The sequence below is a fragment of the Virgibacillus ainsalahensis genome (assembly GCF_055380755.1).
Window position 1 is genome coordinate 3,633,299 of sequence record NZ_AP043943.1, and the last position, 115,343, is coordinate 3,748,641.

111 protein-coding genes, 1 pseudogene and 2 riboswitches (2 of these 114 running past the window's edge) are annotated in these 115,343 nt (G+C 41.2%); of the genes and pseudogenes, 71 read left to right on the forward strand and 41 right to left on the reverse strand.

The window, feature by feature from the left end; all coding sequences use genetic code 11:
* Window positions 1-797, reverse strand: partial view of an HAAS signaling domain-containing protein gene (locus tag ACZ427_RS18050; protein ID WP_464883476.1) — the 5' portion only. Its footprint begins 214 nt before the window's first position; 797 of the gene's 1,011 nt are visible here — the first part of the coding sequence; it begins with the start codon at window positions 795-797; its stop codon lies beyond the left edge, outside the window.
* Window positions 784-1,143 (reverse strand): PadR family transcriptional regulator, encoded by a 360-nt coding sequence (locus ACZ427_RS18055; RefSeq protein ID WP_461177442.1) that lies wholly within the window; start codon window positions 1,141-1,143, stop codon window positions 784-786. Before ACZ427_RS18055 ends, ACZ427_RS18050 begins: the two co-directional genes overlap by 14 nt.
* Before the next feature lie 587 nt (window positions 1,144-1,730).
* Between ACZ427_RS18055 and ACZ427_RS18060 the strand changes: the two genes are divergently transcribed.
* The gene (locus ACZ427_RS18060) at window positions 1,731-3,185 is read left to right on the forward strand and encodes an Msr family ABC-F type ribosomal protection protein (protein ID WP_461177441.1); all 1,455 of its coding nucleotides are present in this window, start codon (window positions 1,731-1,733) and stop codon (window positions 3,183-3,185) included.
* 1,053 nt (window positions 3,186-4,238) lie between these two features.
* Here the strand turns inward: ACZ427_RS18060 and ACZ427_RS18065 are convergent.
* Entirely contained in the window at window positions 4,239-4,742 is a 504-nt protein-coding gene (locus ACZ427_RS18065; protein ID WP_461177440.1) for a ferritin, read from the reverse strand.
* Window positions 4,743-4,867: 125 nt separating this feature from the next.
* Complete coding sequence (locus ACZ427_RS18070; protein ID WP_461177439.1) at window positions 4,868-5,326, reverse strand: OsmC family protein; 459 nt, start codon at window positions 5,324-5,326, stop codon at window positions 4,868-4,870.
* An 84-nt stretch (window positions 5,327-5,410) separates the two neighbouring features.
* Window positions 5,411-5,534: riboswitch (SAM riboswitch) on the reverse strand.
* Between the two features lie 197 nt (window positions 5,535-5,731).
* Here ACZ427_RS18070 and ACZ427_RS18075 point away from each other — a divergent pair.
* Both ACZ427_RS18075 and ACZ427_RS18080 read left to right on the forward strand, forming a co-directional pair.
* Complete coding sequence (locus tag ACZ427_RS18075; protein ID WP_464883477.1) at window positions 5,732-6,031, forward strand: DJ-1/PfpI family protein; 300 nt, start codon at window positions 5,732-5,734, stop codon at window positions 6,029-6,031.
* A 133-nt stretch (window positions 6,032-6,164) separates the two neighbouring features.
* Window positions 6,165-6,701: a DinB family protein gene (locus ACZ427_RS18080; RefSeq protein WP_464883478.1), complete on the forward strand. Its 537-nt coding sequence runs from the start codon at window positions 6,165-6,167 to the stop codon at window positions 6,699-6,701.
* A 42-nt stretch (window positions 6,702-6,743) separates the two neighbouring features.
* On the opposite strand, the gene ACZ427_RS18085 is transcribed toward ACZ427_RS18080, so the two are convergent.
* The 7 genes and pseudogenes from ACZ427_RS18085 to ACZ427_RS18115 form a co-directional block, all read right to left on the reverse strand.
* Window positions 6,744-8,144 (reverse strand): purine-cytosine permease family protein, encoded by a 1,401-nt coding sequence (locus tag ACZ427_RS18085; protein ID WP_461177436.1) that lies wholly within the window; start codon window positions 8,142-8,144, stop codon window positions 6,744-6,746.
* An 832-nt stretch (window positions 8,145-8,976) separates the two neighbouring features.
* Window positions 8,977-10,914, reverse strand: coding sequence for an ABC transporter permease (locus ACZ427_RS18090; protein ID WP_461177435.1), 1,938 nt, complete (start codon window positions 10,912-10,914; stop codon window positions 8,977-8,979).
* Entirely contained in the window at window positions 10,904-11,662 is a 759-nt protein-coding gene (locus ACZ427_RS18095; protein ID WP_461177434.1) for an ABC transporter ATP-binding protein, read from the reverse strand. Before ACZ427_RS18095 ends, ACZ427_RS18090 begins: the two co-directional genes overlap by 11 nt.
* Window positions 11,663-11,765: 103 nt before the next feature.
* Window positions 11,766-12,770: a sensor histidine kinase gene (locus tag ACZ427_RS18100; RefSeq protein WP_461177433.1), complete on the reverse strand. Its 1,005-nt coding sequence runs from the start codon at window positions 12,768-12,770 to the stop codon at window positions 11,766-11,768.
* Entirely contained in the window at window positions 12,767-13,456 is a 690-nt protein-coding gene (locus tag ACZ427_RS18105) for a response regulator transcription factor (protein ID WP_461177432.1), read from the reverse strand. Before ACZ427_RS18105 ends, ACZ427_RS18100 begins: the two co-directional genes overlap by 4 nt.
* Before the next feature lie 92 nt (window positions 13,457-13,548).
* On the reverse strand, window positions 13,549-14,430 hold the full coding sequence (locus ACZ427_RS18110) for a putative RNA methyltransferase (RefSeq protein WP_464883590.1): 882 nt from the start codon (window positions 14,428-14,430) through the stop codon (window positions 13,549-13,551).
* Window positions 14,431-14,792: 362 nt separating this feature from the next.
* Window positions 14,793-15,014 (reverse strand): annotated as a pseudogene (locus ACZ427_RS18115) (ArsR/SmtB family transcription factor); the annotation flags it as partial.
* Between the two features lie 169 nt (window positions 15,015-15,183).
* Between ACZ427_RS18115 and ACZ427_RS18120 the strand changes: the two are divergent.
* From ACZ427_RS18120 to yhbH, 4 genes are all read left to right on the forward strand, one after another.
* Window positions 15,184-16,227: a lactonase family protein gene (locus tag ACZ427_RS18120; protein WP_461177430.1), complete on the forward strand. Its 1,044-nt coding sequence runs from the start codon at window positions 15,184-15,186 to the stop codon at window positions 16,225-16,227.
* Between the two features lie 154 nt (window positions 16,228-16,381).
* Window positions 16,382-17,623 (forward strand): hemolysin family protein, encoded by a 1,242-nt coding sequence (locus ACZ427_RS18125; protein WP_461177429.1) that lies wholly within the window; start codon window positions 16,382-16,384, stop codon window positions 17,621-17,623.
* A 308-nt stretch (window positions 17,624-17,931) separates the two neighbouring features.
* Window positions 17,932-19,827, forward strand: coding sequence for a PrkA family serine protein kinase (locus tag ACZ427_RS18130; protein WP_461177428.1), 1,896 nt, complete (start codon window positions 17,932-17,934; stop codon window positions 19,825-19,827).
* Between the two features lie 748 nt (window positions 19,828-20,575).
* Window positions 20,576-21,745, forward strand: a complete 1,170-nt coding sequence (gene yhbH, locus ACZ427_RS18135) for a sporulation protein YhbH (protein ID WP_461177427.1) — start codon at window positions 20,576-20,578, stop codon at window positions 21,743-21,745.
* A 29-nt stretch (window positions 21,746-21,774) separates the two neighbouring features.
* Here yhbH and ACZ427_RS18140 read toward each other — a convergent pair whose 3' ends face one another.
* Window positions 21,775-22,128, reverse strand: coding sequence for a hypothetical protein (locus ACZ427_RS18140; protein ID WP_464883479.1), 354 nt, complete (start codon window positions 22,126-22,128; stop codon window positions 21,775-21,777).
* A 147-nt stretch (window positions 22,129-22,275) separates the two neighbouring features.
* Between ACZ427_RS18140 and ACZ427_RS18145 the strand changes: the two genes are divergently transcribed.
* Both ACZ427_RS18145 and ACZ427_RS18150 read left to right on the forward strand, forming a co-directional pair.
* The gene (locus ACZ427_RS18145; RefSeq protein ID WP_461177425.1) at window positions 22,276-23,679 is read left to right on the forward strand and encodes a SpoVR family protein; all 1,404 of its coding nucleotides are present in this window, start codon (window positions 22,276-22,278) and stop codon (window positions 23,677-23,679) included.
* A gap of 961 nt (window positions 23,680-24,640) precedes the next feature.
* Window positions 24,641-25,225, forward strand: coding sequence for a YpjP family protein (locus tag ACZ427_RS18150; protein ID WP_464883480.1), 585 nt, complete (start codon window positions 24,641-24,643; stop codon window positions 25,223-25,225).
* 51 nt (window positions 25,226-25,276) lie between these two features.
* Here the strand turns inward: ACZ427_RS18150 and ACZ427_RS18155 are convergent, their stop codons facing one another.
* Window positions 25,277-25,999: an NAD-dependent protein deacylase gene (locus tag ACZ427_RS18155; protein WP_461177423.1), complete on the reverse strand. Its 723-nt coding sequence runs from the start codon at window positions 25,997-25,999 to the stop codon at window positions 25,277-25,279.
* 292 nt (window positions 26,000-26,291) lie between these two features.
* On the opposite strand from ACZ427_RS18155, the gene ACZ427_RS18160 reads away from it, so the two are divergent.
* From ACZ427_RS18160 to ACZ427_RS18180, 5 genes are all read left to right on the forward strand, one after another.
* Entirely contained in the window at window positions 26,292-26,921 is a 630-nt protein-coding gene (locus ACZ427_RS18160; RefSeq protein ID WP_464883481.1) for a TetR/AcrR family transcriptional regulator, read from the forward strand.
* Window positions 26,922-26,983: 62 nt separating this feature from the next.
* The gene (spx, locus tag ACZ427_RS18165) at window positions 26,984-27,400 is read left to right on the forward strand and encodes a transcriptional regulator Spx (RefSeq protein WP_461177421.1); all 417 of its coding nucleotides are present in this window, start codon (window positions 26,984-26,986) and stop codon (window positions 27,398-27,400) included.
* 66 nt (window positions 27,401-27,466) lie between these two features.
* A complete protein-coding gene (locus ACZ427_RS18170; protein WP_461177420.1) occupies window positions 27,467-27,751 on the forward strand; it encodes a hypothetical protein in 285 nt (94 codons plus the stop codon).
* A gap of 276 nt (window positions 27,752-28,027) precedes the next feature.
* Window positions 28,028-28,156 carry a hypothetical protein gene (locus ACZ427_RS18175; RefSeq protein WP_461177419.1) on the forward strand — a complete coding sequence of 43 codons (129 nt, stop codon included), beginning with the start codon at window positions 28,028-28,030 and terminating at the stop codon, window positions 28,154-28,156.
* Between the two features lie 38 nt (window positions 28,157-28,194).
* The gene (locus ACZ427_RS18180; RefSeq protein ID WP_461177418.1) at window positions 28,195-28,836 is read left to right on the forward strand and encodes a hypothetical protein; all 642 of its coding nucleotides are present in this window, start codon (window positions 28,195-28,197) and stop codon (window positions 28,834-28,836) included.
* Here the strand turns inward: ACZ427_RS18180 and ACZ427_RS18185 are convergent.
* A complete protein-coding gene (locus ACZ427_RS18185; protein WP_461177417.1) occupies window positions 28,753-29,985 on the reverse strand; it encodes a dicarboxylate/amino acid:cation symporter in 1,233 nt (410 codons plus the stop codon). The two genes, ACZ427_RS18180 and ACZ427_RS18185, sit on opposite strands and share 84 nt — an antisense overlap.
* Window positions 29,986-30,328: 343 nt before the next feature.
* Between ACZ427_RS18185 and ACZ427_RS18190 the strand changes: the two genes are divergently transcribed.
* Window positions 30,329-31,057 (forward strand): hypothetical protein, encoded by a 729-nt coding sequence (locus ACZ427_RS18190; RefSeq protein WP_461177416.1) that lies wholly within the window; start codon window positions 30,329-30,331, stop codon window positions 31,055-31,057.
* Between the two features lie 301 nt (window positions 31,058-31,358).
* On the opposite strand, the gene ACZ427_RS18195 is transcribed toward ACZ427_RS18190, so the two are convergent.
* The 5 genes from ACZ427_RS18195 to ACZ427_RS18215 form a co-directional block, all read right to left on the reverse strand.
* On the reverse strand, window positions 31,359-31,592 hold the full coding sequence (locus ACZ427_RS18195) for a hypothetical protein (RefSeq protein ID WP_461177415.1): 234 nt from the start codon (window positions 31,590-31,592) through the stop codon (window positions 31,359-31,361).
* The gene (locus tag ACZ427_RS18200) at window positions 31,589-32,182 is read right to left on the reverse strand and encodes a hypothetical protein (protein ID WP_461177414.1); all 594 of its coding nucleotides are present in this window, start codon (window positions 32,180-32,182) and stop codon (window positions 31,589-31,591) included. The genes ACZ427_RS18195 and ACZ427_RS18200 overlap by 4 nt, the downstream gene beginning before the upstream one ends.
* A gap of 648 nt (window positions 32,183-32,830) precedes the next feature.
* The gene (locus ACZ427_RS18205) at window positions 32,831-33,448 is read right to left on the reverse strand and encodes an NUDIX hydrolase (RefSeq protein WP_461177413.1); all 618 of its coding nucleotides are present in this window, start codon (window positions 33,446-33,448) and stop codon (window positions 32,831-32,833) included.
* A 1,373-nt stretch (window positions 33,449-34,821) separates the two neighbouring features.
* The gene (locus ACZ427_RS18210) at window positions 34,822-35,016 is read right to left on the reverse strand and encodes an H-type small acid-soluble spore protein (protein ID WP_461177412.1); all 195 of its coding nucleotides are present in this window, start codon (window positions 35,014-35,016) and stop codon (window positions 34,822-34,824) included.
* Window positions 35,017-35,097: 81 nt separating this feature from the next.
* Window positions 35,098-35,298, reverse strand: a complete 201-nt coding sequence (locus ACZ427_RS18215) for a hypothetical protein (RefSeq protein ID WP_461177411.1) — start codon at window positions 35,296-35,298, stop codon at window positions 35,098-35,100.
* Window positions 35,299-35,415: 117 nt separating this feature from the next.
* Between ACZ427_RS18215 and ACZ427_RS18220 the strand changes: the two genes are divergently transcribed.
* From ACZ427_RS18220 to ACZ427_RS18245, 6 genes are all read left to right on the forward strand, one after another.
* A complete protein-coding gene (locus tag ACZ427_RS18220; RefSeq protein WP_461177410.1) occupies window positions 35,416-35,760 on the forward strand; it encodes an ArsR/SmtB family transcription factor in 345 nt (114 codons plus the stop codon).
* 17 nt (window positions 35,761-35,777) lie between these two features.
* Window positions 35,778-37,067 carry an arsenic transporter gene (locus ACZ427_RS18225; RefSeq protein WP_461177409.1) on the forward strand — a complete coding sequence of 430 codons (1,290 nt, stop codon included), beginning with the start codon at window positions 35,778-35,780 and terminating at the stop codon, window positions 37,065-37,067.
* Between the two features lie 15 nt (window positions 37,068-37,082).
* Entirely contained in the window at window positions 37,083-37,502 is a 420-nt protein-coding gene (gene arsC, locus ACZ427_RS18230) for an arsenate reductase (thioredoxin) (protein ID WP_461177408.1), read from the forward strand.
* Between the two features lie 148 nt (window positions 37,503-37,650).
* A complete protein-coding gene (locus ACZ427_RS18235; protein ID WP_461177407.1) occupies window positions 37,651-38,127 on the forward strand; it encodes an ATP-grasp domain-containing protein in 477 nt (158 codons plus the stop codon).
* A complete protein-coding gene (locus ACZ427_RS18240; RefSeq protein ID WP_461177406.1) occupies window positions 38,128-38,676 on the forward strand; it encodes an ATP-grasp domain-containing protein in 549 nt (182 codons plus the stop codon).
* Between the two features lie 165 nt (window positions 38,677-38,841).
* Window positions 38,842-39,225, forward strand: a complete 384-nt coding sequence (locus tag ACZ427_RS18245) for an OsmC family protein (protein ID WP_461177405.1) — start codon at window positions 38,842-38,844, stop codon at window positions 39,223-39,225.
* 155 nt (window positions 39,226-39,380) lie between these two features.
* Here the strand turns inward: ACZ427_RS18245 and ACZ427_RS18250 are convergent, their stop codons facing one another.
* From ACZ427_RS18250 to ACZ427_RS18260, 3 genes are read right to left on the reverse strand one after another with little or no spacing between them, the layout of a single operon-like run.
* Window positions 39,381-40,106 (reverse strand): P-II family nitrogen regulator, encoded by a 726-nt coding sequence (locus ACZ427_RS18250; RefSeq protein ID WP_461177404.1) that lies wholly within the window; start codon window positions 40,104-40,106, stop codon window positions 39,381-39,383.
* On the reverse strand, window positions 40,060-40,830 hold the full coding sequence (locus tag ACZ427_RS18255) for a DUF1538 domain-containing protein (protein WP_461177403.1): 771 nt from the start codon (window positions 40,828-40,830) through the stop codon (window positions 40,060-40,062). Before ACZ427_RS18255 ends, ACZ427_RS18250 begins: the two co-directional genes overlap by 47 nt.
* Entirely contained in the window at window positions 40,827-41,519 is a 693-nt protein-coding gene (locus ACZ427_RS18260) for a DUF1538 domain-containing protein (RefSeq protein WP_461177402.1), read from the reverse strand. The genes ACZ427_RS18255 and ACZ427_RS18260 overlap by 4 nt, the downstream gene beginning before the upstream one ends.
* Before the next feature lie 323 nt (window positions 41,520-41,842).
* On the opposite strand from ACZ427_RS18260, the gene ACZ427_RS18265 reads away from it, so the two are divergent.
* The 5 genes from ACZ427_RS18265 to ACZ427_RS18285 all read left to right on the forward strand — a co-directional run bounded on the left by ACZ427_RS18265 (window position 41,843) and on the right by ACZ427_RS18285 (window position 47,709).
* A complete protein-coding gene (locus tag ACZ427_RS18265) occupies window positions 41,843-42,898 on the forward strand; it encodes an LLM class flavin-dependent oxidoreductase (protein ID WP_461177401.1) in 1,056 nt (351 codons plus the stop codon).
* Between the two features lie 15 nt (window positions 42,899-42,913).
* Window positions 42,914-43,480, forward strand: a complete 567-nt coding sequence (locus tag ACZ427_RS18270; RefSeq protein ID WP_461177400.1) for an NADPH-dependent FMN reductase — start codon at window positions 42,914-42,916, stop codon at window positions 43,478-43,480.
* 194 nt (window positions 43,481-43,674) lie between these two features.
* Entirely contained in the window at window positions 43,675-44,232 is a 558-nt protein-coding gene (locus ACZ427_RS18275) for an NADPH-dependent FMN reductase (RefSeq protein ID WP_461177399.1), read from the forward strand.
* Window positions 44,233-44,396: 164 nt separating this feature from the next.
* The gene (locus ACZ427_RS18280; RefSeq protein ID WP_461177398.1) at window positions 44,397-46,784 is read left to right on the forward strand and encodes a penicillin acylase family protein; all 2,388 of its coding nucleotides are present in this window, start codon (window positions 44,397-44,399) and stop codon (window positions 46,782-46,784) included.
* A 58-nt stretch (window positions 46,785-46,842) separates the two neighbouring features.
* Window positions 46,843-47,709, forward strand: a complete 867-nt coding sequence (locus ACZ427_RS18285; protein WP_461177397.1) for a Cof-type HAD-IIB family hydrolase — start codon at window positions 46,843-46,845, stop codon at window positions 47,707-47,709.
* 532 nt (window positions 47,710-48,241) lie between these two features.
* Here the strand turns inward: ACZ427_RS18285 and ACZ427_RS18290 are convergent.
* Window positions 48,242-49,072: a C40 family peptidase gene (locus ACZ427_RS18290; protein WP_461177396.1), complete on the reverse strand. Its 831-nt coding sequence runs from the start codon at window positions 49,070-49,072 to the stop codon at window positions 48,242-48,244.
* A 190-nt stretch (window positions 49,073-49,262) separates the two neighbouring features.
* Here ACZ427_RS18290 and ACZ427_RS18295 point away from each other — a divergent pair, with 190 nt between their 5' ends.
* Both ACZ427_RS18295 and ACZ427_RS18300 read left to right on the forward strand, forming a co-directional pair.
* Window positions 49,263-49,784 carry a methylated-DNA--[protein]-cysteine S-methyltransferase gene (locus ACZ427_RS18295; RefSeq protein ID WP_461177395.1) on the forward strand — a complete coding sequence of 174 codons (522 nt, stop codon included), beginning with the start codon at window positions 49,263-49,265 and terminating at the stop codon, window positions 49,782-49,784.
* Complete coding sequence (locus ACZ427_RS18300) at window positions 49,781-50,422, forward strand: endonuclease III domain-containing protein (protein WP_461177394.1); 642 nt, start codon at window positions 49,781-49,783, stop codon at window positions 50,420-50,422. Before ACZ427_RS18295 ends, ACZ427_RS18300 begins: the two co-directional genes overlap by 4 nt.
* A gap of 119 nt (window positions 50,423-50,541) precedes the next feature.
* Here ACZ427_RS18300 and ACZ427_RS18305 read toward each other — a convergent pair whose 3' ends face one another.
* Complete coding sequence (locus tag ACZ427_RS18305) at window positions 50,542-51,303, reverse strand: MerR family transcriptional regulator (protein WP_461177393.1); 762 nt, start codon at window positions 51,301-51,303, stop codon at window positions 50,542-50,544.
* 143 nt (window positions 51,304-51,446) lie between these two features.
* Here ACZ427_RS18305 and ACZ427_RS18310 point away from each other — a divergent pair, with 143 nt between their 5' ends.
* The 3 genes from ACZ427_RS18310 (at window position 51,447) to ACZ427_RS18320 (ending at window position 54,667) form a co-directional block, all read left to right on the forward strand.
* Window positions 51,447-52,091 (forward strand): hypothetical protein, encoded by a 645-nt coding sequence (locus tag ACZ427_RS18310; RefSeq protein WP_461177392.1) that lies wholly within the window; start codon window positions 51,447-51,449, stop codon window positions 52,089-52,091.
* Window positions 52,092-52,667: 576 nt separating this feature from the next.
* On the forward strand, window positions 52,668-54,002 hold the full coding sequence (locus ACZ427_RS18315) for an acyl-CoA thioester hydrolase/BAAT C-terminal domain-containing protein (RefSeq protein ID WP_461177391.1): 1,335 nt from the start codon (window positions 52,668-52,670) through the stop codon (window positions 54,000-54,002).
* Between the two features lie 50 nt (window positions 54,003-54,052).
* The gene (locus ACZ427_RS18320; RefSeq protein ID WP_461177390.1) at window positions 54,053-54,667 is read left to right on the forward strand and encodes a PH domain-containing protein; all 615 of its coding nucleotides are present in this window, start codon (window positions 54,053-54,055) and stop codon (window positions 54,665-54,667) included.
* Window positions 54,668-54,779: 112 nt separating this feature from the next.
* On the opposite strand, the gene ACZ427_RS18325 is transcribed toward ACZ427_RS18320, so the two are convergent.
* Window positions 54,780-55,724 (reverse strand): sodium:calcium antiporter, encoded by a 945-nt coding sequence (locus tag ACZ427_RS18325; protein ID WP_464883482.1) that lies wholly within the window; start codon window positions 55,722-55,724, stop codon window positions 54,780-54,782.
* A 355-nt stretch (window positions 55,725-56,079) separates the two neighbouring features.
* On the opposite strand from ACZ427_RS18325, the gene ACZ427_RS18330 reads away from it, so the two are divergent.
* Together ACZ427_RS18330 and ACZ427_RS18335 are read left to right on the forward strand one after the other, a co-directional pair.
* Window positions 56,080-56,661: an NADPH-dependent FMN reductase gene (locus ACZ427_RS18330; protein ID WP_461177389.1), complete on the forward strand. Its 582-nt coding sequence runs from the start codon at window positions 56,080-56,082 to the stop codon at window positions 56,659-56,661.
* 84 nt (window positions 56,662-56,745) lie between these two features.
* Window positions 56,746-57,324 carry an NADPH-dependent FMN reductase gene (locus ACZ427_RS18335; RefSeq protein WP_461177388.1) on the forward strand — a complete coding sequence of 193 codons (579 nt, stop codon included), beginning with the start codon at window positions 56,746-56,748 and terminating at the stop codon, window positions 57,322-57,324.
* Between the two features lie 52 nt (window positions 57,325-57,376).
* Here ACZ427_RS18335 and ACZ427_RS18340 read toward each other — a convergent pair whose 3' ends face one another.
* The 3 genes from ACZ427_RS18340 to ACZ427_RS18350 form a co-directional block, all read right to left on the reverse strand.
* Window positions 57,377-57,496 (reverse strand): DUF4023 domain-containing protein, encoded by a 120-nt coding sequence (locus ACZ427_RS18340; RefSeq protein ID WP_461177387.1) that lies wholly within the window; start codon window positions 57,494-57,496, stop codon window positions 57,377-57,379.
* Between the two features lie 500 nt (window positions 57,497-57,996).
* Window positions 57,997-58,440 (reverse strand): Hsp20/alpha crystallin family protein, encoded by a 444-nt coding sequence (locus ACZ427_RS18345; RefSeq protein ID WP_461177386.1) that lies wholly within the window; start codon window positions 58,438-58,440, stop codon window positions 57,997-57,999.
* A gap of 163 nt (window positions 58,441-58,603) precedes the next feature.
* Window positions 58,604-59,185, reverse strand: a complete 582-nt coding sequence (locus ACZ427_RS18350; RefSeq protein WP_461177385.1) for a GbsR/MarR family transcriptional regulator — start codon at window positions 59,183-59,185, stop codon at window positions 58,604-58,606.
* A 252-nt stretch (window positions 59,186-59,437) separates the two neighbouring features.
* Here ACZ427_RS18350 and ACZ427_RS18355 point away from each other — a divergent pair, with 252 nt between their 5' ends.
* The 5 genes from ACZ427_RS18355 to ACZ427_RS18375 all read left to right on the forward strand — a co-directional run bounded on the left by ACZ427_RS18355 (window position 59,438) and on the right by ACZ427_RS18375 (window position 64,616).
* Window positions 59,438-60,592: a betaine/proline/choline family ABC transporter ATP-binding protein gene (locus tag ACZ427_RS18355; protein WP_461177384.1), complete on the forward strand. Its 1,155-nt coding sequence runs from the start codon at window positions 59,438-59,440 to the stop codon at window positions 60,590-60,592.
* A gap of 13 nt (window positions 60,593-60,605) precedes the next feature.
* Window positions 60,606-61,250: an ABC transporter permease gene (locus ACZ427_RS18360; protein ID WP_461177383.1), complete on the forward strand. Its 645-nt coding sequence runs from the start codon at window positions 60,606-60,608 to the stop codon at window positions 61,248-61,250.
* 19 nt (window positions 61,251-61,269) lie between these two features.
* The gene (locus ACZ427_RS18365) at window positions 61,270-62,196 is read left to right on the forward strand and encodes an osmoprotectant ABC transporter substrate-binding protein (RefSeq protein ID WP_461177382.1); all 927 of its coding nucleotides are present in this window, start codon (window positions 61,270-61,272) and stop codon (window positions 62,194-62,196) included.
* Entirely contained in the window at window positions 62,196-62,840 is a 645-nt protein-coding gene (locus ACZ427_RS18370) for an ABC transporter permease (RefSeq protein ID WP_461177465.1), read from the forward strand. Before ACZ427_RS18365 ends, ACZ427_RS18370 begins: the two co-directional genes overlap by 1 nt.
* A 99-nt stretch (window positions 62,841-62,939) precedes the next feature.
* Window positions 62,940-64,616: a CocE/NonD family hydrolase gene (locus tag ACZ427_RS18375; protein WP_461177381.1), complete on the forward strand. Its 1,677-nt coding sequence runs from the start codon at window positions 62,940-62,942 to the stop codon at window positions 64,614-64,616.
* Between the two features lie 196 nt (window positions 64,617-64,812).
* Here the strand turns inward: ACZ427_RS18375 and ACZ427_RS18380 are convergent, their stop codons facing one another.
* Window positions 64,813-65,052 carry a hypothetical protein gene (locus tag ACZ427_RS18380; protein ID WP_461177380.1) on the reverse strand — a complete coding sequence of 80 codons (240 nt, stop codon included), beginning with the start codon at window positions 65,050-65,052 and terminating at the stop codon, window positions 64,813-64,815.
* 634 nt (window positions 65,053-65,686) lie between these two features.
* On the opposite strand from ACZ427_RS18380, the gene ACZ427_RS18385 reads away from it, so the two are divergent.
* Together ACZ427_RS18385 and ACZ427_RS18390 are read left to right on the forward strand one after the other, a co-directional pair.
* Window positions 65,687-66,574, forward strand: a complete 888-nt coding sequence (locus ACZ427_RS18385) for a DUF4352 domain-containing protein (RefSeq protein ID WP_461177379.1) — start codon at window positions 65,687-65,689, stop codon at window positions 66,572-66,574.
* Window positions 66,575-66,964: 390 nt separating this feature from the next.
* On the forward strand, window positions 66,965-68,014 hold the full coding sequence (locus tag ACZ427_RS18390; RefSeq protein WP_461177464.1) for a 2,3-butanediol dehydrogenase: 1,050 nt from the start codon (window positions 66,965-66,967) through the stop codon (window positions 68,012-68,014).
* Between the two features lie 51 nt (window positions 68,015-68,065).
* Here the strand turns inward: ACZ427_RS18390 and ACZ427_RS18395 are convergent, their stop codons facing one another.
* Window positions 68,066-68,617, reverse strand: coding sequence for a DUF488 domain-containing protein (locus tag ACZ427_RS18395; RefSeq protein WP_461177378.1), 552 nt, complete (start codon window positions 68,615-68,617; stop codon window positions 68,066-68,068).
* 381 nt (window positions 68,618-68,998) lie between these two features.
* Here ACZ427_RS18395 and ACZ427_RS18400 point away from each other — a divergent pair, with 381 nt between their 5' ends.
* From ACZ427_RS18400 to ACZ427_RS18420, 5 genes are all read left to right on the forward strand, one after another.
* Entirely contained in the window at window positions 68,999-69,397 is a 399-nt protein-coding gene (locus ACZ427_RS18400) for a (deoxy)nucleoside triphosphate pyrophosphohydrolase (protein ID WP_461177377.1), read from the forward strand.
* 188 nt (window positions 69,398-69,585) lie between these two features.
* Complete coding sequence (locus ACZ427_RS18405) at window positions 69,586-72,741, forward strand: DUF3427 domain-containing protein (RefSeq protein WP_461177376.1); 3,156 nt, start codon at window positions 69,586-69,588, stop codon at window positions 72,739-72,741.
* Between the two features lie 183 nt (window positions 72,742-72,924).
* Window positions 72,925-75,213 carry a DUF4011 domain-containing protein gene (locus tag ACZ427_RS18410; RefSeq protein ID WP_461177375.1) on the forward strand — a complete coding sequence of 763 codons (2,289 nt, stop codon included), beginning with the start codon at window positions 72,925-72,927 and terminating at the stop codon, window positions 75,211-75,213.
* Entirely contained in the window at window positions 75,141-76,691 is a 1,551-nt protein-coding gene (locus ACZ427_RS18415) for an AAA domain-containing protein (protein ID WP_461177374.1), read from the forward strand. The genes ACZ427_RS18410 and ACZ427_RS18415 overlap by 73 nt, the downstream gene beginning before the upstream one ends.
* 355 nt (window positions 76,692-77,046) lie before the next feature.
* Window positions 77,047-77,349 carry a hypothetical protein gene (locus ACZ427_RS18420; protein WP_461177373.1) on the forward strand — a complete coding sequence of 101 codons (303 nt, stop codon included), beginning with the start codon at window positions 77,047-77,049 and terminating at the stop codon, window positions 77,347-77,349.
* A 152-nt stretch (window positions 77,350-77,501) separates the two neighbouring features.
* Here ACZ427_RS18420 and ACZ427_RS18425 read toward each other — a convergent pair whose 3' ends face one another.
* Window positions 77,502-77,996 (reverse strand): PTS sugar transporter subunit IIA, encoded by a 495-nt coding sequence (locus ACZ427_RS18425; protein WP_461177372.1) that lies wholly within the window; start codon window positions 77,994-77,996, stop codon window positions 77,502-77,504.
* Window positions 77,997-78,369: 373 nt separating this feature from the next.
* On the opposite strand from ACZ427_RS18425, the gene ACZ427_RS18430 reads away from it, so the two are divergent.
* The 15 genes from ACZ427_RS18430 (at window position 78,370) to ACZ427_RS18500 (ending at window position 92,734) form a co-directional block, all read left to right on the forward strand.
* Window positions 78,370-80,034 (forward strand): PTS transporter subunit IIBC, encoded by a 1,665-nt coding sequence (locus tag ACZ427_RS18430; protein WP_461177371.1) that lies wholly within the window; start codon window positions 78,370-78,372, stop codon window positions 80,032-80,034.
* Window positions 80,035-80,037: 3 nt separating this feature from the next.
* Window positions 80,038-80,823 carry an endonuclease/exonuclease/phosphatase family protein gene (locus tag ACZ427_RS18435; protein ID WP_461177370.1) on the forward strand — a complete coding sequence of 262 codons (786 nt, stop codon included), beginning with the start codon at window positions 80,038-80,040 and terminating at the stop codon, window positions 80,821-80,823.
* 21 nt (window positions 80,824-80,844) lie between these two features.
* Window positions 80,845-82,509 carry a glycoside hydrolase family 13 protein gene (locus tag ACZ427_RS18440; RefSeq protein WP_461177369.1) on the forward strand — a complete coding sequence of 555 codons (1,665 nt, stop codon included), beginning with the start codon at window positions 80,845-80,847 and terminating at the stop codon, window positions 82,507-82,509.
* A 158-nt stretch (window positions 82,510-82,667) separates the two neighbouring features.
* Window positions 82,668-84,074: a VWA domain-containing protein gene (locus ACZ427_RS18445; RefSeq protein WP_461177368.1), complete on the forward strand. Its 1,407-nt coding sequence runs from the start codon at window positions 82,668-82,670 to the stop codon at window positions 84,072-84,074.
* Window positions 84,075-84,185: 111 nt separating this feature from the next.
* Window positions 84,186-84,332: a hypothetical protein gene (locus tag ACZ427_RS18450; protein ID WP_461177367.1), complete on the forward strand. Its 147-nt coding sequence runs from the start codon at window positions 84,186-84,188 to the stop codon at window positions 84,330-84,332.
* Window positions 84,333-84,374: 42 nt separating this feature from the next.
* The gene (locus ACZ427_RS18455) at window positions 84,375-84,785 is read left to right on the forward strand and encodes a hypothetical protein (protein ID WP_461177366.1); all 411 of its coding nucleotides are present in this window, start codon (window positions 84,375-84,377) and stop codon (window positions 84,783-84,785) included.
* 236 nt (window positions 84,786-85,021) lie between these two features.
* A complete protein-coding gene (locus ACZ427_RS18460) occupies window positions 85,022-85,372 on the forward strand; it encodes a helix-turn-helix domain-containing protein (protein ID WP_461177365.1) in 351 nt (116 codons plus the stop codon).
* A gap of 103 nt (window positions 85,373-85,475) precedes the next feature.
* Window positions 85,476-85,814 carry a hypothetical protein gene (locus tag ACZ427_RS18465; protein ID WP_461177364.1) on the forward strand — a complete coding sequence of 113 codons (339 nt, stop codon included), beginning with the start codon at window positions 85,476-85,478 and terminating at the stop codon, window positions 85,812-85,814.
* Between the two features lie 442 nt (window positions 85,815-86,256).
* Window positions 86,257-87,636, forward strand: coding sequence for a DUF2254 domain-containing protein (locus ACZ427_RS18470; protein ID WP_464883483.1), 1,380 nt, complete (start codon window positions 86,257-86,259; stop codon window positions 87,634-87,636).
* A 205-nt stretch (window positions 87,637-87,841) separates the two neighbouring features.
* Entirely contained in the window at window positions 87,842-88,264 is a 423-nt protein-coding gene (locus tag ACZ427_RS18475) for a pyridoxamine 5'-phosphate oxidase family protein (RefSeq protein WP_461177362.1), read from the forward strand.
* A gap of 81 nt (window positions 88,265-88,345) precedes the next feature.
* Window positions 88,346-88,897 carry a D-glycero-alpha-D-manno-heptose-1,7-bisphosphate 7-phosphatase gene (locus tag ACZ427_RS18480; RefSeq protein ID WP_461177361.1) on the forward strand — a complete coding sequence of 184 codons (552 nt, stop codon included), beginning with the start codon at window positions 88,346-88,348 and terminating at the stop codon, window positions 88,895-88,897.
* A gap of 83 nt (window positions 88,898-88,980) precedes the next feature.
* Entirely contained in the window at window positions 88,981-89,889 is a 909-nt protein-coding gene (metA, locus tag ACZ427_RS18485; protein ID WP_461177360.1) for a homoserine O-acetyltransferase MetA, read from the forward strand.
* A gap of 277 nt (window positions 89,890-90,166) precedes the next feature.
* Window positions 90,167-90,269: riboswitch (SAM riboswitch) on the forward strand.
* 80 nt (window positions 90,270-90,349) lie between these two features.
* Entirely contained in the window at window positions 90,350-91,462 is a 1,113-nt protein-coding gene (locus ACZ427_RS18490; RefSeq protein ID WP_461177358.1) for a 5-methyltetrahydropteroyltriglutamate--homocysteine S-methyltransferase, read from the forward strand.
* Window positions 91,463-91,680: 218 nt separating this feature from the next.
* Window positions 91,681-92,052 (forward strand): CidA/LrgA family protein, encoded by a 372-nt coding sequence (locus tag ACZ427_RS18495; protein ID WP_461177357.1) that lies wholly within the window; start codon window positions 91,681-91,683, stop codon window positions 92,050-92,052.
* Window positions 92,045-92,734 (forward strand): LrgB family protein, encoded by a 690-nt coding sequence (locus tag ACZ427_RS18500; protein ID WP_461177356.1) that lies wholly within the window; start codon window positions 92,045-92,047, stop codon window positions 92,732-92,734. Before ACZ427_RS18495 ends, ACZ427_RS18500 begins: the two co-directional genes overlap by 8 nt.
* Window positions 92,735-92,960: 226 nt before the next feature.
* Here ACZ427_RS18500 and ACZ427_RS18505 read toward each other — a convergent pair whose 3' ends face one another.
* The 3 genes from ACZ427_RS18505 to ACZ427_RS18515 form a co-directional block, all read right to left on the reverse strand.
* Window positions 92,961-93,395, reverse strand: a complete 435-nt coding sequence (locus tag ACZ427_RS18505; protein WP_461177355.1) for a DUF2512 family protein — start codon at window positions 93,393-93,395, stop codon at window positions 92,961-92,963.
* Window positions 93,396-93,849: 454 nt separating this feature from the next.
* On the reverse strand, window positions 93,850-94,428 hold the full coding sequence (locus tag ACZ427_RS18510; protein ID WP_461177354.1) for a sigma-70 family RNA polymerase sigma factor: 579 nt from the start codon (window positions 94,426-94,428) through the stop codon (window positions 93,850-93,852).
* 68 nt (window positions 94,429-94,496) lie between these two features.
* On the reverse strand, window positions 94,497-95,285 hold the full coding sequence (locus tag ACZ427_RS18515) for an N-acetylmuramoyl-L-alanine amidase (RefSeq protein ID WP_461177353.1): 789 nt from the start codon (window positions 95,283-95,285) through the stop codon (window positions 94,497-94,499).
* 180 nt (window positions 95,286-95,465) lie between these two features.
* Here ACZ427_RS18515 and ACZ427_RS18520 point away from each other — a divergent pair, with 180 nt between their 5' ends.
* Window positions 95,466-96,317 (forward strand): DUF1028 domain-containing protein, encoded by an 852-nt coding sequence (locus ACZ427_RS18520; protein ID WP_461177352.1) that lies wholly within the window; start codon window positions 95,466-95,468, stop codon window positions 96,315-96,317.
* Between the two features lie 36 nt (window positions 96,318-96,353).
* Here ACZ427_RS18520 and ACZ427_RS18525 read toward each other — a convergent pair whose 3' ends face one another.
* Window positions 96,354-97,814 (reverse strand): potassium/proton antiporter, encoded by a 1,461-nt coding sequence (locus ACZ427_RS18525; protein WP_461177351.1) that lies wholly within the window; start codon window positions 97,812-97,814, stop codon window positions 96,354-96,356.
* 200 nt (window positions 97,815-98,014) lie between these two features.
* Here ACZ427_RS18525 and ACZ427_RS18530 point away from each other — a divergent pair, with 200 nt between their 5' ends.
* The 7 genes from ACZ427_RS18530 (at window position 98,015) to ACZ427_RS18560 (ending at window position 106,767) form a co-directional block, all read left to right on the forward strand.
* A complete protein-coding gene (locus ACZ427_RS18530) occupies window positions 98,015-98,659 on the forward strand; it encodes a LytTR family DNA-binding domain-containing protein (protein ID WP_461177350.1) in 645 nt (214 codons plus the stop codon).
* Window positions 98,660-99,385: 726 nt separating this feature from the next.
* The gene (locus ACZ427_RS18535; protein ID WP_461177349.1) at window positions 99,386-100,903 is read left to right on the forward strand and encodes an acetyl-CoA hydrolase/transferase family protein; all 1,518 of its coding nucleotides are present in this window, start codon (window positions 99,386-99,388) and stop codon (window positions 100,901-100,903) included.
* Window positions 100,904-101,160: 257 nt separating this feature from the next.
* Window positions 101,161-101,595, forward strand: coding sequence for a hypothetical protein (locus tag ACZ427_RS18540; protein WP_461177348.1), 435 nt, complete (start codon window positions 101,161-101,163; stop codon window positions 101,593-101,595).
* 109 nt (window positions 101,596-101,704) lie between these two features.
* On the forward strand, window positions 101,705-103,636 hold the full coding sequence (locus ACZ427_RS18545) for an ATP-dependent DNA helicase (protein ID WP_461177347.1): 1,932 nt from the start codon (window positions 101,705-101,707) through the stop codon (window positions 103,634-103,636).
* A gap of 180 nt (window positions 103,637-103,816) precedes the next feature.
* Window positions 103,817-104,869: a Delta(5) desaturase DesA gene (gene desA / locus ACZ427_RS18550; protein ID WP_461177346.1), complete on the forward strand. Its 1,053-nt coding sequence runs from the start codon at window positions 103,817-103,819 to the stop codon at window positions 104,867-104,869.
* Between the two features lie 162 nt (window positions 104,870-105,031).
* A complete protein-coding gene (locus ACZ427_RS18555) occupies window positions 105,032-106,171 on the forward strand; it encodes a sensor histidine kinase (protein WP_461177463.1) in 1,140 nt (379 codons plus the stop codon).
* Window positions 106,168-106,767: a response regulator gene (locus ACZ427_RS18560; protein ID WP_461177345.1), complete on the forward strand. Its 600-nt coding sequence runs from the start codon at window positions 106,168-106,170 to the stop codon at window positions 106,765-106,767. Before ACZ427_RS18555 ends, ACZ427_RS18560 begins: the two co-directional genes overlap by 4 nt.
* 190 nt (window positions 106,768-106,957) lie before the next feature.
* On the opposite strand, the gene ACZ427_RS18565 is transcribed toward ACZ427_RS18560, so the two are convergent.
* Window positions 106,958-107,938: an NAD(P)H-quinone oxidoreductase gene (locus ACZ427_RS18565; RefSeq protein ID WP_461177344.1), complete on the reverse strand. Its 981-nt coding sequence runs from the start codon at window positions 107,936-107,938 to the stop codon at window positions 106,958-106,960.
* A gap of 212 nt (window positions 107,939-108,150) precedes the next feature.
* Here ACZ427_RS18565 and ACZ427_RS18570 point away from each other — a divergent pair, with 212 nt between their 5' ends.
* A complete protein-coding gene (locus ACZ427_RS18570) occupies window positions 108,151-108,423 on the forward strand; it encodes an MGMT family protein (RefSeq protein ID WP_464883591.1) in 273 nt (90 codons plus the stop codon).
* Window positions 108,424-108,511: 88 nt separating this feature from the next.
* Complete coding sequence (locus tag ACZ427_RS18575) at window positions 108,512-109,156, forward strand: SDR family oxidoreductase (protein ID WP_461177342.1); 645 nt, start codon at window positions 108,512-108,514, stop codon at window positions 109,154-109,156.
* A 48-nt stretch (window positions 109,157-109,204) separates the two neighbouring features.
* Here ACZ427_RS18575 and ACZ427_RS18580 read toward each other — a convergent pair whose 3' ends face one another.
* From ACZ427_RS18580 to ACZ427_RS18600, 5 genes are all read right to left on the reverse strand, one after another.
* A complete protein-coding gene (locus tag ACZ427_RS18580; protein ID WP_461177341.1) occupies window positions 109,205-110,281 on the reverse strand; it encodes an NAD(P)H-dependent flavin oxidoreductase in 1,077 nt (358 codons plus the stop codon).
* Window positions 110,282-110,483: 202 nt separating this feature from the next.
* Complete coding sequence (gene pstB / locus ACZ427_RS18585; RefSeq protein WP_461177340.1) at window positions 110,484-111,308, reverse strand: phosphate ABC transporter ATP-binding protein PstB; 825 nt, start codon at window positions 111,306-111,308, stop codon at window positions 110,484-110,486.
* Window positions 111,309-111,791: 483 nt separating this feature from the next.
* Window positions 111,792-112,676: a phosphate ABC transporter permease PstA gene (gene pstA / locus ACZ427_RS18590; protein WP_461177339.1), complete on the reverse strand. Its 885-nt coding sequence runs from the start codon at window positions 112,674-112,676 to the stop codon at window positions 111,792-111,794.
* A gap of 1 nt (window position 112,677) precedes the next feature.
* Window positions 112,678-113,634, reverse strand: a complete 957-nt coding sequence (gene pstC, locus ACZ427_RS18595) for a phosphate ABC transporter permease subunit PstC (RefSeq protein WP_461177338.1) — start codon at window positions 113,632-113,634, stop codon at window positions 112,678-112,680.
* Window positions 113,635-113,733: 99 nt separating this feature from the next.
* Window positions 113,734-114,753, reverse strand: a complete 1,020-nt coding sequence (locus ACZ427_RS18600) for a PstS family phosphate ABC transporter substrate-binding protein (RefSeq protein ID WP_461177337.1) — start codon at window positions 114,751-114,753, stop codon at window positions 113,734-113,736.
* 260 nt (window positions 114,754-115,013) lie between these two features.
* On the opposite strand from ACZ427_RS18600, the gene ACZ427_RS18605 reads away from it, so the two are divergent.
* Window positions 115,014-115,343: the start of an MFS transporter gene (locus ACZ427_RS18605; RefSeq protein WP_461177336.1), read on the forward strand. 801 nt of this gene lie beyond the right edge of the window; only the first 330 of its 1,131 coding nucleotides appear in the window; its start codon is at window positions 115,014-115,016; its stop codon lies beyond the right edge, outside the window.

The window sequence follows — 115,343 nt, forward strand, 5'->3', positions numbered from 1 at the left end:
ATAATAGAAATCAAATTAGCAGCAGCGGTGAAAAAAACCAGTGGATACGTCCACTTTTCATAAAACAACTTTACACATTCCTTTACAATACCAAATCCAAAAATAATCAGAAATAACAAGAGGAATGAGCCGTATGTTTCTTCGTTTAAAAATGGAACAATACCGGAAAATTCACCCTCTTGAAAGAGCCAGATGCCAAAATAATCATTTGAAAATGCTACTATCACAATAAACAGCACATATAATATAATTCCTGTAATTGTTTCACTTCGTTTAATCTGCCGTTTTGGGTCAGGGACTGGTGCCAGTTTTGATGGCTTCCATCCTTTATCCAGTTCCAGTTTTTCCAGCTTACCTTCACTGAAATGTTCTGCCAGGATAAACCCAAGTGTGGTCCAACCGAATACCATTGGAATGATGGAAGTAAAAAAGGAAACAATGTAATTCACAAAATAATCAAGAATGTTTATTGGATTTAAAATCACCTGGATAACGAAAACAAGGGTAAATATTGCAACTGTTGAAATCAAAGCTATCTTCAGAACCAGTATATACCAATCGTACAATTCCGGACCGATTATATACTTTTTTGTACCCCGGTATTTCCGTGCTAACTTCCTCGGGTGGCCAAGTTCCAGCAATACTTCCTCTACATCTTTCTCCGTAACATCCCTGCTTTGGACACGCTCATAAAGCATATCTTCTATCAAACCATGAAGTTCGTCTGCAACATCTTTTCGCTGTGTTTCCGGCAGTCTTTTGGTGACTGCATAAAGATACCGGTCAATCATTTCCATATTTTCCCCTTCCCTCCATCATTAGATTATCCATACTTGTTACAATACTCTGCCATTCATCATGTAATAGATCTAAAACTTCTTTTCCAGTATCACTTAATAGGTAATATTTCCTTGGACGTGACTCATTTGTATTCCACTTGCTTTCCAGAAGCCCTTGCTTTTCCAGCCTTCTCAGCAGCGGGTATAATGTTCCGGGTTCCACCTGTACGCCCTTCTCTTTTAATGTAGTAACAAGGGAGTACCCATATTGAGGTTCATGAAGCTGACTCAGAGCCCCAATTGTAATGGTTCCACGTCTCAGTTCCTGCATCAGTTTATCTATATGTTCATGTGCGTCGCTCATCTCATCAACTCCTGAGATTATCATACTGTATGACGCACACTATTGTAAATGATAAATTATTATTGGACCTACTTTATGGTTCAATACTTTTGATACCATGTCCAGGTCATATAACCTTGACTTTTCTTAAAGTAGAATTTATAATTCATCATGTATTTCAAACAAATCTAAAAGGAGGATTATTAAAAAATGACACATGCTATGAGACTACGTTTCCCAGCTTTGAGCCAGTAATTGAATAGGGTCAAAGGCTCTGTTTGTGTAACAGAGTGAATGGGATTAGTCTGTCCTTTTTTAATAATCTTCATTTTAAATATAAGTAATGTGAAGAAAGGCGGATTCCTCTGTCTTTTTTTAATTTTTCTAAAAAAGGTTTTTGTGGTAAGCTTTACCAAGAAACCGGACATAATCTCTTTACTCTCCAATCACAGGCATTCCGTCTGTGATTTTTTATTTTCTTGAAGAAATTGAAGTGGGAGGAAAATACGATGCAATTCTTATTATTTTTTTGATGCGGGCTTGAAGTAGAAGCCCGTATCGATCCTGGCTATCGATACGAAATAACCAAATTTCGGGAGGTAGCAAAGATGGAACAAATATGTTTTGAATTAGAAAATGTTGAAGTTAACTATTTAGATAAAAAGGTATTAGAAATTGAACGTTTAGCAGTACATCAATTTGACCGTATCGGTATCGTTGGAAAAAATGGAGCAGGGAAAAGTACGCTATTAAAGCTACTTGCAGGTACGGTTCAACCGTCACATGGAAAAGTGAGTCGTCACGTGGATTTCGGTTATTTTGAACAAGTGGAGGCGCCAAAAGCCCGTGAGGCTGATCCTGAGTTACTGGGAAAATTGCATGTCTCAGACGATGCGGATGGATTAAGTGGTGGTGAGCAAACAAGACTGAAGCTTGCACAATTGTTTACACACTACTACGAAGCTTTATTCATTGATGAACCGACTACACACCTGGATCAGAGTGGTATATCGTTTTTATGTGATGAACTGATGTATTACTATGGTGCACTGCTGCTTATCAGTCATGATCGCGCTGTGCTGGATGAACTTGTTACAACAATTTGGGAAGTGGACGGGGGAAAAGTAAACGTATATACCGGAAATTACAGTGAATACATGGCCCAGAAGCAATTGGAGGTTCAGCAGCAAAACCAGGAACATGAACAATATTTGAAAGAAAAGAGCCGACTGGAAAAAGCGGCGCAAGAAAAGATGAAAAAAGCGGATAAAATAGCTAAGTCTTCTTCGATGTCGAAAAAAGAATCGAAAACAAAAGCAAATCGTATGTTTGAGACGAAATCGAAAGGCACGAGCCAAAAAGCGATACAGCGTGCGGCAAAAGCAGTTGAACATCGAATGGAGAAACTGGAGGAAGTTGAAGCTGTAAAAGAAGAAAGATCCATTGTGTTTCACCAGTCAAAAGCATTGGAATTGCATAACAAATTTCCAATTATGGCAGACAGACTAACACTGTGTGTCAAGGGAAAAGTGTTATTGGATGATGTAAGTTTCCAAATGCCGTTGGGTAAAAAAATAGCGATTAACGGCAGCAACGGCAGTGGGAAAAGTACGTTGTTCCATCATATTGTGAACAACGGGTCCGGCTTAAGCCTTTCACCAAAAGCAAAGATAGGTTACTTCCGTCAAATGAGCTATCAATTTACCAGTGATGAAACGGTGCTGCAATTTGTGAAAAACCGCTCTGCATATGATGAAGGATTTCTGCGAAGTGTTTTGCATTCCATGATGTTTGTCGGAACAGATATACAAAAAAGCGTGAAGTCATTAAGTGGTGGAGAAGCAACCCGTCTACAACTTTGCAAACTTTTCTTAGGGGAATATAACATTTTACTGTTAGACGAACCGACTAATTTCTTAGACATCCGTGCTATTGAAGCACTGGAACGCTTTATCACTTCCTATAAAGGAACCATTCTGTTTGTATCACATGATAAAAAATTTATAGAAAATGTAGCAGATCTGCAATTTCAAATCGCTAATAAAAAGATGTTGCAAATGTAAATGAACAAGTTAAATAGCATACCAAATCGCATAGTGATTGGTATGCTATTTTTCGTTGATATACAATCATTATGACAGCTCTCCTTCGTTCGGTCGTTCATTCACCTGATAAGTGCCCGAAAGCCGGCTCTTTCTCCTCGTTCAGTCGTTCATCCCCCTGATGAGTGCCCGAATGACAGCTTTTCTTCTTCGTTCAGTCGTTCATCCCCCTGATAAGTGCCCGAAAGCCGGTTCTTCCTCTTCGTTCAGTCGTTCATCCCCATGATGAGTGCCCGAATGACGGCCCTTTCTCTTCGTTCGGTTGTTCATCCTCTTGATGAGTGCCCGAATGACAGCTTTTCATCTTCGTTCAGTCGTTCATCCCCATGATGAGTGACCGAATGACAGCTCTTTTTCTTCGTTCAGTCGTTCATCCCCTTGATGAGTGCCCGAATGCCAGCTCTTCTTCTTCGTTCTGTCGTTCATCCCCATGATGAGTGACCGAATGACAGCTCTTTTTCTTCGTTCAGTCGTTCATCCCCATGATGAGTGCCCGAATGACAGCTTTTCATCTTCGTTCAGTCGTTCATCCCCTTGATGAGTGCCCGAATGTCGGTTCTTTTTCTTCGTTCGGTTGTTCATCCTCTTGATGAGTGCCCGAATGACAGCTTTTCATCTTCGTTCAGTCGTTCATCCCCATGATAAGTGCCCGAATGTCGGTTCTTTTTCTTCGTTCGGTTGTTCATCCTCTTGATAAGTGCCCGAATGACAGCTTTTCTTCTTCGTTCAGTCGTTCATCCCCCTGATGAGTGCCCGAATGACAGCTTTTCATCTTCGTTCTGTCGTTCATCCCCCTGATGAGTGCCCGAATGACAGCTCTTCTTCTTCGTTCAGTCGTTCATCCCCATGATGAGTGACCGAATGACAGCTTTTCTTCTTCGTTCAGTCGTTCATCCCCCCGATGAGTCCCGATTCCTGGAGAATGTTAATTGAATCAATAACCATAGGTATTTTTACAGATCAATAGAAAACTGCACCCGGATTTGGAGTGCAGTTTTCTATTGATCTATCCAATTAATCTTCTTCGTCAAACTCCCGCTTGGCAAGCTGCTGTTCATAGATAAACAGTGCATTATTATCATCTTTGATACGCTCCATATAGTCAATATGCGTTTCAAACATGGACTCTTCTTCAACCTGTTCATCCAGGAACCATCTGACAAAGGATAATGTCATATGTTCCTTCTCATCCATTGCAATATCTGATATTTCATAGAATGATTTTGTTACTTCTCTTTCCTGTTCTCGGCCTTTTTTGAACGTATCCAGAACGGAACCATAATCATTTTTCGGTGCAGGAAGTGCTTTAAACTTCGCATGAATCCCACGATCGTTCAAGTAATTGTAAATTTTCATGCCGTGGTAACGCTCTTCCTTCGCCTGCTGGATAAAGAAATTAGCAAAACCATCATAGCTGTTCGTTTCACAGTAGGATGCCATCGCCATGTACTCATGGGATGCTGCAAACTCGTTGTTCATTTGGTTAATTAATGCTTCTTGTAACTTATTTGACAACATAGAAATCATCCTCCTTTGTGAGTTAATTATAACACTATTCGTGGTTACATAATAAAGAAAGATGCATTCTGTTTTATTCAATAGATTGAGATCATCTGCTTTTCATGAATCGGCGCGCTCTTTGTTTATTTTTGCCCAACCGGATTCTCGATCACTACCCCTCCAGATACAACTTCTACTGTGTTGGCGATGGTATCACCGACAGGGCAGTGTTTTTCGATGAATGCAACAAACTCATTCACTTTCTCCTCGGGTGCATCTGTCTCGATGTGGTAGGTATAGCGGATGGTGGAAAAGCCCGGGCGGACATCACTTTTGCCAAGGAATCCGTCAAGATCTATGTCACCTTCCAGCTCCACGGAAAATGCGTTCAGATTGATATCGAATTTTTCCGCATAGGTACGGGCGACAATGGACTGGCATGCGCCGAGTCCGGAAAGTAGCACCTCCACTGGATTCATGCCTTTGTCGGTTCCACCAAGATTTGCCGGCTCATCAATGGTCAGTTTGTGGCCCCTTGCTTCTGTCTCCACCAATACATTTTCTTTGAGTGTTGCATTTGCCTTAACTGTTTGTACAGCCATTTATAATCCGCTCCTTTATTATTATTTACACAAAAGCCCTTCTCCATGAAGGGGAAGGGCGGTAATCTTAGACATCACGTCCCCTTCCCATCTTCGGAATGCATTCATTCCTCTGAAATTGGCACCGTGTTTTAAAAGGGGAAAATCCCTTCTAAGACCGGTTGCCGAGAGCTCATCGGGTCAGTCCCTCCCTCTCTCTGGATAAGAAGTAGCTATTTATGTAATTGTCATTAATCTTATCAGAATTAGTAGAATAGTCAAGCGATTTTTGCATGAAATTTATTTCAGTGTAATAGCAGAGTTGTTAAATAAGCAGGAATGTGGTCAATAGCGTAGAAATAGTTATATACATAGGAGGAGTAGCAATGCAGGAGTTTTAAATCAAAGGGAAAGATAAAAGATTGGATGATGAAACATAAAACGATTGAATATATCTGTTCCGTCTGCACCGGAGCGTACATATTAGGTGAAACTGGATTATTAGATGGAAAGAAAGCTACTACCCACCACTCAGCGTTGAAAATTGTACAAGAAAAGTATCCTCATATTCGCGTTTTATCCGATAGTAAAGTTGTGCATGATGGTAACTTCATTTCTTCCGGCGGGGTCTCTTCAGGAATTAATATGGCACTCTACCTTGTAGAGCAAATAATGGGGAAAGCAACTGCTGAGAGAACAGCTAAAACGATTGAATTTGTGCAATAAATATTTTCATGAACGGGGCAGGTAATTGCGGAATAAGGCATTGAATTGTAAGTCGTAGATAAACAGATTTCACAAGGAGAACGAAATATCCATTATAGGTTTAGAAGGTGAATATCCCTTGAAAAGTGAGCAGATGCAATTTTATTTTCAGCTGGTAGAAGACCAACGTAATGATTTTTTTCGGTACATAGATGAAAAGGTGGAGGACGCATGGGAACGTCCACTAACGGATAAATGGTCGATTGGCGAGACAGTCTATCATCTCGTGCTTATGGTAAGGTTAGTGCGAAGGGTTTCCATTTTTTATCTTCCAGTGATGCAGCCTTATGCACATCTACGCAAGAAACGTCCGTATCAAACAAAGAGTCATAATATTTATGAGGAATACAAGCAAACGAAGAAACGACCAATGAAAGCGCCTTTTCTGTTAATACCGCCAAATAATCTGAGTCAGAAATACCACTTCACAGAGGTTTGGCAGCTGCTCAACACCGAAACAGCCAAATTGAAGGAAAAAGTTGCTGCTATCGATGAACGTGTGGCCGGCCAAATTCGCTATCCCGACCCGATTGCCCACTACCCAAACGTCATTCAAAGCATTCACTTAGTAGCAATCCATGAACAACACCATTTCGATTTAGCAGTAAAATATGATCAGAATCAAAAATAATAAAAACAAAACCCTCTACTCACACGAGTAGAGGGTTTATTTTTATGCGATATAATCTTGTTTGTGAACATCAGGGTTTTCTTTTATGATATAGAATTTACCTTTTGTTGTAATTGCAAGGACTACGGTAAGAATCGCTGCAAGTATTGCTGCAAAGAATGCGGCAGTACTTTGCAGGAACGTACCCATATAGCCTAATGCAGCAATTGTTCCTAAACCACTGGCTATCAATAATGATGCAACACCAACAGGGTTCCACTTATGCAGGTTTTCCTGTTTGGCTTCATAATAGCCTGGGCCAATCTTAAGAATTCGCTTGACGATGACCGCATCTGTTACTAGAATAGCAGCCCATGTCATCAAAAAGACCCCTTGGAATGTCATTGCCATTTCCAGATGATTCACGATGCCACCAAGCATTAAGACAATCGCAGAGATACCTGTAATAACTACCCAGAAACGTCTGCCCGGTGTAAATTTAAAGATGTTTTCAAAAAAGGAAGACAGGGAAAGAGAACCACTGTAGATGTTGGTAATATTGATTCTTACCTGTGTGATCATTGTAAATAAAACACCCCAGATACCTAGCAGTAGTACGATGTATACACCAGGATTCGGTTCTCCCAGGCGAACACCAAACCAGATACCAAGACCTCCCATCACACCAAAACAGAAGATTTGCGGAATAAAGCCAATGGCAAAGATGCCAAATTTCGTATCTTTCGGTTTAAGAAAACGGGCATAATCAGAAGCGAGCAACGGTGTCAGTCCCATGATCCCGTGCTGCATCCCGATACAAAGCAATAGCGCTGTACCACCTACTTGAACCCCTTCTGGCATATAGGTCCAGAAGCTACCTTCATAGAGGGAAGGTGTCATTGAGGCCATTACGATTGCTGCAATTAAAAAAACGCCGAACAAAGGCAGCGACCATTTTTGCAGTTTATCCAATTGCTTGATCCCAAACCAGTTTAACGGAATGACGAGTGATCCAAAGAAAATAATTAACGCCCATTGTGGGATAACTGGGAAGAATTCGTGGACGGCAGTGACTAATATCATGCCTTCCAGCGCACAATACATAATAAAATTCGTGGCATAGATAAATGAGGTTAGAGACGCTCCAATATAGCCAAATCCGCCACCACGGGATAGTAAGTTTACGTTCATCCCCGATTTTGCAGATAGATATGCAATAAATGTTCCCAATATGCCGGCAACAACAATTGCGTATATAGCTGATATAATTGCGTTAATTGCACCAAACTGTAGTGCCATTACACTACCCATTTGGAAGTAGAAAATTGCCGTTGCAATTCCGAACGTAATATTGGTAATACTTAGCCATCCCATATTTCTCTTGTCACGCGGCACCCTGTCGAGTGAATAGTCATCCCCTGACGCTTCATTGTTTGTGTGACCTGTAGTCTGATTAGATGCCATGAATATCAACTCCTTATCTTGTATAGTTTTTCACATGAAAGCGCAACTTTTTTAATATATCAATAAGAGCAAAAATATACAAATGCCGATATGGCGCTTTTTTTGGCGAATAAACTAAATAAATGGCTATATCTACTCAATACTGCGTCCATCTTAATAATGATACATAATACTGACAATTCTCGTTATTTAGGCAAAGATTTTTATGAAGATTGTTGTTGCTTAAACCGCAGCCTGATACACTTCGCGGACCTCGAGGGGGGGGCGACACGTACCTGCTATGTTCTTTAATTCACTCTGCGGGATCCTCAACTGTTGCTTTTCCAACGGTCCTCCGCTCCAATCAACCATCATAAAAGTGCATAACTATTAAGTGACTTAAATCAAGCAATGAATAAATACTATAAGTTGCAAAGCATCTTACCAGCGGAGGAAATACACGAAGACTCCAGCGGGAAAGTGAAGACGATGAGACCCCGCAGTGAGCGTTTTTTGCGAGCGAGGAGGCTCAGCGCGAGCCCTAAGGTGCGCGAAGTGTATTTCCGTAGCGGTATGTAACGGCGCACATTATATCTTTTGTGTCAAAAAACAACGAATCCTTTCGGTGGGGCAAGTAACCGCAGTCCCAAATCTTTTCGGTGGGAAGCGTAATCGCAGTCCCAAGTTTTTTAGAAAACAGCTTTCTGGTTAAATTAGCTGTTTTCATACAATGGTGGCGGCATGCTATACGCCTCCATGTTGGTTTCTTAAAAGTCCGGTAGAGATACCATTCAAAACCAGAATCAAAAAGCTCCAGTGCTTTCTGAGCAGCTGGAGCTTTGTTTTTTCACTATTAAAGTGCTTCTTTGATAACCCGCTTATAATAGAGTACAGAGAGTATCCCGAAAATGGAATACAATGCGGTGTACACGAGCATCACAAGAATCATCGGTGTCCATAGTTCTGTCCCGAACAGGAACCACCCGGATTTTACAGCAAAGTAACTATGAGATAATCCAATTATTAAGGGGATCCCGAAGTTGAATAACTGCTTGGCTTGAATACCACGTAACAGGTCACCACGTGTGAAACCAAGCTTTCTTAAAATCGTATAATTTGACCGCTCATTCTCACTTTCGTCCATTTGTTTGAAGTAAAGAATACAACCGGATGTAATGAGGAAAGCAAGGCCTAGGAATCCAACAATAAACATGTACAGACCCATATTCATCTTTTGGGAGTTGCTTGCTTCAAGCCGTGAACTATTGCCATATTCAAAATCAAATCCCTGAAAAATCTCATTCGCTTCTTTCATATCTGTATGTTTATCCATATCAATCCCGATATACACCGTGGATTCTCTCTGGATAGATGGATCTATATCCTGTCTTAGTTTTTCGTAGGTTGATTCGTCTACAATAGCGACCGGAAGACCATATGTGAAATAGCTATGGAGAATGGAAGCATCATCCAATCCCAAATAATTTTGTTCGATGGTTTCATTATTTCCTTTTAATTCAATTTGGCCGTCTTCTTTAAAGGACATCATCTGTTGCATTGCCTGGTTGTAGCCGGCGAAAAGGATGTCGTTAGAGGCTACGTCAAAACCTTCCACATCTTCATCACTCACAACAGCAAGATCCATGATACTAGGATCGAATTGTACATTTTCCATTTTCTTCTCCAGTATTTGTGATACGTCTGCTTCCACCTGGATCACATCAATACGGGTTTCATTGTATGGGATTTGATTGTCCGCTAGAGCATTTGTAAATGCTTCAGCATCATCTGTGTTAATCATTGAAAAGTGATTGGGCACAGATTGTTCAGCGGTTTTTTCTGTCGAGTAATAGGTGATATAGCTTAAAGATAACAATCCAATTGCAAGTGCCGATACGGTTGTAATTATGGTTAGTAACATCGCATTGGACTTCATTCGAAACATAAGGGATGAGAGTGACAGCACATCGTTAAGATTCAAATAGCCATCTTTCTTTTTGCGGATTAAATGAAAGATGAAGCTGACTGATCCCTTATAGAATAGATAGGTTCCAATGATGACAGAGCCTAATATCCCAAGCATCGCGAGGTATAATTTTATCATTCCGGTAAAGTCACCACTGAATAATTTGGTGGAAACAAAATAGCCTAAAGCAATTAGCCCAATGCCAAAAATGCCAATAATCATCTCAAACAGGGACATTTTCTTCACTTTTATTTCTGTTGTAGAAACGGCTTTGAATAAGGATAATATACTCTGTTTTTTTATAAATATAAAATTCATTATCATAATGAAAAGATAAATGACTGCAAAAACAATCAGGGTCTGAATCAGCGCTTCGGATGAAAAACGTAAAGCGGCGATGGCTTCTACACCCGTGATTCTAAATAGTACCATAATGGTCAATCTTGACACGGAAAATCCGAGAAAGATCCCGATGATGAGGGACCCGAAATACAGGATGGCGTTTTCCGCAGCGATAATTTGAAAAATCTTTCCCTTAGTCATCCCGATTAATTGAAATAAGCCAATTTCCTTACTGCGGCGTTTAATAAAGATGTTATTTGCATAGAAAAGAAACACGGCAACAATGGCAACAAGTAAAACAGACCCTGTTCGAATGGCTGCAGCTCCTTTGATAGACCCTTTCGCTTCGTCCATGGATGGATCATACTGCAGGGTAACAAAGGCAAAATAAAGGGCGACACTAAAGATCAGGGCAAACACATACAGGTAATAATTCCGGATATTCTTCTTCAGGCTGCGGTAAATAAGATGATTAATGCTCATCCTGTACCCCTCCCAGTACACCTTGTGTTTTGATGATGTCTTTGAAGAAGGTTTGTCGGGATTCTTCCCCCTTATTCAGCTGTGAATACATCTGCCCATCCTTGATAAAGATGACCCGTGAGGAATAGCTTGCCGCAGCGGGGTCATGTGTAACCATCACAATGGTTGCCTGCCGTTTCTGATTTAAGTCCCGAAGCTTGTTTAATAAATCAGAAGCGGATTTAGAATCCAGTGCACCGGTCGGCTCATCAGCAAAAATAATACTAGGGTCATGAATAAATGCCCGTGCTGCAGATGTGCGCTGTTTTTGCCCGCCGGATATTTCATTCGGATACTTATCCTTTATATCGTTAATACCAAGTTCTGTGGCAATGGACTGAAAGGTGCGGTCTGCCTCTTTTTTGGATACTTTCTTAATGGATAATGGTAAAAGAATATTTTCTTTAACCGTCAATGTATCCAAAAGATTATATTCCTGAAAAATAAAGCCTAAATGATGCTTTCTGAATTCGGCTAACTTTTTCTCTTTCATCCCGGTAAATTCTTTTCCCTCAATGCTGATGGTTCCTTGACTGACTTTATCAATGGAAGAGAGGACGTTAAGCAAGGTGGTTTTTCCGGAGCCGGATGCCCCCATGATGCTTAAGAACTCCCCTTTTTGTACGTTAACGTCAATACCCTTTAATACTTCCTGTTTATTAAATTTATTTCCATAGCTTTTATGGATCTTATTTGCTTCCAGTATCATGTTTCATAATCACTCCTTTTTCCTGATAGTTTTATCATATAAGATGCCACGTCTCATTTCCTTCGATTCATCGAACAAATAAGAGAAGCATGTGACGTTTTTGTCACATGCTTGTGAGATGCACAAAGTCATTCTTTTTTGGAAAGGTAAGGATGAACGTAGTGCCTTCCCCTAATTTCGAGTCTACTTCGATATCAATCATTAAGGGCCGCGCTACTTTTCTTGTTAAGTAAAGTCCCATTCCGGTTGCTGCGTTGTCCTGGTGTTTGGTCGTGGAGGTAAAACCCTTCTCAAAGATACGTGAGATGTCTTTTGGGTCAATGCCACGGCCGGAATCGGTGATTTGAAGCTTAGTCTGAGCATCCGCTACATAGCTTTTAATGATGATATCCGATGATTCACTGTATTTCACGGCATTTGTCAGTAGCTGCCTGGTCATAAAGGCAAGCCATTTGGCGTCTGTTTGTACTTCTGTAACCTCAAGTGACACATCAAAGCCAATCCCTTTTTGCATGCACCATGAACGGAGTGCTTTAATTTCGGTATAGATCAGGTCTTCCAATGCCGCTTTTTCGATATATAGATCATTTTTTATAAAAGGAATGCGCTTATGGTGCAGCTGCTGATCGAGCAATAGGTGAACACGAAGCCATTCATACATGAGCTGCGATTTTAATGTACGGTCATCAACCCGCTCAATCATCAATTTTATTGTTGTGATCGGTGTTTTCACTTCATGGATCCAGGACGTCAGGTCATCCTGTTCCTCTTCGATATTTTGCAGATGTTCGGCCGCTTCTTTTCTGTATTGTTCTGTTTGAGTTGTAACACTTTCCTCGATGATCTTTTCAAAAGGGCTCTCTGCTTCGGATATACTTGTCAGATCAGAGGTTTTATCCCATGCATCCATACTTTTATAGAATCTCGTTTCTTTGTTGTAACGGATAATGAAAAAGATAATAAAAACAAGGCTATTTAAAAAGACGATATAGGCAATAGGCGCTAATGGGATGGAGGCGTCGATAGAGGAGACAAGGATGATGACAAGCTGTGTGAACAAAAAGAGCAGGATCCAGCTTTTTCTTTCCATAATATAGGCTTTGATCATGTTTGTTCCTCTTCCAGTGCGATATACCCTTGCCCGACTTTTGTTTTAATATGGTGTCCGAGGCCGATTTCTTCCAGGCGTTTACGCAGGCGATTAACATTGACGGTTAGCGTATTATCGCTGACAAAACGTTCATCATCCCATAATCTCTCCATTAATTCGGTCCGGCTGACGATTTTGTTTTTCTGTTCGATTAACACGTTTAATATATACATTTCATTTTTGGTGAGTTCAATGGAGCCTGTATCATTGGCCACCGTGTTTTTCTGGTAATCAATGGTGGCACCGGACCATGTTTTTAATTCAATGTTATCGATATTATAATTATAGACACGGCGCAGGGTGGCTTGTATCTTCGCAATGAGCACATCAAAATGAAATGGCTTCTGTATAAAGTCATCTGCACCAAGCTGCATGGACATGACCATATCTGTCGGGTGATCCCGGGAGGATAGGAAGATAATCGGCACATTCGAATGGGACCGGATCAACCTGCACCAGTGGAAGCCGTCAAATTTAGGAAGCTGGATATCAATGATTACCAAATCCGGCTTCACTTCAGTAAATTCCTGAATGACTTTACCGAAATCATTGATTCCGTATATCTCATACGACCATTGGGCCAGCCTTTCCCTGATTTCATTAAAAAGGCTTGCATCGTCTTCGATTAACATAATTTTAAACATGGTAGTCACCACACTTTCATTCTACGTCCATTGTACCTTAAAAACCTTTTCGTCCGCTAGATATATTCCGCAATCGTTTAGAGTGAGGGGAGTTAGCTCGTTTTCATCCCGATTAGGAGCTCTAAATCGACCGTTATTTCACCTGGGCTGTCTTTCAAGAAGGATTGGAGTTTTTCTTCCGGGATATTCCATGTTAATGGGGTCATCCGCACCAGAGATTTAATTGATGAGTGATCCAGCTGTTTGGTATAGGTCAGTCTTTTATGATCGACGACGTCAAAATTCTCCTCGAACCGGTTAACGATGTCCTCATTTGAGTATGTCTGTTTTTCACTTTTTTCAAAAAAGGCTTCTCTCAATTCTTTTAAATAGCCGCTTTGCGGGACTACTTTCATAACGAAACCCTCATCCTTTAGCAGTCGATGAAATTCATCGTAATTGGAGGGCGAAAGGATGTTGAGTATGACGTTAAACTGCTGATCCTTAAAAGGTGTATTTGCAAGGTCGGCAACAGCCCAGATCCGCTCGGCATAATTTTTGGCAGCGACAAAGACGCCCTCTTTGGCAATATCAATCCCTGCACCGGTTGCTGTCTGATTAAATTGTGCCTTTAATGTATTACAGACATTGGACAGGTGTGATCCTTCGCCGCATCCTGTATCAATTAGTGATATATTTTCCTCCCCGGCAGAACGGTGATGGATAATCTCAGCAATTGACTGGCTAAGTTCCTCAAAAAGCCCAACCTCTGCTATTACCTTCCTTCTCTCCTCGAAAAGCTCTTTGCTGTATTTTGATTTCATGGACTGTGTCATTAAATTGAGGTAGCCCTGTTTGGTGAAATCAAAGCTATGATGATTGGCACATTGTAAGCTTTTTAAATTTCCGACATGCATTGACGAGCCACAGACAGGGCATTTAAACATGGATTCAAATTTGCTTACATAGATGGCACTATTCATCTTTTTGGTCATTTTTGGCAAAAGAACACCTCCTGCATCTTTGTTTATCTTATTTAAATTATGTAGTTTCATTGTTGCTTTCATTCAATTTTCTAATGCTTTACTGGCTCTTCACCAAAATCTATGGTTGATAAACTAGGTGTAATTATGAATTATAGTGATCGCTACGGAAAAACACTACGATTTCCGCGGGCTTGAGCTCAGCCTCCTCGGAAAAAAGGAGTTCACTTTTTTCCTGCGGGGTCTTCCCACTGCGCTTTCTAAGCAGGAGTTATCATGAACGAAACTAGCCCCTGATTCGTAATGTCGTAGGTTAATTCGGGTATAGTGCAGTAAAGTACAAATCCCAAATCAGAGCTATAATACGAAAGGAGCTAGTATGATGAATTATAACACAAAGTATGTAGGTTTAGATGTATCAAAGGAAAAAATTGCTGTGGCTGACGAACATGATCATCTTCTAATGAATAAAAAACTAATTTACCTTCTTTACGGTATCTGGCTAATCCCATGTTTCGCAATAAACGTAGATGGTGAGATGATGTTGCTGTAGTAGATCCTGTAATGTTGGCTATATCGCAAACACATAGTTCCTTTTAGTGTATACTGCATTTTTTATCCAAGTCAATCAAATATTCAAATAATTATTTGAGTGAATAGATGATTTTAGCTTTGGTGTTTGAGCAAAATACCTGATGAAATGTTATAATGAGTAACAATTCATTGGCAAACGTATAACCACTTAAAAAGAAAGGAAGAATACATATGGGAAAAAAATACATTGGATATGCCGGTACCTATACACGACAAAGCAGTGAGGGTATTTACCGTTTTGAATTGGATGCAGAAGCAGGAACACTAAGTAATGTCCGTGTTGCTGCGAAAGTCGGCAGTCCAACATATCTTGCTATTAGTGAGAATGGACGTTACCTTTATTCTGTTGCTCAGGAGGATGAACTGGGTGGTGTGGCAGCATATGAAATTCAGGGAGCACAAGGTGAATTGCGATCGATTAACAGTGAACTGAAGGAAGGGAAGCCGCCATGCCATGTGACCACTTTTAATAAGGAGCTTGTAACTGCAAACTACCATGAAGGTACATCTGAATTATCCCGGATTAATGAACAAGGGGCTGTAGGAGCTCCGTCATCCGTTATGCAACATGAAGGGGACGGTCCGCATAATCGCCAGGAAAAGCCGCATGTTCACTATGCTGGTCATACTCCTGATGGAAAATATGTTGTAACCGCAGACCTCGGGACAGACGAACTTACTACCTATCAGGTTGAAGGAGATGCACTTGTCAACGTGCATACATTCCGTACAAAAGCAGGAAGCGGTCCGCGTCATATTACCTTTCATCCGAATGGAAAAACTGCTTACCTGATGACAGAGCTCAGTTCTGAGGTAATTGTACTTGATTACAATGCCGAACAAGGAAGATTTACAGAAAAACAGACCATCCGTGCAATCCCGGAAAATTTTAAAGAAACCAATGATGCAAGCGCGATTCACATTTCCTCTGATGGCAGGTTTGTCTATACAGGAAACCGCGGGCATAACAGCATTACTGTTTTCCAGGTGGATGAGCAAAGTGATACATTGACTTTAATTGATCACACGCCAACAGGTGGGAATTGGCCACGTGACTTTGTACTGGATCCAAGTGAATCGTTTATCATCGCATCCAATCAGCACACAGGAAATTTGGTGTTATTCTCCCGTGATAAAGATTCAGGCAGACTTACCCAGCTGGAATCAGAGGTGGAAGTTCCGGAAGTCGTCTGCGTGAAATTTCTTGAAGGCTGAGTGAACGCGTGATCTTGAAACCGAAGTGAATAAGCATATCAAAAGCGGTTTCCCATCACTCAGGTAAACCGCTTTATTCTTTTCTATTTTTCTAAAGTAATTTATAATGAAAAGCAATATGAGTTAATGATACATCCTAAGGAGGAACTCGCTCGTGATCATTGCGATCATTCTATTATTATTTGTTTCACTCTTCTTTTCAGGAAGTGAAACAGCATTAACGGCCACGAATAAAATGAGGCTACAGACAAAAGCGAATAACAATGACAAAAAATCAGAAAAATTGCTGGATTTGGTATCCAAGCCTGGAGACTTTATTACAGCTATCCTAATTGGAAACAACATCGCAAACATATTGCTACCGACACTAGTAACAATGATTGCACTGGAGTATGGATTTAATGTTGGACTGGCATCTGCTATTTTAACGGTCACCATCATTATTTTTTCTGAAGTCATTCCAAAATCAATAGCAGCAACTTTTCCGGACCGTATTGCTTATTTTGTTTATCCGGTCATCCGCTTTGTTGTCATTATTTTAAAACCCATAACAATTATGCTGAATTGGCTGACAGATTTTATTGTAAAAATGCTTTCCAAAGAAGAGGCGGATAATACATCCATCTCCAAGGAAGACTTTCGAGCGATGGTGGACATAGCCGGGTCTGAGGGCACATTCGAACAGGAAGAATCATTCCGTATTAAAGGTGTGCTCGACTTTTACAATTTAAATGTAAAAGATGTGCTGAAAACACCAAGGGTTGAAATGATTGCCCTGCCACATACAGCGACCTATGAAGAGGCAAGGGATGTTGCTATTCAAAATCCATATACGAGATATCCTGTGTATCAGGGAGATTTGGATAATATTGTGGGTGTTTTTCATTCCAAATACTTATTGACCTGGTCAACGGAGCCGAATAGAGCCCTGGATACGTTCAGTGATATGTCTCCATTGATTGTGTATGAATTTCATTCCATTGAATGGGTTTTCCGAAAAATGACGATAGAGAAAAGGCATATGGCCATTGTCCTGGACGAGTATGGCGGAACAGAGGGGATTCTTACACATGAGGATGTCATTGAATCGATGATTGGTTTAGAAATAGAAGATGAGATGGATCAGGAAGATGATATGCTGATTGAGAAGTTTACAGATACGGAGATCATTTGTGATGGTAAAATTACCCTGCATCGCCTGAACTCTATTTTCCATACGGATATACCGGAGGAGGAAGATGTGCTCGCAGGGTATCTGCTGAAGGAATTTAATCATTTTCCTGAAGAAGGCGAAACATTGGAGCGGTTCAATCTGACCTTTAACATAACAGAAATTGAAGGAAGAAGTATTTCACAGGTACAGATTATTAAAAAGTCCTTGGAAGAGGAAGAATAAAGTGTTAAACAGGCATTTAGTAGAGATGAATTCTCTCTGAATGCCTGTTTTCTTATTCGTGTACAATGCTAATTTGGTGTACTTCTCCAATGGTGGAAAAGCTGTTAAGGAATTTGCAACATTTATCAATTTGTATATGAGAAAAGGTTAAAGGCTTTTTCTATTTTCATGTAACAGCATGTCCGCTCGAAGGGGCATTTCCTCTATGAATCAACAAGCATGCATGGGACAAATTGAAACTTACCGTCATGATAAAAGTCCCTGCTGCATAACATGATATAAACCATGCCCAAATTGGAGGAGAAGTCATGAATATACTAAACAAAGTGAAAAACTACAGGGAAGAAGAAAAACAGTTGAAGTGGGAAGGAACATTTGCGGATTACCTGGAAATTGTAAAAGAGAGACCCGAGGTTGCCCAGACTGCCCATTCGCGTGTATATAATATGATTAAGAACTCTGGTCTAACAGAAAAAGACGGAAAGAAGATGTATCATTTCTTTGGTGAAGAAATCTTTGGGCTGGAAGATGCTATTGAAAAACTGGTAGAAGAGTATTTTCACCCTGCAGCAAAGCGTCTGGATGTAAGAAAACGTATTTTATTACTGATGGGACCTGTCAGTGGCGGTAAATCAACGATTGTTACAATGCTGAAGCGCGGGCTTGAGCAATATTCAAGAACAGATGAGGGAGCAGTATATGCGATTAAGGATTGTCCAATGCATGAAGATCCGCTTCATCTGATTCCGCAGCACCTGCGTGGGGAGTTTTATGATGAATATGGCATCCGGGTGGAGGGTAATCTGTCCCCACTCAATACAATGCGTCTTGAAAAGGACTATGGCGGGCGTATTGAAGATGTCAAAGTGGAACGTATTTTCCTTTCTGAAGACAAGCGGACTGGAATAGGAACATTTTCTCCGTCTGATCCAAAGTCACAGGATATTGCAGATTTAACGGGGAGTATTGACTTTTCGACAATTGCTGAATATGGTTCGGAATCCGACCCGCGTGCCTATCGTTTTGACGGGGAACTAAATAAAGCAAACCGTGGGATGATGGAGTTCCAGGAAATACTGAAAAGTGATGAGAAATTCCTGTGGCATCTGCTTTCACTAACACAAGAAGGTAATTTCAAGGCGGGAAGATTTGCGCTCATAAGTGCCGATGAACTTATCGTCGCTCACACGAACGAGGCGGAGTACCGTTCATTTATTTCCAATAAAAAGAATGAAGCACTCCATTCCAGGATTATCGTGATGCCGATTCCTTATAATCTTAAGGTCACACAGGAAGAGCGTATTTATGGAAAAATGATCAGGGAAAGTGATATGGCCCATGTGCATATTGCCCCACACGCTTTAAGAGTTGCTGCTATTTTTTCTATTTTGACAAGGCTTGAGGATTCTAAAAAGAATGGCATGGATCTTGTGAAGAAAATGCGCCTTTATGATGGGGAAAGTGTAGAAGGATTCAACCAGCTGGATGTAGATGAACTAAGGAATGAGTACCCTGCTGAAGGGATGGATGGAATTGACCCGCGTTATGTAATCAACCGGATCTCTTCCACAATTATTCGCAAGGATGTACCAGCGATTAATGCCCTTGATGTATTGCGTTCATTAAAGGAGGGGCTTGATCAGCATGCTTCCATTTCGGATGAAGACCGGGAGCGTTATATGAACTATATTTCTGTTGCCAGACGGGAATATGATGATATAGCGAAGAAAGAAGTACAGAAAGCATTTGTATACTCGTACGAGGAATCTGCGAAGACATTAATGGATAATTATCTTGATAATGTGGAGGCATTTTGCAACCGCAATAAGTTGAGGGACCCGCTGACTGGTGAGGAAATGAATCCGGACGAAAAATTGATGCGTTCTATTGAAGAACAAATTGGAATTTCGGAAAATGCCAAGAAGGCTTTCAGAGAGGAAATTCTTATCCGTATCTCTGCATTTGCCAGGAAAGGTAAACGTTTTGACTATAATTCCCATGAACGTTTACGTGAGGCGATCCAGAAGAAACTGTTTGCAGACCTGAAGGATGTCGTCAAAATTACAACAACATCGAAGACGCCGGATGAGGCACAGCTCAAGAAGATTAATAATGTGATAGCCAGATTAATAGATGAACATGGCTATAACTCTATTTCAGCCAATGAACTCTTGCGCTATGTCGGTAGTCTGCTGAATCGATAGACGAAGGATTATGGCAACAAGACGGATAAATATATGTGTCTTGTTGCCTTTTTGTTATATTCATTTTTTGGTACTCCAATTGATATAAATACGACGTAAAATCAATGGTGGTTGATGTCTTTAACCGCTACGGAAATATACTACGCTTTCCGCGGGCGGCTGGTGAGCCTCCTCGTGCTCGTCGTGTTGCAAGAGTATTCAGAGATGCGACACTCCTCGCAGAAAAGATTGCTATCGCACTTCGGGGTCTCACCGATGCCTTTTCTCCCGCTGGAGTCTCCGTATATTTCCTTCGCTGCCATGTGCATTGCAACTTTATATACCATTCAAAGACATAATAGCAATTAACTCTTATGATGTTGATTGGAGCGGAGGGCAGTCGACTCCTGCGGGAAAAGCAACAGCTGAAGACCCCACAGGAAGTGGTTTTCTTCCGAGGAGGCTGAAGCGTTGCCCGCGGAAAGCGACTGCCTGGAGCGAAAATCAACACGCTCTTATGTCGGACTATATAAATTTTGTGCTAAAAGCAATAAATCTTTTCGGTGGGGTGAGTAATCGCAGGCCCAAACTATTAGAGAATAAGATTCCGTAAAGATTGTTGTTATTTAGACTGCTGTGATAGAGGTTCATTGGTTGATTTTTCTAAATAATTGGAAATATATTGTCCCCCGTTGCATAGGATAAAAAAAGTAATCAAGTTGTTAGTAGAGAAAAAAGGTTTTTAAAATAATATTCGGGAGGGGAAGATATGAGCGAAGAAAAAGAAAGTTTTGTCGTCTCCGAGGAAAATTGGTCCCTCCATCGCAAAGGCTATCAGGATCAGCAACGCCATATGGATAAAGTAAAAGATGCCATTAAAAATAATCTGCCTGATATTGTAAGTGAAGAAAATATTATCATGTCCAATGGCCGCGATGTTGTTAAAATTCCGATTCGATCACTGGATGAGTATAAAATACGCTACAACTATAATAAATCAAAACATGTCGGCCAAGGGGATGGCGAAAGTGAAATTGGTGATGTTGTCGCCCGTGACCCGAGTGAGGCAGGTCAAGGTAAACAAGGTGCTGGAAATGGAAAGAAGGCAGGCGATAAAGCAGGTGAGGACTACTATGAAGCGGATGTATCGATGGAAGAGGTTGAGAAAGTCCTCTTTAAAGAGCTGGAGCTGCCAAATCTGAAGCAGAAAGAACAAGCGGAAATCACTACAGAGAAGGTTGAATTTAATGATGTCCGCAAAAAAGGCCTAATGGGAAATATTGATAAAAAGCGGACGATTTTAACGGCTATCAAAAGAAACGCCACGGAAGGAAAGCCTGGGATTACACCGATTTATAATGATGACCTGCGTTTCAAGACATGGAATGATGTCATCAAACCGGAATCAAAAGCAGTTGTGCTTGCAATGATGGATACGAGTGCCTCAATGGGGCAATTTGAGAAGTATATGGCCAGAAGTTTCTTTTTCTGGATGACCAAGTTCCTGCGTTCCAAATATGAAACAGTTGAAATTGCATTTATTGCGCATCATACGGAGGCCAAGGTTGTGACAGAAGAGGCATTTTTCTCAAAGGGAGAAAGTGGTGGGACGATTTGTTCTTCCGCTTATTTAAAGGCATTGGAACTGATTGAAAACCAATTCAGTCCGCACCGTTATAATATTTATCCTTTTCATTTCTCCGATGGGGAAAATATTACGTCAGATAATCCAAAATGTATGGAACTTGTCCAGGAGATCATGGATGTATCCAGTATGTTTGGCTATGGTGAGGTAAATGGCTATAGTCGGCCATCCACGTTAATGAACGCATATAAAGACATTGAGGATGAGAAGTTCCGACACTATATCCTGAAAGAGAAAAGTGATGTCTATCATGCCATGAAAAGTTTCTTCAAAAAACAGGAGCAGCCTGTCTGATTCGATGAAATTCGGGTGGTGACAGGAAATCACCGCCCGAGTTCTATTTTGTATACGGCTCTTTCCGTACTGATCAGGAACTGGGAGCCGTCAAATTCGTACAGTGATGTGTCTCCAAGTGGAATTTCGTATATTGCTGATGGTAGCGGCTCATAGGTATTGGCTGTTGTTTCAATATCTCCATTTCCATTTAATTGTAATGTGTGCCTTGGCACATAATCATCAATGCTTCTTGTATTTGTGGAATAGGATAAGCCTTCAAGCTCCATCAATGTTTCATCAATGTCATCCATTTCGTGTTTTGTGATTTTAATAGGGTGGCCATTCCATTGGTTTAGTAATGTGTTAAATTCCTCAATCGATAAAAAACGTTGTTCCATCATAATCCCTCCCTGTTTAAGTTTTCCATCATCTTTGAATTCATACGGGAATAATGCTGGTAATTTGAGGAGTTTCACACAGCAGGTGTATTCATGATTTCATTCTTGACTCATAAACTATATAAAGCAGAATTTGGGGGGAGATCCTACTTGACGGAAACAAAAGAACTTACTAATGCAATTAGTGAAATAACAGAAATTGCATCCGGATTTGGACTTGATTTCTATCAGATGCGCTATGAGGTTTGTCCTGCAGATATTATTTATACATTCGGCGCATATGGCATGCCAACAAGATTCACGCACTGGAGCTTCGGGAAACAGTTTCACCGGATGAAGCTGCAATATGATCTGGGATTGAGCCAGATTTACGAACTTGTTATTAATTCAGATCCGTGCTACGCCTTTTTACTGAATACAAATAGTCTCATCCAGAATAAGCTGATTATTGCCCATGTACTTGCCCATTGTGATTTTTTCAAAAATAATATCCGGTTTTCCAATACAAGACGGGATATGGTGGAAAGTATGACAGCAACAGCTGAGCGTATTGCTAACTATGAAATGATTCACGGTAAGGAAGAGGTGGAGAGCTTTCTGGATGCGGTTCTTTCTATTCAGGAGCATATTGACCCATCGATTGTAAGGCCAAAACTGCCAGCATATGAGGAAGAAGAGGAAGAGGATAATAGTCCGGCATCATCACCGTATGATGATTTATGGGATCTTGATGAAAAACCTCCGGAGAGACCAAGAATCTTAAAGAGGAGGAAAAAATTCCCGCCAAGACAGGAGAAGGATATTCTTTTATTCATTGAGGAATACAGTCGGGAACTTGAAGATTGGCAGCGTGATATTTTAACAATGATGCGGGAGGAAATGCAGTATTTCTGGCCGCAGCTTGAAACAAAAATCATGAACGAGGGTTGGGCATCCTATTGGCATCAGCGAATCTTAAGAGAAATGAATTTGACGACGGATGAAACCGTTGAGTTTGCGACATTAAACGCCAGTGTGGTACAGCCGTCGAAGCAGCAGATTAATCCATATTACCTTGGATTGAAAATCTATGAGGATATTGAGGAACGTTATAATAATCCTACCGAGGAAATGCGGCGTCTTGGTGCAGAACCTGGGAAGGGCAGAGAGAAAATGTTTGAAGTACGGGAGATCGAGTCTGACATTTCCTTTATCCGTAACTATTTAACAAAAGACCTTGTGAAACAGGAGGATATGTATCTTTTTGAAAAACAAGGCAGGGATTACCGGATTACCGATAAGGACTATGAAAATGTCAGGGACCAGTTGGTTTCCATGCGTGTCAATGGTGGGTTTCCGTATATTGTTGTGCAAAATGGTGACTATCTGCGCAATGGTGAATTGTATTTGGTGCATAGCTATGAAGGGACGGAACTGGATCTTCGTTATTTGGAAAATGTCCTCCCATATATTTATCAGCTTTGGGGCAGGAATGTGCATATGGAAACGTATGTGGAAGAAAAGCAGGTTGTTTATTCATATGACGGAAAAAAAGTGAATCGTAGACAGCTGTGATGCTGTTTTGATAGAACGATAAGCGTAAGCAGAGAGCCTTTACAGGGGGTCTCTGCTTTATTTTTGTGCAGTTAAGAAACCAGCATGGCTCGCCTTGCCCGAGATCAATAATGAAAATAGCTAATTTATTTAGGAGGGTGTCTCCTATACGCTTGGGGCTGCGATTACTCGCCTCATCAAAAAGATCTGGGACTGCGATTACTCGTCCCATCAAAAAGATCTGTTGCTTTTGACACAAAAGATATAAAAAACGAAGTAACTTGAAATTATGGTTGGTGCTTTTTAACCGCTACGGAAATACACTATGCGCACCTTAGGGCGGCTGGTGAGCCTCCTCGTGCTGTCGCACTGCGGGGTCTCACCGATGCCTTTCTCCCGCTGGAGTCTCCGTGTATTTCCTTCGCTGGTTAGATGCTCCCGCAACTTCATAAAATACTTATATTGGCTTAATTATATAACAAACATAGTCATGCACTCTTAAGATGGTTGATTGGAGCGGAGGAGCGTTGACTCCTGCGGGAAAAGCAACAGCTGAAGATCCCGCAGGAAGTGGTTTTGCTTCCGAGGAAGCTGAAGCGTTGCCCTAAGGTGCGCAACGGTCCGCAGCGGAAATCAACCCAGCAGTTACGTCGTCTTTTATATCAATTGCGACGTTAAAGAGCAACAAAATTTACGAAAAGGGCCAACCCGAAAAAAGTATAATTTTGATTCATGGTGTGGTGGTAAAATTTCCCCGTTCTAATAACAATTATTTTCATACAAAATTATAAAAACTTTCTTACTGCGTTGTACGGGCTTTGGTCTTCCGTTCAAAGGATTGGGCGTTTAGCCAAGTTTTCTAAGACCTCACAATTATATTACAATTGTGTAAAACATTAAAAATATTATAGACTTTTCTCTCTGGCGTGGTAAAATTTATGATAAGTATATACACGAGAGGGATTTTTTGATGAAGTTATGGATGAGAAAAGCAGCCGTTGCTCTTATAACCATCATGACATTGGGTTTATATACACCAACCGCCTTTCTGCCAACAGAAGCAGAGGAAAGCAATGAACCTGAGAATACAAATGAAGGTGTCTCTAATACTGTCGAAGCAGTTGAAACGGATGCCAGTATTGCTGTTGAATTAGAGAATGATGAAGCTGATGCAATAAGCACGATCACTGAAAAAGCCAAAAAACAAACCCTTTTAAAACTAGGACCGAAAATCGCAAATCAGGTGGAAGATGAATTTTCAGCAGTAATCCTGCCAAAAATGGAACAAGTTCTAAAAACCATTATGTCAGAAGCAGGTGAGGATGAAGTTGCCTTTTACGAGATATCAGAGGATCCCTCCCCAGGAGTGGGCGAAAGAATTTTTAATATATATGACTACCGGTCGGAAGAGAAAATTGCCAAATTCCACGTCCGCCGTGACAACCGGCCAATGGAGGGATATTGGTTTAACTTCCACTATCATTTAAGTGATGATAATTTTGCGGAGCATCACGAAATCGGTGAAATTTACTGGGATAAAAATATACCTCCGAAATGGATGGCATAGCGTTACTGTACAGTAGTAAATAGATGGGGCCGATTTTTAGGGGAAGCCCCATCAATCATTAAGCTTTTCTAAAAGGTCTCCAATCGCCTGTTCGTTAATCACGTGATCGGCAAAATGATCCAATTCCGTTTTCTCCCGGTTGACGATAACCAATCGCGCTCCGTTTTCCTTTGCGATGAGCGGAAATTGATTGGCTGGTGTCACACTTAATGAGGATCCAAGCACGATAAATAAATCGGCTTTTTGTGTTTCCTCGAGGGCCAGTTGAAAAGCATCCTCTGGTAAGGACTCACCAAATAAAATAATGGACGGCCGCAAAATGCCCCCACATTCACAGTAATACTCCTGATTAATATATTCCTCACTGTCGTAAACCTTCTCACATGTCTGGCAATGCAGCTTTTGCAATGTACCATGAAGCTCGGCAACATTTCTGCTTCCTGCCTGCTGATGAAAGCCATCCACATTTTGTGTGATGATGGACTGAACTTTCCCTTTCTTTTCCCATTCTGCCAAAATATAATGTCCCTTATGCGCCTGATATTCGTTTATACCAAGCACACGCTGGCGGTAAAATTCAATAAATGCATTTACGTTATTATTCAGTGCTTCTGTACTGGCAATTTTGCTTGGGTCTTCGTTCTGCCACAGACCCTGATTGGAGGAGCGGAAATCCGGCAGACCGCTTTCTGTTGACATGCCAGCACCTGTAAATACTACGGTATAGTTTGCGGTATCCAGGATTTTTCCCAACAATGATTTTTCACTATCCATCTGTTTATCTCCCCTCTGCATTTTTGTTTTCGTTTTTTTACAGTATTTCCACATTTATGCCAAATGTAATCCAAGCATTAAAGTTATAATAAAAGTATATAGGAATAAGTATTACTTCTCCCATGTCATGGTCATTATAATACAGGAATATGGAATTCACAAAAATGCCATATTATAAAATAAAAATGACGCAATGTCACTTTTGATTATTGACCGATGACACTGTGTCACTTATAATTAAAATATAGGTGAATGACATCGTGTCATTTTCATTTAAATTGGGGGGAGCAATTTGCCGAAAAGCACTTTTTTTAATCTCCCGAATGAAAAACGGCAAACCTTGATTCATGTATTGGAAATGGAATTTTCAAGAGCACCATTATTTGAAGCATCTATTTCCAATATTGTAAAAGCCGCCGACATCTCGCGTGGGAGTTTTTATCAGTATTTTGAAGATAAAGAGGATGCTTATTTCTTTTTGTTAGGGGAACAGGCAAAAAAGAGGAAAGCTGCTTTTATTTTCATGTTAAAAAAGTATGATGGTGGTATTTTTGATTCAATCACAGAATTGTACCGGTCCTTTCTGTATGATATGCCGGATGAAGAAGAACGTAATTTATTAAAAAACGCTTTTTTAAATGTCACACATAAAATAGAAGACGCATTCACCGCGATTTTTGATAATCGCCAAGAAAGCGATCAGTTGAAAGAAATTAAACAATTAATCAATAAAGATCATTTAAATATAACGGAAGACAAGGATTTATTTTATATTATGCAAATTATTATAGCAGTGGTATTTCGTAATTTTGTTGAAAAATTTGCCAAAGAGCTATCAGATGATGAGGCAATGGAGAATTTTACAATAGAAATGAACCTGCTGAAAAAAGGATTATACAAGCGAGGTGAACCAAAGGAGTAGTTACTACACATAGACAGATAACTTAAACCGCAGGAAAATATTAGAGAGATGGGGTATGATAAATGACAGTAAAAGTTTATGGAGCACCATGTTCATCGACAAGGAAGGCAAAGGAATGGTTAAAGAATAACAAGATTCCATTCGTGGAGAGAAATATTTTAAAAGATCCGTTAACTGTTCAGGAGCTGCATGACGTTCTTCGGTTGACAGTGGATGGTACAGAAGAAATTATGTCAACCAGGTCAAAAGTCTATAAAGAGCTTGATCTTGATATTGATTCCCTTCCCCTTCAGGAATTACTGGAGCTAATCCACGAACATCCCGGACTTTTACGCAGTCCGATTATTATGGACAAGAAGCGCCTTCAAGTTGGTTATCATGAGGAAGATATCCGTCAGTTTCTTCCCAGAAAAACCCGTGAATATCAGTGGCTGCAATGGAAAATGAACAATCTCAGATTTGCAGACGGGTTGAGCTGACCCAATAATGAATCCCCGCCGAAAGGGGTATGATAAACACAGAGGTAGTAAGTTGGAGGTTTTGGCATGCAATTGATAGCTGAACAGCCGTATATAAAAATTGTGCGGGAAGTAAGCAGTGTTGAACAAGTCGATATTGAATATCAACGAACACTGTATCTGTATGATGAAAAAGTAGTAACAAAGCACCGAGAGTTTCCGATTGAGGATGTATCGGACATGTCCTACCGGTTTATCGGTGGAGAAGGCGGACTTCTCTATCTGCACACTAGTAATGGTGTTTACTCCTACACGGTAAAATCCTCTCCGGATAAATTCGTAGAAGCCTTTAAATTATATGTCAAAAAGTGATTTCATTCACGTTTTGATTCCTCTCACATTAGACACCCTGAGTTGCTGACTTGGGGTGTTTTTGTTTGTTTTGGCAATTAAGTAAGTATAGGGCTTCCTTACTGAATAAGTTCGGGACAAGGCCTTTCGCTACAAGATCTGGGCGAAAACCCAAGTTTCCTAAGCTGGTGGTGCGGATGTGTTTGTGCGATGTTTGAGAGGATGAGGAGGACGCAACCCCGGTTGTGCGGTCGATGATTCAGAGGATAAAAGCGAAGCAGCCACCTGAGGGGGGCGATGTTTCGCAACAAAAGGGTGATGTTACCGGAGAAGCGGTTGATGATTCATGAGAAAAGGTTGAAGCAGCAGGTCGAGTGGTCGATGTTTCTAAACATAAAGGCGAAGCACCTGGAAATACGGCGATGATTTAGACGATAAAAGCGAAGCAGCCACTCGAGGGTGCGATGTTTCGCAACAAAAAGGCGATGCTGCCGGACATGCAGTCGATGTTTCACAATAAAAAGGCGATGCTGCCGGACATGCAGTCGATGTTTCACAACAAAAAGGCGATGCGCCCGGACTCGCAGTCGATGTTTCACAACAAAAAGGCGATGCGCCCGGACTCGCAGTCGATGTTTCGCAACAAAAAGGTGATGCTGCCGGATATGCAGTCGATGATTCACAACAAAAAGGTGATGCTGCCGGATATGCAGTCGATGATTCACAACAAAAAGGCGATGCTGCCGGACACGCAGTCGATGTTTCGCAACAAAAAGGCGATGCTGCCGGACATGCAGTCGATGTTTCACAACAAAAAGGCGATGCTGTCGGACACGCAGTCGATGATTCACAACAAAAAGGCGATGCGCCCGGACATGCAGTCGATGATTCATCCGAAAAAGGCGATATCCCATGTCGCCCGGTCGATGTCGACACCGCCTGGAATGAGAAAAAGGTCGATGCACGTATTCAAAAATGGATCAGGTACGTTCATACTTGAATCGTACCTGATCCTTTCCATGTCAGTCCGTTACTTTTTTACTTCTCTTTTGTTCCGATTTATCTACAATGGTTGTACCGGTAAGGTCACCGGTAATATTCAATGATGTAGCACCCATGCCGATAAGTGCGTCTACGGATGTTAGTAAGGCGGCTATTTCCAGAGGAAGGCCAACCTGTACAAATACAGTGGCAATCATAATAATGCCTGCCCCTGGAACCCCTGCTGTACCAATGGAGGCCAGTGTTCCGATCAATACGACCTGCAGCATCTCTGTAAAACTTAATGGATTTCCAATCATGTTAGCAGCAAATGCAGCTGATACGGCAATACGTATTGCTGCACCGTCCATATTTATTGTAGCACCCAGCGGCAGGCTGAAGCCGTAGAGACTTTTGGATAAACCGAGATTTCTGGCAGCATTCAATGATAGTGGTAATGTGCCTGAACTACTTTGGGTGACGAAAGCAGTTATCATTGGCGTCCGTGCCTGACTGAAAAATTTATTTGGCGAAATTTTAAATGTGAACAAGAAAAGAATGTAAAAACCGAGCTGTACAATCACTGCGATATAAAAAACCATCAGCATATGGCCAAGGGATAATAATGTATCCGAGCCCTGATTCCCAACGGTTACTGCGATAATGGCAAAAACCCCGATTGGAACATATTGCAGAATGCCTTTCATAATGGTTAATGTTGCTTCATTCAGGCCCTCAACAGCGTTGTATACAAGGTCGCCCTGCTTTTTAAAGTCTTTTGATGATCTTAAGATGGAGATGGCAATCCCAAACATAAAAGCGGTAAAGATGATTCCCAACAGATTCAGTTCGCTGAAGGCTGTGACAATATTTTCCGGTACGATATTTAATAGAACGCTTACCATGCCTGGATCTTCAGGTGCTTCAAGCTCTTCATTTGTCGGAAGTGATACGCCCATTCCAGGGTTAAAGATTCCAGAAACAGTCAGACCGACACTAATAGCAAGGGCGGTACTTACCAGATAATAAAGCAGAACCTTTCCGCCCATCCTTCCCAAGTTGCCAATCCTTGTTTGGTTGATCCCGACAATTAGTGTAAATAGTACAAGCGGGATAATAAGAAAGTTAAGTAATCGGATTAACAAATCACCAAGCGGAGCCAGTACAGCAGCATCCGGACCAAATAGTAATCCGACCAGTACACCAAGAATTAACGCGACGGTAATTTTTAAAATTAGCGACGTATTTAGATAACCTTTCCATATTGCTTTCATAACCGGTCTCCCCTTTTATATATTGGATAGAATGCTCCATTTTGTATGAAAATAGAACAGGAATGAATTCATAGAAAAACAGAAGGAATTATACTATTCTTACAACAAAGAGTTATCGGTGTCAAAGTCTATGCTTATTAATGATTGTTTTTCCTCTCCCTGTTTTGCAGTCACGAAAGAATAAAACTTCCTTACTGCATACGTTCGGGCTAAGGCTTTTGCCACAAAGTATTAGCAAAAGCCAGTTTTCTAACACTGGAATGAATGATCACCATGACGTTCCCCCATAAAAATAACGTGCATAGGATAATATAGGTATTTTTAAAAAGGGAGTTGGAATGAAATGGGATTATATATCAATCGTCAGCAACATGGAAATGTATATAAAAATGACAGTGATATAAAAACGCCCAATCAGGGGATTTTCATAAGGAATCATGTATCGGAAATGATGAAGGAGCAGCAAAAGGTAAATGATGCCTTGAATCGTTCCTTCCATGGTATAAAACAATTGCATGAACAGCAAGGAAACATACAATCAGATAGATGGATGAAAATAAGCAGTCAGCTTAGTATGCTGAAAGAAATGAATCGTCAACATGAAAAATTGGAAGGCGATGTGGTAGAACGCCTGGAAAATCTGGAAAAAACAATCAAGAAGGATCATCTTTCAGAGGAGAAATTTTTAGAGCAATTCACAAATCTGAAGCAAACTAATCAGGAAATCGCAGCCCGGTTGGGAGAGTATGGCCAGGCAAATGAACAGATCGCTCAGAAAATGGAAGAACAGGCTGAAATACAAAAACACATGGCCAATCAAGTTTCCAAGCAGAATGAGAGTCAAGGCAAACTGGAATCAAGAATGGAGAACCAAGAAGCGTTAATGGAAAAAGTCATCAGACAGCTTGATCATTTCCGCTCGATTCTTTTTGAGCGAACCAGTTTTCTGAGTGAAAAAATTGAAGAAGGATATAAGCTGACATCCACCTATGTGCATCAATTAATGAGCGGCTCCGATCAGCCGGTGCAATTCTATGTAGCAAACCGGAAAAAGGAAGAAGATGTTGAGTAGGAATAGAAAAAACATCCACCTGGAAGAGGGCAGGGATGTTTTTCGCTGTTAAGAAGGACAATGTTCGCTCCATGCCCGAATCCTGCAATAGAACGGTTGAAAAGTCCGAGTGAGCATTAGTGTGATAAAGGAGTACATGGCCAGGAATATAGATTATCGGGTAGTTTCTAATGAAAAAGGATCGAGCTGCTTTTTGGCAGGTAAGAAAATATTAAAACTTTCTTACTGCATAAGTGCGGGCTTATGAGCTTTCGCCTAAACTATAGCGAATGCCAAGTTTTCTAACATCCCAAAATATTAATCATTCGGTATAACAAGGCAAGGATTTTTTCAGCCGGCACAAAAACTCACTTAAATGACGATAAGCGGAAACCGGATCTGTTTTAGCAGGAGTCTTTTCCGGTCTTTTTCCATGAGCTACCCAGTTTCTATATTGATATATTTGTTTGACTATCCCAGCAAGTTTCATTGATTTATGTGTATCTACCGAAATGGTGTACCATTCCATCACAGTATCCAGTTCATCTGTAATCATAATAAATCCTCTAAAATCCTCTCAAAGTTTTCTCTTGAAAAATGATGAAACTTTCCTCTATCCGTTTCTTTTCGATATACCCAATCCCGGTCTTGAAGATACAGAAGAATATATTTTTCATATGATGAATGAATATCAATCCTTCCTTTTGCTCCAATAATAAGACGGCCTATGGGTTTGATGCTAATTGATAACTCACGGGATGGCGCCTTATATTCTCCTAAATGCTCTTCCTGAAGAGTCAAGTTTGTTTCTTTTAAGGAGATGGTTTTATTCTTTTGCTGATCTTCAAGCCATTCATCGATTTGTTTCATGAAACGGTTTAACTGTTCGATCCACTCTTTTTTTATGTTAATCCAGTTGACTTCTTCCTCCTGGTATTCTGCTTTTTTTGCTTTTAAAAAATCGGAAAAATCAGAAGTGCCACCATCGTCATACCTAGGTTCATCCTCCTTGATTAGTAAGTCATTATGTTTAGGGAAATATTTATGCTTTATCTCGTTTAAAACAACCAGTTTCTTCTCTTTCGGTAAGTTTTCAATCTCTGACATAATTTTTTCAATAGCTGATAAGTCATTTTGACAATCCAATAGTAATACCACCTTTCATTTGTTTGCAGTTAAGAAAGTATAAAACTTTCTTACTGCATAAGCGCAATCTAAGGCTTTTGCCACAAAGACTTGGGACTGCGATTACTCGCCCCATCGAAAAGACTTGGGACTGCGATTACTCGCCCCATCGAAAAGACTTGGGACTGCGGTTACTCGTCCCATCGAAAAGATTTGGCAAAAGCAAAGTTTTCTAATATTTACATTTGAAATGGAATAACGTTTGGAAATCGAATGTTTAAAAACCAATAAATGGATGGATATATTGATACAACATAATAGATAGGTTTTAACGTTGGGGTGAGTTTTAATTAGAAGTGTTTAACCAGAAGATGCTAGGAGTAGTGAGCAATATTTCCTTTATTATAATGCACCTTTTGTTATATTGCATAAATATGATGGATGGAGTAAAAGAGGCTGGTATATCCTCCTCCTTTGAAAAAGTAGTTCGGTTTAGAGAAATTCACTCTAGACCGAACTGCTTTTTTATTTGCGCCTAAGTATAAAATTGCATAAGTTCGAGATAAGGTTTTATCGCCATAAAAGCTTGAAGAAAAGTGAAGTTCCCTCGTCTAATTTTCGTTTTTTCGACAGTTCTTCAGTGGCCTCGCTTTTTGACCGGTCTTTCTATTATTTATCATTCACCAATTCAATAAAATGTGTCAGTATCTTGGCAGTAAGCCCCCAGATTACTTTCCCATCATACCTGTAAAAAAGCTCATCGACTTGGCGTACCTGCCAGTTATAATTCTCGCCACCAACAATCGAGTCAAATGGAAAGTCTGCTTCCGGCCTCATATGCATATTTACTTTATACTGTTCAGGCTTCGTTTCCAGGAAAAAATTTAGTGGTACGGTGAATACTTCTTCCACTTCGGCTTTATTTGGTGTAATCAGTTCTGGGCTTGTGATTTTTCCAGTGAATGGATAAACAATTCGTCCGGAGTCTGAGACCATATAATCAAGCGGGATGACATCCTTGATTGTTTCTTCGCCGATTCCTAATTCTTCCGTTGTCTCACGGATTGCCGTATGAGTGGGGTCTTTGTCTTCCCTATCAATCCGTCCACCAGGAAAACATATATCACCCGGCTGCCTGATCTGCATGGAGCGGACTTCAAATAAAACATGTGTCTCATTATCCTTTTCAATGAGCGGGAGCAGTACTGCGGATCGAAAATAGTTTTCATATCCGAGAATTCTCGGTGTCCTGTGCTTTAATTGTGCAATGATATCCGATGCATCCATGATTCCACCTCCATAAACAATTGGCACTTTATATATACATCCTATTATACAAGTCTATGTATCTCAAAAACCAATCATTCACATTGTGAGGTGGAGGGAAAGGTGAAACGGTTGTGTAAGTGAGGAGTTTTTGAGCTGGAGTTTTGTATCAATATAGTAGATAGAAGGGGAGAGTAATAGGTTTCGCTGGTTATGCATCTCATTGGTGGTGTTATTTATTTTTAGCTTGTGGTTCGAATTCACTTACTTTTTCCGGTGATTCGTCTAATTGGTCAGCCATTTGAACTGCATTATGATGGGGTTAATAATGAAAATGAATAATAAAGGTACGGCTTATCGCTGTTAATCCAGCAATAAGCCAAGTTTTCTAAAAAGATAAGAAACCAACATGGCGGCTAAGAACATGCCGCCACCATCTATTATGAAAACAGCTAATTTAACCAGAAGGCCTGTTTTCCAAAAGACTTGGGCCTGCGATTACTCGTCCCATCAAAAGACTTGGGCCTGCGATTACTCGTCCCATCAAAAGACTTGTTACTTTGACACAAAATATATAAAAGACGAAGTAACTGCTGGGTTGATTTCGCTTCTTCCATTGAACCCGAGTGCTATCACAATCGCTTCGGCAGAATACTTCGCTTTTTAGTGGGCACGGCCTCAGCCTCCTCAGAAGCAAAGAACGCTTCTTCCGGGGTCTTCAGGCTCGTGCTATTCCCACAGGAGTCTACGCATTCTGCCTACGCTTAAAGTGGTGTTCTGATTATAGAAAGGATAAAGTTCATGAAATTTATGTTTCATGAACGTATTCTCTCTTAAACAGAAAGCTATTCTAAGCTGCTTAAAAAATGCGAGACTCCAACGGGAAAAGGAACAGTCTGAAGACCCCGCAGCGAGCGAATTAAAGAACATAGGCTAAGAACGCCCCGTCCTGGGGCAACGCCTATGTGACCAACATCGTGTTGGCCCGAGGCTGAAGCGTTCCCCGTGGAAAGCGAGTATTTTTTAAGCAGCGCTTGACTAGCACTCATTTTGTAAAGGATGAGAGGAAGTCACTGTTAGGTTACTTCGTCTTTTATATCAACTGCGACGTTAAAGAGTAACAAAATTTACGAAAAGGAGCCAAGCAGAAAAAGGCATAATCTTGTTTCATAGTGGTTATATTGAATAGCTTTTCCCGTTCTAATAGCAGTTGTTTTCATACAAATGTATAAATTTTGGCATGAAATATTTATATTAGATTATCAGCCACGTCCAGCGCCTACCCCGCCTGAGGTTTTAAGTAAGAACTCCCGCATGAGCTAGGAAGCGCATGTTGAGTTCTTACTTAAGCTATGCCTTAGGGTGACCAAGGCGCCCCTGAGCTTTTGTTCAAATCATTCTTGCTCTTTTATCAATTGAACTTCACTCAAGCCATCCAAATCCACTTCCTGTTCATGATCCATTTCATCAAGTGGAAAGACGGTTGCTGTTTCATTATTTACTTCCTGAAGAAAAACTGGAATGCCCCGGTAGTTCACATTAATCATTGCAATTGCATCGATAATTTCTTCTGCGCGTTGTTTGTCCATGATATCCTCCTTTATGAAAGGATTTATCTTTATTTTTCTCTTGGACAAATGAAACGATACGAGGAAGTAAACCCCATTTAACTATATTTTTTCCATTGTTCTGCAAGCCTGTAAAAAGCTCTGATAAGTCGATTCACCATACCGATCCTTATTGGAGTTGAAAAAATGTTTAAATGTTTGATCTATCGCCTGATCTATGGTTAATTTTTGTGTGTTCATCTGTAACTTTAAATAGGATATAAAATAGTCCTTACTTAATGTTCCGGCATTTTTCACGGGCATCTTACCACACTCCTGAAATAAGTAGTATGTATAGCTTAGCATAACCATTTTATGAATTGAATATATAAGCATATCGTTATATACTAATAAAGTAATGGAAGTGGAGGTACTTTAAAGATGATACAAACGGAAATTGAAATGGATAAAGCAGCACTTATTTTAAAATTACTGGGTGATCAAACACGCCTGACGATGATGAAAATCCTTGACGGTCAAGCCTGCTGTGTCTGTGAATTTGTGGAAATTTTCCAGACAAGTCAGCCATCCATCAGCCAGCACCTTCGTAAATTGAGAGATATTGGTCTGGTGACGGAAGAGCGAAAGGGTCAGTGGATCTTTTATTCCATCAATAAATTGAACGAATATTACCCGTTTATAAAGCAGATTCTTGATCAGCTGCCCGACCAGGAATATAAATTAAAAGAATTGGAGAAACAAGGAATTCGCAATTCCTGTTGTTAAAGTTGGAGGTATAGATTTTGTCACTACTCGCAGTTATCATATTTTTAGTTACGTTAATTTTAGTGATTTGGCAGCCAAAAGGCCTGTCGATCGGCTGGTCCGCGATTGGTGGTGCAGTCCTTGCTTTACTCATTGGAGTTGTTGATTTTAATGATGTCATCGAAGTAACTGGCATCGTCTGGAATGCTACGTTGGCGTTCGTGGCGATTATCCTTATTTCACTAATACTCGATGAAATTGGATTTTTTGAATGGGCATCCTTACATATGGCGCGGATTGCAAATGGAAATGGGATAAAAATGTTTGTCTATATCAGTCTGCTTGGTGCAGTGGTAGCGGCCTTTTTCGCAAATGACGGGGCTGCGTTGATCCTTACGCCGATTGTGCTGGCAATGGTCCGCAACCTGAATTTCAAAGAAACCATGGTGTTTCCGTTTATTATGGCAAGTGGATTTATCGCGGATACAACCTCCTTGCCGTTTGTTGTGAGTAACCTTGTAAACATTGTTTCAGCGGACTTCTTTGCGATTGGATTTGTGGAATATGCATCACGTATGATTATTCCCAATCTCTTTTCACTGACTGCAACCATTACAGTATTATTGATTTATTTCAGGAAAAGTATTCCGAAAACCTTTGATATATCCAAATTACGTGAACCGGATGAAGCGATTCGGGACCTGAAAATGTTCTGGCTTTCCTGGTATGTACTTGGAGTATTAGTAATCGGCTACTTCGTCAGCGAGTTTATCAACCTTCCTGTTTCGATTGTTGCAGGAGTGATTGCGATATTCTTTATCCTGATGGCCAGGAAAAGCAGTGTTGTTAATACGAAAGAAGTTATTAAGGGCGCGCCATGGAATATTGTTTTTTTCTCAATCGGAATGTATGTGGTCGTATTTGGCCTTCGAAATGCAGGACTCACCGATTTGCTGGCGACTGTTATCCAGGCAGCCGCAGATGAGGGATTATTTATTGCGACAATGGCGATGGGCTTCATTGCTGCAATCCTTTCTTCGATTATGAATAATATGCCAACTGTCATGATTGACGCGATTGCGATTGCTGAAACGAATACGTCCGGCGTGATGAGGGAAGCACTTATCTATGCCAACGTTATTGGCTCTGACCTTGGCCCAAAAATCACACCAATCGGCTCACTCGCAACATTACTGTGGCTCCACGTATTATCGCAAAAAGGAGTCAAAATCTCCTGGGGCACCTATTTTAAAACAGGGATTATTTTAACGATCCCAATATTGATTATTACGTTATTCGGTCTATATTTAACTTTATTTATTATTTAAAGGAGTGTATAAATGATGGCGAAAAAAACAATTTACTTCTTATGTACGGGAAATTCTTGCAGGAGCCAAATGGCAGAGGGATGGGCGAAGAAGCATCTGGGTGATGAATGGGAAGTGAAAAGTGCAGGGATTGAAGCACATGGATTAAATCCGAATGCGGTGAAAGCAATGAACGAGGCAGGTATCGATATCTCGAATCAACAATCGGAAGTAATCGATGCAGAAATTTTAAATAATGCTACACTGGCTGTTACGCTCTGTGGGGATGCAGCTGACCGATGTCCGATGACACCACCCCAGGTTAAGCGCGAGCACTGGGGATTTGACGATCCGGCAAAAGCAGAAGGAACAGAAGAAGAAAAATGGCAGGTCTTCCAGCGCGTCCGTGATGAAATTGGTGAGCGCATCAAATATTTTGCAGAAACTGGAGAATAATAAACGACAAGGGCCATGGTGGGTAAGGGACACCAATGCCGCCATCATGGTCCAATCCAGTATAATCTGTTGAAATATGGTGGAACATCAGTTAAAGTCATTATAGAAACAACAGGTGTATACTTTAAACGTGTTAGGAAGTTGGTAAATGGAAAGAATAAATGTTTTGGTTACAGGCATAGGAGGCCCAACCGCACAGGGCATATTGCGGGGGCTCAAGGAAAAGGAAGATATTCATCTCGTTGGCACAGACCGGCGACGTGTTACTGCAGGAAACTTCTTTTGTGATACGGTATACCAACCCCCGCGTTATACCGAGTTGGAAGATTACAAAAAAGCAATAACTGACATTATCGACAAAGAAAACATTCATGCTGTTTTCCCTACTCTCCATGATGAAATAGAAATCTACGAGAAATTCAGGAGAGAGTTGAATGCGGAAGTTGCATTGCCTGTAAGTGATCATTTTGACATACTCAATGATAAAGAAAGGGCATATCAATATCTTTCTGAAAAAGGTCTTCATTCATACATACCCAAATACCGCGGATTTACTAATACTGCTGAATTACCCCATATTGTTGAAAAATTCTTTCCGGAAGATGATTATATCTGTGTAAAATAAGTGAATGGGAATGGTGCACTAGGATTTGCAATATTGACAAATCGGGAAAATTATTTAAAAGCGATAAAAGAAGGAAAAAATAAAATATATAATATGGACGATTACTGCGAGGTCCCTTCCATGGAAAGGCGAATTGTCATGGAATACTTGAAAGGAACCGAATACAGTGTGGATGTGTATATCCATAATGGAAAAGTTATCGTAGCAGTCCCGCGTGAACGTACACAGGTATCGAATGGTATCGTATTGGATGGAACCGTTGTTTTCAATGAAGAGCTGATCCAGGCCGCAACAGAAATAACAGAATGTGTCGCGACAAGTGGTTTTATTAACCTACAGTTTATTACAACGGATGACGGCTACCAATTAACGGATATAAACGCCCGCTTTGGCGGCAGCCATGTGATGAGTCTCGGAGCAGGTGTGAATTTCCCATATTTATTTCTGCAATATGAGTTATTAGGCGAACATGTTACGGTAAACCCGCAATGGAATACACGAATGATTCGCTACAGAGATCATTATTTTATACCAGATGAGGAAGTATAGAGCTTTTTTTGCTAAGGGAGTCTGGTTATGTGGGATCGGGACCATGAGCGCCGGGCTGATTGGCAAAAATGCCGAACCTGTGAGAATGAATTGTAAGCATTTTTCATTAATTTTTCATACTTATCATTTATAATGAGGTAAAATCGATGAAAAAGGATGATATCAATGGAATACAATATGACGGAAAATGGGTTTCAAACAGAATTTGAATTTGGTACATTAGATATCTCAAGCAATGACGAGTACGGCTTTCGTCCATATGCACTGCTTGTTTCTTCAGTAGCAGTGTGCAGCGGCGGGGTGCTTCGAAAAGTGCTGGATAAAATGCGTATTGCATTTGAGGATATTAAAATCAAGGCAGAGGTAAAGCGGAATCCTGATGTGGCTGACCGTGTAGAGGAAATAAAATTACATTTCCGTATCTATGGAAAAGATATCCCAGAAAATAAAATTGAAAAAGCAATGGCTCTCACAAGAAAAAACTGCTCGATGGTACAATCGGTGCAGGATAGCATTCGTATTGAAGAAACATTTGAAATTAAATCATAAAAAAGAGAAATCGCCGGGGTGGAATGAAGACTCCAGGCGATTTTTTTGTGTAATTTGTTGAGGCAGGGGAGCGATGCGCACGTGAAAACGGAGCGAGCACTCTGTCAAATCGAGCGACACCACACCCCAAATCGCTTCCGAAACTCACACTAAGGCTAAGAATGCTCATTAACCATGTGATTTAATAAATGATTGATTCCTACTGTTTTTTCTACTTCAAGGACGAAAGCAATTCCTTTGCCAGGTTTATTTAATCCGGCATCTTCTTCAATCGCTTTCAAGACTTCTGTTGTTTTTTTTCGGTCAATCAGTGTCAGGACAACCTCTTTTTCCGGCTCTATGTTGATATTAAACAGTTTTGCCTGTTCGTGAATACCGGTGCCTCGCCCATGTAAGATTGTTCCTCCTTCTGCTCCGGCAGATTTGGAGGATTCAACAACCTGTTCAGCGTCTCCTTTATTTATAATTGTTATAATCAGGTCATACATAATTTTTTGCTCATTCATTATGTCATACCCACCTTTGTTACTGATTTCTTCCGTTTCAGCATCAATTCCTGCCATATGAGCGACTCCGGTGATTTTTTTCATATCAACGACAAACCCTATACCTTGCCGTGGTTTATTTAAGTTAACGGCATCGATAATTGAATTCATCACATCGGGGTAAATGTCAGTTGGAACAACCGTCAGGATAATTTCTCTTTCTCTTACCACAGGAATTCCCAGAAATCTATTCTTGTCATTGACTCTGAATCCATTCCCATAGAAAGTTGTTCCTCCCTGTGCACCAGCCCTTTTTGATGCATGGATGACTTTTTTAGCTTTTTCCTTCCTAACGATCGTCACTAACAGCTTTCGACCGGCTTTTGCTTTTGTCATCTTGAGCCTTCTCCTTTCTGTTATATAGAATCCCCAAAGATAACACGGATAAGATAGGGGCAAGCGCAACAAGTGCTACCATACCAAATCCTTCAAGAAGCGGGTCACTTCCTTCTGTGACAGAAGCGAATCCAACAAACATGGCCAGCATAAACGTAGCTGTCATTGGACCTGTCGCTACACCGCCTGAATCAAAGGCAATTGCTGTAAATGTTTTTGATGAGAATTTCACCATGATTAATGCCAGTATATATCCTGGCAATATTAAATACCATAGGGAAATTCCTAGTAGTATACGTAAGATGGATATGACAATTGCCAGTCCAACTCCAGTCGATAAGGTATAAAGCAAAATTTTGTGTTGAATGTATCCCCCTGAAGCCTTTTCGACCTGATGTAGCAGGACAGCTACAGCTGGTTCAGCATAAATAGCAAAAAAACCTAGAATGAATCCAATTGGTAGTAAAAGCCAAAGGTAATCCACTGACCCGAGTGCTGCACCCATTAATTCACCAACAGGCATGAAACCGATGTGAACACCTTGAAGGAAAAAAGAGAGGCCTAAAAATGTTAAAAGGAAGCCGACAGCTATATCGACTAGTTTCCGTTTCGGTAATTTCAAAAAAAACAGTTGAAAAATTACAAATAGAATAACCAAGGGCAATAATGCGGTGGTGACTTCTCCCATTGTTTCACCAAAACCTGCAAATACATGTAGGTTCATCCGTAAATCACCCCTAAAAACAACACGGAAAGAATTGGTCCAATAGAAGCAAGTGCTACCAGTCCGAAGCCGTCCGTTGAGGCAGACTTGCCCTTAATAACAGAAGCAACACCGACACCCAATGCCAGAATAAAAGGCACAGTTAACGGTCCGGTCGTTACGCCACCTGAATCAAAAGAGATTGGAACAAATGTGGAAGGAGTAAATGAAGCCACTAAGAATATTAGTGCATAACCTGCTGCAAGTATATAAACAATGCTGATATTGAAAATGATGCGAATCATTGCCAGGGCAACAAAAATCCCGACACCTAAGGCAACAGCAAGAATTAATATACTTTTGGGAATTGCCCCGTCTGATACCTGGTCAACCTGTGTGGAAAGTACACGAACATCAGGCTCGGCAATCGTTACAACAACTCCTAATAAAAAACCGAAGAAAATGATGAGCCAGACTTTCTTTGTTTTTGATAATGCAGAACCAATCATTTCCCCCACAGGCAGCAGGCCGACATTCACACCTAATAAAAAAAGAATAAGACCGATGCCTACAAAAACAACTCCGATTAAAAATTGAATGAAAGTCTCCATCGGTAGCCAAATCAATGTAAACTGTAAAACGGTTATAACAATCGTGATAGGTAAAATCGAATAGATGACTTCAAGTACCGTTTCTTTAATATTGTCCATAGCAACACACCTTACGTTTTAAAAATAAAAAATAAGTGAAGTAATATTTCAAAAAAGCGCAGGTATAAGTCCAAGTCCCATTATTATAACATAATTTTCAGAAATATTTAATGTGTATGCAGGCGCGCGACTGCACATTAGTTGGTACGGTGCTTAGTATACGTGGGAGTCGAAGCGTGCGTACTTCTTTTTATGTACTATATATTCTATACTAGCATTATGAAGAAATGATGGAAATGAAGATGACCATGTATCAGATTCAAAAAGTGGAAACATTAGAATGTGGAATCAATAATAGTATGAAAAGAAAGGTTGAGAGATAAATGGAAAAATACCGTATTGATCAAAGCAAAGGATTGGAATTCGGAATCTATACATTGGGGGATCATCTCCCGGATCCGCATACAGGGGAGCGCATTTCCGCAGAGCAGCGAATACATGAATTAATTGAATATGCTAAGCTGGCTGATCAGGCTGGGATTGATTTTTTCAGTGTTGGTGAAAGTCATCAGGAGTATTTTGCCACACAGGCACATGCTGTTGTACTTTCTGCTATTGCACAGGCCACAGAAAATATAAAAATTGCAAGTTCCTCTACCATTATTAGCACATCAGATCCTGTACGAGTATATGAAAATTTTGCAACACTTGATTTGATTTCCAGGGGACGTGCGGAGATTATCGCTGGGCGTGCATCGAGAGTAGGTCTCTTTGACTTATTAGGCTATAATCTTCGTGACTATGAAGAGCTGTATGAAGAAAAATTTGACCTCTTGCGGCAGATTAATGAAGAGGAAGTTGTTAATTGGGAGGGGGAATTTCGCGCTCCATTAAGAGATGCGAAGGTTCTCCCACGTCCGCAAAATGGTTCATTGCCGATTTGGCGTGCAGTTGGAGGGGCACCAGCCAGTGCAAGAAAAGCAGGTTATGCTGGTGTTGGAATGTTTATGGCTCATTTGGGCGGACCGGCAGCTGTTTTTAAACGGACGGTTGATGCATATCGTGACGCTGCAAAAGCAAGCGGCTTTGACCCATCAGAGCTGCCAATTGCAACTGCTGGATTTTTCTATGCAGCTGACAACACACAGCAGGCACTAAAAGATATGTATCCCCACATCAATGAAGGGATGAAGCGAACAAACGGTCAGGGTTTTCCCAAGCAGCACTTTGCACAGGGGGCAGACCCACGTAATGTAATGAATATTGGCAGTCCACAGGAGATTATTGAAAAAATTCTCTACCAGCATGAATTGTTTGGTCATCAGCGGTACATTGCACAAATTGATTTCGGGGGCATGCCATTTGATAAATTAATGAAAAACATTGAAATAATAGGTACAGAGATATTACCAGCAATCAAAAAATATACAGCAAAATAACAGGAGGCCTGGAACATGAAAATCGTTGCATTATCGGGTTCCAACGTCGGTACAAAAACAAGAACGGCGATGGATTATGCGGTTAAAGCTATCAATGATAAATACCCGGATACGGACGTGACATTCATTGATTTAGCCGAATTTGATATACAGTTCAGTGATGGACGTAATTATTTGGAATATGAAGGGGATACAGGATATGTAACAAAGACATTGATGGAAGCGGACGCCATTGTAATTGGTACACCTATTTTCCAGGCGTCTATCCCAGCTACATTGAAGAACATCTTTGATTTACTTCCTGTCCATGCATTTCGCGATAAAGTTACCAGTATGCTCGTAACAGCAGGCTCTGCAAAACATTACCTAATTGCAGAAAATCAATTAAAACCGATATTGGGCTATATGAAAGCCCAAATTGTTCAGACATATGTATTTATCGAGGAAGCGGATTTCCACCGAAAAGAAATTACAAATGATGACGTGCTATTCCGGATTGATCGCCTTGTAGAAGACACTGTCATACTAACGGAAACCTATACGAAAATTCGTGAAGCTAAAGAAGCCGAATATGATTTTTGATTGAAGGCGGGGCCTGTCCCCCGGCACGGTAAAGCGTTAACGCTTTAAAGCGCCGGGGGACAGACCCCGCTCTTGTGAAATAAGCAAAAAAAAGGAATTAAAAAGGCAAATCAGTTAAAATGGAGAGGATTAAATATAATATAATTAGTTTGTTCATGATGGCTGAAGGATAAAGTGAATTTAAACATACGGGGATGATTGAAGTGAAGGTTGTCGGTATTTCTGGTTCCATTGTAGGGTCTAAAACAAGGGCTACCGTTGAGAAGGTTTTAAATAATATTAAAGATTATATGCCGGACCTGGAAGTGGAGTTAGTGGATTTGAAGGATTACCAGCTGGATTTTTGTGATGGCAGATATTATATGGATTATACAGGCGACACAAAAATAGTGATCGATAAAGTGATTGAAGCAGATGCATACATTATCGGTACCCCAATTTACCAGGCCTCCATTCCGGGAACATTGAAAAATTTATTCGATTTACTTCCGGTTGATGCCATGATGCATAAAGCGGTTGGATTTGTGGCTTCGGCAGGGTCCGCCAAGCATCATTTAGTTGTGGAGCATCAGCTCAAACCCATTCTATCTTACTTAAAAGCCATGGTTCTCCCACAATATGTTTTTGTCGAGGAAAAGTATTATAACGATAAAAAGGAAATCACGGATGGTGAAATCCTCTTCAGGCTCAATAAGCTGGCGGAAGAGATTGTTGAAATGAGCAGGAAACTGGGGAAAATCCCTGCTGATTAGACGCACCTGTGTGAAATGCCGGAGTCCTTTATAGGGCTCTTTTTATTTGCTCCAACTGCCTTCCCATACGTTTTCTAATCGTGCCTCACGTATAATTAGAGGAATTTATTTTGTTTTCAAGAATAGTACATGTATAGAAAGCAAAATAAAAGGGGTGCTTTTACGTGGAAACACAAGAAACTGTCCAACCGCTGAAGAAGAAGATAAGCAAAAAGAAGGCAGTACTGATTTTCCTTGGTGCTATCCTCTTGATTGGAATGATTCTCCTATTTTTTGTAAACGCATATATAAATAAATCTCTGCCACAGCTGGAAGGTACATTGGAACTGCCCGTGCTAAAAGAGGAGGTCACCGTCATCACAGATGCTGATGGGGTGCCACATATTCAGGCAGAAAATGAACATGACTTGTACATCGCCCAAGGGTATGTACAGGCACAGCACCGAATGTTCCAGATGGAAATGTCGCGAAGGCAGGCATCTGGAACGTTAAGCGAAGTGGTAGGTGAGGCCTCTATTAACCAGGATAAGTATTTCCGTACCCTTGGATTACGGCGGGCGGCTGAGGAGTCGTATACCATCTACTCTGAGGAAGGAAAGCAGGTTTTACAAAGCTTTGCAGATGGTGTGAACGCGTATATCCAACAGGCTAAAGAGACCAACAGCCTGCCTGTTGAGTTCACTCTGATGGGGTCAGAGCCTGAGGAATGGACGCCGATTGATTCATTGACCATTGGAAAATATATGGCGTTTGATCTTGGTGGACATTGGGAGCGGCAGGCTTTCAATTATTATGCACTGAACAATTTCAACGAAGAAAAGGCATATGAATTATTTCCAGATTACCCTCAAAATAAGCCAACAATTCTGGGGAAAGAAGAAATCGATGTGGCAGATAGTTTTGCTGATGCGGTTATTCCTAATACGTTCAATGGAAGTAATAACTGGGTTGTCAGTGGGGAGAAAACAGAATCGGGGATGCCACTGTTGGCAGATGATCCACACTTAGGGCTGGCAACTCCATCCATTTGGCTGCAGATGCATTTAGAAGCAGGGGACATGAACGTAAGTGGGGTTATCTTTGCCGGCATTCCAGGAATTATCCTTGGGCACAATGATGAGATTGCCTGGGGAGTGACAAACACCGGTCCGGATGTACAGCAGTTATATATTGAGCAGCGCAATCCGGATAACCCGGAGGAATTTTTGTATGAGGGACAATGGGAGAAAGCTGCGATTATTGATGAGCCGATTGTGGTAAAAGACGGTGAAACAATTGATTATCAGGTGGTAGAAACTCGCCATGGACCAGTAGTTTCGGAATTCTCGCAAGGTTCCGCCGAAGAAAGGGCCATGTCATTAAGATGGACCGCATTGGATCCTACCACAGAGTTGGAAGCAATATTGGACATGAACAAAGCGGGCAATTGGCAGGAATTTGAACAAGGACTGGAAAAATTTCTGGCTCCAGCGCAGAACTTTGTATTCGCATCTACTGATGGAACAATTGCCTATAAAGTGAATGGAAATATACCAATCTATGAAAATGGCGAGGATGCACTCCTTCCACTCCCGGGATGGAAGGAGGAGCATGAATGGGAGGGCTTTATTCCATTTGATGAATTGCCACGTGTCATCAATCCGGAAAAAGGCTTTATCGCAACTGCAAATAATAAAATTGCCGGAGAAGAATACCCTTATCATATCAGCAATATATGGGCACAGCCGTACCGCTATGAACGAATCGCAGAAGTACTGAGTTCCAGCAATGATTTAACAGTGGAAGATATGCAGGCACTGCAAATGGATCGGATGAATTTACAGGCGCGTGAATTTGTTCCTGTTTTTGCAAATGTATTGGAAGATGAAGACCTTACAAGTACGGAGGAAGCGGCACTTTCACTTTTGCAGGATTGGGATTTCAAGGATGACGTCAATGATGCGCAGCCATTGATTTTCCATCACTGGATGGATGAAATCGAGACAATATTGTATGAGGATGACATTCCGGAAAGTATCATGAACCTGTTTGGCAATCAGGGACAGACCACTGATCAGCTCCTGCGTAAAGCAATCAACGGGGAGTACTCCATCTGGATAGAGGAAAATGGCGGTCTGGAAGAAGTATTGCAGACGTCACTTAAGGAAACATTAAAGTCACTCACACAAGAATTCGGCGAAGACCTGACGTTATGGCAATGGGGGGATTACCATAAGGTCCAGTTTTACCACCCTTTATCTGGCATTCATCCTGTTTTGTCATTCTTTTTTAATAATGAAAAAGCTCTCCCTGTTGGTGGAAGCAGCGTCACACCAATGGCTGCAAGCTATAACAGTGAGACAGGAGAAGTCAATCATGGTGCATCATGGCGATTTGTCGTTGATGCTGCTAGAATGGAGGAAGGCCATCATATTGTTGGGCCAGGTCAATCCGGACATTTTCGGAGTGAATGGTACAGCAATCAGATGGATGATTGGGTTGAAGGGAATTACCATAAGACAGGTATCAATGAGGTCGAAGGGATGCGACTTTTATTATCGCCGGGTGAATAGGGCATAACTCAGCCGGGAAAAATTATAAAGGAAACTATCATAAGTAAGGAGAAGACTATTGAAATTAATTGCTACAGATTTAGATGGAACATTGTTAAATGAACAAGGTGAGATAAGCAGGGAAAATGCAGAAGCCATCAATAAAGCGATGGAACGCGGGATAAAATTTGTTGTTGCCACAGGGAGGTCCTATGGTGCTGCAAACAAGCCACTCCAGGCTGTCGGATTAGCTTCACCGGTTATTTGTCTGAACGGTGCACTTACTTATTCGTTGGAGAAAGAAATGATGAGATCTGCCCCGATGGATATGACATTAGCTAAAAAGATTCAAAAGCTTTGTGATAAGGCCGGGATGTATGTTGAGTTTTTCACCAATAATGGTGTGTATTCTACTAGCAGGGAGCATTTCCTGCAGGTGATGGTTGATATTATGAAATCGGCCAACCCCGATCTGACAGAAGCAGAAATCCGCGAAGGAGCTGAGCAACGGTTTCAGGATGAAAAGGTACAATTCATCCAGGGTTATGATGACGTATTTTCTCAGGAGGGCATTGAAATCCATAAAATCCTCGGTTTTTCTATCGATAAGAAAAAGCTGCAGGAAGTGCGGGAAACTTTAAAGGATGAACATGAGCTTGCCATCACGTCCTCTGGTGATATTAATATTGAATTCAACCATCCGGACGCTCAGAAAGGAGTCGCCCTCGAGGTATTGGCAAAAAGCATGGGAATTGAAATGAAAGATGTCATGGCACTTGGTGATAACTTTAATGATGAGAGCATGCTGCGAATGGCCGGACGTGGTGTTGCGATGGGAAATGCGGTGGAAGAAATCAAGCAAATGTGTGATTACACAACAACAAAGAATTATGAGCATGGTGTGGCTGCGGCGATTGAGGAAATGCTTAAGGAAGTAAATGTGTAGGATTAAAAAAGGAAAGCTCATAGCGAGAGCTTTCCTTTTTTAGCAGTTAAGAAAGCATAAAACTTTCTTACTGCATAAGTGCGAGCTTTGGCAATTCGCCTAAGGGATTGGCGAATGCCAAGTCTTCTAATATTATCTTGCGGGATGTGGGTGTTTTGCCACGTTTCCTCCGGCGGCCTTGGTGCTGCTTTGGCCTGATGGGATTCGGTTGAAGTAGCGAGTGATGTGGGTGATGTTTGGAGAGATTCGGTTGATGATACATATGTTGAGGGTGATGTTAGGAAAGATCCGGTTGATGTAGCAATCCCCGAGGTTGATGTTTGAATAGATTCGGTCGATGTCGCCCATAAAGGAGTCGATGTTAGGAGAGATTCAGGCGATGTAGCGATCCCCAGGGCCGGTTAGAAAAGTTCCGAATGATGCAAAGAGACGCCCCGGCCCCGCTATTTGCCTTTTTTTACATTCTAAATAAAGGGCTGACTCTTTAGTTAAGAGTCAGCCCTCAAACGTTGCTGGATTATCTATCAGCATGTTATTCTGTGAAAGATTTTGCACCGATATAGCGGTCTTGCCAATAATCGTAGCTCATGTTCGCTACATTCACGGTGTCACCAGGTTTTGATGAATGAATCATTTGGTCGTTTCCGATATAAACACCACTATGGGAAGCACCTTCTGTATCATAAGTGTCTGCGAAGAATACAACGTCACCAACATTAGGGGAGTCTACATGTACCCCGTCATTTTGCCACATAGCTTCATGCGTACGGGAGACATTGATGCCAACCTGATCAAATGTGTAGTTAATGAACCCACTGCTGTCCATCCCGCTTAGTGTCGTGCCACCCCATGCGTATGGTGTGCCAATCGCACTTTCCGCTGCATCCACAATAGAAGAATCAGAAGCACTTGCTGGTGCAGGAGCTGTTTCTTCGGCAGAGGTGGTTTCTTCAGCAGCAGGTGCACTGGATGGTAATTCCAAAGCACCTAATGTATTTGGTCCTGCCACCCCATCGACGGCGAGATTATGATCTGCCTGAAAATCTTCTACTGCATCCTCTGTAATCGAACCGAAAATACCGTCAACGGTATATGTATAATAACCCATTTCCTGCAGTTCTGCTTGCAAATTAGTTACAGCCTGTCCTTCATCTCCCAAGTGATGAATTGCATTCGATTCAGTGGTCTCATTCTGCTGTGCCTCGACATCAGGCGTATTTTGCTCACTGATTGTAAGGTTGTCATCAGAAGGAGCATCGGAATAAGCGAAAACGCTTCCGCTAAGAGCCGGCGTGAACGCTAGAGAAGTAACCAATGCAGATGAAACCACATATTTCCTTATGGTATGATTAGATTGAGCCATGAAAGTTCCTCCTTATGTAAATCTAGTTGCTTCAAAATTGAGGGTTTCTTCGGCAAATTTCTACTCAATTTTTAAAGCTTGTGTCCAACCTAACATATGAGATTAACAGAGAGATAACATAGACGTTAACGGGAAATAACAATTAATAGTAAGCATGTAATATCTGTATTCTGCAAAAGGAGAGGTGCATATGAGAAGCGACAAGGAAGGAAAAACAATCTATTATAAACAACTAAAGATAGATGATTGGTCGATGTATCTTGCGGCAACAGACCAGGGGTTGTGTTTTGTCGGTTCACAAAATGGAGATCTAACGGAAGTAGAAGAATGGCTGGAAAAAAAGCGGCCAGAAGCAAAACTAGTAGAAAATTGGGGTAAGTTAGCAATTTATGCAGAACAATTAGCAGAATATCTAAATGGGAAGCGGCAGCTGTTTGATTTTCCGATAGATGTAATAGGAACTGAGTTTCAAGAAGCAGTCTGGGAGGAATTGCGAAATATCCCTTTCGGCCAAAAAAGGACGTATACAGATATTGCAGAAAACATTGGCAAGCCAGGCGCAGTACGGGCGGTCGGTTCAGCAATCGGCAAGAATCCTGTAATGATGGCCATCCCATGCCATCGTGTCATCAATAAAGATGGAAAAATGGGCGGTTTCCGTGGTGGAATCCCAATGAAGGAAAGACTGTTGGAACTGGAAAACAGCAAATGAACCAGAGCTATTTTTTGATTTATGAAAAGCTGTTCGATCATTACGGTTCGCAAAACTGGTGGCCGGCAGATACTCCTTTTGAAATGATGATCGGCTCCATTCTTGTACAGAATACGAGCTGGCGTAATGTGGAAAAGGCACTTTGGAACGTAAGACCATTTTTGCAGCCGGAAGAAATTGACTACATGCAACAAGAAAAGCTTGCCCAACTAATCCGGTCCAGTGGATTTTTCAATATCAAGGCAAAGCGGATCAAAGCATTCATGGAATGGTTTAAAAGCTATGATTATGATATGGAAAGGATTAAAAAAGAGGATAGACAGAAATTACGGGATGAGCTGGTAAATATTAAGGGCATTGGACAGGAAACCGCGGATGTCATGTTACTGTATGCTTTTGATAAACCTGTATTTGTCGTGGATGCCTATGCAAGAAGGATATTTTACCGAATCGGCCATGATATGCCAGTGTCCTACGATGGTTTCAGAAAGCAGATGGAAAAGGAATTGCCTGATGACCTGGTGTTATATAATGAGTTCCATGCATTGTTAGTAGAACATGCGAAGGAGCTGTGCAGGAAAAAACCACTATGTCACAGGTGCCCATTGCTGGAAATTTGTGAGCAACGAATGGATTAGAAGGGCTGGGAGATGAGGAGGACGTCTTTTTATCCCTAATTCGTAGCACGCCAAAAAAGCCGGAATGGATGAATGCACACGCAATCATTCACTCCAGCCTGTTCATTATTTCTTCTGTGTTACTTTTTCCCTGTGTAAACCAATACCGCATCTCTTAAAAATGCTGCACCGCCTTTTACATGCTTATCATAATAAGCGGTAAAGCGCTCATCGGCTACATACATTTCTGCCAGCCCTGCATGTGCATCCTTGGAATAGCTGCTCCATGAATACATCAGCCATTCCTTGTGCAGTTTGGCAAGATCCTGACCTCTGTCTGAGGCTGGGTCACCGGTTTGGTAAGCTTCTTTCAGCATGGAAATAACCTCCTGCTCAAGCCCTGTCATCTTCCGGTATTCCTCTTTGGTGAGCCCCATCAGCTTGGAATTGCTTTGATCAACGGTATCGTCACCATATTTTTCACGGATTTCCTTGCCGTATTTCTGTTCATTTTCATCAATCAATTTTTCCTTGAAGCCTTCAAATTTCTCTTTATCCTGCATGGCGTTTCCTCCTTCCTTGCTGGCAATTGTTTTCTCAACGGTTGCCAGCAAATCGTCAAGACGGGTGCGTTTCTCGATTAATTTGCTGTAATGTTTTTTCAAAGCAGCTGTTTCATCAAAATCCGGCTTACCCATAATATCCTTGATATCCCCCAGGTTAATTTCCAATTCACGGTAGAAGAGGATCTGCTGCAGCTGATCCACTTGTTTCTGGCCATAAATGCGATAGCCGGAAGTATTGATTCTTGCTGGTTTCAAAAGCCCAATCTGATCATAATATCGAAGTGTGCGGCCGCTCACACCGGAAACTTGAGCCAACTTCTTCACGGTATATTCCATGTGTACCCCTCCTGACTATTTCAATAATAGACCTTGACGCAACGTAAAGGTCAAGGGAGAAAAGAAATTGTTTTTAAAATAATATTGACGGATGCCTCGTATAAATAGAAAATAAGAATAGTTAAAGTCAGGGGTGTGAATAGATGGCGTTCATTCTTACATATCAATGGGAACTATTTATAGCATTGGAAGTATTATCATTACTGGCACTTCTCCTCTTTGGAATCGTCCGTTATTTCCTAAGCAGGCGAAAGTTGAGCCTGGTATTTATTCTTACTTTTCTTGTGCTGTTGGCAGTGGAAGCACTGCTGGCACTAGTGATATACCAGGAAACGGGGGAGATTTCCACCTTTCAGATTGTCATTATGATTTTTGTAGTGTATGCATGCACATTTGGGATTCTGGACTTCAAAAAGCTGGACCGCTGGATGCGTAAGAAAATTGGCCAATGGCGTAATGTAGAGCTTTTAACGGAAAAAGACCACCGAATCATGAAAAGGGATAAAGACCCAAAGTACTTGGCAAAAAAATACCGCTGGACGTCCATCATCCACCTGATTGTATTTGTTGTGGGGCAATCCGCATTGTGGATATATGGAACCGGCGATTTGGAAGAAATGTTCACATATTTGCGCGACTTTTCGTGGATTGAAGCAGGAAATGCTAACGACTCCCCATATGCAAATGAAACAATGTATGGCATCGGAATGATCTGGGGGATTGTGTTTATTGCTGATTTTATCTATTCATGGTCCTACACTATTTTTCCATCCAAACCAAAAGACTGAACGTTGGAGTTTAACTATAGCAGTTAAGAAACCAACATGGCGGCTAAGAGCATGCCACCACCATCTGTAATGAAAACAGCTTATTTACCCAGAAGGCTGTTCTAAAAGATTGGGACTGTGATTACGCTTCCCATTGAAAAGATTCGTTGCTTTTCCCGCAGGAGTCAACAGTCCTCCGCTTCAATCAACCTCTACAATAGTGAATGGCTATTATGTGATTGAATGAAGTATATAAAGTTGCAATGCACATAGCAGCGAAGGAAATACACGGAGACTCCAGCGGGAGAAAAGGCATCGGTGAGACCCCGGAGTGCGATAGCACGAGGAGGCTCACCAGCCGCCCGCGGAAAGCGTAGTGTATTTCCGTAGCGAGTAATAGCACCAACCATAATTTCAGGTTGCATCGCATTTTATATCAACTTCATCGTGATGAGCAGCAAACTATGAGAAAAGAGTTTTATCATAGATTATTGGGGGAAATTTCATAGTTATGCATAATCAGAAGCGGAATTCGCGTATTCATAGTATGATAGAAGCAACAGATTATAAATTCATATAAGGTAGGGAATTTCATACATGATAAGTAGTATAGATGAGATGCCTCAATTTATTGTCGTTCCGGAAAATGCACTCGTAGATGAAGTGGTCAAGATTCGATTAACTGGGTGTATCCCGAACAAGGCAGTTACGATTTATGCAGAAACCAGAGATGAGGAAGACAACACCTTTATATCACACGCGGTTTTTAAGGCAGATGATCATGGAACGGTTGATATAAGCAAGCAAAGACCACGAAGCGGCTCCTATGATGAAGTGGATGCGATGGGATTATTCTGGTCGATGGAACCGGATGACCCAAAGAAAAAGGCGCTGTTTATAAAATTAACCTCCATCCCTGTGAAGGTTGCCTTAACAGCGGAAGTGGATCAGGAAGTGATTGCGCGAACAATCGTAGAGCGCTCATTTTTAAGTGATGATGTTATCAGACGTGAAGTGACGGAAGAAGGAATGGTTGGTACGTTCTACCAACCATCTGCTCCCGGCCCCCATCCATGTGTACTTATTCTTGGCGGATCTGATGGTGGGTCACAGGAAAATGCAGCGGCGCTAATGGCATCACACGGCTATGCAGCGTTCGCCCTGGCCTATTTCGGAGTGGAAAATCTTCCGAAAGATCTAATCAATATCCCGCTGGAATACTTTGAAACTGCTATTCATTGGCTGCAGCAGCAAACGGGGGTGGATGAGGAAAAGATTGCAGTAATTGGCTTCTCCCGAGGCGGAGAGCTTGCGCTTTTATTGGGTGCTAATTTCACAGAAATCAAAGCGGTCATTGCCGGCTCGCCAAGTGCTGTTGTAACTTCCGGTATGCGTAACGATGTCTTTGCACCGGAGCCTTCCTGGACATTTGGTGGGGAAGTCTTGCCGTATTTAAAATTTGTATACCGGCCTTCCACCATGTTTCGTATGTTAAGTAACTGGATCACCCGCCGTCCTGCAACTTTTCTTTCCATTTGGCATAACTCGTTAAAAAATAAGGAGAAGGCTGAAGCGGCGCGCATCCCTGTTGAAGATATTCAGGCCCCGGTTATGCTTATATCAGGCGGGGACGATCAGTTGTGGCCTTCCACTATGTTTGCAAACAATGTCATGGAGCAACTCTCCAGGGAGAAGCGGCCTTATAATGATATCCATTTACACTATGAAACTGCCGGACACTTTCTTTGTTTTCCGTACAGTCTGCCTAATCTCCCGGCAAATATACAAATGGCTGTAGGTGGAGGAATGACGATGACGTTTGGTGGGGAAAAAAGGGAAAATGCGCTGGCTGCAAGAAAGTCATGGCCACAAATGCTAATGTTTTTGGAGCAGTCCATGGAATTAAACATTCAAACAAACCATCCGAAATGATATAATCATATAGGAAAGAATAAATCTTCCAAAAAGAGAGGGTGCCACAAATGTTTAAAAAAATTGCTTCAGATGCTTTAGGTTTATCTGATATTGGTAGAATTATCGGACCTGAGGATTATGACAAAACAGACGCAGATGATTATGTCAGACATGAAGATGACGAAAAAATCTACTTTCTTATTAAGACGAAGGCAGATGAATATTGCTTTACCAACTTGGCGCTGATTCATGTGGATGGAGAAAAGGCAACATCTTCCAAACAAACATTAAAGCGCTACACCTATTCCCAATATAAAATATCCAATGTTCTTCTTGAAACTGCCGGCAGAATTGATATGGATATCGAAATCAAATTTACATTGGGAAATGAACTCTTCAACATTGATGTACATAAAAATGAAATTGAAAAACTAAAAGATTTGTATAAAGCATTGCTGTATATTTCTGAAAAAACACATGAAAATGAAACGTTACTGAATATGGCAGGGCAAAGTCTGGATAAAGCCGTGACAGTCATGCAAAATTCCAGAACTTCTGAAACACAGCTGGCGGAGCAATACAAGGAGATTACTGAATTTGGATTCTCCTGGCTGAAATCAACCCGTGAAGAATATCATGTGAAAGACTTTGGAGATGTATTTGAGAAATATATTAATAACTAGACGTGCATCATGAACAAAAAAGCAGGTTTCCTACGATAAAGGAAATCTGCTTTTTGCATGGATTTAGAAGCGATAATTGCTGAGAAGGATAAATTGTCCCTGCTTAAATAAACTACCCCAGGATAATAAAGCTAACGATGGCGATATAGCTGATTACAGCTATGAGAGAGGGAATAATATACGTAAAGGTGTTCCGTGTATAATCCCTTTTGATAATCAGCATAACGATAGCTGTTAAGAAAAAGCCTGTGAGCGAGACGAGGATGATTTCATTACTGGTATTATGCCAAATGCTGCCATTAAAATAGAAAACATCCCCGATGGTTATGACAAACAGGTTAAATACATTGCTGCCAAGAATGGTTCCGATTGCCATGTTCACATTTGTTAAACGTAATGCCGTAAATGTACTCATCGCATCAGGAAAGGATGTGGCCAGGGCAACCAGGATACTCCCCACCAGTGTAGCGCTGAGTCCGGTATGCTGAACCATTGCATCCCCTGAGATTGACAGGGCACTTCCGGAGGCAAAAATAATGAGTGCATATATGACAAAGCGGCTTATTGACCGCTTTAGGCTGATGTTCTCTTCCGATGGTCTTTTTTGTTGTTGACTTACAGTTCCTTCCGTTTTTTTTCTGGAAACAAACCACATTCCCAGGATATATACAAACGCAACGGCTACACTGGTCATACTTATATTTACAAGTGTGAAAGAAAAGTCGATAGCCAGTCCAACTGCTGTAATCATACATAATAAAAGGGCAATCACTCCAGTATACAAGTGATTGTCGGAAACCTTTAGAAACAAACGTTTTTTCCGAAAATGAAGATCCATCATAAATAATACGAAGAAGTTAAACAAGATACTTCCTAAACCGTTCCCGACTGCGATATCAGCATTACCAATGATACCGGCAGAGATGGTAGCAGTTAATTCCGGCAGGGAAGTGGCCCCGGCCAGGAGAAGCGTTCCTGCCAGAAATCCGCCCATCTTTGTTTTGGTACTTATCTCATTTGCATGTGTTGCAAGGCGAATAGCAGAGAAAGCTGACACGACAGCCGCTATACTAAAAATGATAATCGTCGTTGATGCACTGATAAGCTATGACCTCCTTTCAGCATTAGGGGCACGTCTACTGCTCTGTATAGTGATGCACAAGGATTTTCTAAAAATTCATTTCTAATAGTATTTACCCTGCAAGGATAAGCTGAAACTTCGTATAAATATAAGATGATAATTACTTTTCGTAACTCTGTGACAAAATATGAAAAATAATTGTTGCATATCTATTTTAATGATGTTATTATAATTATGTTGAATTAAAAAGTATTGAATTAAATATAGTTTTTCGTAAGCTATACCCCGTTTAATTAAACGTAAAAAAATGTAAATAGCAGGAGGAAATATAATGTTAAAAATAGGTATCGTCTTAGGAAGTGTACGTCAAGGTCGTAATGCAGAAGCAGTAACAAACTGGATGTATGATTTTGCAGTAAACCGTAAAGATGCGGATGTTGCATACGAAATCGTGGATCTGGCTGATTATAATCTGCCAATGATGGGTGCTCAATTACCCGAGGCACAACAGGCAGAAGCTGGGGCAGTAATCAAATCCTGGTCAGACAAAATGGCTTCCTTCGATGGCTACATTTTTGTAACACCGGAATACAATCATGCTGTAGGCGGAGCATTGAAAAATGCGCTGGACTACTTGAATCCGGAATTGAATAACAAAGCGGCTGGATTTGTCGGTTACGGCAGCCTGGGAGGAACACGCGCACATGAAAACATGCGTCTGATCCTTGGTGAGCTGCAAGTTGCAGATGTACAGATTGCAGTAACTTTTTCACTTATTACTGACTTCGTAAACATGAGTGAATTCAAACCTGCTGACTATCATGCGGCAAATGCCAATGGAATGCTTGATCAAGTAATCGCATGGAGCGGTGTTTTGAAAAATGTAAGAGAGAAAACAGCAGTTAAAGCATAAGGAACGATCAACATTTAGGCGGTGAATTTATACATGGGCTTTTTAAATAAATTATTTGGTAAGTCAAACAAGGGGGAAACAGAGATGTCAGAATCTAAATTAAAATTAGCGATTGTGCAAGGTAGTGTACGTGATGGACGTAATGGTACAGCAGTGGCGAAATGGATGCACGATTTCGCAACGAAGCGTAATGATGTAAATGTGGAATATGAAGTAGTAGACCTTTCTGAATATAAACTGCCATTGCTTGGTCAGGAAGTAGCAGAAACTCAGAAAGCAGAAGCAGACGCTGCTATTCAAGCATGGTCAGAAAAAATGGCTTCCTTCGATGGCTATATCATTGTAACACCGGAATATAATCATGCAGCAGGTGGAGCATTGAAAAATGCATTTGACTATCTGAAACCGGAAGTGGCAAATAAAGCAGCTGGTTTTGTAGGATATGGCAGTTTAGGTGGAGCACGTGCGCACGAAAACCTGCGTCTAATCTTCGGTGAGCTGCAAATCGCAGACGTACGCACAGCAGTAACATTCTCACTCATGACAGACTTCGTAGACATGAGCGATTTCAACCCTGCTGCATATCATGCAGATAATGCAAACCAAATGCTCGATCAACTTATCGCATGGAGCGAAGGATTTAAAACATTAAGAGTTTCATAATTATGGAAAATAAAAATGGCTGTCAGGAACTTCCTGGCAGCCATTTTTATTTTTAATGCCGCTTACTTGGTAATTTCTTTGCAGGATCGCCATTTCCTTGTTTCTGTTTATTTCGCTTGTCCTTTTTCTTTGTATCATTAAACTTTTTTACAAAGTCATTGGTACTGTCCATTGGTGAAAGCCTCCTATGAAGAAAGATAGCGTTAGTTTAACCATTTTATTGGAAAAAATGCTTATATCGTAAGAGGATTAGGGCGAACGCCGGAGCATCGCCCGTGAGCGCAGGACTTACGATCATGAACGCCGGACCAACGCCCGTGAGCGCCGGGCTTGAGGGCGTGAACGCAGAACCGCGGGCCACGAGCGCCGGACCATCACACATGAGCGCAGGACTCAGGGCCACGAACGCCGGACCAACGCCCATGAGCGCCGGACCGCGGGCCACGAGCGCCGGACCATCACCCGTGAGCGCCGGACCCCGGGCCACGAGCGCCGGACCATCGCCCATGAGCGCAGGACTTACGAACATGAACGCCGGACCATCGCCCACAAGCGCAGGACCAACGCCCGTGAGCGCAGAACCCACGCTCACAAGCGCCGGACCACAACAATATCCATACTCCAACCACAAATCATCCACAAAAAAAGAGGACGCTATTCCGCCTCTTTCACTCAATCAATATCAACTTGCTTCCCTGTCGTTTTTTCCGGATTTAATTTGGGAATCTTTACATGCAGGATGCCATCTTCCAGTTTTGCTGTAATTCCATCCTCCTGCATATTATCCATATGGAATTGACGCACAAATTCTCCATAATGCCTTTCCCGGCGTACGACTTTCGCTTGATCGTTTATGTGCTGCTCCTGCTTCTCACGTTTTGCGTGAATCGTTAACTTATCCTGTTCGATGCTGAGGGTAACATCTTCTTTGGAAAAGCCCGGCAGTTCCGCTGTAACATAATAGGCGTATTCCTTTTCGATAATATCTGTACGGAAAGGACTGAATTTCCCATGTATTGGAGAAAATACCTCATGATCAAAGACATCTTTAAATGATTTAGCAACATGCTGAAAAAAATCCTCATTTCTTTTTCGGTTAGGCTTGAAATCAGACATAACCATTTTCCTCCCTTTTTGGTCATCTCCATTCGTTCATCATTATTCTATGAAAAGGATAACCAATTTGATTCAAAATGGAGTCTGGTTCACATAAAAAAACGTCAGAAGCATATGTTTAACATGCTTCTGACGTTTTTCGGTCATTTGCCCGCTGCTGTTTCTATCTATCGTCGTCTGTGCTGTTTGGCAAGTGAAAGGGAACAGAATCAAGTACTTTACCGCTTTCAAAGAATTCTACCAGCCTGCTGATCCAGTCATAATAAGCGGTCCATTCGGCTAATTCCTGTTTCAAGTCTGCCTTTCTTTCTTCCACGGTTTGGGAAATTTCCCCGTCATATCTTTGTTCAAGCTGACTGACTTTATCCTCAAGCCGTCTCGCCAGATGAGAGTTCTTGCTGACTACTTCCTTCCAGTTGGTTGTAAACAGGGAAATGAAGGTCTGCACATAATCATTTTCTACATTGTAATATTCTTTGCGGCTGCCTTTGACAAATTCCTTCTCGGCAATATTTAAAGCCATCATCTCCCGCATGACTTGGCTCATTCTCGTTTTACTCATACCGGTTTCTTCGGCAAGCTCATCCAGGGTCATTGGACCACGGTTTAAATAAATAATACCTAAGAGCCTGCCGACCGAGGCTGACACACCGAATGTTTTCATATTATCGGCGATGCGCTCGGAAATCTGTACTTCTGCACGCTCCAATTCCTTCATTACCTTCTCTTCGGTATTGGGACTCATTGACTCTCCTCCAACTTGTTTTATACATAACTTATCATTTTTTAGTGAAAATTAAAATAGGAAGACCAGGGTCTTAAATGGAGTAAAATGGAGGAATTTTACGATGTAAACTATATAAAATCTGTACAATTAAAATTGCATGGATTTTACGCTGAAATCACTATATCTGCACATTTGGTTTTAGCGTTATCTTCTATATAATTACTTTAGTTGTTTGCTCAAACAAAATTTAGACATGGAGGTGTGCTGACTTTGTTAGAATTTAAAAATGTAACAAAACGATATAATGGCGGGAAACCTGCCGTGAATAATTTAAATCTCAAAGTTGAAAAAGGGGAATTCGTCTGTTTTATCGGTCCCAGTGGTTGCGGAAAAACTACGACGATGAAAATGGTGAATCGCCTCATTGATGTATCAGATGGATCTATTCTTGTGAATGACAAAGATATTACCGATCAGGACGCGGTGCAATTACGCCGCTCTATTGGCTATGTCATTCAGCAGATTGGGTTGATGCCACACATGACGATCAAGGAAAATATTGTACTTGTCGGGACATTGCTCAAATGGCCACAGGATAAAAAGGACAGACGAGCAAAGGAATTACTAGAGCTTGTGGATCTGCCGGAAGAATACCTGGATAAATATCCGCACGAACTAAGTGGTGGACAGCAACAGCGTATTGGTGTGTTACGGGCACTTGCAGCAGACCCGCCACTTATCTTAATGGATGAGCCATTTGGTGCCCTGGACCCGATTACAAGGGATACGTTGCAGGAAGAGTTTAAAAAACTGCAAAAGGAACTGGATAAAACCATTGTCTTTGTAACTCATGACATGGATGAAGCATTGAAGTTGGCAGATAAGGTTGTCATTATGCGTGCAGGGGAAGTCGTACAAGCCGCAAGCCCTGAAGAGATTCTGCGTAATCCAGCAAATGAATTCGTTGAGGAATTCCTTGGAAAAGATCGCTTAATTCAAGGACGTCCAGATGTGACTACTGTTGGGCAAATCATGGGGAAATCTCCGGTCACTGTAGAAACAGGAGAAACACTGAAAACAGCTATTTCCAAAATGCGCGATGCGCGTGTGGATTCTCTGCTCGTAGTGGATCGGGATAATGTGCTGAAGGGCTACATTGATGTGGAAATGGTCAATATGAATTACAAAAAGGCTACAAGCGTATATGAAGCAATGGAAACGGAAATTTTTTCTGTTTTCCAGGAAAACCTGTTGCGTGACACGGTACACAAGATTCTCAGACGAGGCGTAAAATACGTTCCTGTTGTCGATGAGTCCCATAAACTTTCGGGGATTGTGACAAGAGCATCCCTTGCAGATATTGTCTATGACACAATCTGGGGCGATGGTTCAGAACTTGAAGAAACCATAGCCTCTGTAGAATAGGGAGGTGCATATTATGATGGAATTTTTCGCACAACACGGTTCAGAGTTACTTGTTAAAACGGGTGAGCATTTATATATTTCTGCTGCGGCCATGCTGTTAGGTGTACTTGTGGCTGTACCGCTTGGCGTCTTGCTGACACGGATTCCGAAGATTGCTGATCGGCTGATTTCGTTTATTGGAATTCTGCAGACAATCCCAAGTCTTGCTATTTTGGCTTTCTTTATTCCACTACTGGGTGTCGGGAAATTTCCTGCAATCATTGCCCTGTTCTTCTATTCTCTTCTTCCTATTTTACGGAACACTTACACAGGAGTTAGTGGCGTGGACAGCAATGTGATGGAAGCAGGTAAAGGAATGGGCATGAACAATTGGGAATCAATTATGAAAATTGAACTTCCATTGGCCATGCCGGTCATTATGGCAGGTATCCGCCTTTCCACAGTATATCTGATTGGCTGGGCAGCACTTGCCGCTTTCATCGGTGGTGGCGGACTAGGTGATTTTATTTTCGACGGAATGAACTTGTACCAGCCTGAATTAATTGTTGCCGGTACCGTTCCAGCAACAATTCTGGCATTGATCGCCGACAGACTTCTTTCTGTCATTGAAAGAAAGCTAACACCAAAAGGATGGAAAGAAACCTATCAAACAACTTAAGATGGAAGGTGAAACTACTATGAAAAAAAGGATACTTCACATTTTCGTCGCTTTCGCCTTTCTTATTCTTTCCGGTTGCGCCCTCCCAGGGTTGGCGGGGCCTTCAGAAAATACGGTACGGATTGGAACATTGGGCACCGCTGAATCGGAAGTGATGGGTGAAATGCTGTCGATTATGATTGAACGCGAAACCGATCTGAATACACAGCTCGTTACCAACCTCGGTTCTTCCATTCTGCAGCATCAGGGTATGACAACAAATGACCTTGATATGACATCAACACGTTATACCGGAACAGACTTATCCGGTGCACTGGGAATGGATCCGATTACGGACCCGGATAAAGCGATGGAAATTGTACAAAGTGAATTCGATAAACGATTCGACCAGACATGGGGAGAGTCCTACGGCTTTGAAAACAGCTATTCCGTAGCGGTCACCCAGGAATTTGCCGATGAGGAAGGAATTGAAACAGTCTCCGATCTGGAACCATATGCGGATGAGTTACGATTCGGTGTGGATAACGCCTGGGTCAACCGGGAAGGCGATGGATATGATGGCTTTAAGGAAACTTACTTTGATTTTGGAGAAGTGTTTCCAATGAGCATCGGACTTGTATACCAGGCTGCTGCCAGCGGTCATATGGATGTTGTTCTAGCTTATTCTTCAGATGGACGGATTAAGGAATTTGATCTGAAAGTACTGGAAGATGACAGACGATTCTTCCCACCATATGATACATCACCTGTTGTTCATAATGAATTGCTTGAAAAACAACCAGAGATTGGTGAAGTCATGGACAAACTGTCTGGTACAATTTCAACGGAGAAAATGCAGGAATTGAACTACGAGGTGGATGTAAACCTGAGAAATCCGAGACAGGTAGCACAAGAATTCCTGGAAGAGAATAATTACTTTGAGTCAAGTGAGGTGGCGGAAAAATGATGGAAACATGGGAACAACTCGTCACATATGTATCCCAAAACGGTGGATATATATGGACACAATTTTACCGGCATTTTCTGATGGCAGCATATGGTGTCTTGTTTGCGGCCATTATCTCGATACCACTTGGCATCTTAATTTCAAAAAAGACTAAATTAAGTGGATGGGTTCTGACATTCGGAAATATTATTCAGACCATTCCCGCCCTTGGTGCATTGGCTGTGCTGATGATTGTGCTTGGGCTTGGATCGACCACAGTTATTGTGACATTGATGCTCTACTCCATTCTGCCTATTACACAGAATACGTATGTAGGCATGAAGGAAGTGGATAACCACATTATTGAAGCGGGACATGCTTCGGGAATGACAAAATTTCAGCTGCTGCGCATGGTGGAACTTCCCTTGGCAGTTAGTGTTATTATGGCAGGTCTCAGAACTGCACTTGTTGTTGGTATCGGTATTGCAGCAATCGGTGCCTTTGTCGGGGCCGGCGGTCTTGGTGCCATCATTATCCGCGGCACGAATGCCACAGACGGAACACCGCTTATTCTGGCTGGTGCCATTCCTACCGCACTCATGGCAATCATCGCCGACCTTTTGATGGGCTGGTTGGAACGCAAACTAAACCCAGTTAAATCTTAAAAGAAGGAAGGGAGGGGGTCTGTCCCCCATCTTATTAACGCGTTAATGCTTTAGTGTGATGGGGGACAGACCCCCTCCTCCACATAAGGAGCTGGTATAATGGGAAATTTTGTTGTTGAACAGGATGTGGAATGTACATTATCTGATGGCACGGTGCTTAGGGCGGATGTATATCGGCCTGATCAGGAGGGGCGTTATCCTGTTCTGATGATACGTCTGCCATATGATAAAAAAACACCACGATATTATGATGAATACTTAAGCGTGCCACGAATGGTTGAGGCAGGCTATGTGGTCATTCTTCAGGATGTCCGCGGGCGTTTTGCTTCGGATGGGGAGTTTTATCCGTTCATTCATGAAGGAAGGGATGGCTATGAAGCAGTGGAATGGGCAGCTGGACTTCCATACTCCAATGGAAAGGTCGGTCTGTTCGGGATGTCCTATCATGGATATACCCAACTGGCAGCCGCTGTTGAAGCACCACCTTCTTTAAAAGCCATTGCCCCTGTAATGACAATGGGTGATCCGTGGGCAGAGATGTTAAGCGGGGAATCTAAGGCCAGCAACATCGGCAATCTTGAAACATGGACACTCGCTTCCATGATCGAGGATCAGCTCAAACGGAAGAATGGCCCGAAAGCGGAAAAAGTTCAAAGTTATATCGATGAACTGCCAAAATGGCTGCATCATGCTCCGGCGAATGAGTGGCCGCCAATGAAGGACCTTGACCCGGACTCTTATTTTTTTGATGCGATAAATGATACGTTAAAACCGGAACATCGTGGAAAAATGACACTACTTCCTAAACTTGTGGACGTAAAGACACCCGCTCTATTTATGGGTGGATGGTTTGATGCCCTGCTTCCCCCTACAATCAAGGCTTATCAGGCATACGGGGGAGAGAAGATGTTATGGGTCGGACCATGGACACATGAGGAAATGAGTGGACAGGCTGGAGAGAAATTTTTTGCCTGTGGTGCTGAAGAAATTGGTGTAGATAAAATAAAGGATCCAACAGAAATTCATATCTTATTTTTCGATAAATGGCTGAAGGACAAACCGCTTCCAATAAATAAACCGGTACATCTTTATTTGACTGGTCAGGAAAAATGGGAGGGCTATGAACAGTGGCCTCCAGCTGCTGAAGAGAGAGAATTTTTCCTTGACAGTAGGGGGGCATCGCAGTCTCGCCATGGTGATGGTCAGCTACTGAGCGAACCAGCTACCCGACAAACATCCAGCCTCCTGAAACTTGACCCAGCCAACCCATTCCCAACAAATGGTGGTGGTGTTCTAATCGCCGGTCAGGCTTCCGGTATGTTTGAACAAGGAGAACTCCAGGACCGGAGTGATGTGCTTGTCTACACTAGCATGACGCTGGAGGAGGACTTGGACATTCTCGGAGTCGTTCGCACAAGTATTTGGGCATCCTCCCCAACACCGCTGCTTGACTTGTTTGTACGTGTGTCCGATGTGGAACCAGACGGGAAAGTATATAATGTTGTGGATACCTTTCATCGGGTATCGGTCACTGAGAAAGGTAAGCCATTAAGTGTGGATTTGGCTATCAATCACACTGCATACCGCTTTAAAGAAGGAAACCGTCTGCGTGTGGAAATCGCCGCATCAAATGCTCCACATTTTGATGTCAATCTCAATAACGGCCGAACCACGAGAACATCCTCCGGGGGAAGTGTCGCTTTTGAGCATATTTATCACGGAGAGGAATATCCTTCTCGGATTATGCTTCCAGTTGTTAAACATGAATTTACGTGAAAATATAAAAAGCTTGCAGAGAGGAAACTGTTTCTCTGCAAGCTTTTTTTTTGGCAGTTAAGAAAGTCTAAAACTTCCTTACTGCATAAGCGGAACTAGAGCCTTTCGTCACAAGAGCTTGGCGAAAAGCCAAGTTTTCTAAGCAGTCAGGAGAAAAAACTCCCTGCTGCCACCAGCAATGAGTGAAATACTGAAATTAGCAACAACCGCCGCGTCGTCTTCTTCCACCTTTGTGCCGATTCATTTCTCCGGCTACATCATTATTACATTTGTGATGTTTTCTTCGATTGTTATTGTCGTCTTCATCACTTTCAACAACAGTTACATCGTCTGCGAAAATAACCAGATCATCGACTTCGATAACTTTTCTTCCATTTCGATCAAAATCTCCTGCTACATCATTAAAATTGTTATATTTTCCTTTATACCTGGACATTTAAATTCCCCCCTTTGCTTACTATAATCTATGCTTGTAAGCAAACAATGAATAGACAGGAATATCAATGATGGAAGAAATATACGAATGTCTCTACTAGATCTATCCAATTCGAGGCTGGACTGGCCTGATAAATCCATATTAGAAATCCAAATGCCCCCTGCATATCGGAAACTGAAATTTCTCTCGAATATATACAAGGAGACGTAACTTTTTATTCTTAACTTTGGTTTGGTATAGCAGTCGAAAAGGAAAAACAAAAGAAGTCGATTCCCTGTTGAACATGCAGCAAAGATCGCCCTTGGTACCATCATCGACTTTTTAGATGAACATTCAATGGAGAACGTCACCATGGTTTTGTTTTCTAAAGAAGATTATAACGTTTATACGGATACTTTAAATTTATTTACTTGAAGTCCTTCAGGGGAGCATCGATTATTACAACTCCGGGCAATCCTCTTTAATTAACTGCATAGCTCCCCTCCTGCCAATAAGTCATATAATTAACGAAAATAAAAAAATATATTTATATTTTCGTTCGTAATCTCCTTATCCACAAACATTCATCCTAGGCATAAAGTTGCACACCCTTCTTGTTAAACTGGATTCATAAGAAAAAAAGGAGGAGAAAAAAGTGAAGAAATTGTTGCTATTGTTGTTTGCCGGGATGATGTTAACCCTTGTTGCATGTGGAGAAGGTGAGGATGGGGCAGATGCCTCAACAGAAACAGATGAGAATAGCGGGGAAGTCACAGAAGCATCTGTGGAGACGAACGAAGAGAAAGAATCAGAGGAGATAGAAGTAAACGGTAAGGTAGCACCTGAGGATTTCGACAAGATGTATAGTGATCCTGCAGCATACCAAAATCAAGAGGTTGAATTTACTGGAAAAGTATTTATTGAACCAGAACGGGACGCGGATGGTACCTATATTCAAGTGTATGCAAAGCCGGAAAATCACGAGCAAAATATAATTGTTGGAATAGAAGATTCAAATTTAGAGGTAAGCATGGATGATTATGTGAAAGTTACTGGAGTTGTAATGGATCAGTTCGAGGGGGAAAATCTAATGGGTGGTACACTCGCTGTTCCGGTGGTTTATGCAAGTTCCGTGGAAACTGTTGATTATATAACTGCTGTTTCACCAACATTGAAAACTATAGAAGTGAATGAAGAGATTAATCAGCATGGGTTTGCCGTTGAAGTACAAAAAATCGAACTGGCTGAGAATCAGACGCGTGTCTATGTGAAAGTAACAAATAACACGGATGATAATGTATCTTTGTATGAGCACAGTACCTATTTGATACTAGGCAATCAACAATTGGAGACGGAGTATAACTATGAATCCGACCTGCCTGAATTACAATCAGAAATCCTCCCAGGTGTGGAAGCAGAAGGGGTCTTACAATTTCCGGCAATTGATGAAGCTACTGAAACATTCACTTTCCGTGCGGATGGATCTGCATATAATTACGATTTGGATATCGAACCATTCATCTTTAATATCACTGCTAATTAAAGCGATTCCCGGTCCAGCGAAATAGCTGTGCCGGGATTTTGCTGTCTATACTGATAAAATATTTATCCACATATCTCAACAGTAGTTTTCCGATTCCCTGTTGAACATGCAGCAAAGATCTCCCTTGGTACCATCATCGACTTTTTAGATGAATATCCAATGGAGAGCGTCACCATGGTTTGTTTTCTGAAATGTATAAAGATGCTTATAATCAATTGTCTGAATAATTTATAGGGCTTAATTTTAGGTACAAAGACGATAAATCCAAGTTTAGAATCAGCGAATTGTGGTAGAAAAGTAGTGTGATACATTTATCAAAGAGAGACTCATTTCTTGAATGTACTACTGGATTTGATATTTGAAATTATTCATCAGGAAGGAGAATCATCCATGAAAGCAGCAGTATGGCATGGAAAAAAAGACTTACGTGTGGAAGAAATGGAAGAAAAGCCATTAAAAGATACAGAAGTTAAGGTGAAAGTTGCCTGGGCTGGTATTTGTGGCAGTGATTTGCATGAATATGAAGAAGGCCCGGTCTTCGTACCCAATGAAAAAGAAGATCCACTGACCAAAGAGCAAGCCCCATTAACCATGGGACATGAATTTGCGGGAGTGGTAGAAGAAGTCGGTAAAAAAGTTACAAAATATAAAGCGGGAGACAGAGTAGCGATTAACCCTACCCTGACTCATGGAAATAAACCGGAAGAGCTAGATCCTTATGATGGATTCAGCTTCATTGGTTTGCATGGAGATGGCGGTTTTACCAACTATGCAAATGTTCCAGAAGATAATGTTTACTTATTGCCTGAATCATTAACCTTACAGGATGGAGCTTTAGCAGAACCTACCGCTGTTGCAGTAGAAGCGGTGAAAAAAGGAAAACTTCAATTTGGAGATAAAGTTGCTATATTTGGAGCAGGCCCAATTGGATTGTTAACTGCTGTTGCAGCAAAAGCAGCCGGTGCAAGCGAAATTATTGTGTTGGATTTATCAGAAGCCCGGCTTAAAAAAGCAAAAGATTTAGGGGCAACTCACATCATTAATTCCGGTGAAGAGGATCCGGTAGAAGCAATTAAAGAAGTGACCCCGAATGGTGTGGATGTTTCCTTTGAAGTAGCTGGAGTAGCCCCGACATTTAAACAGGCAATTGATGTGACAAAAGCACTTGGAACGATGGTGATTGTTTCCATTTTTGCGAAACCAATTGAATGGAATCCAATCCAACTCACGAATACGGGTGTAAATATTGTATCTACAATTGCCTACACACCAACCAGCTTTCAACAGACTGTGGATTTGATGGGTACAGGGCAATTAAAACCACAAGGCGTCATCACAGACCATATCCAATTGGATGATATCGTTGAAAAAGGATTTGAGGCATTGAGCAATGATAAATCACAGGCGAAAATTTTGGTTGAATTAAGTGGTGAAAAATAAGAACACAAAATAAAACAAAGCTCTTCTCACTATTGTGTGAAAGGGCTTTGTTTATTTAAAATCCGGATACACCACAGTTCCATCCGCTTCAATAATTGGCATAGCTCCCCACTCTCCAAGCTGATGAGAAATTAGCCCTATTTCTCCACCATTTCCATCAATAATATGCTTCACATTCCATTCATTTGCCCCAAGCCAGTTACTGATAATCAAGCGATGACATCGTGCAGGATGCCGCTCCGAACAAAAGTATGCAGTTCGGTTACTGGTGGCATGTGTGACAAGTTCATCAATTCCTTCACGAAAGGCTGGGGTGAGTGTATAATCCGCATAATTATGAAAGGATTGATTATTCCACGCCCCGTTTAAGTCAGGGGAAACTTCACCCGATTTATTCCGCCTGCCACCAAGTTTTCGGATATGCCGATAGACAATGCCATATTCCTCCAGCCAACCAGGCATATGGTCTTTGGAAAACTGCGGGAAATTACGACTTCCTGGGTAGGCACGTACATCTATGAGCACTTCAATTCCGGCATAATGGAGCATGTCCAGAAATGCTTCTTTCGAATGGGTGGAGTGACCGATTGTATAGATTTCCATTTTTCTCACCTCGTATTTATTGTATATTCCTTTTCCATGATAGAGCTAAACGGTTTGTTTATGATAAAATAGCTGTAAGATAATGTAGCTGAATTTATTATAGTAGCCATAAGTTGGAGCAAATCTATTACCTACTGGAATAAGTGTAAAACGGTAAATAATGATTCACATTAAAGGGAGTGGAAACGATGGGAGAGAACAAGCGTAAGCCAGATAGATGTGAGGAGTGCAGGGATAAGCGGAAGTATGGGGAGTTTATTTAGGTGTGGTTAGGTAGGATTGGATAATTATATAATCAAGTAATCCAGATTGATCTATCGAAATTGTCTCAATGATTAAATGATCATATTCAATAAGTATATGAAAGACAAGGAGAACAAAATGAAAAAGAACATCCACGTCGTCGGAGCAGTAATTCTTGATAACAATAGAATTCTATGTGCCCAAAGAGGATCAACAAAAACATTAGCATATAAATGGGAGTTTCCAGGCGGAAAAATTGAAGAAGAGGAATCTCCTCAACAAGCTTTAAAACGAGAAATTAATGAAGAAATGCATTGTGAAATAGAAATTGGTGAACAAGTAGCGCATACAGTTTATGAATATGATTTCGGGATCGTTCATTTGACTACCTATTACTGTAAGCTTCTTGAAGGTGAACCTGTATTAACAGAACACAAAGAAATAAAATGGCTGTCTCCAAATGAGCTGGTAACTCTAGATTGGGCTCCAGCAGATATACCAGCTATTGAAAAGCTATCAAATGAACGAATATTATAGCGTGACTAAAGCTACTCGCAATATGTGGGTAGTTTTTTTAATTGATGAGCAATTTGATATATTTATAGGTGAGTAGTAAGATTAGCCTATAAATTGGAAATGAGTGGAGGTTCGAATTATTCCTATATTTTTTGAAATATTTGGAATTAATGAGGTAATTATAGTGTTAGAAATGAGGTGGACTTTTAGTGAAACAGGGTATCTACGAGGAAATTATTAATAAGCAAGTAAAAAATGAACTTAGTTTATTAGATGAAGGGCACTTTGAACTGGAAAAAGATCTTTTAGATGTGGAAGAGGCTCGAAAGGTTTTAGCTTCATATATTTCCTCTATCACAAGAAAAGCGCTTAAATATGTTAGGGATAATGAAACAGACGATAAAGAAGCTCTGTTTAGGCAAATTGATACATGTAATAACATTATTTCCACTTTAAGTAGAGAATTGGATGAAAAGGAATTTGATAAGTTACAAATAGATGAAGAAGGAGAAGTTCTTAATTCAATCTATTCCAAAATAAACTCAATAAAAAGTATTAAAAAGGATAGGACAATTCGTCCGATCACGTCCATAGCCGAAAGCTCCCTTTTTACGGGATCTAATTATGAGCCGGATATGCTTAGCGAATTAAAGAAAGAGATATTATCTTCAAATCAGATCGACTTTTTAGTTTCATTTATTAAGTGGAGCGGAATTCGATGTATCATCGAAGAATTAAAAACATTCACAGAAAACGGTGGGCTTCTAAGGGTTATTACTACATCATACATGGAAGCTACAGACTATAAGGCTGTTATCGAATTAAGTAAGCTGAGCAATACAGAAATTAAGATATCATATGATGTTAATCGAACACGGCTTCATGCCAAGGCCTATATGTTTAAACGTGATACAGGTTTTACGACAGCATACATAGGATCTTCTAATTTATCAAATCCTGCGTTAACATCTGGATTAGAGTGGAATATGAAAGTTACTGAAAAGGATTCCTTCGATATTATAGCAAAATTTGAGGCTACGTTTGAAAGTTACTGGAACGATGGTGAGTTTAAAGCGTTTAATGGTGATATACAATCTAATAAAGTGCAATTAAAGCAGGCATTAAAAAAGAAAAACCTGCTAGAAGAAAACGATGTACACTTCACGTTGGATATAAAACCATATCACTATCAAAAGGAGATGCTGGAAAACCTGCAGGCGGAAAGAGAAGTTTTTGGCCGAAATAAAAATTTACTTGTTGCTGCTACAGGTGTTGGAAAGACAGTTATTTCAGCATTTGATTATAAAAAATTTAGAAAGCAAAATGGAAATCATTCAAGGTTACTTTTTGTGGCACATCGAGAAGAAATTTTGAAACAAAGTAGAGATACCTTTAGGGCAATATTAAAAGACTTTAATTTTGGTGATTTGCTAGTTGGGGGTAGTAACCCGTCTTCCATGGATCATTTGTTTGTAAGTATCCAATCTTTTAATAGTATGAAAATACATGAACGAATAACGAAGGATTTTTATGATTTTATCATTGTTGATGAATTTCATCATGCCGCGGCTAAAACGTATCAGACATTTTTAAGCTATTTTGAGCCAAAAATATTATTGGGTTTAACAGCCACTCCGGAACGTATGGATGGTAAAGATATTCTTTCTTACTTTGATGGAAGAGTAGCGTCAGAAATGAGGTTAACTGAAGCTGTTGATAAAAAGCTTTTAAGTCCTTTTCAGTATTTTGCTGTTAGTGATACAGTAGATTTGTCTACTTTAAAATGGAGTAGAAAAGGATATGATTTAAAAGAGTTAGAGAACGTATATACAAATAATAAAATTCGTAGTAACCAAATTGTTACCAGCCTATATAAATATGTTACGGATATAGATGAAGTAAAAGGGTTGGGTTTTTGTGCTGGCGTAGAACATGCAAAGTATATGGCCAATTACTTTAATCAAAGAAGCATTTCTTCAATTGCTTTACATGGTGGTTCCGACAAAGAGGTAAGGCAATCAGCACAGCAAAAGCTAACAAATGGAGAAATAAAATTCATTTTTGTTGCAGATCTTTATAACGAAGGGGTAGACATACCAGAAGTAAATACTATTTTATTCCTACGACCTACAGAAAGTTTGACTGTCTTTTTACAGCAGTTAGGTAGAGGCTTACGGATAGTAGATGGTAAAGAGTGTTTAACTGTGCTAGATTTCATTGGACAAGCTCATAAAAATTATAGTTTTGAAGAAAAGTTTCGTGCGCTTATTGGAAAAACAAAACATTCAATTAAGCATTATGTAGATGAAGGATTTTCTAATCTACCAAGGGGAAGCTTTATCCAATTAGAAAAACAAGCAAAAGAATACATCTTGAAAAATATCAAAGCTACAGCTAATACGAAACAAAACCTCGTAAATAGGATGAAGTATTTTGAACAGGATACGGGTTTAGAATTAACATTAGCGAACTTCTTAACACATTATCATTTAACACTTTATGACTTTTATGGGAAAAGTAGTAACCGATCCTTTCAACGTATGAAAGTGACAGCGGGAATGGCAAGTGATTTTCATTGCTCGAACGAAGAACAGATTACAAAAAGGTTACCGAAGTTGTTTCATTTAAACTCAAGAAAGCTTTTAGATTTCTTCATTCGTTATGTTGAGGCTAAAGGTGAAATGGATGTAGATGAAGAAGAAAAATTAATGGTTAATATGTTGTATTATTCATTCTTTCAAAAAGAACCGGCCAAAGAGGGCATTTCTTCTATAAAAGATGGGCTGGAACATATTTTAGATAATGAACAAATGCGAACAGAAATCCTAGAATTATTGCAGTTTAATTTTCAATCGATTAAAACAGTGGAAATAGAGAATGATTTTGAATTCACGACCCCATTAACTGTACATTCAACCTATTCAAAAGAACAGATTATGGCAGCATTAGGGTTTTTCGATGAGGAAAAGTGTCCTGCTTTTAGAGAAGGTGTTAAGAACTTTAAAGATAAGAAACTAGATACATTCTTTATTACTTTTAATAAGTCGGAAAAGGACTTCTCGCCTTCAACTTTATACGAGGATTATGCAATCAATGAAAAGTTATTCCATTGGCAAAGCCAAAGCACCATATCTGAGTCCAGCGAAACAGCAAAAAGGTACATCAATCATAAGGAACGGGATCAAAAGATTTCCCTTTTTGTCAGGGAATATAAAAAGGAGTTTGGCTATACATCGCCATTTACATTCTTAGGAACTTGTGAATACGTAAATCATTCAGGAGAAAAACCAATTAATTTTACTTGGAAATTGAGGGAGGAAATGCCACCAGGATTGGTGACTAGAGCAAATAAGATTATTGTTTAATTGTGCAATCTCTGGTGCGTAAATGGTCTCATATCCTCCTCATTTACGATATCTATTCTTAACCTTTCCTTTTCATTTATATTGAAAGTGATCTATTCATTTTATTACGAATTCCCAACATGTATAATATACTCAACTAGTAAAATAGCTCTAGAATAAATACATAATCCCAAGGTGATCAAAATGAAAGAAAAAATGGTCCTGCTGCGTGATCGTTTGAACGATCTCAGCCGCAGGAATCGTTCAATCCGTATGTTGAAACTTTATGATAAATGGTCGTTTGATATAAGTGAGGTCAATAGGATAAATAAAGAGCCTTCCAATCTTCTGCATGACCTCATAGCGAGAAAGGCAAAGACACTGGTGAAACAGGATGTGGCAGATGAGGAAGCATTGATTTTGTCGAAAAAGTTAAATTCCTTATACCGGAATGTGAAATCCATCGAGGAGGAAACAGGTCTTTATGATCTGTATCTTGGCTATCCTTTCATTAGCGGTTCCATGATGGATGGCACGTACGTCAGGGCTCCATTGTTTCTGTATCCAGTTAGACTTGAAAGGGTGAAGAAGCATGGAATCCAGTGGCATGTGGAACCTATCACGGATGAAGCTCCTCAGCTGAATCGTTCTTTATTCCTGGCATTGCAGAAACTGAGTAATCTACATGTGCCGGAAACAATTTATGATGAAGCGGAAGAAAAGGCGGACCAGATTAATCTGAAGGAATGGGCTGACTGGCTGGAAGGCTATTCCTTAAAAGCTGATTACGGTTCTCAAGATGAGCTGCTGAAAGTTCAAAGTTACAACAAAGACGAGATCCCTGCGTTTGATAAAGGAAGCTTTCAGCTGGACAACATGGCTGTCCTTGGCCACTTTCCGCAGGGGAATTCAGCGATGTTAAAGGATTATGAAGATTTTATGGAACTGATTGAAGCAGGAAATGATGATCTGGGACTGGTATCCGAGCTGTTGCAAGTTGGTGAGGAAGAGGGGGATTATACAACAGATAATCTTCCGGGACCAGATACTTCCAGCGAAGAGCCTTTGGAAGAGGAGAAATCCAAATTTCTTGTTCTGGATACGGATGCTTCACAGGAAAAAATCATTGATTCTTTAAAAGATGAAAAAGGGATTGTTGTGCACGGTCCACCAGGTACTGGGAAGTCTCAGGTCATTGTGAACATGATCGCTAATGCTGTGGCCAATAATGAGAAAGTCATTTTGGTGACACAGAAAAGAGCTGCCCTTGATGTGGTGTACCAACGTTTGGATTCCCTCGGATTATTCGCAAATGTTGCGTTGCTACATGATGAGAAAAATGACCGAAGATCCTTGTATCGCAAGTTGAACCAGCAATTGGCGTCTGATAGAAGCTATGAAGATTTGGAGGAGGAGTTTTACCAACTTTCCGAGAAGATCGTAAAGACGGAAAGGAAACTGGACAATATTGCAACAGGCTTATACGAGGTTCAGTCGCATGGTTACAGAGCCTATGACCTATATGGCCTTGGAAAACCCGCAAACCAGCAAGATGCGATTTTGAGTCTGGATAATGTTTTACAGGAACTGAACAAAAATAATTTGAACGATGTATTAATGAAGATTTTCTCCTATGGTAATTATTATAGTCGCTTTGGAGCAGAGGATTACCCACTGAAAGGGAGAAAATCTTTTGCTGAACTGGAAATGAAAGACAGAGTAAGGATCGTGGAAATTTTAAAGAAAGCGATGGAGAAAGCTGAACAGAGTATGGAACACCTTGAGCACTTTGAGGATGAATCGATTACCCCGGAATACAGTTGGCAGGTAAATGATAAGCTGGAAAAGATCTACAGTGATTTAAGTACGGAGGAAAAGAAAACCCTCCAGAAGTTGCGTCTATGGTGGTGGACATCATTTACTGGAAAAACGATTGTTGAAGAATTGGTCGAAGGAAATAAATTCAATGGTCTATCTTCCAAAGAATGGCCAAAGTTGAGACAGAGCCTGCGTATTTTATATGAACTTTCCAATGTCTCTGAGAATATGTCCACTGCGCTAAATGAAATGAAGGGGTATTTTTCAAAAGAAACGATCAAAGAATACCAGGATCAAATAGCTAAAGGAGATATTCCATTATCCGCACTGGATAAGCAGATGGAATATGTAACACAGGACTTTGAAGAGCTAAGGAACATGGACAGGATGTATGATGAAAGCCCTGCTTTTATGAAAGAAATAATCGATGAATTGAAAGAAAAGAGCAAGGATTATATTCACAAGGATTTGGCGGCCCATTGGAAGGACATCGCTGAGCAATCGACATATACTTACTGGATTGATGAGATTGAACGAAAGCATCCTATCCTTACAAAAATAGGAACGGATGATTTTTCCCATACGAGGGATCAGTTAAAAGAATGCTTAGAGGAAAAACAGAGCCTATCCATCAAATTATTGCAGAATCGCAAGAGAAAGTGCTTCAGGAAGTGAAGGATTCTAATGGAAAAGCAATGAAAGACCTGACGTATCAGACCGGGAAAAAAAGACAGATTTGGCCGGTTAGGAAACTGGTAAATCAATATGCGTTGAAAGGCCTGCTAGATGTTATGCCAGTATGGCTGATTTCTCCGGAGATGGCATCAGCAATTTTCCCATTAAAAGAGGAAATTTTCGACCTGGTTATATTTGATGAAGCATCACAGTGTACGGTGGAAAATGGCATACCTTCCATATACAGAGGAAAAAAAGTCGTGATTGCCGGGGACGAAAAACAACTGCCGCCTTCCACGTTATTTAAAGGTGAAGTAGATGCCGGTGAGGATGAGGAGGAACAGGATGATTTTGAGGAATCGGAAAGCCTTCTGAATCTCGCAAAACGTGTGCTGCCGGGCAGACTCCTGGAATGGCATTACCGGTCCAAATCGGAAGAACTGATTAACTTCTCCAACCATGCGTATTACAACGGTAATGTCCAGATCGCCCCAAATGTAGACTATTTGCAGGATCCATCCTGCATTCAATGGCATAAGGTGGATGGACGCTGGATTAACCAAAGCAATGCCGTCGAGGCGGAAGCGGTAGTCGACCTGTTGAAAGAGACGTTGTTGAAGGACTTTTCAAAATCCATTGGTATCATCACATTCAACGCCAAGCAACAGGATGTCATTGAAAATGCGATAGATGCGCGTGCGGAGAAAGATGAGGAATTCGGTGTTGTTTATGATCAGGTGATGGCGAGAGATTTGGATGAACGGATCTTTGTGAAAAATATCGAAAATGTGCAGGGTGATGAGAGGGATATTATCATTTTCTCTATCGCTTACGCAAAAAATGAGCAGGGTAGAGTTTATAGTCGATTTGGAACGTTGGGGAAGCAAGGCGGGGAAAACCGGTTGAATGTGGCGGTAACCCGTGCCAAAGAGGAGATCCATCTTGTTTCAAGCATTGATCCCCATGAATTAAATGTTTCTAACGCGAAAAATGATGGTCCAAAATTTCTAAAGAGCTATATGGAATATGCAAAAGCTGTTTCTGAATTGCAGAAGGATAAAATTGAAGCTGTATTAACGGACCTGAATGAAGAGATGAATACAAAAAGGCAGGAAAGAAACCTGCATTTCGATTCTCCGTTTGAGGAGGAAGTTTACGAACAGCTGACGGGGATTGGCTACAAAATAGATACACAGGTCGGGATGTCAGGCTACCGAATTGATATGGCTGTTGTTCACCCTCACAATCCCAATAAATATATCCTGGGAATCGAATGCGATGGGGCAATGTATCACAGTGCGCCTTCTGCAAGAGAAAGAGATGTGTACAGACAACGATTCCTGGAAAGCAAGGGGTGGACCCTTACCCGCATCTGGAGCAGGAACTGGTGGAAAGACTCCAGCACAGAAGTGGAAAGGATTGATCAATTGATAAAGAGGATGACGGAAGAGGCAAGGGCTAAAAAAGAAGTGATTTAATGCAAAGTAGGCAGCTGCTGGGATGAGTAGCTGTCTATTTGCTAATTTCGATGTGTTTCCTCCATGTACTAAACATATAAATCAGTGTTTCTTTTCACTGATTAACATACCTTCGATACAGCAAAATGACTGTACCGGGGGTTGTTCTTGTATCCAGTTTTAACATGTTTTTTATATCTCTATTGAAAAAACAACGTTACTAACCCTCTGATTTACTTCAAATAAATGATTCACTACTTCAACCGACACTTCATATCCTATCCTGATTTCAATTTTTTTTGCAAAATGGATGGAACATAGGTATACATTCCAAACGGTTTGCTGTAAAGAATCATGTGCAAAGGGGTGTTTCGTGTTGAGGAAGTTTAAAGTTGCCATTGTGGCATTATTTGCATTGTTCCTGATGGCTTGTGGGCCGGCTTTAAGTGATGAAGAGTTGTATGATGAGGCGGTCAGTATATTGGAAACGGAGTTCGCGGAGCCGAATGGGTACGAACTGGAATATTCTTCACTTGAGATGGTTGAGATTGAAGAGGTTGGTGATGATCTCTATGAAGTTCGTGGCAATCTGTTTGATCAATATCAAACCGGGGCAGCATTTACAGTGAAAATAAGTGTCAGTGAAGATAAGCTGAATTATGAGTGGCTGGTGGAATAGTAGTCTACGAAGCCGCACACTTCAATCAGACATAGAAAGTTCTATTTGAAACAGAACACAGGAGACAACCAACATGTCTCCTGTGTTCTTATTTCGTTCATCCATAAAAAAAGGGTTGAGATAACCCAGAGTTTAGCAATGCTCCCGTGGGATTATTTTTGTACGAAAAGCACGCTATCTTCACCTGAACGGACCTCGCCGGTAGTGCCCTTTTTAATCTCACTCATCTCATTGGTATTGGTAATCAATACAGGGGTGATAGAGCTGCTTGCTTTTTCCTCAATGATGTTGATATCAAAGTCAATTAGCTTATCACCTACATCTACTTTATCCCCTTCATTCACATACGAAGTAAAGCCATCCCCTTTTAGCTGAACGGTTTCCAAACCGATATGAAGCAATACCTCTGCACTGTTTTCAGCCCGTATTCCGATTGCGTGTTTCGTTGGGAATACCTGGATTACCTCTCCTTTAACTGGAGATACCAGCTTGCCGTTTGCCGGTTTCACTGCAATGCCATCCCCCATCATCTTTTCTGAAAATACGGGATCAGGTACATCTTCCAGTTGGACGACTTCCCCATCAACAGGGGCATAGATGGTAAGGGAATTATCTCCTTTTTTGCTTTTGAACAGGTTCTTAAACATGTTGATCCATCCTTTTAAAAAATTTATGCAAACTAAAAAATAATTCTCTATTGACCTAAATACAATTCTATTATAATATGATTATAGATTTAGTGCAATCGTTTGCATTAATAATTTAATAAATTATCTCTCTAGCAGGTTCTATTCAGCAGTTAAGAAAGTATAAAATCTTCTTATTGCATAAGTATAATTCATTCGTGATAAGCCAATCTTTCTAAGTTTCTGTAAAAGTATATATATAAGATCTTATGGAAGTGCTTGCATAGGTTTATTAGTTTGTATTAATTACAAACTAATGCATTAGAAATATTTAGGAAAACGTTTGCCTGAATATATATTTATTTGCATAGAGATAAACAGGAGGGGAAACAGGATGAAGAAAATGTTTTCATTTGATTTCTGGCAAAAGCTGGGGAAAGCGCTGCTAGTAGTTGTAGCGGTTATGCCTGCTGCAGGAATTATGATCTCATTAGGAAAAGTAATTAATATGTCCGTTGATGATATTTCATTTATTCTGACAATCGGACGAGTGATGGAAGATATCGGTTGGGCAATCATTAATAACCTGCATATATTATTTGCGGTTGCCATTGGTGGCTCGTGGGCCAAAGAGCGAGCAGGTGGTGCATTCGCTGCACTACTGGCATTTATTTTGATTAACCGGATCACCGGTGCAGTATTTGGAGTTACCAGTGAAATGCTGATGGATTCAGAAGCTGTGGTAACTTCTTTATTTGGTGGTGAATTGATTGTAGAAAACTATTTCACTTCCATTCTTGGTGCACCTGCACTTAATATGGGTGTGTTTATTGGTATTATTTCCGGTTTTCTCGGAGCGGCTGTATATAACAAATATTATAATTTCAGCAAACTACCGGAGTCTCTGGCATTCTTTAACGGAAAGCGATTTGTTCCATTTGTGGTTATTCTCTGGTCCGTAATCATTGCTATTGTTATGTCTGTACTATGGCCGTTTGTTCAAGGAATGATCAATGACTTTGGTATTTGGCTGGCTACATCTAAAGATTCCGCACCATTTGTGGCACCCTTTGTTTTTGGGCTGCTTGAGCGTTTGCTGTTGCCGTTTGGTTTGCATCATATGCTGACTGTTCCAATTAATTATACGGAACTTGGTGGCACGTATACGATTCTGACCGGTGGATCTGCCGGAGAAATTGTAGCAGGACAGGATCCACTGTGGCTTGCATGGGTATCCGATTTGGTTAACCTGCAGGCAGCGGGCGATACACAGGCTTATAATGCACTGATGCAAGATGTAACACCTGCCAGGTTCAAGATGGGACAAATGATCCTCTCTACGGCTGTACTGATTGGTGCAGCACTTGCAATGTATCGCAATGTTGATAAAGATAAACGGACAAAATATAAATCTATGTTTTTCTCTGCAGGGTTAGCAGTATTCATTACTGGTGTTACAGAGCCAATTGAGTTCATGTTCATATTCGCATCACCTGTATTGTACGGTGTCTATGCGGTGATCGCTGGGCTGAGCTTTGCCGTTGCGGATTTGATTAATCTTCGCTTGCATTCATTAGGGTTGATCGAGTTGTTCACAAGGTTGCCGATGGCTATTAATGCAGGGCTGGTTGTAGACATTATTAATTTCGTTCTGACCTGTCTCGTATTCTTTGTAATCAGTTACTTTATATTTTATTTCCTTATTAAGAAATTGAATCTGCCGACACCTGGCCGTGCAGGAAATTATTCGGATGATGATACGGCAGCGGATGATGGAGGTCAGACAGAGAAAAGCAGTCAAGGAGCGAAAGAAGAAAAAGATTCGGAAGTTGCTACGGTTGTTCAGATGCTTGGTGGTAACGAAAACATTGAAGAAGTCGATGCATGTATGACAAGGCTTCGTGTATCTGTCAAAGATGTGGATTTGGTTGCACCGGAAGCAGACTGGAAGAAGACAGGTGCGATGGGTATGGTGAAGAAAGATAAAGGTATTCAGGCAATATACGGGCCAAAAGCTGATGTGCTTAAATCGAAAGTACAGGATTACTTGGAGGATTGAGGCATGAAACTATTGACATTGAACTGCCACTCCTGGCAGGAAGAGAATCAGTGGGAAAAGATGGATACACTAGCGGGAGTCATTCATGAGCAATCGTATGATGTTATTGCATTGCAGGAAGTAAGCCAGTCCATAACAGCTGAGAACACAGACGGAAATGTGAAGACAGATAATTTTGTTTTGTTGCTGATTCAAAAACTGAAGGAACTTGGTTCAGCATATGATTATACATGGGATTTTTCCCATATTGGCTACGACCGTTTTGAAGAAGGGGTGGCTTTATTAACAAAGCACCCCATCATCTACCGTGAATCATTTTTTGTGAGTCGCAGTGAGGATACATCCTTTTGGAAGACAAGGAAAGTGGTTGGATTAACTATTGATTTTAATGGGAAGGCAGTTGCTTTCTACTCCTGTCATATGGGCTGGTGGAAAGATGAAGAAGAACCCTTCCGTTTTCAGATGGATCAATTGGCTGAACAGGTAGACCAGTCCACACCACATTTTTTAATGGGGGATTTTAATAATGAAGCCGGTGTGAAGCAGGAAGGATATGCTTATTGCTTGGACTTGGGCTATTATGATACCTACCAGTTGGCGCAGGAAAGGGATTCCGGAATTACGGTAGGTGGAGAGATTGCCGGATGGGAAAAAAATGGGGAGAAAAAGCGGATTGATTTTATCTTTGCATCCGAAAAGGTGAATGTCCCGTCTTCTGCCGTTGTATTTAATGGAAGTAATATGCCGGTAATCTCTGATCATTTTGGGGTAGAAGTAGTAATAAAATAGACCAATAAGGAGAATGCGATTATGAAAAAAATATGGTGGAAAGAAGCGGTCGCCTATCAGGTATATCCCCGCAGTTTTATGGATTCAGACGGTGATGGGATTGGAGACATTCAAGGAGTTACATCCAAGCTCGACTATCTGAAGGATTTGGGAGTCGATGTAATCTGGATCAGCCCTGTTTATCAATCGCCCAATGATGATAATGGCTATGATATCAGTGACTACAAGGAAATTATGTCAGATTTCGGTACAATGGCGGATTTTGACCAGCTGTTGGAGGAGGTACATCACCGTGGAATGAAATTAATCATGGATCTCGTAATCAATCACACCTCGGATGAGCATCCATGGTTTGTGGAATCACGTTCTTCCAAAAACAACCCATACAGAGACTATTATATTTGGCATGAAGGAAAAAATGGATCGGAACCGAATAACTGGGAATCTATTTTTGGCGGTTCTGCCTGGGAATATGATGAAAAAACAGAGGCCTATTATATGCATGTTTTTTCCCGGAAACAGCCGGATTTGAACTGGGAGAATCCCAATGTGCGCAAGGATTTGTATGATATGGTCAACTGGTGGCTGGATAAAGGGATTGATGGTTTTCGCGTTGACGCGATTTCTCATATCAAAAAGGTTCCAGGCTTCCCGGACGTAGCGAATCCCGACAATAAGAAATTTGCCCCGTCTTTTGATGGTCATATGAACCGTGAAGGGATTCAGGTTTTCCTGGAAGAATTGAAAAAGGAAACATTTTCCAACTATGATATTATGACGGTTGGCGAAGCGAATGGTGTCACTGTAGAAGATGCAGACGAATGGGTTGGTGAGGAAAAAGGGAAATTTAATATGGTTTTCCAATTTGAACACCTTGACCTGTGGGGAAAAAGTGTCACCGGCGGTTTGGATATCCATGCATTGAAAAAAACCTTAAGCAAATGGCAAAAGGGACTGGAGGAAGATGGGTGGAATGCTCTATTCCTGGAAAACCATGATCAACCCCGCTCTGTGTCAACCTGGGGGGATGATGGGGTATATTGGAAAGAATCAGCGAAAGCTCTCGCAACTCTGTATTTCCTGATGCAGGGGACACCGTTTATTTATCAGGGTCAGGAAATTGGCATGACGAACGTTCAATTTGATTCGATTGAGGATTATGATGATGTCTCCATGAAAAACCTTTATGCAGAGGAACGGGCGAATGGAAAAAGCCACGAGGATATTATGGAAATCATCTGGAAAAACGGGCGTGATAATACCAGAACTCCGATGCAGTGGAGCGACGGAGAAAATGCGGGATTTACAACAGGAAAGCCATGGATGAAAGTCAACCCAAATTATAAACAAATCAATGTGAAGGACGCTATGGCTGACCCGAATTCCATCTATCATTATTTCCGGAAATTAATTCAAATCCGAAAAGAAAACCATCTATTAATTTACGGTAGATATGATCTTGTTTTGGAGAACCATAATCAAATCTATGCCTACACCCGGACATTAGGCGATGAGAAGATGTTGATCATGACCAACTTATTTGGGGAGGAGGCTACATTCCAACTGCCGGATGAGCTTCGTGATCACATTGGAAACCTGGAAATCAGTAATTATGACGAAGTGGCAGAAGGTATGGAGCACACTTCGTTAAGACCTTATGAAGCAAGAGTTTATCGGATGAAATAGAATAAAAGCCTGCAGCCTGTTGAAAGCTGCAGGTTTTTTATGGGGAGAAGATTATAAGAATGAGACTCACTTGTTTCCGCTCTTCTCTCATTCCTTGCGTTATGGTACCATAATCGTAAACTGGTTTTATTTTTACTATCAGCAGGGGGTGAGGATCCGTGTTTAAAAGTAAACAGTGGTATGTTGTATGTATTATATTTGTCTTTATGATTGGAGGATGTGCCTCCAAATCAGTTGAAGATGTTACAACAGAGGGAGAGTCTGGTGATTCTCAAGAGACGTTGGAAGAAGATTTAGAAGAGAAGAAGCGTACAGACGAACAGCAGGAAAAGGCAGTTGAAGATGAATTTTTTGCCGAACTCCCAGAACCGGCTGCTGATTTGAAAGAGTTGCTTACATATCCGAATGGGGAATTTTCCGGCGAGGAATATGAGGAGCAGTCTGAGGAAATTGAAAAGGTATTGGATCAGTTTCCTGATACAGGAGATGAAATTAGCGAGGAAGAGGCCGAAAAGTACTGGAAGAAATTATTGACTTTATTCGCAGAAGAATTTCCGAATCCACAGGATGTTGTGGATCAATGGGGCGATTATGAAATTAATGGTCCTGAGATTGACGGTGAAGAAATCCAGTTCAAGGAAAATTATAATGTGGAAATCATCCTCGATTCCAGTGGGAGCATGGCTAATTACCAGGGAGACCAGACTAGAATGGAGCTGGCAAAGGATGCAATTACTGATTTTGCAAAGGATTTGCCGGAAGAAGCCAATGTGGGACTTCGTGTATACGGCTTTGAAGGAAGCAATGCGGATGCCGATAAAGAAATTTCATGTGCGAGTAATGAACTTGTCTATGACATAGCACCTTATGATGAAGCAAATCTCAAGGATGCGATGGAGCAATTCGGCCCAACTGGCTGGACGCCGCTTGCTGAGGCGATTTCAATGGCTGAGTCAGATCTAAGCGAATATGATGGAGAAAATAATACAAATTTGATCTATATTGTGAGTGACGGTGTGGAGACCTGTGACGGGGATCCGGTTAAAGAAGCAGAAAATCTTGCAGCATCCAATGTTACTCCAATCGTCAATGTGATTGGTTTTGATGTAGATAATGAAGGACAGCAGCAACTGGAGGATGTTGCGGAGGCTGCGGAAGGTACATATGCCGATGTCCAAAACCAGAATCAGCTGCAGGATGAATTCCAACAGGCTGCTGAGCTTGCAGGTGAATGGCGGCTATGGAAAGCCAATGCAATGGGCGACGCAAGGGTGGAAAATGTGGACAGAGCCGAAATGATGCGTGATTTCCGTGCAGAGTGGGCCGACCGTTATCGAATGGAAAGGCATAATTTCAATGAGGCTATCGTCTACTTGCAAAGAGAAAGGGAAGTTATCAGCAGGGATACAGCCATTATGCTTCATGACATGAGGGATGAACGGCTGGAAATGCTCTCAGACCTTCGCAGGAAGGCCTGGGATGATCTCGCGGATGTTAAGGATCAGGAATTTGAAGATGCGAAAGATGAGATTCAAGATAAATATGACGCTAATGCCCCGGATTAACGGTTGCTGAGGCTTATAAGGTTGACCCTGAAACAGACCAGTTCTTATTTGTGAACTGGTCTGTTTTTGGTTGAGGAGGTGGAGAGGACGATGTCGTAAGTCAGGCCGGCAATGCGCTCTGACGTGATGTCGATGATTATCGAGAAAAGAGCGATGCGGCGTGATGTAAGGTCGATGATTATCGAGAAAAGAGCGATGCGGCGTGATGTGAGGTCGATGATTATCGGGAAAAAGGCGATGCGCCCTGACGTGAGGTAGATGATTATCGAAAAAAAGGCGATGTGTCCTGACGTGAGGTAGATGATTATCGAGAAAAAGGCGATGCGGCGTGTCGTGAGGTCGATGATTATCGGGAAAAAGGCGATGCGGCGTGTCGTGAGGTCGATGATTATCGGGAAAAAGGCGATGCGGCGTGTCGTGAGGTCGATGATTATCGGGAAAAAGGCGATGCGGCGTGTCGTGAGGTCGATGATTATTGAGAAAAGGTTGATGCGTCATTGCGTGAGGTCGATGATTATCGGGAAAAATGCGATGTGCCATGAGTTGAGTTCGATGATTATCGAGAAAGGGGCGATGTGTCATGCTGCGAGGCCGATGATTATCGAGAAAAGGTTGATGCTTCATGTCGCGAGGTCGATGATTATCGAGAAAAGGTTGATGCTTCATGTCGCGAGGTCGATGATTTCCAAGAAAAATGCGATGCTCCCTTAACTCCCGAACGATATCATTATCATAGCCCGTTACAACCCCCTCCCTTACATAAGATATACTGGTCCTCACAATCCAATAGGCATACATACTGGTGAGGAGTGAGGAAGGAAAGCAATCTTTCTTCAGAGAGGAGGGACCATTGTACTACACCTTTTTAGAAAAATATGCTACACTAGGAATAAATAAAATATTTTGAAAAAACAATAACTAATTTAACATAAAATGGAGTGAAACAAATGAGCAGTATCGCACCTAGATTAAAAAAACTACGAGAAGAAAAAGGATTGTCACCGGAAGAGTTGGCTGATGAATTAAGTTTTACAAAAAGTATTATATGGAGCTATGAGCTGGGTAAGAAGGAACCTGTCATCAGTCATGTCAAAAGGATCGCAGCATATTTCGATGTAAGTGTGGATTATTTAAAAGGGTCAAATGGAGAAACCCCTACTATAAAGTTGGAGAATGCAAAGGACCTTGAAGATGTCACCTTGTATTTGGATGATATGGAACTGACGAATGAAGAGATAGAGGATGGATTGGCTTTCATTAGAGCGAAACGGATGATGAAGAATGGTATGGCAATGTAAATAATAAAGAAGGGGGAATTTCACCCCCACCAGCATTTAATTGATTGAAAGACATGGGGTATATGTATTATTATAGATACAATAAATGATTGGAGGGTGGCCAATGAACGCGTTAGAGATGTGGGAAAAAGTACAAAAGCGCAACTTTGAATTCGAAATACACACAGTCCCCAGAAACCACCAGGAACCATTGTGGTTTGCCGTGGTTCCAGTTGATGATGCATTAATTATTAAACCAGCAACGTTTAAAAAGCCAAGTGTCAGTATCTCAAAGAACCGGAAAATCAGTTTCAAAGAATTCGAGAGGGTTCACGTTTTCTATGACCGTTGGAAAAGCGGGGAACCGGGTGTGAGGAAAGAAGCATCCTATGTCTCAAAAAACACGGCATATATTTTTGCATTGGTTGCCAGGTTTGAAAAGCTGGATCCAGTGAACGGCTGAGCAATTTTGAACAATACAATTTCATATAAGTGTTTTTAGTATTACTGCTGTCTTTCTATTTAGAAAGGATAGCAGTTTTTTTGGCAGTTAAGAAAATATAAAACTTTCTTACTGCATAAGTGCGGGCTTTTGCAATTCGCCTAACCTATAGCGAACGCCAAGTTTTCTAAAAAGATAAGATTTTTTAAATATTTGGCAGCATATCATTTCCTCGTCAGTAAATGCCTCGGCCAGCTCCAGCGCTTACCCCGCCTGAGGTCTATTAAGTAAGAACTCCCTCATGAGCAAAGGACGCGCATGTTGAGTTCTTACTTAAGGGTGACCAAGGCGCGACTTGAGCTTTTGTTCTGTTCCAACAAAATAGCGTTTTAAATATGGGGGATCAGGGAAAGAATCTCTGAAAACAATAAGAGATATACATGTGAAAGCAAGGAGAATGATCATGTTCTTTAAGTTACTCCCATCATCCATGAGAAAATATTTTCTCATGTCAAAACGCCAGCGGCATCATGAACTGCAGCTTACCCTGTGGCGTACACCACTTATGTATGTTGCCATCGCATTCTTCTTGGTGGTATTTACCGTATTGCTTGATGCCGGCATGGGGTTGGCGAAATATACAAATAATAATTTTCAGGCAGGGTTTGAAACGACACGATTGTTAATTAGCTCGCTCATTGGCGGGATTTTAACCTTGAGTGCGTTTACACTGAACTCTTTGCTTGTTGTTCTTACAACGTTCAGTGGGCAGTTTTCACCGAGGATGTTGCAAAACTTTGTGAAATCTAGACAGACTCAACATATTTTGGGGATTTTTAATGGGAGTTTTGTTTATGTTTTAATCATGTTTCTTTTTATAAGCAGCCAGCCGGTGGATTATTATGTTGCGGTACCTTTTGCAACGACAGCTGTGGCGTTTGTTACAGCGGTTACGTTTATTTATTTTATCAATCATGCTACTGCCTGGATGCAGGTGCATAATGTAACAGACGATATGAAACAGGTTTCCCAGGAAATCATAACCGGCTATTTGAAACAGGATTTGGAGGATTTTCGTACAGAAGAACCCGGAGATTTACTAAAAAATTATCGCGATCAAAACAGGACGGTCCGTTCACCAATTTCCGGGTATGTTCAATTGATTAATTTTTACGACTTAATGGAAGAGGCTAAAAGGGATAATATTCTGCTGGAGATGGAGACCCGTATCGGGAGTTTTACGCTGGAGGGCAATGAGTTATTTTCATACTGGGGCCCTGGCGCTCACCGTATTGATGAAGAAAAATATAAAAACATGATCACTATCGGGAATAAAGAAACAGAAATTCAGGATCTCCGGTTGGGACTAGGCAAATTATCCGAATTGGCGATAAAGGCAATAGGGAATGATGATCCAAAAACAGCTACGAACAGTATCAATCAATTGACTGATTTAATGCTGACAATGGACAGGAATATTACGTTTACTCCATATCTGGCGGATGAAAATGGTCAGGTCCGGTTAATTCTGGGGATGGATACGTTTGAATTTCATCTTTATCAGGGCTACGGCATGATCCGTCATTATGCCCAAAAAAATTATCCGATTATCACAGAAATTATTTCATCCCTCGGAGATCTTGCTGAATCGGTGAAAGCTTCCAGACATAAGACGATTTGGGAGTTTGCCGAAAATACAATGGACCACGTCTCTACGGAATTCATTTTTGATCTGGATAGGAAGATACTGTTAAAAAAATTATGGGATCTTGCTGAAACGACTGGACATATGGAGGCATACAACAAAATTGAACTTAAATTAGAAAATAACGCAGAAAGCTAGTTGCTTGCTACCCTTTCTAGGGGCAAACCAACCTTAAAAACCAGAGAGGCTTGTGGAAGATAGCTGTTGTAAGAAACCTTAACTGTTAATAGCGGTTTGGGTTTTTTGCTTCATTTCTTATATGCTTCTAGTGAGGGTTCTAATGTTTATTTCTGTTCATGGAAGGAATACTATAACTACTTATAGTCAAAAGGAGTGAATAGTATTGAGTCAAAGTGAAATTAAATCAGCTGTTGAAAATATTCTTGAAAATAGTCATGTCGGCCCGATGGCAACGGTAAAGAATAATAAACCTCATTCAAGGTATATGACTTTTTTTCATAAAGATATGAAACTATACACCCCAACCAGCAAGGATACAGATAAAACGGAAGAAATCGAAGCAAATCCATTCACCCATATTCTGCTAGGATATGAAGGTGAAGGTTTTGGTGATGAATATGTGGAATATCAGGGAGAGGTTTCCTTGAATGATTCCGAAGCGATGAAAAAAGAGGTATGGAATGAAGAACTGAAGATTTATTTCGATGGACCTGATGATCCGAACCTGGTCGTATTGGAGATTGAGCCGGTTCAGGTCCGGTTGATGAACAAAAAAGGTGAGGATCCTAAGGAATTGAAATTTTAAATGAAACATGGTGCTGTCTCAGGAGGGTCTTCCCCCTTTTGGACAGTGCCATTTATATAATAGTGAAGAAAAGGTGATGGTATGGAGAAAGGGATGTTTCTCGATCGTGATGGTGTAATTAATGAAGTGCTCAGCAGCCGTGTGAAATTTGTGAACAAACCAAAGGATTTTTATTTGCTGGAAGGTGTTGGAGAAGCGGTGAAAATCTTTAATGATATGGGATTTAAAGTGTTTGTTGTAACGAATCAGGGAGGAATTGGCCTTGGATTTATGCAGGAAACTGGATTGCAGGCGGTACATAAAAGGATGGAAGACGATCTGAGGACTTTTGGTGCAAGTATCGATGATATCGCATACTGCCCCCACAAGCCAAAGGCGGGATGTTCCTGTCGCAAACCGAAACCACAAATGATACTGGATCTTGCCCAAAAGTATGCTATTGATTTGGCGGAAAGCTATATGGTTGGTGACCGCCTACCGGACATTCAAGCAGGGAAGGAAGCTGGTGTGCGGACAGTACTTGTTGGTGAGCGAATGGAAAACAAGAAGGAAGCGGATATGAATTTTGGGGATCTTTTATCGGTGGCGAAATGGATGTGGGAAGAAAGACAGGGTAATGTCCATTCGAAATAATTTGTCCATACCAATTGCGCAAATATTTTATTAACTCTATAATAGAATACATTATTATATGATTGTAGAGGGAGAGATATCAGTTGCCGATAAATGTACCGAAAACTTTGCCTGCAACCCAGCGATTAAAACAGGAGAAAATCTTTGTGATGGACGAGGACCGGGCAAAATCCCAGGACATTCGCCCACTAAATATACTTATTCTAAATCTGATGCCGGAAAAAGAACGAACGGAATTACAACTTCTGCGGTTATTGGGAAATACACCATTACAGGTGAATATTTCTTTCTTGAGAATGGAGACACATGAATCCAAAAATACCAGCACCTCTCACCTGGATACGTTTTATACGACCTTTGAGGAAGTTAAAGAACGCCGTTTCGATGGAATGATTGTTACCGGTGCCCCGATTGAGCACCTGCAATTTGAGAACGTGGACTATTGGGAGGAACTGACGGAAATCATGGAATGGACGAAACAGAATGTGACTTCCGTTTTGAACATTTGTTGGGGCGCCCAGGCTGCATTATATTATCATTACGGAATTGGTAAAAATGAGCTGTCGAAAAAATTAACCGGTGTTTATAAGCATCATATAGCGGATCCAACGATAAATCTTGTACGTGGTTTTGATGAAGTTTTCCGGGCACCGCATTCTAGATACACCGAAGTTCCCATAGAAGAAGTCAGACAGGATCCACGCTTATTCCTGCTTTCTTCCACCGAAGATGATGAGGCATTTATTATCCTATCTGAGGATGCAAAACATATTATGGTTACCGGTCATCTAGAGTATGATGCCACAACGCTTGCGGAGGAATATGCACGTGATCTTGATAAAGGACTGGACGTCGATTTACCGGAAAACTATTTTCCTAATGATGATGTAAATGAACAGCCACGAAACACATGGCGTTCTCATACACATCTGCTTTTTTCAAATTGGCTGAATTACTATGTCTACCAGCAAACTCCATATCAATGGGATTAATATAGTCATAACGAGAGTGACGCAGCTTAATTTGCGTTACTCTCGTTTCATTTCTGGCTGCCATCCGGAGACCATTTTAATTGTTGACTGTAAGGAAGAACAAGGAGAGTTCGTGGAAAATATTCTTTGGGAGCATTTGGCTTTGGGAGTCGGAAAAGTGAAGTGAAGGATTTATTTGCTGGCGAGTTGTTTTAGAGAAAATTGTCGAAATGTTTTGCTGTTTTTCACGAAAGCTGTTAATATATTAATTATAGTAATTTGCGATAATTAAATAGAAAACTTATCAAGAGAGGATGAGGGACTAGCCCGTTGACGCCTCAGCAACCTGTTTTAAACAAGGTGCTACTTCTAGCAAGTTGATGAAACTTGAAAGATAAGAAGACGACACAGTTATTAACAGAGCCTCTTCTTATTGGAAGGGGTTCTTTCTAATTTCTAAAAACTTTAAAGGAGAGGTAATATGACAACAAAAGTAAATCATAAAGCGCCATTTAAAGGGGATCATGTTGGAAGCTTCCTGAGACCGGAACGGATTAAGCGGGCGAGGGAACAAAGAGGAAAGGCGGAAATTACCGCAGAACAGCTGCGTCAAATCGAGGATGAAGAAATTCGTAATCTTGTGGAAAAGCAAAAGGAAGCAGGACTTAAGTCAATTACGGATGGAGAGTTTCGACGTGCCTGGTGGCATTTTGACTTTTTAGAGAATCTTGTAGGTGTAGAAGGCTTTGACCCAGATACAGGGCTGAAGTTTGATGGGATTGAAACAAAGAAACATTCCATCCGGGTTTCCGGCAAGGTCGACTTCAGTGAGGAGCATCCATTTCTCGACGATTATAAATTTCTACATAGTATTGTGGGAGAGAATCATGTTGCTAAACAGACAATTCCAAGTCCGAATATGCTATTGGTTCGTGCAGGAGTAGATCCAGAGCTTTATGAAAACATTAACGCTCTTGTGCCGGATGTTATCAATGCCTATAAAAAAGCAATCCAGGCATTTTACGATGCGGGCTGCCGCTACCTGCAGCTTGATGATACGTCCTGGGCTTCTTTTTTATCAGAAGAAGGGGAAGCATCATTAAGAGAAAGGGGTTTTGAACCTGCCAAGTTGCGTGAAATCTGTAAACAAGTCATCAATGAATCAATAGCTGATCGTCCGGACGATATGCTGATCACGATGCATATTTGCCGAGGCAATTACCGGTCCCATTATTTCAGCTCAGGATCTTATGACGCTGCATCGGAAACGATTTTTGGGGGGCTTGCTGTCGATGGGCTTTTCCTTGAATTTGATGATGAACGTTCTGGCGGTTTTGAACCGCTTCGATATGTAAACAGGGATGATATCCATGTGGTACTTGGATTAATCACTTCCAAGTTTCCAGAGCTGGAAAATAAAGAAGCAATCAAAAAGCGAATCCAGGAAGCAGCAGAATATGTACCATATGAGCAGCTTTCTCTCAGCCCGCAATGCGGATTTGCTTCAACGGAAGAAGGAAATAACTTAACGGAAGAAGAACAATGGAATAAAATCCGCCATGTTGTTGATATTGCTGAGGAAGTTTGGAAATAATAAGAAATGACAAAACAAATAATTAGCATATGGTAACCCGGGTGGCCACATCACTCGGGTTATTTTTGAGTGGGGATAAGCTCCGACCAGTATAAGAAGTTAGGGTAACATTAGTATAGGGAAATTTGTCTCTATCCTCCAAACTTTCAAAATCTTCTCGTGGTCCCGTATTTTTGCTATACTAGATGGAATGAAGAGAAAAATTGGAGTGATCTTATGTGTTAAATGTTTTCAAAATAATCATCCATATCGCTGCTTTATATGGTTTATATACTGTAGGGACGTGGATTCAGCAAATTTTTAACCTTTTTATACCGGGAAGTGTCATCGGGCTGATTCTTCTGTTTATTTTATTGATGACAGGTACTATCAAGACGGCTTGGGTTGAAAAGGGTGCACAGTTTATGATTAAGCATTTGGCCTTGTTTTTTATTCCTGCCACGGTCGGAGCAATGAATTATTTTGATTTGTTTGCGGGAAAAGGACTGCTTCTTGTGATTATCGGACTTTCCAGTACACTGATGGTGATGGTTTCTGCCGGCCATGTGAGCCAGATGTTCATGCATAAGAGGGAAAGAAGCCATGAATAATTTGCTTATTGGATTTATTTCTATTATCGGCACCCTTTTCGCTTATCTGTTTGCACTGCGGGTTTATTGGAAATGGCGTTATACATTTATGGCTCCTGTTTTTATCGCAACAACAATCATTATCACTTTTTTGCTGATTTTCCATATTCCTTATGAGACGTATATGATTGGCGGAGAATGGATTAATCATTTGCTTGGCCCCGCGGTAGTGGCTCTGGCCTATCCGCTTTACCAGCAACACAAGACCTTGAAAAAGCTGGCGCTCCCGGTTATTACTGGAACGGTTGTCGGAGCTTTTGTCGGTGTATCCACCGGTTTGATCCTAGCAAAATGGGTGGGGGTGGACGAAACAATTATTTACTCCCTTATACCCAAAAATACAACAACTCCTGTTGCCATGGGGGTTGCTGATTCCCTTGGAGGCGTCGATTCTTTGGCAGCTGTCTTTGTAATGATTGCAGGGATTGGTGGAACGATGCTTAGCTCAGTTGCATTTAAATATACTGGGGTAGCGCATCATATCGGCACTGGTGTAGGTATCGGGGGTGCGAGTCACGCGATTGGTACAGCAGTCGCAATGGAACGGGATCCATTGGAAGGGTCTGTCAGCACCATCGCCATGGTTGTAAGTGCAGTGGTTGTTTCAATTATTGCACCATGGTTTGTGATGTGGTGGATGTAGCAGGTGTATGGGTGAATTTTACCTGCCCCAGTACTGCGCTTCTAACGGAAGATCCTGCGTTCGCAGTCGTAGGTTCTTCGCTCACACCCGGAGTCTTGCGCTCAATAGCGAATGTTCTGCGTTCACGGGCGTGGGTTCTGCGCTCGCGCCAAAAAGTCTTGCGCTTATCCCCAATGGTACTGCGCCCACACAAAACTTTACCTGTATCTTCCGTTCGGACTCCTCCCTATTTCTTTCGTTGATCTGAATCAAAAGGATGTGTTTCCTCAGCAGCCTCTGTTTCCACATTTAGCATTCTTTTTGTAGGATCCCAATTGCGTTGTCCTTCCCTATTGGCCATGATATAGATGTGATAAAAATATTCGCATACAGTATTACCGGCTGCTGCGATTAATGAAGCCGCAAACCAATCTCCGCCGGCAGTTACACCATAGCTCATAAAATAAATGACGACAAATGCTAGTACAAAATCAGAAATCGTTGCGAATACATTACTAATTCTCGGTAAAATAAACAGATCTCCTAAATAGGCAAGGACGCTTAATGTTAGAGTGACCCAAAAAACATTGACAAATTCCATGCCAAATCCGAGTCCTAATATCAAATACAACAGGATTAGGGAGGCAATGAATTTTACGGCGAATAACTTGAAATGATTCATCCTAAATCTCTCCTTTCCTTATAATTTTCGCACGAAGCTTTAGATCTATACATTTCCACCATCAACCAAGATTATATTTTTTTGGTTGGCTCATTAGCTAAATGTTATTGCCTGTTGCGTTGTAGTTGATATAAAAGACGATATAACTTGAAATGAGGTCGGTGTACCCGCTGCGGAAATCAACCCAGCAGTTACGTCGTCTTTTATATCTTTTGTGTTAAAAGAAATAATTTCTTTCGGGGTGGTGAGTAATCGCAGTCCCAGATCTTTTTGGTGGGACGAGTAATCGCAGTCCCAGATCTTTTTGGTGGGACGAGTAATCGCAGTCCCAGGTCTTTTAGAGAACAGTCTTCTGGTTAGATTAGCTGGTTCATTATAGAAGATGGTGGCATGCTCTTAGCCGCTATATTGGTTTCTTACATTCAAAAAAACGTGGCCTTGAAAAAAGACCACGCTACATGTTTACAGGGGGAGCCCAGTTTATCCTTTCACGGAATTTCTCGTCCCTTAATTTCTTTCTCACTTGTTTACCCCAGCTTTTCACGGCTTCCATTGTTGTATTTTCCTGAATGGCAATTTCTTTTAAAGGTATACCGTCAATGATGTGATAATATACCCATTTCCACTGATTTTGTGTAAGGGCGGTTTTTAATTGCTGCCATAGCGCTGTATCTTCTAAAAGTATGTCTGTTTGGCCGGGAATGGGTGTTGTACCTTCTGTTCCCCTGATATGATTGCCATCGGTGTATTCCACTTTATTTTCCTGTATGAATTGATCCTTGATTTCATTTGTTCTGTTTTCTTTTCGGATCAAATCAATCAGCCGGTTCCGGATAATATAGTTAAAGTACGTTGCCATAGGTCCTTTATCCGGCTGATAGGATTCATAGGCATTCCACAATGCAAATAACCCTTCCCGGTAAAACTCCTGATTATCATCACGAATATGCAGGCGGTTAATATGAAAATGAATGCGCCGCTCATTCTGTTCCATAATCTCCTCAAATGTAAAAGGGCGTTTATTTTCTTCCATTGCTCATTCTCCTTTGTATATTATGTTTGAAAAGGTTAATTCTCCCGTTACCTGTGATAATTCTGATACTAAGCGATGAACGCGTCTTGGATGCCTGCTTTTTTGACTTTGCTCAATTGGTTTTCTGCATTTTTTCGGAAGGTGAAGGCACCTGCTTGTACACGATACCAACGGGAACCTGAAATTGTATCTGCAATCATGAATGATTCAATGCCTTTATTACGTAGTAAAGTGATGCGGGTGTTCGCATTTTCTTTTGTTTTAAAAGAACCGGCAATCACTTTGTAAGTTGTTTCAGTGTTTCCTTGTTTACGGCGGAGGTTAAATGCCCTGGCCAATCCGTTTACATGACCCTGAGCTACTTTTTCCCGCCATGCATTATCCTTCATAAAGGCTGCATCATTCCGGTTATCAATAAATCCATTTTCTGTTAATAGTGCCGGCATGACAGTTTCCCGCAACACATGGAAATTCGCCTTTTTTTGGCCGCGGTTGGCTAAATCGGCTACTTTTGAAATTTCGGCATGCATTATATCCTGATAATGTGCTGTCCGGGAACTGCTGGTTAAGCTGTCATGTATGAAATCCTCATATCCATGTGCTGCTCTGTTAAAAGCATTGCAGTGAATGGAGAGGTAATAATCCGCACCCCAGGAATTTGCCTCATTTGTACGCTGTCTTAATGTTTTTGTTCGGTCACCTGTCCGGCTCATTTTTATGCTGATGTTTTTGTATTCGCCTGTTAATATCCTGCGAATACGTTGGGCGATATCTAATACAACTTCTTTTTCTTTCATCCCATTACCTGCAGCACCCGGGTCGGATCCACCATGGCCAGGGTCTAAATAAAGTTTCATTTGCTATTTCCTCCATTTCTACTGTTTTAATGTTGATCCATTCATTTTTCTATTAGCACACCCTCTGCTTATAATTACAATCGTCCGGAGTGGATGAAAGGAGGCATCTATCAGCTATGTAATATGGTAAAATGACGATACTGATGGCTGATTTTTCATACATAAAAGGAGAGGTAAGCAATGACTTTTTCCATTGTAGGTTTTGATCCGGAGACAAAGGAACTTGGTATTGCCGTACAATCAAAATTCATTGGGGTGGGGGCTGTCGTTCCATGGGCAAAAGCAGGGGTTGGAGCTATTGCAACACAGTCTCTTGCAAATCCTGCTTATGGACCAGATGGACTGGAGTTGCTTGAACAGGGGAAATCTGCACAGGAAACAATGGATATCCTCATTCAAAATGATAAAGGTCGAGAGGACAGGCAAGTTGGAATTGTCGATGCAAACGGAAAGACGGCGACCTTTACCGGGGGAAGGTGCAAGGAATGGGCCGGTGGAAAAACTGGAGAGCACTATGCTGCTCAGGGAAATATATTGGTAAGTGAGGAAACCGTAACAGCGATGGCTGAAACATTTGAACAGGCAACTGGTACGTTGTCCGAACGATTACTTCAGGCACTTGATGCAGGACAGAAAGCAGGTGGAGATAGCCGTGGCAGACAGGCTGCTGCTCTTAATGTTGTAAAGGAAAAGGGAGGTTACCTGATGGCGAATGATCGATTCATTGATTTGCGTGTGGATGACCATCCAGACCCGATAAAAGAACTCATCCGCATCCATCGGCTTCAGCGACTTCATTTTGGACCAATCAAGCCTGGAAATATTTTAGACATTGAAGGAAGCATAAGAGAAGAAATTGCATATCATTTATACCGCTTGGAATTTATTAAGGCAACGAATGTAGAAGATACAGTACTATACAAGGGGTTAGCATCCTTTATCCATATCGAAAACTTTGAAGGGCGTGAACTGAGGGAAGGGAAAATCGACAGGGAAGTGCTGGAATTTATGAAGAACAAAGCAAAACAGTAACTTAATCTGTTCTGTTTTGTTCTCCGTTCCTTTTTCCTATGGTTCTTTTTTGGCAGGGTGACCAAGCAGCACTCTTTTTGCTTTCTCCCGGCTTTCTTTATCGCTAAGAACATATAGCGTGTCTCCATGCTTGATGACAGAATTACCGGTCGGTGTAAGTAGCTTTTTATTTCGGGTAATTCCGATAATCAACGTGTCACTTGGCAGATCGATATCAATTAAGGTGTTTCCAACAGCCGGGGTTTCCTTTGTAACGGTCATTTTCATAATTTCTGAATCGGTTGCTCCCAGATTGATTAATTCCAGGCTGGTAGTCGGTTCCAGCTCGTCCCCCGCAGCTAATCCAAGCTTCGTGGCAAGCCAGGATAAGGTGCTGCCCTGGATTAAAGCTGAAATCAATACAACGAAAAAGACGGCATTAAAAATGATTAAACTGTTTTTTACATCTGCTACGATGGGATATGTCGCCAAAACAATTGGAACTGCTCCCTTTAAACCTGCCCAGGAAACAAACAGCTTCTCATTCCAATTGTATTTCATGAAAAACATACTGATGAAAATAGCGACTGGCCTTGCGATTAGCATTAAAATAACCGCCAATAAGATACCCTGCCAGAAAACGTCAAGTAAGTGACTTGGAAATACAAGCATCCCAAGCAGTGTAAACATAACAATTTGCATCATCCAGGCAAATCCTTCATTAAAGCGTAAAATGGTGAAACGGTAGGTTAAGTCACTATTTCCAACAAAGACTGCCATTACATAAACTGCAAGTAACCCACTTCCACCAAAAAAGTCGGTAACAGCATAAGTGAAAACTGCGGCTCCCATAGCAAGAATTGGGTACAGGCTGGATGTATCGAGTTTTATGTGATTAATAACGAGTATGGTAACTTTCCCAAGAGCTAAACCGAGAACGAGGCCAAGTCCCATTTGGAGAAAAAAACTACCGATCGCGGACCAAATGGAGGCATCCGGGATTTGTATCATTTCAATCAATGCAACAGTTAAAAACACTGCCATTGGGTCATTGGAACCCGACTCTGCTTCCAATGTTGCGGTTAGGCGCTTGTCAAAGTTTTTATTCCCCAATACTGAGAATACGGCAGCAGCATCCGTAGAGCCAACAATTGCCCCAAGCAGCATACCTTCCAACAGAGAAAAGTTCAGGATATACATTGCTGCAAAGCCGGTGATAGCAGAAGTGATAAGTACACCCAGTGTTGCCAATGTGCCGGCAGCGCCAATAACAGGACGAATATTTTTCCATTTTGTTTGTGTACCGCCATCGAACAATATAATAATTAAAGCCATAATTCCAATTAACTGAGCGAATTCAGCATTATCAAAGGAAAAATAGTAATTGACCAGCATCCCGCCAATCAGAAATAGAACTAACGCAGGCAGGCCAAGTCTTGAAGAGAATTTTGTTGCGAATACGCCGACAATCAGCATGAGTGCCAACAAAAATATCAATGAACCGATCGTTATACCCATGATGAACAATCCTTCCGTCTGTATGTAAAGTGGTTACTTTAATTATAAGCTTCTCCTGGATAAAAACAAAACATGTAGCTAATCCCACATTAAATATAAGGGATGTTAATATTTGTCACTTGCTGTTCTAAACAGTGACGGAGATCGCCTTAATTATGTATAATGGGTCTAGAAAAATTTGTAATAAAAGGAGGGCCGGTATGGAAAAACTATCAATCACATCTCTATTGGACGTGATGGGAGAACTATTCTCTGATGAAATATCTATTGCTGTTGCGAATACAAAGGAATATATCTATTACCGCCCGAGTAAGCGGATTGATTTGAAGATCAGTCCAGGGGATCCGATAAAAGAAGGAACGATAGCACATAAAGCACTAATATCCGAACTAAAGGTATCTGAATTTATTAACCGGAATGTATTTGGCGTGCCGTATCATGGGATGGCTGTTCCTTTTCATTATGAAGAAAAGCTGGAAGGATGCGTGCTGGGCATTTATCCTGCTTTTACGGAAGGGAAATCCGTAGTGACAGTAAAGACACATGATGGTTGGCGGCCGATTCCCTTTGATGATGTGAAATATTTGGAAGTAAAAGACCGCAAAACCCATGTGGTTGCCAATGGATTCTCCGGTACTCATAAAAATGCACTGCAGGAATTTGAGTATATCCTTCCGCGTGAGTTATTTATTCGCTGCCATCGTTCGTTTATTGTAAATGTCAGCCATATCACTGATATTCACCCGGATACACATTCTACCTTTGTTTTGGCTATGAATGATGGCTCCCAAATTCCGGTCAGTCAAACCTATTCCAGCTATTTCAGAAAATTGCTCGGCTTTTGAGAGGGTCGCCAACATCCGCATTCTTTTGTGTGAGAATGCGGGTGTTTCAACTAGGCTGTTTGCTAAAAGACTTGGGACTGCGATTACTCGTCCCATCAAAAATACTGGTTGACGTAAAAATGATAAAAGACGATGTAACTTGAAAAGCAGGTTGATACTTGTGCCCGCTACGGAAATACACTACGCGCACCTTAGGGCTCGCGCTGAGCCTCCTCGCTCGCAAAGAACGCTCGCTGTGGGGTCTCAGGCGTCTTCGCTTTCTAAGCAGGAGTTATCCGTGTATTTCCTCCGCTGGATAGCGCACTGCAACTTATTAAATCACGTAATAGTTATGCACTTTTAAGATGGTTGATTGGAGCGGAGGGCCGTTGACTCCTGCGGGAACAGCACGTGTCTGAAGACCCCGCAGAGTGGGTTTCTCGAGGAGACTGAAGCCGTGCCCGCGGAAAGCAACGGTCCGCAGCGGAAATCAACCCAGCAGTTACTTCGTCTTTTATATCAACTGCGAAGGTTAAAGAGCAACAAATGATGCGAAAAGAGCTTTGAATTAAAATACGAATATTTATATGCATGGAATCAGGCCATATTCTATTACTTGCATCTTCTGCTTTATACCCCAATTTCTCTGGTTTATCACTATATCTGCTTTTTCCATCAAAAATCGCCAAAAAAGAAAGCGTTTCCGGTAACATGAAAGTTAAAATAATTACGAAAGAGGGATGGAACATGGAGAATAACTATGATCGTATTAAAGACCCTCGCCTTCATGACCGGGTGGTTACAGCAGAGAAAGCTGCTTCCTGGATCGATGATGGAATGACATTGGGGTTGAGCGGTTTTACCCGGGCAGGGGATGTAAAGGCCGTACCGACAGCACTCGTGAAACGGGCAGAAAATGGTGAGGACTTCAAGGTGAATGTATACACAGGAGCTTCCATGGGATCCAATATTGATGAAATGTTTGCCAAAGCAGGAATCGTCAATAAACGGTTACCATTCCAGGCAGATCCAACGATGAGAAAAGAGATCAACTCCGGCGGGCATCTGTTTGTTGATCATCATCTGTCACATACAGCAGAACTACTGCGTGGGGATGTGCTTGAACCTGTTGATTATGCAGTTTTGGAAGCTCTTTCAATAACGGAGGATGGTATGATTATTCCAACCACCTCCATTGGAAATTCTCTGGCTTTTGCAGAAAATGCGAGGTCTATCATTGTGGAGATTAATTTATCCCAGCCAGAGCTGCTAGAGGGTGTGCATGATTTATACAGCCCGGGCAAACAAGGGGAACGCGCGCCGATTCCATTGACCAGACCAAATCAGCGTATTGGAACACAAGGTATCCCGGTGGACTGGGATAAAGTACAGGGCATTGTTTTTACAAGCCAGTTGGATTCGCCATCAACCATTGTGCCACCGGATGAGGAAACGAAAATCATGGCAGATCACCTGCTGGACTTTTTGCGGGATGAGATTGCTTCAGGGAGACTGACAAAGCAACTTGCCCCATTACAATCCGGTATCGGGTCGGTTGCCAATGCAGTGCTTCACGGCATGATAGATTCTGAGTTTAAAGACTTGGAGGTTTATTCCGAAGTACTGCAGGACGCTGTATTTGATTTAATCGATGCAGGGAAGGTGAGCTTTGCTTCTTGCTGTTCAATCACCCTGTCTGATGAAAAAATGAAGCAGGTATTTAATGATTTTGGAAAATACCGTGATAAATTAGTAATGCGTCCACAGGAAATGTCAAACCACCCGGAAATCATTCGTCGTCTCGGTCTGATTTCCATCAATACAGCTTTGGAGTTTGATATCTACGGTAATGTGAACTCAACACATGTAAGTGGAACGAAAATGATGAACGGCATTGGCGGATCGGGGGACTTTGCCCGAAATGCGCGTTTGGCCATTTTTGTAACGAAATCCATTGCCAAAAATGGGGATATTTCAAGTATTGTTCCATTTGTATCACATATCGACCATACAGAGCATGATGTGGACGTTGTCGTTACAGAGCAAGGGTATGCGGATCTTCGCGGGCTTGCACCAAGAGAACGTGTACCATTGATTATCGAAAACTGTGCACATCCATCCTATCGCAAGCAGCTGTGGGATTATTACCAAGAAGCACTTGAGCGTGGAGGGCAGACCCCTCATGTGCTGGAAAAAGCCTTCTCATGGCATGCGAATTTCGCAAAGAATGGCAGCATGCGTGAGCTGGTAGAACAAGAGTCTTAGGGGGGCCAGACCCCGGTCGAATTTTGTCGAATGGGGCAGATCAAACAATAGGGTATTATATATTTAAAAGTCGATTTTCTTTCTGGGGGAGGGAGGAAATCGGCTTTTGCGTTTTAAATGAGCGAGACAGGAGCTGAAACGAGTGGTGGATTCATTGATTCGAGCGAGGTTCATTAATTCTAGCAAACATCAATCAAAGATGAATCAAAATAGCTATCAAATCGTATACATAGTAAATAGTTATAAAGGGTGTTTGGATGAGCTTTACATTTGCAGATTTGAAAAAGTGGAGAAAAGCAAGGAATGAAGGTTTTATCACAGCTGTGACGGGCCTGATATTACTGGTCATCGATGCTTCCGTGCAGGAGTCCATCTGGCCGGTTCTAGTGATTATAGCTTTACTTGGTTCCATTGTCGGCGCATTCCGGGGCATACACTATATGAAGCTTCCTGAGAAAGATTATATTCGTATCAAGGGTGATTACATCTCTATTTACCATGCTTTTTTTCTGCCGAGGAAAGAATTCTCTTTCCACGATATGGAGAGCTATACACAGGTTAGTACACTTATTTATCTTCATTTTAAGGATGGAAAAGAAGAACAGTTACATATCGACTGGTTATCGAAAGAATCGCTGGAAGAATTGAGAGCAATACTCTATACAAAAATAGTGGCTGAGAAAAAAGCTTGAGCCGCCACCGTTACTACCCTGATAATGTCGAGTAAAGTCAGTGTGCGTGACAGGCTTTACCTGCTGCTGTATAATTACATGTCTAATGAAATTTGAAGAGGAGTTTATAATGGTAAAAACAGGTTCACTTCCATTTACAGTAGGGAAAACAGATAACTTTTTTGACCGTTTAGGGGATTATGTCGGTGATGTTTTTTACGATATGTTGCCTGAGATGGGATACGAATTACGTGATGAACAAATTTATATGGCCTTCCAACTGGAACAGGCTTTTAAAAATAAGCGTACCATATTTGCAGAGGCGGGCGTCGGGACAGGGAAAACGCTCGTTTATTTAGTTTATGCAATCTGCTATGCCCGCCATCGGGGAAAACCGGCGATTATTTCCTGTGCGGATGAGACATTGATTGAGCAGCTTGTAAAAGAAGGCGGCGACATCGAGAAGCTGGAGACCGCACTTGGACTCCATGTTGATGTGCGTTTGGCAAAGGCAAGGGAAAACTATGTATGCATGAAAAAGCTGGACCCGCTTAGCCGGCGGACAGATGATGAGGATGTATTGCAGGTCTATGACCAGGTTCCGGATTTTGTCTTTGAAACAGGGACATCAATGCAGGCATTCGAGCGTTACGGTGACCGCAAAGAGTATCCGTGGGTCTCGAATGAGAAATGGGAAGACATCGCCTGGGATCCTCTGCAGCAGTGTTCTACCTGTGATTGGCGGCACCGAAGTGCACAGACACTTAACAGGGATTACTATCGTCACGCGACGGATATCATTATTTGCTCACATGATTTTTACATGGAGCATATATGGACAAAGGATTCCCGTAAACGTGAGGGACAGATGCCACTCTTACCTGAGGCGAGTTGTGTTGTATTCGATGAAGGACATCTTTTGGAGTTTTCCGCACAGAAAGGGTTGACCTACCGTTTTAATTTTGATGCATTGACCAATGTGCTGACAGGCTATATGAGTCAGGAAGTGCGCGAGGAATCGCTCGTCCTTGTGGAGGATATTCTGGCAATGAATGATGAATGGTTTGAAAACCTACAAGAAGCCGCTTCAAGCGTGGAAGGGTCAAACCGCCAGGAACTTACACTTTCTGAAGGAATGGTCGATATGGCGATTGACCTGCATGAAAAGGTGGATCAATTATTGGAGCAACTAGTATTTGATGCGGAGCTGTTCACAATTGATGATTACCATGTGAAAATCATTGAGGAATACCTTGAGTTCTTCTCTTACGGGTTGTCTGTCTTACTTAAAAGTGATGAGGGGATTTATTGGCTTGAGGAAAATGAAAGTACCACGAGCCTTGTCATTATGCCCCGTTTAGTTGAGGATGTTTTGAAAAAGGAAGTGTTCTCTAAAAAGATTCCGTTTATATTTTCATCAGCCACCTTATCTGAAGGAAAGGATTTTTCCTATCTGGCAAACAGTTTGGGAATTGAAAAGTATGACGCTTTTTCTGTCGATTCACCATTCGATTATGAGGCCAAAATGAGTCTGAACGGTCATATGGAAATTGACGTGCAAGGAAAATGGGAAAAAATCGGCAAGCAGTTAACAGAAAATAATGGGAAGTCATTAGTGCTGTTTTCCTCCGTTGAAGAAATGAATCAATTCCGTAATTGGGCAAAAGATCAACACTGGTCTTTCACCTGTCTCTATGAAGGAGATATGGAGATTAGTGCTACGGTACGGAGATTTCAAACCGAAGAAAACGTTGTGCTTTGTTCCTACCATTTATGGGAAGGGCTGGATGTGCCGGGAGAGGCATTGACACAGGTAATTATCTCATCCCTCCCATTCGCGCCGCAGGACCCTGTCTTTCAGGCGAAACGAAAACATGCGGCTGATGCAGACAAGGAAGTAGATATACCTTATATGCTACTGCGGCTGCGTCAGGGGATCGGCCGTCTGATCCGGACAAGTAAGGATCAAGGAACGGTTCATATATGGATGACAGAGAAAGAAAAAGAGAACTATCAACAAGCAATCGAGGAAGTAATGCCGGTTGAAATGGTCTGGCTATAGGATGGAGAACGAGCTTGAAATTTCAGGCTCTTTTTTTTCGACAGATTTCGACCGGGGTCTGGCCCCCCTCCTATCCAACATGACATTTGTCATACCTTCTTCTTGACAGTTGTGTCTTATAATCCAATTGATTTATGCGTATGATAAAGCTAGAAGATTATGTTTGATCAGGAGGAAGCTATGAGTAAACAAAAACAGGCGCAATTAAGAAAAAGTGTTACACCTTTTGCAAATTCAGATACGAGAGCAAGTATCATACAGTTAATCAATACCGTCATCCCATTTTTACTGCTTTGGTTCCTTGCATACCAGAGTCTGTCCATTTCGATTTGGTTAGGACTTGCTCTGGCAGTAGTGGCAGCAGGATTTGTTGTTCGGGTTTTTATCATTTTTCATGATTGCACACACGGGTCTTTTTTCAAAAGCAGTAAAGCGAATCGAATTGTCGGTACAATAACCGGTATTATTACGCATTTTGCCTTTGATAAATGGAAACGAAGCCATGCCATCCACCATGCGACAAGCAGTAACCTTGATAAGCGCGGTACTGGTGATGTATGGGTAATGACAGTTAATGAATATATAGAAGCATCTTTTTGGGGCAGACTAGCCTATCGCCTGTACCGGAATCCAATCGTAATGTTCGGGTTGGGGCCGCTATATCTCTTCCTTCTGTCAAACCGTTTTAACCGCAAAGGCGCAAAACAAAAAGAGCGAATGAACACCTATTTCATCAATTTTTCAATTGCAGCAATTTATGCACTGTTAATCTGGGCAGTTGGCTGGCAGGCATTTCTTATTATACAGATGCCAATCCTGTTCATCGCTGGAGCACTCGGCATCTGGTTATTCTATGTTCAGCACCAGTTCGAGGATTCCTATTTTGAAAATGAAGAGGAATGGGATTTTGTAAAAGCAGCTGTGGATGGGAGTTCCTATTATAAGCTTCCAAAGGTACTGGAATGGCTGACAGGAAGCATTGGCTATCATCATGTGCATCACTTGAGCCCCAGGGTTCCCAATTACAACCTGGAAAAAGCACATGAATCGACGCCACCACTGCAAAAGGCGACAACTATTACACTCGCGTCAAGTCTGAAATCGATTCGCTTCCGGCTCTATGATGAAGCGAACAAATCATTTGTCAGCTTCCGTGAAGTTAAGAGTCTTTTGCGAAAAAGAAAAGTAGGTATCCAGATTAACAATCAACCGACAGGCCTCCAGGAGAAATAGAATAATTTTAACGAAAGCCCTTCGATCATGTATTGTTGGGCTTTCTTTTTGGCCAGGATAGAAGAGCCGATACATAAGCTTAGACTAAATATTTTTACTTTAAGACATAGCGAAAATCTAAGTTTTCTAATATACTTTAAGGAAGTTGGGAGGGGGGTTATGATGCAGAGCTGGTATCACATTTTTCCAAAAAACACGGGGCTTAGTGCCTTTGCGTGGATTATCTTTTGTGTTTTGCCATTTTATTTTGTATTTCGTTCATCAGGGACAATGGAAATCATTTTTGGTATCTTCATGATTTTACTATTTTTTATCACATACAGAGTCTCTTTCCTGTCCCGGGAATGGACGTGGACCGTTTATTTGTCTGTAAGCATCAATATGGCAATAAGCATAATGATGACTGTGTTTTGGGGCTATGTTTATTTTGCTCTCTTTTTAGCTTTCTACATTGGGAATATTGAACATAAGGGTGGGTTTATCACCTTATATGTCGTTCACCTTGTTACAACGATTGGAGCAGTGAGCGTCAGTTTTTTTACACAAAGCGAATTTTTCTATTCCCAGCTCCCATTCACATCCATTGCGATTATTGGTGTGAGCCTGTTGCCGATTACCCTGTATAACCGTAACAAGCGGGAAAGACTGGAAGGGCAATTAAAGGATGCGAATAAAAAAATCTCGCAGCTGGTTGTTGTGGAAGAGCGTGAGCGGATTGCCCGTGATCTGCATGATACATTGGGACAGAAGTTGTCTCTCATCGGTCTAAAAAGCGATCTCGCCAAAAAACTGATTACAGCTGACCCTGATACTGCAAAATCACAAATTAACGATATCCATCAAACAGCAAGAATGGCTTTAAAGGAAGTACGCGAAATGGTTTCTGATATGAAAGGCGCAAAACTGAAAGATGAAATAACTCGTGTCCGGGAAATTTTAAAAGCTGCTCAAATTGATGTTCGCATTGAGGGAAATCCTGAGCTGGAACATACGCCTTTATTAGTTGAAAATGTGCTTAGTATGTGTTTAAAGGAAGCTGTAACGAATGTTGTTAAGCACAGCCAGGCATCTTTCTGCAATATCCTGATTTCACATTCCTCAACGGAAGTAATGGTAAAAGTGAAAGACGATGGAATTGGTATTACGGAACGAATTGTTTTCAAGGAAAATGGCCTTCAAGGAATGAAGGAGCGTCTGGAGTTTGTGAATGGCAGCTTACATATAGAATCATCGGAGGGCACAACGCTTATCATACGGGCGCCACTAGTGATTCAACAGCCTGATGAGGAGGAATTGAAATGATCCGAATTGTAATTGCAGAAGACCAGGGGATGCTGCTTGGGGCATTAGGTGCTTTGCTTGATTTGGAGGAAGATATGGAAGTTGTCGGAAAAGCAAGGAACGGCGAAGAAGCACTAACTCTAGTCAAACAACGACAACCAGATGTCTGTATTATGGATATTGAAATGCCACTGAAAAGCGGACTTGATGCTGCAGAGGAATTGACAGACCACCCCTGTAAAGTGATTGTACTCACAACTTTTGCAAGAACCGGTTATTTCGAACGTGCTCGTAATGCAGGGATTAGTGGTTATTTACTAAAGGACAGTCCTAGTGAGGAACTGGCTAATGCGATTCGAACCATCATGAATGGCAGAAAAGTGTATGCCCCGGAACTCGTTGACATGGCGTATGATAATGCAAATCCTCTGACAGAGCGGGAGGAGCAGGTAATCAGACTTATTGCCGAGGGGAAAAATACCAAGCAAATTGCGAAGGAGCTTTATATTACGAATGGCACTGTCCGTAATTACGTTTCCGTTATCCTGGATAAGCTGAATGTGAGTAATCGAATTGAAGCAATCTCCCGTTTCAAGGAGAATGGCTGGTTTAAATAGTGCATCTTTAACAAAAAGGGAGCAAACTCACTGATTGTTGCGCACTTTATGTCGATATTTCCCGGGAAATAAAAAATAGGCTGTCTAGTGGTGGAGAGAATTTTGACAGCTTTGCATAATTTGTGCAATGTCATAAGGGCAACCCTCTATATATAAAAAACGGACAGCAACAGCACTGCCCGCTTTCCTTTTATTCTTCAACTTTCAATATAATTTTGCCGATGTTTTTATTGTTTTCCATATGTTGATGTGCCTGTTGTATATCTTCAAGCGCAAAGACACGGTCGATGACAGGTTTGATTGTTCCCGCCTCAAACATTTCCATCGTTTTTGTTGCAAATTCATGTGAAAGATCTGCTTTATATGCATCACTTCTTGGTGTAAGCAGTGTACCTTGCAGGAGAACACGTTTGCTCATGAGATCTCCTAAATTCACCTTGTTGAGTTCTGATCCACCTAGCAATCCAATCAGAACCCAGCGGCCATCCACGCTGATACTGTTTAGATTCTTGTCCCAATAGGAGGCGCCAATAAAGTCAAGAATGAGATCAACACCCTGTCCATCGGTGGCTTTCTTCACTTCCTCATCGAAATGCTGCTCCTTATAGTTGATTACGGTATCTGCACCTAAGGATTGGCAAAACTTAAGCTTTTCTTCGGAGCCTGCAGTTGTAATCACATTGGCTTTGCCCAATTGTTTGGCGAGCTGGATAGCCGCTGTTCCAACACCGCTTCCACCTGCATGAATCAGTACGGTTTCATTCTCGCGCAAATTACCGAGTAAGAATAATGTCTGATATGCAGTCAGGAATACTTCCGGAACGGCAACCGCTTGCTCAAATGAAAGATTTTCCGGAATAATCATCGCCCTCTCAGCAGGCATTACTGCATATTCCGCATAACCACCGCCATTTACAAGCCCCATTACAGGCATGCCGGTTTTATCATCTGCTCCAGGTCCAGTTTCTTCAACAACACCTGCAACTTCAATACCTAGAATCGGGTTGTTCATATACCCTGAACGTCCTTTACGACTGATGATATCTGTCCGGTTAACAGCTGCAGCTTTTACTTTAATCAATAATTCACCTTGCTTTACTTTGGGCTTTGGCTGTTCTGACATCTGTAATTGTTCGGCCCCGCCAGGCTGTTTCACAATGATTGCTTTCATACGAATCCCTCTTTTACAGTTATATTTATTCTTAGAACAATGATAACAGGCAATGGCATTTCCCGCTTGATAGAGGTGTTATACTATTGGGTAGCGGGGATCTAGCATTTTTTCGATTAAACGTTACAAGCGTTATAAAGGAGAGATAGACGTTGAAAACCTTTACTGAAAATGTCATTCATATCATCAGAGAAATACCTGAAGGGAAAGTGATGACATATGGTCAGATTGCCCGGGCAGCAGGAAGCCCGCGTGGTTCCAGACAGGTTGTTCGGGTACTGCATTCCATGAGCAAAAAATATGAGTTGCCCTGGCACCGGGTGATTAATGCAAAAGGACAGATTGCCATAAAAAGTGAAAAAATTGCAATGGAACAGCAAATGAGGCTGGAAGGTGAAGGTGTGGAGGTTCGTGGTACAGGAAATGTGGATCTGAAAATATATCAATACCATCCCGACGACGTAAGTGTAGACAGGGAAGATTAGCAGATACATGGCCAAGCCCTTTACTTGCTACCCTATCATTGCTATGAAATAATCAAAATATAAATAAAATACAAAGGGGATATGCCAAGTGAAAGTTCTTGTAATTGGTGCGAATGGACAGATTGGAAACCATCTTATCAATCAACTGAAAAGCAGCAATGAACATACTGTAAGAGCGATGGTAAGGAAGGAAGAACAGGCACAAGACCTTAAACAATCCGGCGTGGAAGCTGTCGTGGCTAATTTGGAGGGCAGCGTGGATGAGATTTCAGAAGCGGCAAAAGGTTGTGAAGCAGTTATCTTTACAGCCGGTTCAGGAGCCCATACAGATGCAGATAAAACGTTATTAATCGATCTTGACGGGGCAGCTAAATCAGTGGAAGCTGCTGAGCAGGCTAGAGTAAAGCGTTTTATTATGATCAGTGCAATCCAGTCAAATAAAAGAGAATATTGGCCTGAAAACATTGCCCATTATTCAGCAGCCAAGCATTATGCGGACAGAATGGTCGAAGCAAGTGATTTAGTATATACAATTCTGCGCCCGGGCGCACTATTAAATGAACCGGGTACAGGAAAAATCGCTGCTGCTGATTTTGTAGATACAGGTTCCATTCCACGTGAAGACGTGGCCAGTACTGCGATTGCAGCATTAGATGAAGAAAACACATATAAACGTGCTTTCGATCTTACAACAGGTGAAACAGCGATTGCGGATGCGTTAAAACATATTTAAAACATTAAAAATAAAGGCACATCTCATAGAGGTGTGCCTGTTATATCTCTAAAGATCTATATTCATTTTTTTAGCTTCAGTAATCATATTTGCCATTAAGGTTTGAACGGTTTCATGCTTAGCCAGCCCCGGACTTTGACCAGATAATAATAGCATATATTCTGGATTATTTTGTGATTGAGAAGCCTTTACAATAGGCTGGGCCAATACACGGTGAATTGGAAAGTCTGGAAAAACACCTTCGTGTTTCTGCAAATCGGAAACAAATGAATTCTTGATTGCTCTTGCAAACTTGCCTGTGAATGACCGTGTCAATACAGTTTGTTCTTTACTGGTATCAAGAATGGCTTCCTTATGGAGAGGGTGTGCTCCACTCTCAATAGTAGTCAAGAAAGCTGTGCCCATCTGTACACCTTTTGCACCTAAGCAAAGGGAAGCCGCCAACCCTCTTCCATCCATAATCCCTCCAGCAGCAATAATAGGGATTGTTACATGATTTGCTGCTTGTGGAAGAAGTGACATTAAACCAATTAAGCTTTCCTCTACTTCACCCGCAAAAGTCCCCCGATGTCCACCAGCTTCACTTCCTTGAACAACAACAGCATCTAATCCGGCGTTTTCTATTTCCACTGCTTCATGGACTGTTGTAGCTGTTCCTATGACTATTATTCCGTTTCCTTTTAATTTAGTAATTACTTCTTTTGGTGGAATACCGAAAATAAAGGAACAAACAGGGACCCTTTCTTCCGCTATAATTTCAACTTTCTCCTGAAAACTTTCATAATTTCTCTTTGAACTCGGAAGATCAACTTCATTTTGTTGTATATCTAACTTCCTGAAAAGAGGATCTAATAGTTTCGTCGTTTCTTCAATTTCACTATCTGAAGTAGTAAATTCCCCTGGAACAAATAAATTTATGCCGAAATTATTGGATGTAAGCTGCTTTACTTCCCTGATTTGTTCTCGCATTTGATTAGAAGGCATACCACCCACCCCAATCATGCCAAGGCCTCCAGAATTGGAAACCTCAGATACTAATGTTGATGTTGTTATTCCTCCCGCCATTGGTGCTTGTATAATCGGGTACTTAATTTCCAGAAGCTCTGTAATTTCATTTGTTAACATAAATGACACCTCCGTATTTGTATGACCCAACTAAATCGTTTATTGCTAGTTTATCTTATAAATATATCACACAAGTACAACACTTTTTAAATAAAACTAGTATTCCGTTGAGCTAGTTACGTATATTTTTTCATAAATGGGCGGGGACTATTGCATAAAAAAACTGTCCATCCCTCCTGGGGGATAGACAGGCATTTATAATTCACCCGAAACGCCCGGAAATATAATCCTCGGTACGACTGTCAGCCGGGTTTGTGAATACTGCATCGGTTTTATCAAACTCAACAACTTCCCCATTAAGGAAAAATGCTGTCTTATCTGAAATACGTGCAGCCTGCTGCATGTTATGGGTGACAATGATAATAGAGTATTCTTTTTTTAGTTCCTGGATTAATTCTTCAATGCGTAGTGTTGATTTTGGATCAAGTGCGGATGTTGGTTCATCCATTAAGATGACTTCCGGTTCAATTGCTAGACAACGGGCAATACATAGACGCTGCTGTTGCCCACCAGAAAGACCATATGCATTTTCATTTAAACGGTCTTTTACCTCATCCCATAAGGAAGCACCTGTCAGACTTCGTTCGACGATTTCATCCAAGATTTTTTTATTGCGGATTCCGTGTATTTTTGGACCGTATACCACATTTTCATAAATGGATTTTGGAAATGGATTCGGTTTTTGAAAGACCATTCCTACACGGGTTCTTAAATCTTCCACTTTGAAAGACCTATCCAGGATGTTTTTATTATTATAAGCAATTACACCGCTTGTCCGAACGCTTGGGACAAGTTCAACCATCCGATTCAATGATTTAATATAGGTTGATTTTCCACAGCCGGAGGGTCCAATAATTGCGGTCACTTCTTTTTCATGAATAGACAGGTTTATATCCTTTAAAGCATGTGTTGATCCATACCATAGATTAAAGTCCTTCGTGTCATAGACAATATTTTTATTCGTATCTGTATCATTGGATGATTGCGGATTAATGTTTACTTTTTGCTTCTCTGAGACTAGACTCATCTTTTCACTCCTTTTAGATTTTAGACAGTTTTCGTAAATTCTGTTGTTTTTTATCCATAACAGTTGAAATAAACTGTGACATAACTTGAAGAGAAGGTGGATACTTAATCCCCGCTGCGGAAATACACTTCGCTTTCCGCGGGCGGCTGTTGAGCCTCCTCGTGCTATCGCACTGCGGGGTCTCACCGATGCCTTTTCTCCCGCAGGAGTCTTCGTGTATTTCCTCCGCTTGTAAGATACTGTAACTTCATCAAAATACTTATATTGCTTGATTATATAACAAACATAGCCTTATGATGGTTGATTTTCGCTGCGAACCGTTGACTCCTCGAAAATGTGTACAAATTTTCTTCGTGCGATGTAACGCTGCCGAAGTTTTCCTTGTCCTCCTCAGAATAGCACGTGTCTGAAGACCCCACAGCGGTGAATTAAAGAACATAGGCTAAGAACGCCCCGTCCCAATCTTTTAGAAAACGCGCATTTTTAATACCTTTGCTGAAATTTATTTCTGATGATGATGGCAATCGAGTTCAACAGAAATAGGAGTACTAGCAATACAATGATTGTTGCAGATGCTAAAAATGCATATTCATCAACCAGGGCAGAGTCAAGTGTCCAATAATAAATCTGCATCGGCATTGCTGTAAATGTGTCAAACAAACCTTCCGGAAATGGAATTAATAATGCTGGTATTCCAAGAACTGTTAACGGAGCCGTTTCTCCAATGGCGCGAGATAGAGCTAGAATCGATCCTGTCAATATGCCCGGCAAAGCTGCAGGCAAAATGATTTTTTTAACAGTCTGCCATTTCGTTGCACCCATTCCGTAAGATGCTTCACTTAAGTGCTGGGGTACTGCACGAACTGCTTCTTGTGCTGCGACAATAACAATCGGTAATACAAGCAGGGATAATGTTAGTCCACCAGCTAAAACGACGTTACCAAAATCCATTAATCGTACAAAAACGGTTAACCCCAAAAGCCCGTATACAATCGAAGGCACACCTGACAAGTTGGAAATATTTGTTGTAATAAAAGATTGAATCTTTCCTTTTTTTGCATATAATTCCAAATACAGGGCTGTACCAATACCTACAATCAACGTAACCGGAATAACAACCAGCATTAACCAGGAAGTTCCGAGGATTGCCCCCATAATACCTGCACGATCAGGATCCGTTGACAGTCTTCCGGTAAGGAAATCCCAATTTATCCAGGCCAGCCCTTGTGTCAGTACCCGAATGATCAAGACAGCCAGTACAAACAAACCAAATAATGTCGCGAGTAAGAAAACGCCTTGTAATACATTGTTTTTCCGGACACGGCCATTCATTTTCTTTTGAACTTGTTCTATATCCACATATTTCATTCTAATATTCCTCCCTAAACTTACGAGAGATATATCTTGCAAGCAGATTCATGATAAGTGTAAATACAAAAAGTGTCAGTGCCACAGCATATAAGCTGTAATATATCGTAGAGCCTGCAGGTGCTTCCCCGCCGGATACTTCAACAATATATGCAGTCATTGTCTGCATCGATTGTGTAATGTCGAAAGTAAAGTTTTTGGAACTTCCACTGGCAATTGTTACAATCATCGTTTCACCGATTGCCCGGGAAATACCTAGAACGAAGGAGGAGATAATTCCGGATAAAGCAGCAGGGATGACCACTTTGAATGTAACTTCCAGTTTTGTTGATCCTAATGCTAAAGCGCCCTCGCGCATTGAATTCGGAACAGATGTCATAGCATCTTCAGAAAGGGAAGCGATCATTGGTATAATCATTACCCCCATAATAAGTCCAGGGCTGAGTATATTCGTTGCTTCCACAGCAGGAAAAATTGCCCGGATAACTGGGGTTATGAATGTAAATGCGAAAAAGCCATACACAATGGTAGGAATACCTGCGAGGATTTCCAACATTGGTTTCAATGTTCTCCTGACTTTATCTGATGCATACTCACTTAGATAAACAGCTGTCATAATCCCAATCGGCCCTGCTACTAGCATTGCAATGATAGAGGAGATAATCGTACCGTTTATCAGTGGTAATATTCCGAAGTCAGGGTCTTGACTTAATGGATTAAGTTCCGTTCCTGTAAAGAAGTCCCAAATAGGCACCCTTTTGAAAAATTCAATTGCTTCCGATAATAAGGTATAAAGAATTCCTAGTGTTGTCAGTACAGAAATAAATGCAATTAGAAATAGAATGATAGGCACCAATTTTTCCGTGATGTTGGAAATACTCCTGGCCGCTTTCTTCTCAGCAATCATTTCTCTGACATTCGCAGCGTCTTTCTTGTTGGGATCGCTGTTTCTTGCCATTTCGTGAAGCCCCTTTCCAGTGCGTATAACTGACAATAAGATGAGAGCATTCTGTTGCTCTCATCTTATAATCGTTACATATCAATTTTGTAGTAATAATTATTGTTGAAGACCTTCAATTTCCTCAATTTGTGATTGAACTTCTTCTTCAGGGATTGGAGCAAATCCAGTTTCTCCTGCAAAATCATTAGTATTATTCATTACGTAAAGTGCATAATCCATTACTTGTGCTTTTTCTTGAGCCATGTTCGGATTCAAATAAGTGAAAACTGGACGGGTGAAGTTAGCGTATGGACCATCTTCTGCAATTGTATCAAGTGATGGTTGAACTGGACCTTCACCGAAGTCAATGCCTACTGCCTGTAAGCTGTCCTGGTTGCTATCATAGTAACCAAAGCCAAAGAATCCAATGGAGTTTACATCTTCAGAAACCAGTGTAACTAGTGTTGAATAATCTTGTTGAAGATTAATATCCTCGACTAAATCTTGTTCTTCAAGAATGGTTTCATAAAAGAACTCATACGTACCATGGTTTTCGTTTGGACCGTACGTATTGATTTTTTCATTTGGCCATTCAGAGTTGATGTCAGACCAGTTCGTATATTCTCCAAGGAAAATGCCTTTTATCTCATCTTCCGTCATTTCAGTAGCCCAGTCGTTGTCCGGGTGGATAGCAATGGTTAGTCCATCTAATGCTAATTTCATTTCAAATGGTTCAAATCCTGATTCTTGCGATGCTGTAAGCTCTTCCTCTTTGATTGTACGGGATGCGTCGTTAAAATCTGTTTCTCCTTCTACAAACCTTTCAAAACCAGCGCTTGTACCTGCGCGGCTTACTTCAACAGATACGCCTTGTTGTTCATTTACCATATATTCTTCCGCTAATCTGGACATTAACGGATAAACCGTTCCTGATCCATCAATGACAACACTGCCTTCCAATTCTTCGGATTCTCCGTCACTGGATTCGCTGTTCTCTTCTGAAGACGAAGTTTCAGCATTATCGCCTGAAGTTGTTTCTTCTGATGCTGTTTCCTCTGCATCTGATCCCCCGCATGCTACAAGTACGATTGCCAGTGCAGCTGCTACTAGTAATACTAGATATTTTTTGAACTTCATGAAAATTGTCCTCCCCTATGCAACATTTTATGATGGAGCGATTTCCGCCCTCAGTTGCTAGTATAGTTGGTGAACTTTAAGTAAGTATGTTGTTAATGTAAATATTTTGTAAATTTATAGAACTTGTTTACTAGATTTATGGATTTTTAACGGACTTCTTTGAATTTGTCAAAAATATGAAAGGTGGTTTTTCTAAGGGGGTTGGCAGCGACTTTATGTGTTTTGTGATGTATAATATAGGATGAAAGAGAGATGATTGAATGACTAAAATACTATATTTTGTGATTGTCGTGTCATTTTTAGATACTTTTATTCAATTACCTATTATTACTCCATATGCGTTGGAATTAGGAGCTTCCCATTTTATGGCAGGAGCTATTGTAGCGGTCTATTCACTTACGAATATGATTGCTAATATATTTGGCGGACATTGGATTGATCTGTTCGGCCGAAAGAAAGTACTATTCTCCGGTATGCTTTCCGGTGCAGTGATATTATTCTTTTATCCATATGCTCAGTCAGGAGAACAGCTTTTCTTTATTCGACTGCTCCACGGTGTGGCAGGCGGGGTGTTGATCCCTGCAGCTTTT

What these genes read in the sequence shown, in the direction of transcription:
- ACZ427_RS18055 (WP_461177442.1), bottom strand. Translation starts at nt 1,143, where the DNA reads ATGAGCGACGCACATGAACATATAGATAAACTGATGCAGGAACTGAGA.
- ACZ427_RS18060 (WP_461177441.1), top strand. Translation starts at nt 1,731, where the DNA reads ATGGAACAAATATGTTTTGAATTAGAAAATGTTGAAGTTAACTATTTA.
- ACZ427_RS18065 (WP_461177440.1), bottom strand. Translation starts at nt 4,742, where the DNA reads ATGTTGTCAAATAAGTTACAAGAAGCATTAATTAACCAAATGAACAAC.
- ACZ427_RS18070 (WP_461177439.1), bottom strand. Translation starts at nt 5,326, where the DNA reads ATGGCTGTACAAACAGTTAAGGCAAATGCAACACTCAAAGAAAATGTA.
- ACZ427_RS18075 (WP_464883477.1), top strand. Translation starts at nt 5,732, where the DNA reads ATGATGAAACATAAAACGATTGAATATATCTGTTCCGTCTGCACCGGA.
- ACZ427_RS18080 (WP_464883478.1), top strand. Translation starts at nt 6,165, where the DNA reads ATGCAATTTTATTTTCAGCTGGTAGAAGACCAACGTAATGATTTTTTT.
- ACZ427_RS18085 (WP_461177436.1), bottom strand. Translation starts at nt 8,144, where the DNA reads ATGGCATCTAATCAGACTACAGGTCACACAAACAATGAAGCGTCAGGG.
- ACZ427_RS18090 (WP_461177435.1), bottom strand. Translation starts at nt 10,914, where the DNA reads ATGAGCATTAATCATCTTATTTACCGCAGCCTGAAGAAGAATATCCGG.
- ACZ427_RS18095 (WP_461177434.1), bottom strand. Translation starts at nt 11,662, where the DNA reads ATGATACTGGAAGCAAATAAGATCCATAAAAGCTATGGAAATAAATTT.
- ACZ427_RS18100 (WP_461177433.1), bottom strand. Translation starts at nt 12,770, where the DNA reads ATGATCAAAGCCTATATTATGGAAAGAAAAAGCTGGATCCTGCTCTTT.
- ACZ427_RS18105 (WP_461177432.1), bottom strand. Translation starts at nt 13,456, where the DNA reads ATGTTTAAAATTATGTTAATCGAAGACGATGCAAGCCTTTTTAATGAA.
- ACZ427_RS18110 (WP_464883590.1), bottom strand. Translation starts at nt 14,430, where the DNA reads ATGACCAAAAAGATGAATAGTGCCATCTATGTAAGCAAATTTGAATCC.
- ACZ427_RS18120 (WP_461177430.1), top strand. Translation starts at nt 15,184, where the DNA reads ATGGGAAAAAAATACATTGGATATGCCGGTACCTATACACGACAAAGC.
- ACZ427_RS18130 (WP_461177428.1), top strand. Translation starts at nt 17,932, where the DNA reads ATGAATATACTAAACAAAGTGAAAAACTACAGGGAAGAAGAAAAACAG.
- yhbH (WP_461177427.1), top strand. Translation starts at nt 20,576, where the DNA reads ATGAGCGAAGAAAAAGAAAGTTTTGTCGTCTCCGAGGAAAATTGGTCC.
- ACZ427_RS18140 (WP_464883479.1), bottom strand. Translation starts at nt 22,128, where the DNA reads ATGATGGAACAACGTTTTTTATCGATTGAGGAATTTAACACATTACTA.
- ACZ427_RS18150 (WP_464883480.1), top strand. Translation starts at nt 24,641, where the DNA reads ATGAGAAAAGCAGCCGTTGCTCTTATAACCATCATGACATTGGGTTTA.
- ACZ427_RS18155 (WP_461177423.1), bottom strand. Translation starts at nt 25,999, where the DNA reads ATGGATAGTGAAAAATCATTGTTGGGAAAAATCCTGGATACCGCAAAC.
- spx (WP_461177421.1), top strand. Translation starts at nt 26,984, where the DNA reads ATGACAGTAAAAGTTTATGGAGCACCATGTTCATCGACAAGGAAGGCA.
- ACZ427_RS18170 (WP_461177420.1), top strand. Translation starts at nt 27,467, where the DNA reads ATGCAATTGATAGCTGAACAGCCGTATATAAAAATTGTGCGGGAAGTA.
- ACZ427_RS18175 (WP_461177419.1), top strand. Translation starts at nt 28,028, where the DNA reads ATGTTTCGCAACAAAAGGGTGATGTTACCGGAGAAGCGGTTGATGATT.
- ACZ427_RS18180 (WP_461177418.1), top strand. Translation starts at nt 28,195, where the DNA reads ATGTTTCGCAACAAAAAGGCGATGCTGCCGGACATGCAGTCGATGTTT.
- ACZ427_RS18185 (WP_461177417.1), bottom strand. Translation starts at nt 29,985, where the DNA reads ATGAAAGCAATATGGAAAGGTTATCTAAATACGTCGCTAATTTTAAAA.
- ACZ427_RS18190 (WP_461177416.1), top strand. Translation starts at nt 30,329, where the DNA reads ATGGGATTATATATCAATCGTCAGCAACATGGAAATGTATATAAAAAT.
- ACZ427_RS18195 (WP_461177415.1), bottom strand. Translation starts at nt 31,592, where the DNA reads ATGATTACAGATGAACTGGATACTGTGATGGAATGGTACACCATTTCG.
- ACZ427_RS18205 (WP_461177413.1), bottom strand. Translation starts at nt 33,448, where the DNA reads ATGGATGCATCGGATATCATTGCACAATTAAAGCACAGGACACCGAGA.
- ACZ427_RS18210 (WP_461177412.1), bottom strand. Translation starts at nt 35,016, where the DNA reads ATGGACAAACAACGCGCAGAAGAAATTATCGATGCAATTGCAATGATT.
- ACZ427_RS18215 (WP_461177411.1), bottom strand. Translation starts at nt 35,298, where the DNA reads ATGCCCGTGAAAAATGCCGGAACATTAAGTAAGGACTATTTTATATCC.
- ACZ427_RS18220 (WP_461177410.1), top strand. Translation starts at nt 35,416, where the DNA reads ATGATACAAACGGAAATTGAAATGGATAAAGCAGCACTTATTTTAAAA.
- arsC (WP_461177408.1), top strand. Translation starts at nt 37,083, where the DNA reads ATGGCGAAAAAAACAATTTACTTCTTATGTACGGGAAATTCTTGCAGG.
- ACZ427_RS18235 (WP_461177407.1), top strand. Translation starts at nt 37,651, where the DNA reads ATGGAAAGAATAAATGTTTTGGTTACAGGCATAGGAGGCCCAACCGCA.
- ACZ427_RS18245 (WP_461177405.1), top strand. Translation starts at nt 38,842, where the DNA reads ATGGAATACAATATGACGGAAAATGGGTTTCAAACAGAATTTGAATTT.
- ACZ427_RS18250 (WP_461177404.1), bottom strand. Translation starts at nt 40,106, where the DNA reads ATGACAAAAGCAAAAGCCGGTCGAAAGCTGTTAGTGACGATCGTTAGG.
- ACZ427_RS18255 (WP_461177403.1), bottom strand. Translation starts at nt 40,830, where the DNA reads ATGAACCTACATGTATTTGCAGGTTTTGGTGAAACAATGGGAGAAGTC.
- ACZ427_RS18260 (WP_461177402.1), bottom strand. Translation starts at nt 41,519, where the DNA reads ATGGACAATATTAAAGAAACGGTACTTGAAGTCATCTATTCGATTTTA.
- ACZ427_RS18265 (WP_461177401.1), top strand. Translation starts at nt 41,843, where the DNA reads ATGGAAAAATACCGTATTGATCAAAGCAAAGGATTGGAATTCGGAATC.
- ACZ427_RS18270 (WP_461177400.1), top strand. Translation starts at nt 42,914, where the DNA reads ATGAAAATCGTTGCATTATCGGGTTCCAACGTCGGTACAAAAACAAGA.
- ACZ427_RS18275 (WP_461177399.1), top strand. Translation starts at nt 43,675, where the DNA reads ATGATTGAAGTGAAGGTTGTCGGTATTTCTGGTTCCATTGTAGGGTCT.
- ACZ427_RS18290 (WP_461177396.1), bottom strand. Translation starts at nt 49,072, where the DNA reads ATGGCTCAATCTAATCATACCATAAGGAAATATGTGGTTTCATCTGCA.
- ACZ427_RS18295 (WP_461177395.1), top strand. Translation starts at nt 49,263, where the DNA reads ATGAGAAGCGACAAGGAAGGAAAAACAATCTATTATAAACAACTAAAG.
- ACZ427_RS18300 (WP_461177394.1), top strand. Translation starts at nt 49,781, where the DNA reads ATGAACCAGAGCTATTTTTTGATTTATGAAAAGCTGTTCGATCATTAC.
- ACZ427_RS18305 (WP_461177393.1), bottom strand. Translation starts at nt 51,303, where the DNA reads ATGGAATATACCGTGAAGAAGTTGGCTCAAGTTTCCGGTGTGAGCGGC.
- ACZ427_RS18310 (WP_461177392.1), top strand. Translation starts at nt 51,447, where the DNA reads ATGGCGTTCATTCTTACATATCAATGGGAACTATTTATAGCATTGGAA.
- ACZ427_RS18315 (WP_461177391.1), top strand. Translation starts at nt 52,668, where the DNA reads ATGATAAGTAGTATAGATGAGATGCCTCAATTTATTGTCGTTCCGGAA.
- ACZ427_RS18320 (WP_461177390.1), top strand. Translation starts at nt 54,053, where the DNA reads ATGTTTAAAAAAATTGCTTCAGATGCTTTAGGTTTATCTGATATTGGT.
- ACZ427_RS18330 (WP_461177389.1), top strand. Translation starts at nt 56,080, where the DNA reads ATGTTAAAAATAGGTATCGTCTTAGGAAGTGTACGTCAAGGTCGTAAT.
- ACZ427_RS18335 (WP_461177388.1), top strand. Translation starts at nt 56,746, where the DNA reads ATGTCAGAATCTAAATTAAAATTAGCGATTGTGCAAGGTAGTGTACGT.
- ACZ427_RS18340 (WP_461177387.1), bottom strand. Translation starts at nt 57,496, where the DNA reads ATGGACAGTACCAATGACTTTGTAAAAAAGTTTAATGATACAAAGAAA.
- ACZ427_RS18345 (WP_461177386.1), bottom strand. Translation starts at nt 58,440, where the DNA reads ATGTCTGATTTCAAGCCTAACCGAAAAAGAAATGAGGATTTTTTTCAG.
- ACZ427_RS18350 (WP_461177385.1), bottom strand. Translation starts at nt 59,185, where the DNA reads ATGAGTCCCAATACCGAAGAGAAGGTAATGAAGGAATTGGAGCGTGCA.
- ACZ427_RS18360 (WP_461177383.1), top strand. Translation starts at nt 60,606, where the DNA reads ATGATGGAATTTTTCGCACAACACGGTTCAGAGTTACTTGTTAAAACG.
- ACZ427_RS18365 (WP_461177382.1), top strand. Translation starts at nt 61,270, where the DNA reads ATGAAAAAAAGGATACTTCACATTTTCGTCGCTTTCGCCTTTCTTATT.
- ACZ427_RS18370 (WP_461177465.1), top strand. Translation starts at nt 62,196, where the DNA reads ATGGAAACATGGGAACAACTCGTCACATATGTATCCCAAAACGGTGGA.
- ACZ427_RS18375 (WP_461177381.1), top strand. Translation starts at nt 62,940, where the DNA reads ATGGGAAATTTTGTTGTTGAACAGGATGTGGAATGTACATTATCTGAT.
- ACZ427_RS18380 (WP_461177380.1), bottom strand. Translation starts at nt 65,052, where the DNA reads ATGTCCAGGTATAAAGGAAAATATAACAATTTTAATGATGTAGCAGGA.
- ACZ427_RS18390 (WP_461177464.1), top strand. Translation starts at nt 66,965, where the DNA reads ATGAAAGCAGCAGTATGGCATGGAAAAAAAGACTTACGTGTGGAAGAA.
- ACZ427_RS18395 (WP_461177378.1), bottom strand. Translation starts at nt 68,617, where the DNA reads ATGGAAATCTATACAATCGGTCACTCCACCCATTCGAAAGAAGCATTT.
- ACZ427_RS18400 (WP_461177377.1), top strand. Translation starts at nt 68,999, where the DNA reads ATGAAAAAGAACATCCACGTCGTCGGAGCAGTAATTCTTGATAACAAT.
- ACZ427_RS18410 (WP_461177375.1), top strand. Translation starts at nt 72,925, where the DNA reads ATGAAAGAAAAAATGGTCCTGCTGCGTGATCGTTTGAACGATCTCAGC.
- ACZ427_RS18415 (WP_461177374.1), top strand. Translation starts at nt 75,141, where the DNA reads ATGCTTAGAGGAAAAACAGAGCCTATCCATCAAATTATTGCAGAATCG.
- ACZ427_RS18425 (WP_461177372.1), bottom strand. Translation starts at nt 77,996, where the DNA reads ATGTTTAAGAACCTGTTCAAAAGCAAAAAAGGAGATAATTCCCTTACC.
- ACZ427_RS18430 (WP_461177371.1), top strand. Translation starts at nt 78,370, where the DNA reads ATGAAGAAAATGTTTTCATTTGATTTCTGGCAAAAGCTGGGGAAAGCG.
- ACZ427_RS18435 (WP_461177370.1), top strand. Translation starts at nt 80,038, where the DNA reads ATGAAACTATTGACATTGAACTGCCACTCCTGGCAGGAAGAGAATCAG.
- ACZ427_RS18440 (WP_461177369.1), top strand. Translation starts at nt 80,845, where the DNA reads ATGAAAAAAATATGGTGGAAAGAAGCGGTCGCCTATCAGGTATATCCC.
- ACZ427_RS18450 (WP_461177367.1), top strand. Translation starts at nt 84,186, where the DNA reads ATGCGCTCTGACGTGATGTCGATGATTATCGAGAAAAGAGCGATGCGG.
- ACZ427_RS18455 (WP_461177366.1), top strand. Translation starts at nt 84,375, where the DNA reads ATGATTATCGAGAAAAAGGCGATGCGGCGTGTCGTGAGGTCGATGATT.
- ACZ427_RS18460 (WP_461177365.1), top strand. Translation starts at nt 85,022, where the DNA reads ATGAGCAGTATCGCACCTAGATTAAAAAAACTACGAGAAGAAAAAGGA.
- ACZ427_RS18465 (WP_461177364.1), top strand. Translation starts at nt 85,476, where the DNA reads ATGAACGCGTTAGAGATGTGGGAAAAAGTACAAAAGCGCAACTTTGAA.
- ACZ427_RS18470 (WP_464883483.1), top strand. Translation starts at nt 86,257, where the DNA reads ATGTTCTTTAAGTTACTCCCATCATCCATGAGAAAATATTTTCTCATG.
- ACZ427_RS18480 (WP_461177361.1), top strand. Translation starts at nt 88,346, where the DNA reads ATGGAGAAAGGGATGTTTCTCGATCGTGATGGTGTAATTAATGAAGTG.
- ACZ427_RS18490 (WP_461177358.1), top strand. Translation starts at nt 90,350, where the DNA reads ATGACAACAAAAGTAAATCATAAAGCGCCATTTAAAGGGGATCATGTT.
- ACZ427_RS18500 (WP_461177356.1), top strand. Translation starts at nt 92,045, where the DNA reads ATGAATAATTTGCTTATTGGATTTATTTCTATTATCGGCACCCTTTTC.
- ACZ427_RS18505 (WP_461177355.1), bottom strand. Translation starts at nt 93,395, where the DNA reads ATGAATCATTTCAAGTTATTCGCCGTAAAATTCATTGCCTCCCTAATC.
- ACZ427_RS18510 (WP_461177354.1), bottom strand. Translation starts at nt 94,428, where the DNA reads ATGGAAGAAAATAAACGCCCTTTTACATTTGAGGAGATTATGGAACAG.
- ACZ427_RS18515 (WP_461177353.1), bottom strand. Translation starts at nt 95,285, where the DNA reads ATGAAACTTTATTTAGACCCTGGCCATGGTGGATCCGACCCGGGTGCT.
- ACZ427_RS18520 (WP_461177352.1), top strand. Translation starts at nt 95,466, where the DNA reads ATGACTTTTTCCATTGTAGGTTTTGATCCGGAGACAAAGGAACTTGGT.
- ACZ427_RS18525 (WP_461177351.1), bottom strand. Translation starts at nt 97,814, where the DNA reads ATGGGTATAACGATCGGTTCATTGATATTTTTGTTGGCACTCATGCTG.
- ACZ427_RS18530 (WP_461177350.1), top strand. Translation starts at nt 98,015, where the DNA reads ATGGAAAAACTATCAATCACATCTCTATTGGACGTGATGGGAGAACTA.
- ACZ427_RS18535 (WP_461177349.1), top strand. Translation starts at nt 99,386, where the DNA reads ATGGAGAATAACTATGATCGTATTAAAGACCCTCGCCTTCATGACCGG.
- ACZ427_RS18540 (WP_461177348.1), top strand. Translation starts at nt 101,161, where the DNA reads ATGAGCTTTACATTTGCAGATTTGAAAAAGTGGAGAAAAGCAAGGAAT.
- ACZ427_RS18545 (WP_461177347.1), top strand. Translation starts at nt 101,705, where the DNA reads ATGGTAAAAACAGGTTCACTTCCATTTACAGTAGGGAAAACAGATAAC.
- desA (WP_461177346.1), top strand. Translation starts at nt 103,817, where the DNA reads ATGAGTAAACAAAAACAGGCGCAATTAAGAAAAAGTGTTACACCTTTT.
- ACZ427_RS18555 (WP_461177463.1), top strand. Translation starts at nt 105,032, where the DNA reads ATGCAGAGCTGGTATCACATTTTTCCAAAAAACACGGGGCTTAGTGCC.
- ACZ427_RS18560 (WP_461177345.1), top strand. Translation starts at nt 106,168, where the DNA reads ATGATCCGAATTGTAATTGCAGAAGACCAGGGGATGCTGCTTGGGGCA.
- ACZ427_RS18565 (WP_461177344.1), bottom strand. Translation starts at nt 107,938, where the DNA reads ATGAAAGCAATCATTGTGAAACAGCCTGGCGGGGCCGAACAATTACAG.
- ACZ427_RS18570 (WP_464883591.1), top strand. Translation starts at nt 108,151, where the DNA reads ATGACATATGGTCAGATTGCCCGGGCAGCAGGAAGCCCGCGTGGTTCC.
- ACZ427_RS18580 (WP_461177341.1), bottom strand. Translation starts at nt 110,281, where the DNA reads ATGTTAACAAATGAAATTACAGAGCTTCTGGAAATTAAGTACCCGATT.
- pstB (WP_461177340.1), bottom strand. Translation starts at nt 111,308, where the DNA reads ATGAGTCTAGTCTCAGAGAAGCAAAAAGTAAACATTAATCCGCAATCA.
- pstA (WP_461177339.1), bottom strand. Translation starts at nt 112,676, where the DNA reads ATGAAATATGTGGATATAGAACAAGTTCAAAAGAAAATGAATGGCCGT.
- pstC (WP_461177338.1), bottom strand. Translation starts at nt 113,634, where the DNA reads ATGGCAAGAAACAGCGATCCCAACAAGAAAGACGCTGCGAATGTCAGA.
- ACZ427_RS18600 (WP_461177337.1), bottom strand. Translation starts at nt 114,753, where the DNA reads ATGAAGTTCAAAAAATATCTAGTATTACTAGTAGCAGCTGCACTGGCA.